Source organism: Paraperlucidibaca wandonensis, assembly GCF_042677145.1.
GTDB classification, from domain to species: Bacteria; Pseudomonadota; Gammaproteobacteria; order Pseudomonadales; family Moraxellaceae; genus Perlucidibaca; species Perlucidibaca wandonensis.
This window is the reverse complement of the sequence record NZ_JBHTIT010000001.1, coordinates 2001740-2116074: the sequence shown is the minus strand read 5'-3', so window position 1 is coordinate 2116074 and position 114335 is coordinate 2001740. Positions and strand designations below refer to the sequence as shown.

The following is a 114335-nucleotide window of genomic DNA, read 5'->3' as shown; positions in this document are numbered from 1 at the left end:
GACCTCGCCAGTCCTACATCTTATGCCCGAGCGTAGAAAATAGGGTTTGACAGTCGCGATGCTAAATCTCACAATTCTAAGAATCATTCTCATTTATAACGTTGAGTTGCCGTGCGTCTCTCTGAACTTTCGCGTTTTCAAACCGCTGTGGTCGAGCAAGTAGAGGCTATCGGCCCTGCTGACAATATTGCCCAGCGCCTTGGCGTTATTGGCTTTGTGCCCGGCGAAACGGTGCGCATAACCGCCACCGGCCCCGTTGGTGGCGATCCATTATTGGTGCAAATTGGCTTTACGCGCTTTGCTCTGCGCCGTAGCGAGGCCTCACGCGTGATCGTCTCACTGGTTCAGTTATGACAGATATTTCTCGTATTGCTCTAGTCGGCAACCCTAATTGCGGCAAAACCTCGCTGTTTAACCAGCTCACTGGCACGCGTCAAAAAGTCGCAAACTACGCCGGTGTCACGGTTGAACGCAAAGAAGGCCGCATCCTTTTGCCATCAGGCGGGCAAATGCTGGTGCTCGACCTACCGGGCGCCTACAGCCTCAATGCCACTAGTCCAGACGAGGCGATCACCCGCGCTGTTTGCCTTGGCGAGCTTGCCGATGAGCCAGCGCCTGACCTTATTGTCTGCGTTGCCGATGCCACCAACTTGCGCCTGCATTTGCGCTTTGTGCTTGAGGCGATGCGCTTAGGTCGCCCCATGATTTTGGCACTAAACATGATGGATGCTGCGAAACGCCGCGGCATTACCATTGATGTTGCTGCGCTGAGCGCGACACTGGGCATTGAGGTCGTAGAAACGATAGCTACACGCCGCGATGGCGTAAATGCGCTGCTGCAAACGCTAGATAAGCCTCTCACTCGCCAGTTACCAGAGCCTGTTGCCGGCGACTTGCACCAGGCTGTGCGCGATATGTTGGCCGCCTGCGTGATCATGCCGCGCACCACCGATGCTCGCGACGACGCCATCGATGGCGTGGTACTGCACCCAATTTTCGGCTTAGCGCTGCTGGCGATATTGATGTTTTTTATCTTCCAAGCGGTGTTCTCTTGGGCCGAACCTTTCATGAATGGCATCGAGTTCGGTATTGGTGAGCTTGGCGCCCTCAGCACGCAATCATTGCCCGATGGCCTTTTGCGCAGCTTACTCAACGACGGCATTTTCGCCGGCGTCGGCAGCGTATTAGTGTTCTTGCCGCAAATTCTCATCCTGTTTTTCTTCATTCTGCTGCTCGAAGAATCCGGCTATTTGCCGCGCGCCGCATTTTTGCTCGACCGCCTGATGTTCAAAGCCGGCCTCACTGGCCGCGCCTTTATTCCACTGCTGTCGAGCTTCGCCTGCGCCATCCCTGGCATCATGGCCACGCGTAGCATTTCCGACCCGCGCGATCGCCTCACCACCATCATGGTCGCACCGCTGATGACCTGCTCCGCGCGCTTACCGGTCTACACCGTGCTAATCGCAGCGTTTATCCCTGCGCAGACGGTTTGGGGCTTTTTAAACCTGCAAGGCATCGTCTTATTCACCTTATATTTCGGCGGCATCGCCAGCGCCTTACTGGTCGCCTACGTAATGAAATGGCTGCAATCTGACCGCAGTGAGCACGCACTACTGCTCGAATTGCCCAGCTATCGTCTGCCAGATTGGCGCAGCATTGCCATCGGCCTTTACGAGCGCATGTTGATCTTCGTTAAGCGCGTTGGTGGCATCATTTTCGCCGTCACCATGCTGCTTTGGTTCTTGGCCAGCTTCCCTGGTGCGCCAGCCGGTGCAGTTGGACCAGCCATCGATTACAGCTACGCTGGTCAACTCGGTGCCTTTTTAGCGGTGATTTTTGCGCCTATCGGCTTTAACTGGGAAATATCCATCGCCCTAGTGCCCGGCTTAGCCGCGCGCGAAGTCGTCGTTGCAGCACTGGGCACGGTCTACTCCATGTCTGGCAATGAAGACTTGGTCGCCAATCAACTCAGCACGCTAATTTCTCAGCAATGGTCGTTGGCCACCGGCTTATCACTCTTGGTTTGGTTTGTTTTCGCTCCCCAATGCTTATCGACCCTAGCCACCGTGCGCCGCGAAACTGGCTCATGGCGTATCGTAGGCATCATGACAGCCTACTTGTTTGGACTTGCTTACTTGGCATCATTCATTACCTACCAACTAGCCCTGGCCCTGCTATGAACGCCGAACTCCTGCTGCAATGGTTGGTGATTGCGCCGCTGATGCTGTGGAGCACCTGGCGGGTGGCAAAGCAGTTTGCGCCAAGGAGCATAGCGGCCATGCAAAATCGCTTCGCCCAAGCGTTGGTCAAGCGCGGCTATCCGAGAGTAGGTAGTTGGATGCAAAGTGGTAGTACGGATGCAGGCTGCGGTAGTGGTTGCTCTAGCTGCAATGCTTGCGGGCCATCAACACCTGAGATAAAAGATACGCCTGTGCAATGGCGCGATGCCGGTCCACGCTAAGCGAAGAAGAAATGCCTGGAGCGGATGGTGGGAATCGAACCCACGGCTCTAGCTTGGGAAGCTAGGGTATTACCATTATACGACACCCGCATGACGCGGCAGGTGCATGCTAGAGCGTCATTGTAGCGATGCACCTAGCCGCGGTCGAGAAGCAAGTTTACTTATCTAGACCAGTCTCTACGGCTACATCTAGCGCTGCATAATCCTCACTACTCAATACTCTCCGGCCCGCCGCACTTTCTTGTGTGCGCATACAGGTCGCCAATTGCGCCAAGACATCACGACCCATGGTTGCCGGGTGGATGGCAAAGCCACTGAGGTGGCGCGCATCATCGCTACCAATAGCCCACGCAGCCGCGATAGGCTTGGTGTTAAACCAGCCAACATAAAGCGTGGCATCTGGGCTTGGTGCTTTTGCACTCAGCGCCGGCTTAAAGCGCGCTAAACGCTCAATAAGTTCAGGCTCAAGTGGTAAAGAATGGACTCTGGCGATCAGCGGCATGACATTGGCTCATTAGGCTTTTGCCAAGTGTAGAGCATGACAGCGCGCACAGGCCATGCAGTTTCGCGCGCGCGGGGCTATAATACTTTTTTCGCTAACCAAGTAGAGGATGGGCATGAGCGCTCGCCAAGCAGAAGTGGTGCGTAACACGAGAGAAACTAAGATTCGCGCACGCGTGAATCTCGATGGCACAGGCCAAGGCAATCTGAATACTGGCATGGCTTTCCTCGACCACATGCTCGACCAAGTTGTGCGTCACGGCCTCATCGACATCGATATCACCTGCGATGGTGATCACTTCATCGATGATCACCACAGTGCCGAAGACTGCGGCATCACACTAGGCCAAGCCTTTGCGCAGGCATTAGGCGATAAAACCGGTGTCCGTCGTTATGGCCACGCTTATGTGCCGCTAGACGAAGCATTGTCGCGCGTAGTGATCGATCTTTCCGGTCGTCCTGGCTTAGAAATGCACTGCGAATTTACACGCAGCAGCATCGGTAGTTTCGACGTCGATCTATTTTTCGAATTCTTCCAAGGCTTCGTCAATCACGCCGGCGTGACTTTGCACCTTGACAATCTGCGCGGCAAAAACTCGCACCATCAGGCTGAAACGCTGTTCAAAGCCTTCGGTCGCGCACTGCGCATGGCTGTTGAGCTTGACCCACGCATGAGCGGCCAGATGCCATCGACTAAGGGCTCGCTGTGACCTCAGTTGCCGTACTCGACTATGGCATGGGCAATCTGCACTCGGTCGCGAAAGCGCTAGAGCATGTTGGCGCCACAAAAGTGGTAATCACTGACGATGTTGCGATCATTCGCGCCGCTGACCGCGTGGTATTGCCCGGTCAGGGCGCGATGCGCGATTGCATGGCGGCGATGCATGAACACGGCATCGCCGATCTAGTCGATGAGCTCATCCACAGCAAGCCTTTACTCGGTATCTGTGTTGGCATGCAGGCCATGCTCACGCGCTCTGATGAAAATGGCGGCGTCGATGGCCTCGGCTTATATCCTGGCCACGTGAAATTTTTCACCGACGTGCCGGCCGTTGATGCGCAACGCCTAAAAGTGCCGCACATGGGCTGGAACACCGTGAGCCAAGTGCGCGAGCATCCACTCTGGGATGGCATTGCCGATGGCTCACGCTTCTACTTTGTCCATAGCTATTACTGCCAGCCAGATGATCCTGCGCTTAGCGTCGGCAGCTGTGATTATGGCCTGCCATTCTCCTGCGCCATCGCTAAAGATAATGTCTTCGCTGTGCAATTTCACCCCGAAAAAAGTGCGCACGATGGCCTGCGCCTGCTACAAAACTTTTTACGTTGGAACCCCTAATTTATTCGCTGGCCGCTGAGCCGTTGCGCTGGAGCATTCGATGTTAATTATCCCCGCCATTGACCTCAAAGACGGCGCCTGCGTTCGTCTAAAACAAGGCCGCATGGAAGACGATACGGTGTTTTCCGACGACCCCATCGGCGTTGCGGCGCAGTGGGTTGAGCAGGGTGCCCGCCGCCTGCATTTAGTCGACCTCAATGGCGCTTTCGCTGGCGAACCAGTCAATGGCGAAATCGTGCGTGCAATTGCTACGCGCTGGCCAAAATTGCCGGTGCAAATCGGTGGCGGCATTCGCTCATTAGAGACCATCGAGGCCTATGTTCGCGCTGGCGTGTCGTATGTCATTTTGGGCACAAAAGCAGTGAAAGAACCTGCATTCGTGCGCGAAGCCTGCCGCGCCTTTCCGGGCAAAATCATTGTCGGCATCGATGCTAAAGATGGCTGGGTTGCCACCGATGGCTGGGCTGAAGTTTCCAGCGTCCAAGCTGTCGATCTGGCACGCCAATTCAAAGCCGACGGCATCAGCTCCATCGTTTACACCGACATCGCCCGCGACGGCATGATGCAGGGTGTTAACGTCGAGGCCACAGCCAAACTCGCTCGCGACTCGGGTCTGCCCATCATCGCCTCTGGCGGCGTGACTAACTTGGATGATATTCGTGGCTTGCTTAAAGTCCGCGGCGACGGCGTGATTGGCACTATCACGGGCCGTGCGATTTACGAAGGCACACTGGATTTAGCCGAGGCACAGGCTTTAGCTGACGCCTAAGACTGTTGAGCTAAAGCCAAACTCAGATTTTGTGCTTTTTGACACACCAAATAAGGACTTTCCATGAGCGACTTGCCTGCCTGCCCAAAATGCCAATCGGTATACACCTACGAAGATGCCGGCAATTATATTTGTCCTGAATGCGCACACGAGTGGTCGACAGTCGCCGTAGAAGCTAGCGATGACGTACGTGTGATCAAGGACGCTAACGGCAATGAGCTCAACGATGGCGATACCGTGACAGTGATTAAAGACCTGAAGATTAAGGGCACGTCGCTGGTAGTGAAGGTTGGCACGAAAGTGAAAGGCATTCGCTTAGTCGATGGCGACCACGACATCGATTGCAAAATTGACGGCATCGGCGCCATGAAGCTGAAGTCGGAGTTTGTGAAAAAGGCCTAAGGCTTTAATTCATCTTTTCAAAGCTGCTCGTCTAGCGCGCAGCTGCCGCTTTTAAGCTCAAAGCCACCGCCTCCGCAATCTTAATACCATCGACGCCGGCAGATAAAATTCCGCCGGCATACCCCGCACCCTCACCGGCTGGGTACAAGCCCTTGGTATTGATGCTCTGCATATCGGCACCGCGCTTAATGCGTATTGGTGACGATGTGCGCGTCTCCACACCGGTCAATATCGCGTCATTCATGGCATAGCCACGAATCTGCTTATTAAATGCCGGCAAGGCCTCACGAATGGCTGCAATGGCGTACTCAGGCAGACTTGCATCCAGCTCGCCGAGCTTCACGCCGGGCTTATAGGATGGTTCTACACTACCCAATGCGCTCGATGGTCGCTGCGCGATAAAGTCGCCAATAAGCTGTGCCGGCGCATCGTAATTGCTGCCACCAAGCAGATAGGCCTGCGACTCCCATTGCCGCTGAAAATCGATGCCGGCGAGTGGGCCGCCGGGATAGTCTTCGGGCGTGATGCCGACCACGATGGCACTATTGGCATTGCGCTCATTGCGCGAATACTGGCTCATGCCGTTGGTCACGACCATCTCAGGCTCAGACGAAGATGCCACCACCGTGCCGCCAGGGCACATGCAAAAGCTATACACCGAGCGGCCATTTTTGGCGTGATGCACTAGCTTATAGTCCGCCGCACCTAAAATTGGATGACCCGCCTGCGGCCCGAAGCGGCAAGCATCGATCATCGATTGTGGATGCTCAGCGCGGAAGCCAATAGAGAAGGGCTTAGCTTCAACATATACGCCGCGCGCGTGCAGCATCTTAAAGGTGTCGCGAGCACTATGGCCAATCGCCAACACGACATGGTCACTGCGAATTTGCTCGCCGCTAGCCAGCGTGACGCCGCGCACTTGGTCATTCTCAATATGCAAATCTTTCACGCGCTGATTAAAACGAACCTCGCCACCAAGATCGATGATGTTTTGTCGCATCTGCTCAATCATCGTGACCAATTTAAAGGTGCCGATATGTGGCTTGCTGACGTATAAAATCTCCGCTGGCGCGCCGGCTTTAACAAACTCGGTCAATACTTTTCGGCCGTGATGCTGTGGGTCTTTAATCTGGCTATAGAGTTTTCCATCGGAGAAAGTGCCGGCACCGCCTTCGCCAAACTGCACATTGGACTCGGGCTCTAGCACGCGTTTGCGCCATAAGCCCCAGGTGTCTTTGGTGCGTTCGCGCACAGCTTTACCACGTTCGAGTACGATGGGTTTTAGGCCCATTTGCGCCAAAATCAACGCGGCGAAAAGTCCGCATGGACCAAAGCCAATGACGATAGGGCGCAAGAAGTCTTCGCTTGGTGCGTCCGTGACAAATTGATAGGTCGTATCAGGCGACGGGCCAATATGCACATCATTGGCCAAGCGCAGCAACACAGCGGCTTCGTTGCTCACGTTCACATCGAGACTATAGATAAGCAAAATATGGCCGCGCTTACGAGCATCGTAGCTGCGCTTATAGACGTTAAAGCTGAGCAGATCGCTGGCTGCAATGCCCAGCCGCAAGACAATGGCTGAATGCAGCGCTTCGTCTGTGTGCTCTAATGGCAGCTTTAGGTCGGTTAGTCGCAGCATGATGATTCTCTTCGTATCTTGTGGTGCGCGTGTTGTCGTCGCATTTTATGGCTTAGCACTAAGTCTAAATTTCCGAGCACGCGTTATAGGCTGCGAATATACAGCGCCTCAACCTCAGCGCGCGCCCACGGTGTACGGCGCAAAAAAGTCAGGCTAGATTTGATGCTGGGATTGTCTTTAAAACAGCGAATATCTACCACGCGGGCCATTTCCGCCCAGCCATACTTCGCGTGCAAATGCGTCACTATGCTTTCCAATGTGATGCCTTCCAGCGGGTCTTTGCTACGTTTGTCGTTCACAGCCACCTCTTAGGCAAATTGCCCAGCGGCATGGCCAGATGCCCATGCCCATTGAAAGTTATAACCACCAAGCCACCCAGTCACATCGAGCACTTCGCCAATAAAATACAGGCCTGTTTGGCGCTGACTCTCCATGGTGCGCGAGGATACCTCATTGGTCGAAACTCCGCCCAAGGTCACCTCAGCGGTGCGATAACCCTCCGTACCAGAGGGCCGCAATGTCCAGCCGTTTAGTGCTGCTGCTACGCGCTTAAGAGCCGCATCAGACCAATCCGCCATGGGTTTTTCAGCTTCGCCAAGCCAGAGCAAAGTTTGCAATTCATGCACCAGAGCCTTAACCAAAAACGGTGCTAGCAGAGTTCTTAGCAATACTTTCGGCTGAGCTTTTTTCTGCGCAATCAACCAATCGCTCAGAGTCATCTCACCCCATGGCGACGTTGGCAGCAAATCGATCTGCACTGGCTGGCCTAGCTGCCAATAATTCGATGCCTGCAGTATCGACGGCCCGCTAATGCCACGATGCGTAAACAGCATATTTTCGTGAAAGCTCGGCGCGTCATCATGGCTGCTCACCACAGTATCGAGAGCAATGCCGCTCAAGCGCTCAGTCACAGCTTTCATGCCGTCACTAAAAGTCATTGGCACAAGGCCTGCGCGTGTGGGCAAAACTTCATGACCAAACTGGCGCGCAATTTCGTAGCCAAAACCGCTAGCGCCCAGCGTTGGGATGGACAGGCCGCCAGTAGCGACAACTAGCGATTCGCAACGAATTTGCTCCTGGCCAAGATGCACTGTGAAGCCACTAGGCTTTTCAGCGATCTCCGTGACACTGGCATGGCTACGAATACGCACACCGACCGCCTCGCACTCATTCACTAGCATTGCCAAAATATCTTTCGCCGAGTCATCGCAAAAAAGCTGGCCATGCTTGCGCTCGTGATAGGCAATGCCGTGTTTTTCTACCAACGCAATAAAATCCCACTGCGTATAACGGTTCAGCGCCGACACACAAAAGTGCGTATTTTCACTGATGAAATGCTCGGGCTCGACCTGCATATTGGTGAAGTTGCAGCGGCCTCCGCCCGACATCAAAATCTTTTTGCCGATCTTATTGCTGCTATCGAGCACCAACACGCGACGCCCACGTTGACCTGCCGCCATGGCGCACATTAGCCCCGACGCGCCGGCACCAATAATCACCACATCAAATTGTGCAGACGCCTGCGCCACGGATTCACCTCGCCGAATATTTATGGCCGCGAGTATAGTCGCTCGCGCTAGCGGCACCCATGATAAAATGCGCGCTAACTCTTATTCGGTACCTCGCCATGACGCTCGCTAAACGCATAATTCCCTGCCTCGATGTTGATCAGGGCCGTGTCGTCAAAGGCGTTAAGTTTCTCGATATTCGTGATGCTGGCGACCCGGTTGAAGTCGCCAAACGCTATGACGAACAGGGCGCCGATGAGATCACTTTTCTCGACATCACTGCCAGCGTAGAAGGCCGTGACACCATGGTGCGTACGGTTGAACGCATGGCATCGCAAGTATTCGTGCCGCTCACCGTTGGCGGCGGCATTCGTGAAGTAGCTGATATTCGTCGCATGCTCAATGCCGGCGCTGACAAAGTCAGCATCAATTCCGCAGCTGTAAAACGCCCTGAGTTTGTCTTGGAGGCCTCACAACGTTTTGGCGCGCAATGCATCGTCGCCGCCATCGATGCCAAACGCGTATCACTCGCGGGCGAGCCTGGGCGCTGGGAAATTTTCACTCATGGTGGCCGCAATCGCACCGGCATCGACGCCGTAGCATGGGCTGAGCGCATGGCCAAATACGGTGCAGGCGAGATCTTGCTAACCAGCATGGATGCCGACGGCACCAAAGCGGGCTATGACTTGGAACTGGTGAAGGCCATTACCTCAGCGGTGCGCGTACCAGTTATTGCATCCGGCGGCGTCGGTAACTTGCAGCATTTATGCGATGGTATTTTGCAGGGCGGGGCTGATGCAGTGCTAGCGGCGAGCATTTTCCATTTCGGCGAATATACCGTGGGTCAGGCCAAAGACTTCTTGGCCAACCACGGTATTTGTATGCGTCGCTAGGACCTAGTAATTACACCAGTTACCGGGCTGGCTCGGTCGGCCACGTAGGCGCGTCTCGAAATACAAACCGGTTTCGCCCTCGCTACCATCACCAACGCTGGCCACCGTTTGGTTGGCCGAAACGCTATCGCCAGTTTTCACATTAATGCTTTGGTTGTAGCCGTATAGCGACATGAAGCCACCACCATGATCGACGATGACCAGCTTGCCATAGCCACGCAAGAAGTCGGCGTAGAGCACTTTACCGCTTTTCACGACCTTAACCGCTGCGCCACTATTGGCTGCAATGACAATGCCATTCCAACGCAAGCCGCCGCCACGGTCGGCGCCAAACTGCGCACGTATGCCACCACTTGCGGGTAGTGAGCAGTTGCCACGGTAAGGCACCGAATAATCCGGCTCCTGACTCCACACAGTTTTATCTTTCACCACGGGCGCAGGCTTGTTATTTGCAGCAGCTTCCTTGGCACGACGCTCACGCTCTAGGCGATCTGCTTCACGCGCCTGACGCTCTAAACGACGCATCAAGTTTTGCAACGCTGCTTGGTTTTTCTTCAAGCTTTTGAGGTTTTTATCTTGGCTCGCAATATCGCTATTGAGAATCTTAAGCGCCGCTGCTCGCTGTGATTTGGCGCCTTCTAACTGCACCTGTTCGGACTCTAATTTTTTCTCAAGCGCTGCAAGCTTTTTAACTTGCTCTGCCTCTTCTACCTCTACTGCCGCGAGTTCTGCCAAAGTCACATCCAGCTCATCGATACGTTCGCTGCGAGCTTTCTGGATATAGCTGAAATAACGCAGCTGACGCGCCAGCAATGCCGGATGCTCTTGGTTCAATAAGAGTTTGAAATAATCGTCTCGACCGGCACGGTAGGAGGCCTGCATATCGGCTTTTAAGCTAGCTAATTGTTCACGCTTAACCGCTGCTAATTCGGCTTGGCGCTTGCGCAAAACATTAACGCGCGCTTTACGCATATTGCTTTCTTTTTCCGTTTCAGCGACTGATTTTTGCAGTTTATTAATTTCTGCTTCAGCTGAGTTCAAGGCTTTTTGCTGCTTAGTGCGCTCGGCCTGGGTCAACCGTAACTTTTTTGTGGCAGTGCGAATCTCATTTTTCACCGAGTCTAAATCAGACTTGGTCGAGCTTGCCTCGCTGCGCAATTGATTGCCATCGGCTGCCAATGCATTTGAAACGCAAGCGCTGGCGAGCAGTAGAACTAAACCTAAACGTTGACTCAACATCTTCATACGGACACCACGAGCGGTCGACCGGTCATCTCTATGGGCTGCTCTAACCCCATGAGATTCAGCAATGTGGGCGCGACATCAGACAGAACGCCATTCTCAGCTATGCGCATATTTTTCCGCGAGCCGACATAGACAAAAGGCACTAACTCGCAAGTATGCGCGGTATGTGCCTGGCCGGTGGCATTGTCACGCATCTGTTCAACATTGCCGTGATCGGCAGTGATTAGCATCTCACCGCCAACTTGCTCGATGGCTTGACGTAGACGGCCCAAGCAGCGATCTAGCATTTCGCAAGCCTTCACAGCAGCGTCAAAGTTGCCGGTGTGGCCGACCATATCGCCATTGGCGTAGTTGCACATCAGTGCGTCGTAGTCGCCAGAAGTAATGGCCGAAACGAGTTTGTCGGTGACTTCTTCGGCGCTCATTTCAGGCTGTAAATCATAAGTAGCGACATTTGGTGAGGGCACCAAAATACGCGTTTCGCCATCATAGGGCTGTTCGCGACCGCCGCTAAAAAAGAAGGTGACATGAGCATATTTTTCAGTCTCGGCAATGCGCAGCTGAGTTTTTCCTAAGCCAGATAAATATTCGCCTAAAGAGTTATGCAGGGCGCTTGGGGCATATGCCACCGACGCTTTGATGCTGTCGGAGTATTGAGTAAGCATGACAAAGTCGGAGAGTTTGGGATGCACAGCGCGCGTAAAGCCGGAGAAAGACTCATCGACAAAGGCGCGGGTGATTTCACGTGCGCGGTCGGCACGGAAATTCATGAAAACCACGGCATCGCCATCGCTAATGAGAGCTGGTGATTTGCCTTCGGGCACAATGCTAGTCGCCGGCACGAACTCATCGCTAACTTCATCGGCATAGGCGGCTTGCAAGCCTTCAACCGCGCTGATGACTTGGCGCTTAGCCACACCCTCCGTGAGCAGGCGATACGCAGCTTCGACACGATCCCAGCGATTATCTCGATCCATCGCAAAGTAGCGGCCGATAATGCTGGCAATACGACCTTTACCTGTCTTCGCTAAATGCGCTTCCATCGCCGCCAATGAAGGCTCAGCGGAGCGTGGTGGCGTGTCGCGGCCATCTAAAAATGCGTGCACATATACCTGCTCTGCGCCACGCGCTACAGCCATATCGACCATGGCGTGAAGATGCTCTTCATGCGAATGCACACCGCCCGGCGACAGCAGGCCCAGCACATGCACGGCACGACCAGCGTGAACGGCTTTGTCTATCGCAGCAATTAGCGCAGGGTTTTGCTCAAACTCGCCGTCGCGAATGGCCTTAGTGACGCGGGTAAAATCCTGATAGACGACACGACCAGCACCGAGATTCATATGACCAACTTCGGAGTTGCCCATTTGCCCATCGGGCAAGCCTACATCCTCGCCAGAACCAGACACCAAACCGTGCGGATAATCCGCCAGCATGGCTTGCCAGTTCGGCATTTTCGCCGCGTTAATCGCGTTCGAATCGGATGTGTTGCTATGGCCAAAGCCATCCAAAATGATCAATACATGCGGTTTACGTGTCACGGATTTCCCCGAGGTGGTCGGTAACGCCTAAGTGTAACAGCCTCGGACTAGCCGAGGGAGCGTGAGGCTTTAGTCTTTCTTGCCGATATTTTTCTGCGCCGCGATCTGATCTTCTACGGTTTCAATCAGGCCCGAAGCTAGATCGCCAACTTCGCGATTTACGCGGCGGATGGCGTCATACACGGTGCCAATTGTTTCGGCATGGGTCTTTTTAGCCGCAGCTGCATCATCTTCAAGCAAGCCACGCTTGGCTAGGGCATCAAGTGGCATCGAGGCGATGGCTTGGTGAATTTGCTCAACACTGGTGGCACCTTTGTCAACAGCCTCTTGGATCAAGTCCTTAATGGCCTCAACACGGGTTAAAAATGACATTGCTTTGACCTCTCTAGTGAACATCTGTGCGCTAATGCTAAACTAGCCGCAGCATATAAGGGACCATCATGGCACTGCGCGAAGAAAAAAAACTACAAACCCGACAAGCGCTAATGGATGCAGCATTGACGCTCATGCATGAAGGCGCTGGTTTTTCAGGCCTGAGCTTGCGCGAAGTATCACGACAAGCAGGCTTAGTGCCGACCGGTTTTTATCGCCATTTTCCCGACCTCGACGCCTTGGGCGAAGAGCTTGCGGTCGAGGCTTGCCGGCAACTACGCGTGGTCATGCGCCAAGTCCGCAAAAAAGCACAAGGCGGAGCCGCTATTACTGAGTCTGTGACGGCACTGGTCGAGTTTATCCGCCACAACCCATTGTACTTTGAGTTTCTTGCACGCGAACGCGCCGGTGGCCCACCGAAAGTGCGCGAAACCATTCACACGCAAATGCGCCAGTTTGTTGCTGAGCTTGCTGAAGACTTGCAGCAATGGCCAATCTACACAGACTTCCCACGCGATGACCTCGCTATGCTGGCCGATCTTGTGGTCAACACCGTCATCCATTTAGCCCTAGATTTGCTGGCGCTACCTTATGTGGAAGACGATGCCGAGCAAGTATTACGAACCACCAAGCAATTACGCTTGATCATGCTTGGCGCTCATGCGTGGAAGCCAGAAAAAGGCGCTTAAAAGCGCCTTTTTCTTATCTACTTATTTCTTCTTGGCTTGCTCTTGGGCTACCAATGCTTTCACCACTTCAATGGTGCGTGCACTTTCACCTGGCACTAAATACTTACCATTAACGACGATAGCCGGCACACCCGATAGTTGGTATCGCACAGCCAAATTGCGTGACTGAGCAACTTTTGCACTAACCGTAAATGAGTTGTAAAGACCATTGAAATTGGCTTCTTTCACACCAAATCCAGCATAAAACTTGGCTAAGCTTTTTTGCGAAAATAAGCGCTGTTTATCGATCTGAATGGCAGCAAACAGCGGGCCGTGAGTTTTCTCGACTAGGCCTAATGACTCAGCGACATAATAGCCGCGAGCGTTTGCTTCCCACACGGAGTTTAAAGCTGCTGGGCTACGCTCAAACTTAATGCCGGCTGGATTGGTTTTCAGCCATGCAGCAACATGTGGCTCTAAGGTGTAGCAATGTGGGCAGCCATACCAAAAGAACTCACGCACTTCGATAAGACCACTGCTAAGTGCAGGTGTTGGGTTTGCTAGGCGTGTGTAATCTTTGCCCTCAACGGGCGTCAACGCGAGAGCCCAAGTCGGTAGTGCCAACAGTAATACCGCAATAAATTTCTTCATCATTGTCATTATCCTTAAACGGTTAGAGCAGGTTAACGCTTTAGTGAACACTTGGCTGACAGAAAAAAGCCCGCATAGGCGGGCTCATTTCACATCAACACAAGAGCTTAGTGAAGACCCTGAATGTACGACGCCAAAGCCTGAATGTCTTTATCTGACAACTTGGCCGCAATCATTTGCATAGGGCCTAAGTCGCCAGGCTTGGCACCATCATTGTCGCGACGATCGCCAGTGAGGTCATCACGGCCGGCAGCACGGAACATTTTCAGCTGGTTAGCGGTGTACTCAGCATGCTGACCAGAAAGACGCGGGAATGCCGCAAATGTGTTGCCTTTGCCTGCAGGACCGTGACAGCCCGAGCAAGCGGTCAAGCCAATTTCTTTTTTGCCGCCGCGGAAGATTTTCTGGCCGAGCTCAACCAGTTCTTTGTTCGCACCGCCAATCGAGCCTTTCTGTTGCGAGTAATACTCTGCTAGATCAGCCATATCTTGATCAGCTAGGCCGGCAGCCATAGGCGCCATTAACGCGTTCACGCGCGTGCCTGCTTTGAAGTTCTGCAGCTGCTTATAAATGTATTTAGCATTCTGGCCAGCTAACTTAGGGAAGGTGGGCGCAGCACTATTGCCATCGGCGCCGTGGCAGGCCGCGCAAACCGCCGCCTTTCCTTGACCGGCAGTAGCATCGCCCTTGGGCATAACAACGGCAGCATGGCTGAATGAGCTAACGCCCAATAACAGCGAAACAACGGCAACAAACTTTTTCATAAGAGCACTCGTAGCAGCTTATTTAGACATATATTTAATGAGCGCTTTATATTCAGCGTCTGTGCAATCATTACACAGGCCTTTCGGCGGCATCATCTTAAAACCATTTTTAGCGTGAGCAAGCAGTGTCGCTTCGCCTTGCTTCAAGCGCGGCGCCCAAGCAGCCTTATCGCCCATTTTTGGCGCTTGCATAACGCCAGTAGCGTGGCAGGCGGCGCACGATTGCTTGTAACGCTGCTCAGTTGTAGCTGCCTGAGCGAATGCGCTCACGCCAATCAGCAACGCTGCAAACATTAATTGCTTTTTCATGACATGCTCCATCGATTATAGGGAGATTGAGCTTTAACATCACCCATCATGCGACAACACTACGAAACGATCACGCTTTTTTACGTCAAATAGTATATCGCAGTGACCATACGTGGTGTAGCCCTATAAACTACCAGCCTTTAAAAATGAGCAAAGACTATGACGGACGCTGAATACATGTTGATTGCGCTGTCCCGTGCGCAGTTTCAAATCAGCGCACCGACGCTTGCTTTATGCCCACCTGAAATGGGCCATGAAGTCGCTTTTGCTGGCCGTTCAAACGCCGGCAAATCCACTGCAATCAATATCTTAACTCGCCAGAAGCAGTTGGCTCGTGCCTCCAAAACGCCTGGCCGCACGCAGTTGATTAACTTTTTCGCTCTCGATGAAGAGCGTCGTTTAGTAGATTTGCCCGGCTATGGCTATGCCAAAGTGCCGATCGCTATGAAGCTGGCGTGGCAAAAACATTTGGCGCATTATCTGCGTGAACGTCACACCTTGCGTGGTTTAATTTTGCTGATGGACTTGCGCCATCCACTATCGAGCTTCGATCGCAACATGCTCGACTGGGCTAAGCAGCGTAATTTAGCCGTGCATATTTTGCTGACTAAGGCCGATAAGCTTAATCGTGGCCCAGCTATTACGGCACTGATTGCCGTACGTAAATCGCTTAAAGAGCTAAATTACGAAGGTAGCGTGCAGTTATTTTCGGCAACTACGCGCATCGGTCTCGATGAGGCAGCTCTGCAAATTGGCGAATGGTTGCAGATGCCCATGCCTTCGCAAGCAGAAAGCAGCGATGAGGCAGCTTCGGCGAAATAACACGCAGCAGCAAAAAGGCCATCAACACTGGATGTGGATTCCAGCGTTGATGGCCTTTTTATTGGAGGCGTTTTTAGTGCGCCTCATCCCAGTTTTTACCGATACCCACTTCCACATCTAGCGGCACAGCTAGCTCCGCAGCAGCGGCCATTTCAGCCTTCAGTAGCGCAGTAACACGCACAACCTCAAGCTCAGGCACTTCCAAGACCAATTCATCATGCACCTGCATGACCATCACGGCTTTGAGATTTTCACGATCGAGTGCGGACTGCACACGCAACATGGCGCGCTTGATGATGTCGGCGGCAGTGCCTTGCATGGGCGCGTTGATCGCCGCACGTTCAGCGGCTTGGCGTAGCATCGGTTTTGGCGAGCGGATATCACGCAGCATTAAGCGACGACCAAATAGCGTCTCCACATAGCCCTGCTCATGCGCCTGCGCTCGCGTGCGCTCCATATAATCCTGCACGCCGGGGTAGCGCGAGAAATAGCGCGAAATATAGTCGGCGGCCTCACTGCGGGAAATATCCAGCTGCTTAGCTAGACCAAACGCCGACATGCCGTAAATTAACCCGAAATTCACGGCTTTCGCAGCTCGGCGCTGATCGCTAGTGACCTCACTCGGCGTGATACCCAACACTTCGGCGGCTGTGGCACGGTGAACATCGAGGCCATCGCGGAAGGCTTTAAGCAAGCCTTCGTCGTGCGACAAATGCGCCATGATGCGCAGCTCGATTTGCGAATAGTCGGCCGCCATGATCACGCAACCCGCTGGAGCAACAAACGCTTGCCGTATACGACGGCCTTCTTCAGTGCGAATCGGAATATTTTGCAGGTTGGGATCGCTAGACGATAAACGCCCTGTAGCAGCTACGGCCTGATGATATGAGGTGTGCACACGGCCAGTTTTAGCTTGCACCATCTCGGGCAATTTGTCGGTATAGGTCGAGCGTAATTTCGACAAGCTGCGATGCTCAAGCAACAGCTTAGGCAGCGGGTGACTTAGCTGCTCGAGCACATCTTCGGCCGTGGAGTACTGGCCACTCGCGGTTTTTTTGCCGCCGGGAATGCCCAGCTTTTCAAACAAAATTACTCCCAATTGCTTAGGCGAACTCAAATTAAACTCTTCGCCTGCAAGCTCATAGACTTGGGTTTCTAACCAATGCAAGCGCGAGGTCAGCGACAGCGTTTGCACGCGTAACACTTCTGGATCAATCAACGTGCCGTGATACTCCATGCGCTGAAGCACGCGCTGCACAGGTAGTTCTAAATCAGTGAGTAGCGAGAGTAATGCCGGCGTTTTCGCAAGCTCTGCCTCTAATAGATTAGCTAACTGCAAGGTGTAGTCGGCATCTTCGCCGGCATAGGGTGCGGCCTGCTCAATACTGATGCGCTCAAACGTTACTGCCTTAGCACCTTTGCCAGCGATATCGCTAAAGCTGATGCCTTTACGGCCAAGATAATATTCGCCCAAAGCTTCGAGATTGTGCCTAGTCGCGGTGGCATCGAGCACGTAAGAGGCGAGCATGGTGTCGCAGCTCACTCCATGCAAAGCGAGGCCTTCGTTGGCGAAAATATGCATATCATATTTTGCGTGCTGCAAGATTTTGGCGATCTGCTCAGACTCTAGCAGCGGCTTAAAGGCGGCCAATACATCGGCTTTTGGCAGCTGCTTAGGCTCAACGCTGACATCGTGACCAACGGGAACATACCAAGCTTCCCCTGGCTCAATGGCAACCGACAGGCCGACTAATTCAGCTTCGATGTAGTTTAGGCTAGTGGTTTCGGTGTCGATGGCAAAGCGCTTAGCGGCGATGAGTTTGGCAATTAGCTCGCTGAGCTGATCACTAGTGTCGACGATGTGCGTGATTGTTTTAGCATCGCTTTCGGGAGCGGGGAATCGAGTGTCTGTGCCTGTGGGCCCGTAAGCACTCTTGGTCGCTACGACATTTGCAGTGCTTGAAGTTGATTGTGGTGGCGTGGCCCATTCGCTAGCGCCACGCGAGTTCGGCACATGGCCATCGGCGCGTAACTCATTGGCCCAGCTACGAAACTCCAGCTCATCATAGAGCGCTAATAGCAGCGCTTCATCGCTGGGCTTGAGCGCGAAATCTTCCAGACTTTCATCAAGCTCAACATCGCATTTAATAGTCACTAGCTCGCGCGTCATGCCCAGCTGCGGAATGAAGTCGCGCAGCTTCTCGCCAACTTTTCCTTTAATTTCATCGGCATGGGCAACGATATTTTCCAGCGCGTCATAGGCTGTTAGCCATTTCACCGCTGTCTTTGGCCCCACGCTAGGCACGCCAGGAATGCCGTCAGAGCTATCGCCCATCAGCATTAAATAATCGATGATTTGGTCGGGGCGCACGCCAAATTTGCCGAAAACACCGGCCTCATCGAGCACAACGCTGGTCATGGTGTTCACCAACGTGATGTCTTTATTAACCAGCTGCGCCAGATCTTTATCGCCGGTGGAAACTAGCACCGGCCATCCGGCGTTGGCGGCGGTGTGTGCCAAGGTGCCGATGACGTCGTCTGCTTCAACGCCGGGAGTGCACAGCAGTGGCAGACCCAGCGCCCGCACCATGGCGTGCAACGGCGCAATTTGCGTGCGCATATCATCGGGCATGGGTGGGCGGTGAGCTTTGTACTCGGGGTAAATATCATCGCGAAATGTCTTGCCGGGCGCGTCGAAAACCACGACCACATGCGTAGGACCGACCTGTTTAACCAGGCTTTTTAGCATGTTAACAACACCCTTAATCGCGCCTGTGGCTTGGCCTGTGCGCGTAGTCAGTGGCGGCATCGCGTGATAGGCGCGATAGAGATATGACGAGCCATCGACTAGAACTAGAGGTGGGCGTGTACTCATGACGTGGCTCGCTTCGAAATCGTGGCGTTATGTTACACTGTTGCGTCACTTCATTTCAGGCTAATGCGCTATGCCCGCCGCTTTTCGTCCACTTTCTGCACAGGACAGCACGTCGCCCTCGTTAAAGCCTAGCACCTCAAAGCGAGAGTCTACGTTGCGAGAGCCGAAGCGGATCAAGTCTCAGCGACTTAGCCCCACACTTGCGCATGATCATTCGCACTGTGTTGATAGCGCTTTGGCGTCGGCCGAGCGCCTATGCTCGGAAGCTGGCGCGCGCCTAACGCCTTTGCGTAAACGCGTTTTGGAGCTGGTGTGGGCTAGCCATAAGCCGCTAGGTGCTTATGAACTGCTAGATCAGCTCGCGCAAGAAGGTCATAAACCGGCACCTCCAACAATTTATCGCGCACTGGATTTTTTGCTGCAACAGGGCTTAGTGCATCGCATCACTAGCCTCAATGCATTTTTGGGCTGCGCGCACCCAGAGCACGCACATGGCGGCTACTTTTTGATTTGCCAGCAGTGCGGCACCGCCGAGGAATTGGCGGAAGTTAAGGGCATTACCACTGCCATTGATGCCGCAACGAAAGCGGCGGGCTTCACAGTAACGCATGGCGCGTTGGAACTAATGGGCACCTGCCAAGCCTGCATTGATGAGCGCTGATATGGCCTTGAATATTAGTAGTCTGCGGCCATTGGCCGAGCCTTTGCTCAAGCTCAGCAATATCAGCTGGCATATCGATGGCCGCAGCGTGCTTGAGGGTGTTGATCTATCGTTGCAGCGCGGTCAAATCACCACGATTATTGGCCCAAATGGTGCCGGCAAAACTTGCTTGATACGTATCGCACTGGGCTTGATGCCCGCCAGCTCAGGCCAACGTTGGTTAGCGCCTAATTTGCGTATCGGCTATGTGCCGCAGCGCTTCCCGCTAAACCCGTACTTGCCCTTAACTGTGGCCGATTTTTTAGCACTGCCAGGGCCTAGTGGGCAGCCGTCGCGCTTTTCATGGTTGCGATGGCCTGCGCCAAGGCAGCAATATTCGCAATCGGAAATTTTATCTGCATTACGCGAAGTTGGTGCCGAGCATTTACTCTCTCATGCTGCATTAACACTCTCTGGCGGCGAGCAGCAACGCGTGCTTCTAGCTCGCGCTCTGCTGCGCAAACCAGACTTATTAGTGCTCGATGAGCCAGTACAAGGCGTTGATCTTGCCGGTCAAAATGAGCTTTATGCGCTAATTCGCAAGCTTCGTGATCGTCATGGTTGCGGCGTGCTCATGGTCTCGCACGACTTACACGTGGTGATGGCGGCGACCGACCAGGTAGTCTGCCTAAATCGCCATGTCTGCTGCACGGGGCATCCGGAAGCGGTGAGCAAGCATCCCGAGTATCAGCGCTTATTTGGCGCTAGCGGCGGCCGCGATTTAGCCATTTATACGCACCACCACGATCATCATCACAGCCTACAAGGCGATGCCACCGACTGCGACGCCGGATGTAAACATGACTGATATTATTTACCCGCTGCTTGGTGGCGTGCTCACCGCGCTAGTTGCCGGGCCATTAGGCAGCCTGCTGCTATGGCGGCGCATGGCCTATTTTGGCGACAGTCTCGCTCATGCATCGCTCTTTGGTGTGGCCTTGGCGCTAATGTTTGACTTACCCATGGGCACCATGGTCGCCGCCGTGTGCATGGGCGCGGCGCTGCTATTGAGCCGTCTGATGCGCGACAGCGAGCATGGCATTGATACTTGGTTGACTATCATGGCCTATGCCGGCATGAGCTTGGCGCTGCTGATGACCTCCAGCCATGACGAGCATGGAGGGCACGCGCTTGAGGATTACCTATTTGGTAATTTGCTGAGCTTAAGTAGCAGCAATATTATCTGGATGTGCCTTGGTTTAGTTGTCGTGGCGCTGCTGTTATGGCGGCACTGGACAGGCTTGGTCGCCGCCGCCATTCATGAAGAAACCGCGGCAGTCGATGGCTGGCCAGTGCATTGGTTACGCCCATTATTATTGCTACTGCTAGCGGCCGTAGTCGCTGCCGGCGCAAAAGTTATGGGTGTGTTGTTGATCAGTGCCTTGATGGTTATTCCCGCCGCCGCCGCACGCTATTTGGCACGCAGTCCAGCGCAGATGGCACGGCGGGCTAGCATCATCGCGGTGGTGTGTATGAGCGCAGCAGTGTTGGTCGGCCAGCCGCTGCATCTGCCGATTGCAGCGCTCGTGGTGCTATTTGCGCTGAGCTTCTTGCTGATGAGCTGGCTGCTGCACCGCTGGCAGCGGCGCCAGCTTGGCGCTACATCTGCCCGCTAAGGCTTAAAGCGTACGACTCCAGTCTCATTGTCGTGCTCTTCATCGGGCTCTTTCATGGTCACCTCTGTCGGCCGCACATCGGTGTAATCGCAGCGTACGCAGGCGACCCATTCGCGGCCATCTTCGGTGCATAGCTGCAGCTTATCTTCCAAGCCACAGCCGGGGCATTTCGCCCCGGCAATGAAGCGCCTGAGCACACTCATGCCGCCAGACCTGTGTGTCGCAGCAAGGCATCGGCAGACGGTTCGCGCCCCATAAACTGCTGAAATAACTCAGCCGCTGGTTTGCTACCACCCTGCGCCAAAATGGCCTGGCGGAAGCGCGCGCCTGTTTCGGCGTTAAACACGCCTTCGGCCTCAAACGCCGAGAAAGCATCTGCCGACAAAACCTCGGCCCATTTATAGCTGTAATAGCCCGCCGCATAACCGCCAGCGAAAATATGACTGAAGCTACAAGCAAAGCGATTCCACGCAGGCGGCGCCATTAGGCTAGTGGTTTTGCGAACTTCATCAAGCACGTTTAATAGCTCGGCAAAGTCGACGCCTGCTCTACGATGAATGGCTAAGTCAAATAGCGAAAACTCTAATTGGCGCAGTGTCATGATGCCGGACTGAAAGTTTCTCGCCGCTAATAAACGCTCAAGCATAGCTGCAGGCAAGGGCTCACCGGTATCGACATGCGCCGACATCAGCGCAATGCCTTCCGGCGTCCAGCACCAGTTTTCCATGAACTGGCTCGGCAGCTCGACTGCATCCCAAGCCACACCATTGATGCCCGACACGCTGGCAACCTCCACCTCGGTGAGCATGTGATGAATGCCGTGGCCAAACTCATGAAACAGCGTGGTGACTTCGTTATGGGTCAGTAATGCAGGGCGATCGCCAACGGGTGGGCTGAAGTTGCCAGTCAAAAACGCGATGGGCTTTTGCAACTCGCCATTCGGCAAGCGGCGGCGCACACGAGCATCGGCCATCCAGGCGCCGCCACGTTTGTTGGCGCGAGCGTAAAGGTCGAGATAAAACCAGGCTCGCGTCTCGCCCTGCTCTTGGATGGCATAGGCCAGCACATCGGGATGATAGGTTTCTAGCTCGGGCGCGGGCACGACATCGAAGCCGAAGAGCTTTTTCGCCACGGCAAACAGGCCGTTAATTACGCGCGGAGCGGGAAAGTAGGGCTTTAATTCTTCTTGCGATAAGGCGTAGCGCTGCTGCTTCAGGCGCTCGCTGGCGTATGTCATATCCCAAGGCTGAAGCGCCTCGATTGCGCATTCGCGTGCGGCAAACGCTTTTAACTCATCGAAATCACGCTCAGCACCGGGGCGAGCTTTCACCGCCAAGTCGTGTAAAAACGCCTCGACCTGCTCAACGCTATCGGCCATTTTTGGCGCCAAAGAAAGCGCGGCGTAATGCTCATAGCCCAATAGCTGGGCCTGCTCGTGGCGTAGCGCCAAGATCTCAGCAATCAATGGCCCGTTGTCGAACTCGCCGGCATTCGGGCCTTGCTCTGATGCGCGCGTGGCATAGGCGGTGTAGAGCATCTCGCGCAAGTCGCGATCATCGGCGAAGGTCATCACGCTGATGTACACCGGCATGTCCAAGGTGAGGCGATACGCTGCGCCGTCATGGCTTTCAGCTAATGAGGCCATCAGCGCCAAGCCGCTTTCAGGGATGCCGCTGAGGCGCGAGGCGTCATTTAGGTTTAATGACCACGCCTGCGTGGCATCTAGAACATGATCGGCAAAGGTCGATTGCAGCTGTGATAAACGCTCGCTGATCTCGGCGTAACGCTGCTTTTCTGCTACCGGCAAGCCGATACCGCTGAGGCGGAAATCACGCAAATTATTACGTACAGCCTGCTGTTGAGCCGCGTTGAGTTGAGCAAATTCGCTACTGTCATGTAGTGCTTGCCAGGCCTGAAATAAGCTCTCGTTTTGTCCCATTTCAGTGCCGTAAGCCGAAAGCTTGGGCAGACAGCTATTGTAGGCCTCTCGCCACGCCTCGCTGTTGACCACGGCATTGAGCTGCGACACTGGCGACCATGCCGAATTTAGTCGGTCATCAATCGCTTCCAATGGCGCCGCTAAGCTGGCCCAGGTCGGTGATTTTTGCTCTGCTAGCGCCTCGACTTGCGCGCGACTTTCGGCGAGCAGCGTGTCGATTGCCGGCGGCACATCTTCAGGGCGAAGACTGGCAAACTCAGGGATGGCCGGTGGCGTTAGCAACACATTCATAGACACTCTCAGATACAGAAATTAGTAGATCGTGGCTGCTTGCGCGCTCATAAAAGAGGCGCATGCACATATAGCGATAAGCTCTTAAAAGCCGTAACTCAAGCTCACCGTGGTCAACGACAAGCGTTGATTATTGTCGCTAAACTCGCGTTTAACATCATAGCCAATAGCCAAGCCCAACTCATCGCGCAACTGCACACGCAGCTCAGTTAGGGAGCGCGCAATGATGCTCTCCGTGCCGCCTTCAACACCGAGGCGCTGATGAAAGTTCACGGTTTTGCTGATGACATATTTATAGTCCAACGCACCCGTGCCCACCGGCGATGTCTCAGAGTCACCAACACGGCGCTTGCTATAACGCACACCAACGCCCAACTCGCCGACCAGCGTATGCTCATCATTTTTGATGAGCTCACGGCCATAGCCGCCGGTAAAGTTCATTTGGTAGCGGAAGTCACTGGTGCTGTCTTTTTCCCATTGCTCTTTTAAGAACACATAGTCGCTCTTATCAAGCTTGAAGCTCTGCTTGCTGCTAATGAGATAGCGCTCGGTACCAGAATTCGCTTTATCGTCGGAAGAGCTGACCGCCTGTGCTTGGTTTTCAAGTGTGTAATAGCCCCACGTCCTTTTGGCCTCTGCTTTTGCCGTCAAACTTTCTTTGCCGCCGTCGCTACCAGATTGGGAGAAATAGCCTAAGTCTGCACGGCCAGTCCAACCTTTATCGACAACTTCTTCGGCATAAGCCGGTAGTGTTAATGGCAGTAAAGCAACGACACATAGCACACGCAATTTCATTCCAACGTCCTCTTTTTTATATTTAGCTAAGCTCAGCGCGAAGGCTAGCAAGCAATGATTGTGTTTCTGGGCGCACGCCGCGCCATAGGTAAAATGCTTCGGCCGCCTGCTCAACTAACATGCCCAAGCCATCACGACGACGACTAATGTTTTGCTCGCGCGCCCACGCTAAAAAAACCGTGTCGAAGCCGTACATCATGTCATAAACCGCGCTAGATGCTCGATACCAGCTGTCATGCAGCGCGATAGTTTTGCCCTGCAAGCTGGCACTGGTGGCATTAATAATGACGTCATAGCTGACGCTATCATTGGCTCGCTCTAGCTCAGAGTTGGCCACAGTGCTCATTGAGCCAAGGCCAGCAAAAGCCAAGGCCAGCCGATCAGCTTTTGCCAAGGTTCGGTTGGCAATGCACAAATGCGCCACGCCAGCGGCCAACAAAGGCCCGACCACACCGGCCGCGGCACCGCCAGCGCCAAGCAGTAATACACGTTGCCCTGCCAGCGACCAGCCAGCATTTTCTGCTATATCGCGAACAAGGCCAGCGCCGTCGGTATTATCGCCGCGCACTTGCCCATCGGACATTACGCTTAGAGTATTTACCGCGCCGGCCTGTTGCGCACGCTCGCTTAATTGGTCACACAGCGCCAAGGCTTCTTGCTTAAATGGCACGGTGATATTGGCGCCACGGCCGCCGCGCGCGCGCAGCTCAACCCAGGTTTTCTCAAGGCCATCTAGCGGTGCTAATAGCGCCTCATAACTCATGCGTTGACTAGTCGCCTTGGCAAAGGCGGCATGAATGCGCGGCGATTTGCTGTGCTCAATGGGGTGGCCAATGACCGCATACTGATCTATTTCGCTCATGCGCTTACCCAATCTTTTGGCGTTAAGAAATCACTTAGCAAGCGCGACTCAACGCTGCCTGGCTCGGGCTGATGCTCATAGCGCCAGCTCACCGCAGCCGGTAGCGACATCAAAATAGACTCGGTGCGACCGCCGCTTTGCAGACCAAATAAGGTGCCGCGATCCCACACTAGGTTGAACTCGACATATCGACCGCGACGAATCAGCTGAAATTCGCGCTCACGCTCACCAAAAGGCGTGTCTTTACGCCGCGCTAAAATCGGCTCATAGGCGGGCAAGTAGCCATCGCCGACACTTCTCATTAAGGCAAAGGCTTGCTCAAAACTGCCGGCCTGCCAGTCATCAAAAAAGAGACCGCCAATGCCGCGCTGCTCATCGCGATGTTTTAAATAGAAGTAGTCATCGCACCAGCTTTTAAAGCGCGGGTAAATTTCGTCGCCAAATGGTTCGCAGGCGGCTTTTGCCGTTTGATGCCAATGCACACAATCTTCCTCAAAGCCGTAGTAGGGCGTGAGATCAAAGCCGCCGCCAAACCACCACACCGGCTCAGCACCATCGGCTTCGGCGACAAAAAATCGTACGTTGGCGTGCGAAGTGGGCGCGTAAGGGTTGCTCGGATGAATCACCAAGGACACGCCCAGCGCCTGAAAGCTGCGGCCAGCGAGCTCAGGGCGATGCGCAGTAGCCGAGGCGGGCAGACTTTCGCCCGAGACGTGAGAAAAGTTCACGCCACCTTTTTCGATGACATTGCCAAACTCCAGCACGCGAGTGCGGCCGCCGCCAGCCAAGCGCTCGCCAGGGCCGCGCTGCCAGCTATCTTCGCTAAAAGCTTTGCCGTCAATCGCGCTCAAGCCATCACAAATACGATCTTGTAAGTCCAGCAGGTAGTTTTTTACGGCCTCAATATTTGGTGCCGCTGTTTCAGACGCAGACATGCTCACTCCTAAGCGCTCGCGCGCAACACGCGCTGGCTAATTAAATCGCGAATTTCGCTGGGGCGTTTAGCGCCTGAAACGTGGCCTGGCACAATGGCATCAAGCTCACCACCTAAGCGCAGATGCACTTGTAATGCAGTTTTGCAGGCGGGCTGGCAGCTAAGATTGGCGCTGGTCGAAACCAATGGACCGCCCCACGCTCGGCATAGTTGCTGCACGCCGGCATGCGCACTAACGCGCATCGCCAAAGTTTCGTGCTCGCCGCGCAGCCATCGCGGAATATGCTCAGAGACCGGCACTAGCCATGTCACCGGCCCCGGCCAGCGGCTTTGCATCAATAGTCTTTGCTCAGGCGTGACGCGACCTAGCAATGGCTCAAGCTGTGCCATATCGGCGGCAATCAAAATCAAACCTTTTTGCCAAGGCCGCTGCTTTATCGCCAATAATCGACTCACTGCCTGCTCCGACCACGGATCGCACCCCAAGCCCCACACCGACTCGGTGGCATAGGCGATCACGCCATCGTGAGCCAACGCATCTATAGCGTGCTTTAGCGGAAATAATGCGGCCTGCGCCATCGATGCATCTCTAGTAGTTGGGAGCACAGAGTTTAGCATGCAGACGAACGCGGATTTTGATCTGCGTCAGGGCGCCACGCGTTGATAGCCTCCAGATACCGCCTCCAGCCAACCCATAACTTCGAGCTCGCCAAGCAAAGCCAGCAATTGGCCCATAGGCATAGATTGAGCTTGTGCTAAATCATCAACGCTATATGACGACCAATCTAAGCTGTCGCGAAGGTTTGCCGCCGCTGCACTGGGCTCGCGCCGCACATCGGCCGTTGCCGACAAAGCCCGAGAGGGTGCTTCGACCTCTAAGCCAAACCATTGCTGAATTCGTGGCACGACATCCTCCAAGACATGCGCGCTGCCCTCTACTAGCACGGCTTTATTGTCGCGGATGAGCTGATGACATCCTCTATACTGCAACTGATCTATCGGCCCCGGCACGGCCCAAATATCGCGAGCTAAATTGCCAGCAGCCTTCGCCGTGCTTATCGAACCGCTGTTTGGCCCGGCTTCGACCACCAATACGCCTAGGCTTAAAGCTGCAATTACCTTGTTGCGCCGAGGAAAGTGATATTTTTTCGCAGGCGTGCGCGGGACAAACTCGGAAATAATTAAGCCGCCATGAGCAATAATGTCATCGGCCAAACCACGATGCTGCGGCGGATAAATGCAATCTAAGCCAGCGCCCAAAACGGCAATAGTTTTGCCGCCTGCAGCCAGCGCGCCTTTATGCGCAGCACCATCGATACCGCTAGCTAAACCACTAGTGATGGCAATGCCCGCCTGCGCCAAATCATTAGCTACTGCAGAGGCCATGCGTAGGCCGCGCGCTGTGGCGGCACGACTGCCGACTATCGCTACCTGTGGCAGGCCTAACAGGGCTTCATCGCCACGATAAAACAGCAAAGGCGGGCGTTCCGCTTCGCTGCAACGCTTTAAGCCCTGCGGCCAATGCACAAGATCATCGGCTAAATTGTCCAGCCACAAGCCACTGCCAGGCAGCTCAAGCCAGCGGCAAGCATGTTGCCATTGCGCATACACGGCTTCTGCTTCGCGACCATCAGGCCAGGCTCGACACACAGCCTCCATTTCTGGATTCAAGCGTAAACTGGCGTCTGCGCGCTGCAATAAAGCCATGCCGTGTTCTGGGCTTTTCGCCAAGGCTAACCAATGCCGATAGCGCTTAGCCTGCTGATCCAGCATGAGATACGCCGCAATATAAATCGCAGCATCGCCATCCATGGCCATAGACAACTCCTTTGCAGCCGCAGTAAACGCTTGGCACTGAGTCGCACCTGAGCGTTTTGCAGCCTATAATAGCGGCACGATGTTTAACCTCACCTTTAGGTGTAGCTGCGTTGCGCACTGATTGCCAACTGCCGGAGTAAATAAATGGCGTTGCTTCCCATTTTAGAGTTTCCCGATCCACGCCTGCGCACGGTTGCTAAGCCCGTGGCCGAAGTCACTGACGAAATTCGTCAGCTCGTTAAAGACATGCTGGAAACTATGTATGCCGCGCCAGGTATTGGTCTTGCGGCATCGCAAGTTGACCGCCACATTCGCTTATTAGTGCTTGATATAAGTGAAGATCAGTCGAAGCCGCAGGTGTTTATTAACCCAACGTTTGAGCCTATTTCAGCTGAAACTAAGGCCTACGATGAAGGCTGTCTGAGTATTCCTGGCTTCTATGAAAGCGTCGAACGCCCAGACTTAATTCGCGTCAGCGCGCTGGACTTACAAGGCCAGCCACAGACGACCGAGGCCGATGGCCTGCTTTCAGTCTGCATCCAACATGAAATCGACCATCTCGATGGCAAGCTGTTTGTTGACTATATTTCGACCTTAAAGCGCAATCGCATCAAGGCCAAGCTTGAAAAGCTGCACAAATCCCGCGACTAACACACGAGTACCCATTGGAAAGCCACTTACGCATCGTCTTTGCAGGAACCCCCGAATTTGCCGCAGAAAGTCTGCGCGCACTCCTGCAGGGACATCATGATGTCATCGCCGTTTACACCCAACCTGATCGCCCTTCGGGTCGTGGTCGAGCCTTAAAACCCAGCGCCGTTAAAGAGCTAGCCTTGTTGCGGGAAATTCCCGTGTTGCAACCGCTTAGCCTAAAAGACGCCGATGCACAGGCCGAGCTCGCTGCCCTAAAGCCAGACCTGATGGTTGTCGCCGCCTATGGACTGATACTGCCGCCCGATGTGCTGGCGATACCACGCTTAGGTTGCATCAATGTTCATGCCTCATTACTGCCACGCTGGCGCGGTGCCGCACCCATTCAGCGCGCAATTTTGGCTGGCGACAATGAAACCGGCATTACCATTATGCAAATGGATGTTGGCCTCGACACTGGTGCCATGTTGGCGAAAGCCTCATGTCCAATTTCACTGCGCGACACTGGCGCCAGCCTTCATGACCGTCTAGCTTTATTAGGCGGCGACGCGCTACTTGGCGTTGTCGACAGCTTGCACGATGGCGAAGAGCTGATACCCGAGGCTCAAGATAATGCCTTGGCGACCTATGCCGCCAAACTTAGCAAAGAAGAAGCGCTCATTGATTGGCAGCAAAGTGCCGAAGTCATCGAGCGCAATATTCGTGCGTTTAACAATGTGCCGGTGGCTCATACGCTATTACATGGCGAGCCGGTGCGTGTTTGGCAGGCACGCGTATTAGCTGATGACATCAGCGTAGAAACACCAGGTACTATTTTACGCGCCGACAAACACGGCCTCGCTGTGGCTTGTGGCGATGGCAATGTGCTATTGATCGAAACGCTACAACTGGCCGGCGGCAAGGCCTTACCCATCGCGCAACTGCTTAATGCCAAGCGCGATACCCTAAGCCCCCAAACGGTATTTGGTCTATGAGTTCGCTATCGGCAAAAACGCATCAAAGTGTACGCCACGGTAGCACCGGAAAACGCCAACTCGGCGTGCGTGCACTGGCAGCACAAGCTTTAGCTCCAGCCTTAGCTGGCGAGCGCTCTTTAAGTGCAACATTGCCCGGCGCACAAAAACTCTGTCGCGGCGAAGATATTGGCCTACTGCAAGAGCTAGTGCAGGGCACCGCGCGTTTTGCAATTTATTACCGCACGCTAATCAAGCCGCTGTTGCAGCGCGCAACCAAAGACTCTGAAGTCGAAGCTTTATTATTAATCGGTGCGCATCAGCTGTTGGCCATGCGTATTCCCGATCATGCTGCGCTCGCCGAAACTGTTGAGGCTGCACGCCAACTCGGCATGGAGAAGCTCACCGGCTTTATCAATGGTGTGCTGCGTAGTTTGCAGCGTCGTGAAGCCGAGCTGGTGCATGCCGCCAGTGTTCAACGTCATGCTCATCCGGCATGGCTGCTGCGTGCAATCCAGGCTGACTGGCCCATCGAAGCCAACGACATTATCGAGGCCAATAACAGCTCAGCGCCAATTTGCCTGCGCGTTAATCGCCTGCGTTATAGCCGTAGTGAACTGCTCGTTGAGCTTATTGAAGATGGTTTACCGCTAGAGCCAACGCGCTTTTCGCCCGAAGGTCTGCGCTTAATCGAGCCACTGCCTATTCATAACCTGCCCGCGCTCGCCTCTGGTGCGCTGTCGGTGCAGGATGAAGCCGCGCAGTTAGCCGCATTATTGCTCAACCCAAAAGCCGGCGAGCGCGTGCTAGATGCCTGCGCCGCACCTGGTGGCAAAACCGCGCATTTGCTCGAGCTGATGCCCGATATGGCGCATCTCGTTGCCATCGATAACGACGCTGAGCGCCTACGCCGCGTGCAAGATAATATCGAGCGCGTGACCTTGGCTAGCGAAGACCCATTGCCGGTGGATATCGACACCATTTGTGCCGATGCTAGCGATATTAGCAGCTGGTGGGATGGCCAAACCTTCGATGCCATTTTGCTCGATGCGCCGTGCACTGCCACTGGCGTTATTCGCCGCCATCCAGACATTAAGTTGCTGCGCCGCGCCACCGATGTTGCACAAACCACGGCCATTCAGGCGCGCCTGCTAAATATGCTGTGGAAAACGCTGCGTCCGGGCGGCCGCCTTTTATATGTCACCTGCTCATTGCTCAAAGCCGAAAACGAAGATCAAATCATCACTTTCTTAAAACGCACCCCAGATGCCAAGTCGATTCCGCTAGAGAAGTCAGGTGAAATGCCCGGCCAATGGCGCCCAGAAGGCCGTCAGTTACTGCCGGAAATCGACGGTCACGATGGTTTCTATTACGCGATGCTCATTAAGAAATGATCCTAGACTTACTGCCCGGCTTTATCAATGCCGCCTTTATCCGTGATCTGCTGATCACGGGGGTTTACTTTGTCGTGCTGATGTCGATCCGCTTCGGCATTGGTCACACAATTTTAAAGCGTGAAAGCCTAGAACCTGAGATGAAGCGACGCTGGCTAGTGTCCGTGCGAAACATCATTTTTATTCTATTTTTGCTCGGCTTAGCGCTTATTTGGGCGCGCGAAATTGAAACCGTAGCAGTGTCCATGGTGGCGGTGGCTGCGGCACTCGTACTAGCCACACGCGAGATGATTTTGTGCCTATTGGGCGCGCTTTATCGCAGCAGTACCAATGCCTATAGCATCGGCGACCGCATCGAAATTAATGGCCTAAAAGGCCAAGTAATTGATACCGACATGCTGTCGACAACAGTTATTGAGGTCACTCAGGCTAGCGTCACTAAGGGCAGCGTTGGTCGAGTCGTGACTATTCCGAATAGTCAGCTACTCACTCAGTCGGTGTTTAACGCGAGTCGATTGGGCCGATTCGGCATGTATACCGTGGTTGTGCAGCTGCCTAGAAATGTCGACTGGCAAGCTGCTGAAGCCGTCATGCTGCAAGTGGCACGTGATGAAATTGGCCGCTATGCCGGCGACTTAGTTAAGCATGCACGTGAGTTGCAGCGCCAACATGGGCTTGGTGTGCCGCTATTGACTCCGCGCTTACGAGTTGCTCTTCATAACTTTGAATACACCGAACTGCAGCTATATCTGCCGGTGCCAATTAATGAAGAGTTTGAGATAGAACAGAAGGTCGTTCGCGCAGTAGCGGCGGTTACCTTCGCATCAGCCCAAAAGCACTATCCAGCTCATTACAAGCCGGATAGTGCAGGCTAAGTCGGCTTAGCGACCTAAGATGTCGCGAGCAACCACTTCTTTCATGATCTCGCTGGCGCCGCCGTAGATGCGCTGAATCCGCGCGTCAACATAGGCGCGAGCCACGGGATATTCCATCATATAGCCGTAACCACCATGCATCTGTAAGCAGGCATCGGCAACGCGGCCTTGCAGCTCAGTGGTGTAGAGCTTCACGGCTGCACCGGTTGGAATGTCCAACTTGCTATCAGCATGTAAGTCCACGCAGTTATTCACGAAAGCGCGAGCGGCCAAGATATCGGTTTTGCAGGTCGCCAGCGTGAAGCGCGTGTTTTGCAATTGCGCCAATGGTTTGCCGAACGCCTTACGCTCTTGCACATAGGCGATGGTGTCTTCGAGCACACCTTCCGATGCGGCAACAGCGATCACCGCAATGTTCAAGCGCTCACGTGGCAGCTCATTCATCATATAAGCGAAACCTTTGCCTTCCTGACCTAGCAGGCAATCAACTGGCACGCGCACGTTATCCATGAACATTTCTGATGTGTCTTGCGATTGCAGACCCATTTTTTCTAACTTTTTGCCTTTGTTGAAGCCGGGCAGGGAAGTGTCCATCAGCAGCAATGACACGCCTTTGGCGCCCGCGCTGGGGTCAGTTTTCACAGCCATGATGACGATGTCGGCGTGCTGACCGTTGGAGATGAATGTTTTCGAGCCATTCACCACGTAATGGTCGCCATCGAGCACAGCGCTAGTACGAATGCCGGCGAGGTCGGAGCCTGCGCCTGGCTCGGTCATGCCGATAGCAGCCACGGCTTCGCCTGAGGCCATGCGTGGCAGCCAGTAATCTTTAATTGCCTGTGAGCCTAAATGCTCAACATACGGTGCGCAAATGTCGGAGTGCACGCTAACGCCAGTGGCTAGCGATGACAGGCCCATTTTTGCCATTTCGTTAAGAATGACCATTGAATACTGGAATGGCACGCCGACGCCGCCGTATTGTTCAGGCTGATCAACGCAAAGCAGGCCATTTTCACCGAGCTTGTTCCAAAACTCGCGCGGCATCCATGCGTCTTTTTCCCACTGCTCGTAATGCGGGTGAATTTCGTTTGCCAAAAAGCGCTTCACATTGTCGCGAAACAGTTCCAGCTCGGCGGTATCAATAGTGGCCATCGTCATTTTCTCTCTAAAGTGGAGGTCATTTTCAATTCGTTGCGCATTTTATGTCATTTACTGAGCAATCGGTACCATGCCACAGCCCTTGGTCAACAGCCCAATCCACCCACGCGCTACACTGCGTGCAGACTATTTATCGGATGAACTTCTATGACAACCCAGACTTGGCCCACATTACTCGATGACTTGCGCGCACAGAATACTGCGTTTTCTACCGTCATTGCCTGGATAAACCAACACTACAGCTACACGCCTTGTGCTTTCAGCAATGGCGCAGCTAACAATGCCGCTGGCGAAAACGAAGGCGCATGTCGCGTTTTCGCATTTGCCCAGCTAAACAAGATGTCCGAGCAAGATACTTTGCTGTGTTTTGCCGAGCATTACACTGCTGTTTTAGCCACACCAAATGGCAGTGATCACGCCAATATTCGCGCCTTCATGAGCACCGGTTGGACCGGCATTCGCTTCGATGGTGTTGCAATGGTCGCGAAAAACTAATGTAAACCATTTGTAACTGCTCGCGTTTTGCTTAAACACACGCTCTACACATCTGAGGATTTTATGAAACGTACTGCCCTAGTTGCTGCCTTATTAGTTGCCACCACCAGCGCTTATGCTCTTGATGCCCGTATCAACACCGGCCTACAGCTTGCCGGCGTAAGCACACAAGCCGAAGCTGGTGCCTCCGTTGACCTAAAAGCCCAAAAGGATGCAGCCAAGCAAGGCGCTACCTCAGCTCGCGATAACGCCATTAACGCTGGCCTAGCCGGTGTCGCTAGCGGTAAATCCGCTGCTGAAAGTGGTCATGCTGCTGCCGATGCTGCCAAAGCTTCTGGCACAGCCGCAGTCAACGATGCCAAGGCGCAAGCCGAAGCAAAGCTTGGCACAGCTCAAGCATCCGTTGCCGGCTATAAGCAAAATGCAGAATTGCAGATTGGCGCAAATGATCGCGTCGCCTTAGCCAAGCACTTCGCTAGCGGTACAGCGACTAGCAAGCTCATGGGCAAAATGCTCGGCAGCAGCGATGCTAACGCACCAGCAGCCGGCTATGAGTCCAAACTGGTACTGGGCGCTAAGCTCGACAGCAGTGTTGCAAAGTCGGCCGTCGAAGTTGATGCCAGCTCGGTGAAAAAACTAAGCACACAGCCTAAAGGCACTAAGCTGCTAAAAGTTGGCGATCATATTGTTCGTGTCGATGCGAAAACCAATGTGGTTGTTGCCGTAGCCGCTATCAGCCCTAAATAAGCTGTCGCCGCTAAAGCGCTAAGATTGTCTTAGCGCGATGCAAAAAGGGCCAATGCCTTCACCGGCATTGGCCCTTTTTTGTGCCTATTGAACCTGCCTCAGCTATACTTCTGCGTTCTTTTGCAGCGCAATTTACTCACTGCTGCCAGACGACGTTAGGAATAGCTCATGAGCGATACCGCACAACCCATCCAAACTTTTCAAGGCCTTATTTTAGCGCTGCAGAGCTACTGGGCAGAGCAGGGCTGCTGCGTGCTGCAGCCTTATGACATGGAAATGGGTGCGGGCACGTTTCATACCGCGACATTTTTACGCGCCATTGGGCCTGAGGCATGGCATGCCGCCTACGTGCAGCCATCGCGCCGCCCAGCCGATGGCCGCTATGGCGAAAACCCCAATCGCTTACAGCACTATTACCAGTTCCAAGTGGTGTTGAAGCCAAATCCACCAAATATCCAAGACCTGTATTTAAACTCGCTACGCCATATCGGCATTGACCCTACTGTGCACGATATCCGCTTTGTCGAAGACAACTGGGAGTCACCAACACTGGGCGCGTGGGGCTTGGGCTGGGAAATTTGGCTCAATGGCATGGAAGTCACCCAGTTCACTTATTTTCAGCAAGTCGGTGGCCTAGAGTGCTACCCAGTTACGGGGGAAATCACCTACGGCCTTGAGCGCTTAGCTATGTATTTACAGGGCGTCGACTCGGTGTACGACTTGGTCTGGACCGATGGCCCATTCGGCAAAGTCACCTATGGCGATGTCTTCCATCAAAACGAAGTTGAGCAATCGACCTATAACTTCGAACACGCCAATATTGACGAGCTGTTTAAGCTGTTCGATCTTTACGAGTCAGAATCCAACCGCATCATGGCGCTGAAACTGCCCTTACCGGCTTATGAGTTTGTCTTGAAAGCCTCACACACCTTCAACTTGCTAGATGCGCGCCGTGCGATTTCGGTCACAGAACGCCAACGCTTTATTTTGCGTGTCCGCGCATTGGCTCGCGCTGTGGCACAGAGCTATTTTGACTCACGCGCAGCGCTAGGCTTTCCACTTGCCGATCCCGCTTTACGAGCAGAAGTGATGGCCACCATCGATGCCCAGGTAGCAACAGCAGGGGAGAAGCAGGCATGAGCCATCCATCCGTTTTGTTTGAATTAGGCGGCGAAGAGCTGCCACCCAAGTCTTTATTAACGCTCGCCACTGCTTTGCGTGATGGCGTTGAGCAAGGCCTCAAAAGCAAAGGCCTAGAGTTTTCTGGCATACGCTTTTTTGCTGCACCGCGCCGATTAGGTTTAATCATCGATTCTTTAGCACCGCAACAACCAGATCGTGAAGTTCGCGCCGATGGTCCACCGGTCAAAGCCGCCTTCACTGCCGATGGACAACCTACGCCTGCCGCACTTGGATTTGCTCGTAAAAATGGCGTTGAAGTTGCCGACCTAGATGCTACGGGTGAAAAGCTTCGTCTAGTACGCACTGTAAAAGGCGAGGCTGCTGCCGACTTGCTAGCTGGCATTTTTGAGCTGGCCATTAAGCAACTGCCGATTGCCAAACGTATGCGTTGGGGCAGTAGCCGTGTCGAATTTGTTCGCCCCATGCATTGGCTGGTGTTGCTTTACGGCGATGCCGTGGTGCCAGCCTCTGTGCTCGGCCTCGATAGTGGCCGCACTAGCTTTGGCCATCGCTTTCACCACCCAGCAGCTGTAGAGCTTGCACATGCCGATGATTACGTTGAAGCCATGCGCTCAGCGCACGTGCTTGCTGACTTCTCTGAGCGCCGCACGCAGATTCAGGGCGTAGTTAACGACCTTGCGACGCAAGCCGGTGGCCGCGCGTTAATGCCCGATGCTCTGCTTGATGAAGTCACCGCCTTGGTGGAATGGCCAGTGCCATTGGTTTGCAGCTTTGAAGAACGCTTTTTGAGCGTGCCGCAGGAAGCGCTAATTTCCACCATGCAGGACAACCAGAAATACTTCTGCTTAGTCGATGCCAATGATCAGCTCATGGCGCGTTTCATCACCGTGGCCAATATCGACTCTACGGATCCAGAAATGATCATTTCTGGTAATGAGAAAGTGGTGCGCCCACGCTTAACCGATGCCGAGTTCTTTTTCAGCCAAGATAAAAAGGTCACGCTTGCCGAGCGCAATGAACGCCTCAAGCAAGTCGTGTTTCAAGCGCAGCTCGGCACAGTTTTCGCCAAAGCCGAGCGCGTATCGACATTGGCCGGGCATATCGCAGGGCTCATCGGTAGTGATGTTGCCTCTGCAGAGCTCGCCGGCAAGCTCTGCAAGTCCGACTTAGCTAGCGAAATGGTCAGCGAATTCCCAGAGCTGCAAGGCATCGCGGGCTACCATTACGCGCGCCATGAAGGCCTTGCCAATGATGTTGCGCTGGCACTCAACGAGCAGTATTTGCCACGCTTCTCTGGCGATACCTTGCCAACGACGGCTACCGGCGCTGCAGTGTCATTGGCCGACAAGCTCGACACATTGACTGGTTTATTTGGCATCGGCCAACCACCGACCGGCTCGAAAGACCCATTTGCATTGCGCCGTGCGGCGTTAGGTGTTCTACGCATATTGATTGCAGGTGACTACCGCATTGATTTACGCGAACTAGTCGCCACAGCCGTCGCTCAACACGGCTCGGCGGTTACTCAAGTCAACGCCGCCGAAGATGTCTTTAGCTTTCTGCTAGGGCGTTATCGCGCCATGTTCGAAGAGCAGGGCGTCAGCGCCGAAGTTATTGCCGCTGTGCAAGCCTGCCAACCTACTGTAGCGGGCGATGTTGCTCGCCGCGTGCAGGCAGTGGCAGCGTTTAGTGGCCTGCCTGAGGCCACCGCCTTGGCTGCGGCTAACAAGCGCGTGGCCAACATCTTAGCTAAAGAATCTTCGGTTTCTGGCTCAGTTGATAGTGCACTTTTACAAGAGCCTGCCGAACAAGACTTGGCAGCCCAGCTCGATGCCTTACAGGCACGCCTGGCACCGCTTTATGCCTCCGGCGATTATGGCCAAGCATTAAGCCTGCTCGCTACCTTACGTGAACCAGTGGATGCCTTCTTCGATAATGTCATGGTCAATGCCGACGATGCCGCTATCCGCCTAAACCGTTTACGCCTGCTCAACCAACTGCGCGCGCTGTTCTTACGCGTGGCCGACATCTCGCTGCTAAGCTAAAAACCTGGGCAGCTATCGTCGCAATAGATTATAGCTGCCCAAATTGGCTCTGGCCGATTGTCCGATATGCCGGACGCTCAGCTTAAAACTGCCAATGACCCAAGCTCGCTTTATGCGTATAAGTTAGTGGTGTTCAACTAACTTGAGTGATTACGCCATGCCAGCTTACAAGGCCCCTCTGCGCGATATGCGCTTCCTCATGAACGAAGTCTTTGATTACCCAAAGCACTACGCAAATTTACCCGGCGGTGAAGACGCGACGCCTGATATGGTCGACGCGATCTTGGATGAGTGTGCGAAGTATTGCGAAGAAGTACTCGCGCCAATCAACCAATCCGGCGACGAAGAAGGCTGCCATTTTGCCGATGGCGAAGTCACTACGCCGAAAGGCTTCAAAGAAGCTTACAACCAGTATGTTGCAGGCGGCTGGCAAGGCCTGAACTATCCAGCTGAATTTGGCGGCCAAGGCCTGCCTATGTCCATGGGCTTGTTAAAAGCCGAAATGATGGGCACAGCAAACTGGTCGTTCACCATGTATCCGGGCCTATCGTTAGGCTGCATGAACACAATCATGCTGCACGGCGATGAGCAACAAAAAGCCACTTTCATGCCAGCATTGGTCGAAGGCCGTTGGTTGGGCACCATGTGCTTAACTGAGCCACAATGCGGCACCGACTTGGGTCAAGTAAAAACCAAGGCTGAGCTTCAGGCCGATGGTAGCTATAAGCTCTCCGGCACGAAGATTTTCATCTCTGCTGGTGATCACGATCTATGTGAAAACATCATTCACATCGTGCTGGCTCGCCTTCCAGACGCGCCTCCTGGCACGCGTGGCATTTCCTTGTTCATCGTGCCTAAGTTCAATGTCGATGTTGAAGGCAATATGGGCGAGCGCAACCCCGTTACTGTTGGCTCCATCGAGCACAAAATGGGCATCCGCGCTTCGGCCACCTGCGTACTGAACTTCGATGGTGCAACTGGCTATTTGATTGGCCCGCCCAACAAAGGCCTTGAGTGCATGTTCACCTTCATGAACACCGCGCGTATCGGCACTGCCGTACAGGGCATTGCTCACGCTGAGCAATCATTCCAAGGCGCATTGCCATATGCCAAGGATCGTCGCTCGATGCGCGCGCTCACCGGCAAAAAAGAACCGGATCAAGTCGCCGACTCGCTGATTCATCACGCCGATGTCCGCCGCATGCTGCTGACACAAAAAGCCGTTGCTGAAGGCGGCCGCGCGATGATTTATTTTGCCGCTCAGCTTGCTGACAATATGGCTGTGGGTATCACCAACGGTGATAAAGAGCTCTATGACTTCTGGGACGACAAACTTGGCTTCTACACGCCAATTTTGAAAGGTGTATTGACTGAGCTAGGCCTTGAAGCTGCCAACCTCGGCATGCAAGTGTTTGGTGGCCACGGCTACATCAAAGAGCACGGCATGGAGCAGTACGCCCGCGACGCGCGCATCTCCACGCTGTATGAAGGCACTACCGGCATCCAAGCGCTGGATCTATTGGGCCGTAAGGTTCTTATTGGTTCACGTGGCAAAGTGGTTCGCGAGTTCACTGGCGATATCGCCAAGTTCTGCCGCGCCAACGTGGCAAACAGCTCAATGCGTCCATTCGTTTGGGAACTAACGAAGATCGCCACGCAGTGGAACTACCTGACAGTGCGCATCATGCTGCAAGCTCGTAAAGATCGCGACATGGTTGGTACTGCATCAAATGATTTCTTGATGTACTCAGGTTACGCCATGCTGGCTTACTTCTGGGCGAAAATGGCCGCAGTGGCTTTCGATAAACTAGAAAATGGTGGCGCTGAAGAGCCAGCATTCTATGAAGCGAAAATCCAAACCGCTGAGTTCTATTTCGACCGTATTTTGCCACGCACCAAAAGCCATGCCGAAGGCATGCTTAAGCCAACATCTTCAATCATGAAGATGAAGGCTGAGCACTTTAACTTTAACTAAGTTACTGAGCGTTTGAGCAGAAGGGGCTATGCCATAAGGTATAGCCCCTTTTTTGTTTTATGGCCTAGCAAATCCAACTTGCAGTGCTAGCATGAGGCCTAGAGGAGAGCCTTCATGACGGTTACTAGCACCTACACATTAACGCGCACTTTGTTGTTCATCGGCCTGGCCGCTTTAGGCTATCTAAGCTATTCCGTGCTCAGCCCGTTTTTTATTCCAATGGCATGGGCAGCTATTCTAGTATTTGTCACATGGCCTGTTTATCGGCGAATTTATAATCTCGTTGGCCAACGGCAAAACATTGCCGCTGGCATCATGACCTTATTGCTAACCTTGCTGCTTATCGGCCCATTGGCGTGGCTGGTTCTTCTGCTGCAAACTGAAATTCGTAATATTTACGCCCATATCGGAGAGCTGCTATCTCAAAGTCAGCTGCCTGTTTCACCATGGCTGGCAGACTTTGCCCCTTGGCTTTATGACGAGCTGCAACGCTGGTGGACGCAGACTCATGCCGACCCTCAAGCCGCCAAAGATAGTATTCGTAGCATCGCCAGCCTCGGCATTCCGCAAGCCAAGCTGCTTGCAGGTGGCATTAGTCGAAACCTAATCAAACTGGCTATCACCGTGTTTACCGCTTTCTTCTTTTATCGCGATGGCCTTGCGCTAATGCATCAAACTCGAAAGGCGTTGGCACTTATTACGCCCGGGCATGGCGAGCGTTATATGAAGGCGGCCGGGGACATGACCCGCGCCGTCGTCTTTGGCATCGTTCTGACCGCGGTAGCACAGGCCACGCTGGCCGGTGCAGGCTATGCCGTGGCTGGGGCACCAAACCCAATATTTCTCGCCGTAGTGACCTTTTTAATCGCGCTGATACCCTTCGGCACACCATTCGCTTGGGGTGCTGTATCGCTTTGGCTTTTAGCTAGCGGCGACACATTCAGCGCTGTAGGTCTCGCCATTTGGGGCGGGCTTGTTGTTAGCTCAGTCGACAATATCATTCGACCCTTGGTCATCTCCACGGCAACCAAAGTGTCGTTCTTGCTGATTATGTTTGGCGTGCTTGGCGGGCTTACTGCATTCGGAATGATTGGCCTATTTTTAGGCCCCGTCATATTGGCTGTGATGTTAGCTATTTGGAAGGAGTGGCTTGAACAGCCAACAAGTGAAGAGTCGAATAGCCAGCTATAGCGCCATCGTGTCAAAAACCGCTTGCCGATGCTTGAGCCGCTTGATCAAGGCAAAATCGGCAGCGGCCTCTGGATAGTGCAGGGCGGTCATCGCTAACCACTGCTTATATCTTCCGACCATCCGCACATCCTGACCATTCATTTCTGCTAAAAACTTAAGCTGAGCCTGTCTTACGGCAGCCCAGCTAAGTGACTCGCGACCACTCATTATTTCCTCAACCAAGCCAGGCTGACTAACAGCGGCTCTGCCTATCATTAGCGTATTGCAGCCGGTTATTTGCTGGCACATCTCAGCAGCAAGCTTGCTGTGCACATCACCATTGGCAATGATGGTCATACCATTAGCATAGCGACGAGCATCGGCAATAGCGTGCCAGTCCACTGGTGGCCGATAGCCTTGCGCTTTAGTTCTGCCATGAATGGTTAGCCAAGAGCTTCCTGCTTGAGCAATTGCGGCGACATTTTCAGCCATCTCGCTAGCATCATCAGTACCCAATCGAATCTTGGCGCTGACTGGGACTTCTGACGGCACAGCATTGCGTACAGCCAACACAATTCTATGAATTAACTCTGGCTCTTTTAACAAAGCGGCTCCGCCGCGATGCCTATTTACGGTCTTCGCGGGGCAGCCAAAATTGATATCAATTGCTAGTGCGCCTAGAGATGCCGCTTTAGCAGCGTTTTCGGCCATCAGTGTTGGATCACTGCCTAGGAGCTGTAAATGCACTGGGGTGCCATTTGCAGTTTTGCTTGCCGTTTCCAACTCTGGCATATGCCTTAGGAAAACACTGGAGGGGAGTAGTTGCTGGGTTATTCGTAAAAATTCGGTAACGCACCACGCATAGGGGCTGAGCTCTGTAAGTGTTCGGCGCATATCGAAATCGGTTAAACCCTCCATCGGCGCCAAAACCAACTTTACCTGTTCCACGTGAAACACCCCGATGGCCTTTTGGCGCTTTATGAGAACTCATTGCGCCAAAAGGCTTTGGCCTCTTATACGTCGAGGTTGGTTACTAGTAGTGCGTTGGTTTCGATAAACGCACGGCGTGGTTCAACGTTATCGCCCATGAGCGTTGTAAACATTTGATCCGCACCAATTGCATCCTCAATTTTCACCTGCAACATGCGGCGAGACTCAGGGTCCATCGTTGTTTCCCAAAGCTGGTCTGGGTTCATTTCGCCCAAGCCTTTATAACGCTGCACGCCAAGACCGCGCTTAGACTCCTGCATAAGCCATTGGTAGACCTGCTTAAATGACTCAGCAGCGACCTCACGCTCACCACGACGCACCAGGGCGCCAGGAACCATAAGGCCATCAAGCGCATCGGCAAGTGTCGAAATTTGGCGATACTCAGGAGACGAGAAGAATTCTGTGCCTAATCGATAGGTGTATGGAACGCCGTGAGCTATTAAGTCGATTTGCACAAAATAGTTTTGTGTTTCGTTATCAAACACTGCTTCAACTAAGTAACGTTGGCTAGGGTCTGCGGCGTCATTAACTGCCTTCTGTAGCTTTCCAGACCACTCAACAACAATAGCTTGATCAGATAACTTGTCTGACGCCAAAGTGCCTAAAGTTAAAAACTGCTCCAGCATAACTTCGGGATAACGACGGCTTAAGCGCTTTAGCAAATTAATGAAATTACGGTAGCCATTAATCAGGCTCTCTAGAGCCAGGCCGGAAATTGCCGGTGAGTTTTCAGAAATCCGAAGCTCAGCGCCATCTAGCGCAATAGATGTTTGGTACTTCTCCATCGCATCATCATCTTTCAGATACTGCTCTTGCTTACCTTTTTTGACTTTATACAGCGGCGGCTGAGCAATATAGATGTAGCCACGCTCGATAAGCTCAGGCATTTGCCTAAAGAAGAAGGTCAGGAGCAATGTACGAATATGCGAACCGTCGACATCCGCGTCGGTCATGATGATGATTTTGTGATAACGAAGCTTGTCTGGATTGTACTCATCACGGCCAATACCGCAGCCCAGTGCCGTAATCAAAGTGCCGACCTCGGCCGATGACAACATCTTATCAAAGCGAGCTTTTTCTACGTTTAAGATCTTACCCTTCAATGGAAGAATAGCCTGCATTTTACGGTTACGGCCTTGCTTGGCAGATCCACCAGCCGAGTCGCCTTCCACTAAATATAATTCAGACAGGGCAGGGTCTTTCTCTTGGCAGTCTGCCAACTTACCAGGCAAGCCTGCGATATCCAGCGCCCCTTTACGGCGCGTCATCTCGCGCGCCTTTCTCGCCGCTTCACGAGCACGAGCTGCGTCCAAAATCTTACCGACAATGATTTTGCCCGCTGAGGGATGCTCGAGTAAGTACTCTTCGAATTTTTCACTCATGATGCTAGAAACAACGTTAGTTACTTCAGACGACACAAGCTTGTCTTTAGTTTGGCTGGAAAACTTAGGATCCGGCACTTTAACTGAGACAATAGCCGTTAGGCCTTCGCGCATATCTTCACCAGCAGTGGTTACTTTATCTTTTTTCAGCAGGCCTTCTTTTTCAACATAGTTGTTCAAGGTTCGTGTTAACGCTGTCCTAAACCCCTGAAGGTGAGTACCGCCATCACGCTGAGGAATATTGTTGGTATAGCAATATACGTTTTCTTGATAGCTATCGTTCCACTGCAAAGCCACCTCAACACCTATGCCGTGCGGGTGCTCATCTTGAGGAACAATGAAGTGAAAGACGTTATTAAGCGGCGTCTTGTTCACGTTTAAATAGTTAACGAATGCCGCCAAGCCACCTTCATATTGAAATAGCTCTTCTTGACCTGTGCGATCGTCTTTTAATGCAATGCGCACGCCTGAGTTAAGAAAAGACAGCTCGCGTAGGCGCTTAGCCAAAATATCGTAATGAAAATCGTAATTCTCTATGAAGATGTCAGTGTCAGGCTGAAAGTGCACCTCTGTGCCGCGGCGCTCAGTTTTGCCTGTGATGCGCATAGGTGATACTTCAACGCCATCCACTAATTCAATATGGCGATCAATAACCGCGCCGCCGGTGAACTCTAGCGTATGCACTTGGCCATCACGACGAACCGTTAGCCGCAGGTATTTACTCAATGCGTTTACGCAGCTAACACCAACGCCATGCAAGCCGCCCGACACTTTGTAGCTGTTCTGGTTAAACTTACCGCCGGCATGGAGGCCTGTTAGCGCGATTTCTGCCGCACTACGCTTTGGCTCATGCTTGTCATCCATTTTCACATTAGGCGGAATGCCACGGCCGTTATCTGAAACCGTGATGCCATTATCCGAATGAATTGTGACTTGAATTTCGTCGCAATGGCCAGCCAAGGCTTCATCGATAGAGTTATCAACGACCTCAAACACCAAGTGGTGTAGGCCCGTGCCATCGGAGGTGTCGCCGATATACATCCCAGGGCGTTTACGAACAGCCTCCAGACCCTCTAATTGGGTAATACTGGACTCATCATAAACATCACTCATTCTTCTTCTCCGGTGCGAGCCTGCGTTGAGACTGGCGTAATATTGCCCTGCTTCACGTGAAACACTTGCCGTGGCATTTGCCCACAAAAATCATCCAACTGATCAAGCTCAATGGTCGTTAACCAAGTTTGCAGATTCATTTCTTCTATCCACTGCATCATTAGTCTGCGCGATGTCTGATCCAGCTCTGAAGCAAGATCATCAAAAAGCAAAACAGGTCGGGCGCCAGCAAGACGTAAACGCTCAACTAAAGACAACTTAATCGCGCATACGCAAAGCTTTAATTGGCCACGAGACAATCGCTCCTCAGCCAAAACACCATCTGCGCGAATTCGAATATCAGCACGATGGTAACCTAACTGTGTAAAGCCCCTCTCAGCGTCTTTTACACGCGCCTCTTTCAGCAATTCCAAAAGAGGAACATCGGCATCCCAGCCAGGCTGATAGCCGACCTGAATATTAAATCCTTCCAGTAGACGCGACATGGCAGCCACTAAAAATGGCTGCCATGAGTCCATAAAGCGTTTTCTCGCCGCATGGATTTGCTCACTAGCATCCGCAAGCTCAAGTTCCCATGCGAGCAATAAATCATCGGGTATTTTAGCACTTTTCAGCAAAGAGTTCCTTTGTTGAAGCGCGCGACTTGCTCGCGCCCATTGATCAACCAATGAGTGTTCCACGTGAAACACACCCCAATCTAATAATTGGCGGCGAGGAAGACTAGGCCCAGACAAAACATCAAGCGACCGTGGGTCAAACAATTGCACTGGCAAAAGATGGGCGAGCGCAGAGAGGCGAGAGGCGCTACTACCATTTAAACGAGCAGATGTAGTGCCATCACTATTTTTTTGAATGCCCAGGGCATGGCCAGAACCAGTAGCAGCAAAAATAGTTGTTGATTGCTGACCATCTTGAATAAGACGCTTAGCTTTTAGTGTTCGAAAAGAGCGGCCAACACCGAGCAAATAAATCGCCTCCAAGAGAGACGTTTTACCGCTGCCGTTATCGCCAACTAAAATGTTCAAGCCAGGAGATGGCTCAAGAGAAAGCGGCTGCAAGTTGCGCCAATGGTGAACTTGCAGCCTAGAGACAGTCACGCTAAGAGAGAGACCTTACAGACGCATAGGCATAACGACATAAACGGCGTTGGCCTGCTCAGGATCATTGTCGCGGATTAATGCAGAACTGTTGGTGTCGCCTAAAATGGCTTGGGTATAAGCACCATTAAGTGCGTTCAGGACATCAAGCATATAACCAACATTGAAACCAATCTCTAAAGAGTTGCCACTGAATTCAACTTGCAGCTCTTCTTCAGCCTCCTCTTGATCAGGGTTGGTAGCTAAAATTTTCAGTTGCTGATCATTAATTTGTAAGCGCACACCACGGAATTTTTCATTGCACAAAATTGCAGCGCGCTGTAACGCAGACTTCAGCTCTTCGCGACCGGCGATCAAAGTACGGTCACCATTTTTAGGCAACACACGTTCGTAGTCAGGAAAACGGCCATCAATTAGTTTAGATGTGAAAGTTACATTGCCGACAGTAACGCGCAGATGATTTGAACCAAGCGTTAATGTGACCTCTGTATCTTCATCAGCAAGCAAACGAGATAGCTCTTGCACACCCTTGCGCGGGACAATAACCTGAGCCTTTTCAGTAACTTGAGATGATATCTCAGCATCGCACATGGCGAGACGATGGCCATCTGTAGCGACTACACGTAGACGATCTGCGGTGACCTCAAACAACATGCCATTGAGGTAGTAGCGAACATCTTGCTGAGCCATCGCAAACGAAGTTTTATCAATCATCTGCTTCAAAACACGCTGAGTTAACGTCACGGTATATGCCGCGTTGAGGCTTTCTTCTAAGTTCGGAAAATCATTCGCCGGCAATGTCGTCAACGTAAATCGGCTCTTGCCGGACTTAAGCAGTAAGCGATTGCCATCAACGGATAAATCAACTTGCGCCGTTGCAGGCAGGGCGCGGCAAATATCCAGCAATTTACGGCATGGAACCGTAATCTTCCCATCACGCGACTCATTCTCTAAATCTTGGCGCGAGAGCAGCTCAACCTCAAGATCGGTGCCAGTCATGGCAATTTCGCCATCAGCTACCACAATTAAAACATTCGATAGCACCTGCAAGGTTTGACGTTTTTCAACAACGCCAGAAACTTGCTGCAAGGGCTTTAATAACTGATCGCGAGACATTGAGACTTTCATGGTTATCTTCCCAAAACTTACGCCTGAAGCTGGCGCAACAAAGTAGAGTAATCTTCATTCAACTGAGCATCTGACTGCCGAAGCTGAGCAATCCGATCGCAGGCGTGAATAACGGTGCTGTGATCCCTGCCATCGAACGCTAGGCCGATTTCAGGGTAACTATTGCCGGTAAGCTCACGCGATAGCGCCATCGCCATCTGGCGAGGCCTAGCAAACGAACGGTTACGTTTTTTTCCTTTTAGATCGCGCAGTGAAATCGAAAAATATTCCGTTACAACGCGCTGAATGTTCTCGATAGTAAACTGCTTCACGCGCAGAAGCAGCAGATCTCGCAATGCTTCTTTAACTAATTCCAAAGTCACCGGTGCGCCTCGAAAACGAGCATTGGCAATGACCTTATTTAGCGCACCCTCAAGCTCACGCACGTTACCCTGAACGTGCTCTGCAATAAAGTGGGCAGACTCTAAAGGCACATCAAAACCCGCTGAATGCGCCTTTTTCAGCAAGATGGCAACGCGCGTTTCTTTATCTGGCGGATCAACTTGAATCGACAAGCCCCAGGAAAAGCGCGACTTCAAACGATCATCCATGCCCGAAATATCACGCGGAACACGATCTGAAGTCATGATGATTTGGCGCGAGCCTTCTAGCAAAGAGTTAAAAGTGTGAAAAAACTCATCTTGCGTGCTCTCTTTTTTGGCAAAAAACTGGATGTCATCAATTAACAAGGCATCTAGCGAACGATATAAGCGCTTGAAATCATTCATCATTGATCGCTGAAGGGCATTGATGAAGTCGCCCACGAAGCGCTCAGAAGTAATGTACATAACTCGAGCATTGGGGTTTCTGCGCAACATTTCATTGCCCACAGCATGCATTAAGTGAGTTTTACCTAAGCCGGTAGGGCCATAAATAAACAGCGGATTGGAATGCGATGCGCCAGGGTTATCAGCCGCTTGCAGACAGCCTGCATGCGCTAGCTGAGCACCTTTACCAGAGACAAAGTTATCAAAGGTGAAAAGAGAGTTCAGGCTGCTTGCTGGGCGCGCAATTGGCTCAATGACCGGCATCAACGGTTTCGCTAGCGCAGACGGGGAGGTTGCAGGCGTCGTGTTTCGTAACGATTGCGACTGCTTAGGCTCTGCATCGCCGCGCGAACCAACACGAATACTAACTTGAGTGATACGTCCGTCAGACATATTGGTAACGATTTCACGTATCCGCGCCATAAATTTGTCACCAATATGAGTGACAAAAAAAGTGTTAGGCGCCAATAACAGCAAAGTCGTCGCTGACTCTTCAACCTGTAAGGGCCGTATCCACATCTGAAAAAGATTAGGTGGGTACTCTTCTTGTAAGCGCTGCAGCGCACCTTCCCACACAGAATCAGCCATACCATCTGTCCACATAGCAAAACGAGATTCTAACGGGCTTAGCAGGCAATGCAAAAGCTTTTATCCACAAGATTTGAGAGCATGTAGATAAGTTAGCGTATAACTACGGTAGCACTCAGAGGATTAGCTGTGACGAATACCAGGACTCAAAGTTATCCACAATCATCCACAGCTTTTAAGATCACTAAAGAACGGGCTCATAAACAACTATTGATGTAATCTAACCTATTGTTATCTAACAAAAAAAATGGCTTATCAACAAAATATCAGGACCACTAAAAAAACCACTAAAGCTCTTAAAATCTAAAAGAGTATTTATTTAATGGTTAACAATAAGGAACTGTGCACAACTTTAAAATCACGATCTTTAAGATTGATAAGCAAAGCCGTTGACAAAAGCACGGCACTTACCTAAGATTCCGCTCCCTTGAGCCCAACTGGGCGAGTTGTTAGCGGAACGCAATCATGAAACGTACTTTCCAACCCAGCACCATCAAGCAAAAACGTACTCACGGCTTTCGTGCACGTATGGCTACTAAAAACGGTCGCGCCGTTCTAGCTCGTCGCCGTGCAAAAGGTCGTAAGCGCCTAACTGTCTGAGAAATGTGAGCACTCAGCGCTTTACCAGAGACCGACGTCTACTGACACCAGCAGACTTCAAGTACGTCATGGATGGCGCTGAGTTCAAAGCACATCATTCGCACTATATGTTGTTAGCAAAAGCATCAGCGCATACAACTGATCGCATTGGCTTCATCATCGCGAAGAAAAAAGTCAAACTTGCTGTTAGTCGAAACCGTATAAAGCGATGTGTTCGCAATACGTTTCGTCTGCAATTGCCAGCAAGTTATGCGCTCGATATAGTTTTTCTTGCCAAAAACGCCTTAGCTGACATTCCAAATGAAACGCTACACAGTGATTTTGCGAAAAGCCTTCAGCAGCTGCATAACAAAATATCAAAACAGTTAGCCAGTTCATTATGAAATGGCTACTGCTGTTGCCTATCCGATTTTATCGCTATGTAATCAGCCCCATGCTGCCTCCTCGTTGCCGTTACGAACCTACTTGCTCGGCCTATGCCGAACAGGCAATTCGTGAATTTGGTGCAATACAGGGTGGTTGGCTTGCGATAAAACGAATATCTCGCTGTCATCCCTTCGGTAAACACGGCTATGATCCCGTACCGAGCAAAGTCACCCCTCCTTGTCGTCAACAGGAACCGTGAGTATGGAATTCCGTCGCACACTAATTATGGTGGCACTCGCTGCTGTCACGTATTTCTTATTTCTATCTTGGCAGCAGGACTACGGCACTAAACCTAAAGCTGATGAAGTGGTTAGCACAGCGGTTACGGTTGAAGCCGGTGAAATGCCAGCAGTGGTAGCGCCCGCAGCAAATTCTGATATCCCTGCAGTTGCGGTTGCAACAGCAGCGAATGTTAGCAAGCCAGTATTAGTGTCGGACTCTACGACGTCACCGCATGTGCGAGTACTAACGGATGTCTTAGATGTAGATATTGACCGTCTGGGTGGTGATGTAACACGCGTGTCTTTGCCTAAATACACACAGACTGTGACGGACAAAACACCATTCGTGCTGATGAATCAGTCCAACAATCTCACGTATATCGCGCAAAGTGGCTTAGTCGGTGTTGGTAATGGCACTGGCCTACAAGGTTTGGATGATCAAGCCAGTGGCCGACCACTTTATGATGTAGCGCAAAGCCAATTTACATTGGCTGATGGCCAAGATGCTCTGAAAGTTGTGTTATCGACAACAACAGATGCTGGCGTCAAAGTTGAAAAGGTTTTCACCTTTACTCGTGGCGACTATCGCATAGGCATTAATTATCACGTTGCTAACACCAGCGATAAGCCTTGGCAGGGCGTTATGTTCGGCCAAATTAAGCGCGATAACAGCAAAGATCCAAGTAGTGACAATCACTCATTTGGCATGGTTACCTTTTTGGGTGGCGCTTGGTGGACTGCTGATAAAAACTACAATAAAGAATCGCTCGATAATTTTGGTAAAGAAGTGATGAGCCAACAAGTCACCGGTGGTTGGGTGGCGATGGTTCAACATTACTTTGTCTCTGCTTGGATACCACCCGCTCAGCAAATCAACCAAATCAGCACGCGTAAAGGCAATAACGGCGCAGATAACTATATTGGTTTCACGTCGAGTCCTTTACTAGTTGCACCTGGTGGGCAGGGTAGTGTTGCTGCAGATTTTTATGCTGGTCCGAAAATCCAAGACAAATTGAAAACTTTGTCACCTGGACTTGAGTTGACAGTGGATTACGGTTGGTTGTGGCCAATTGCGCAATTCTTGTTTTGGCTGTTGAAATCAATTCATGGTTTCTTAGGCAACTGGGGTTGGTCAATTATCGTCCTGACGATTTTGGTAAAAGCCGCGTTCTTTAAGCTGTCGGCAACTAGCTATCGTTCCATGGCCAATATGCGTCGTGTCATGCCTGAAATGCAGCGCATGAAAGAACAGTTTGGTGATGATCGCCAAAAAATGTCGCAAGCCATGATGGCTCTGTACAAAAAAGAGAAGATCAATCCATTGGGCGGTTGTTTGCCAATATTGGTGCAAATGCCCGTGTTCATTGCCCTGTATTGGACATTAATGGAATCGGTTGAGCTACGTCACGCTAGCTGGATCTTGTGGATTCAAGATTTGTCCTTAATGGACCCCTACTTCGTCTTGCCATTGCTGATGGGTGTTTCGATGTTCGTCCAGCAACAGCTCAACCCAGCCCCGCAAGATCCTATGCAGGCTAAGGTTATGAAGATAATGCCTGTGGTGTTCACCGTATTCTTCCTATGGTTCCCTGCTGGTTTGGTGCTGTATTGGTTGATGAATAACTTGCTGTCGATTACGCAGCAGTGGGTAATCACGCGTAATATCGAAAAAGCTGCTGCGCAACAAAGCGGGCACTAAGCTCCAATGGCGCTGATCACTGACACGATCGCCGCCATTGCCACGCCACCCGGTCGCGGTGGCGTTGGCATTATTCGATTGTCTGGGCCAAATGCCGAGCGCATAGGTCGAGAAATCGCAAATCATGCAGTGCCAAAAGCCTTACCACCACGGCATGCTCTGTTCACTTCGTTTTATGACAGCCAAGCTCAGGTTTTAGACGAAGGCTTGCTGCTGTATTTTCAAGCTCCGCACTCCTTTACCGGCGAGCATGTCGTTGAGCTTCAAGGCCATGGTGGCCCCATTGTTTTAGGCATGTTATTGCAAGAAGCGATACGTCGCGGTGCTCGCATGGCAAGGCCAGGCGAGTTTTCTGAGCGCGCTTTTCTCAACGATAAATTAGACTTAGCGCAAGCTGAAGCAATTGCTGATCTCATTGAAGCTGGTTCTGAATCTGCTGCACGCGCTGCCGTTCATACACTTCAGGGTGCATTTTCGCAGAAGGTAGATGAACTTTTAGAATCACTGATTTACTTACGCCTGTTCATTGAAGCGGCAATTGATTTCCCTGAAGAGGAAATCGATTTTCTTGCTGATGGCCAACTTGAAGCCAAACTCGAAGCCGTACTTGCACAAATAGATCAAGTTTTATATCAAGCAAAACAAGGCGTTATTCAAAGCGATGGCATGCGAGTTGTTATTGCTGGATTGCCAAATGCCGGCAAATCCAGCCTGCTGAACGCATTAGCAGGGCATGACGCCGCTATTGTTACCGATGTAGCAGGTACAACCCGAGATGTCTTGCGCGAACAAATTCAAATCGATGGCATGCCATTACACATAATTGATACCGCAGGCCTACGCGACAGCTCTGATGCGATCGAGCAAGAAGGCATCCGCCGCGCTAAGCGTGAAGTGGATGCAGCAGATGCAGTGATGTGGGTTTGGGATAGCCAATACCCAAGTGCAGAAATTGAAAAGGCAATCTTTCAGCAATTTGCACAATGCCCGAAGCAGCTGTTTATTGTGCTCAACAAATGCGATTTATCTAAGAAAGCATTAGGCCTTGGCGAGCTTAGCTGCGCTAACCAACAACTTAAAACCATCGCATTATCGGCAGCTAATCATAATGGCCTAGAGCCATTAAGAGAGCATTTGAAATCTCTGATGGGTTACCAGCCGCTAGGTTCTGGTCATTTTTCAGCACGACAACGGCATGTAGATGCTTTGGTAAGAGCTAAAGATCATTGTCAGCAAGCAAAAAATGTATTGTTGAGTCATAGAGCTGGAGAGTTAGCCGCAGAAGATTTACGGTTAGCACAGAACAGTTTGTCTGAAATTACGGGCAGTTTTACGGCAGATGACTTGTTAGGGCGTATATTCTCGTCATTCTGCATAGGTAAGTAAGTTAAAACAAAATAGAACAATAATTGACCATCAGATTAATTGGTACTATAGTACCAGTCTGAAGTGGCCTTAGGGCATGTATTAATAAACATGGCTCGCCTGGAGTAAGCATGAAAAAAAATAAAGTAGGACTAGCCGCACTTGTTGGTGTTGGAGCATTTGCGCTTTACACCGTAGCAACCTTGCCGCCGGCACCACCCGTAGTACCACCTGTCCCCAGTGTTATTCAAGTGCCTAATGTGCCTGAGCTAACGGCTTACGATATGCCGACAGGTCATGTACCCGTTAGCAACGAGCCGTATCAATCTACCTATCGAAGCGTTTCGCTCAGCGATTTAGCAGATCGAAATCTTACTACTGGTGTCTACGCCGGCACTCCTTATTGGAAGCAGCGTGAGCAATGGTTTAAAGATCATTACTACGACACGCTTGCAGCACGAAAAGTTTGGGCGCCAGGAACAAGCCCTGAGACACATAAACGCGGCGACAAAGTCACTTGGAAATCTGAACCTATTCCTCAATATGTGCCGCCACCCTGCGATCAGCCGCAACCAACTGGCTATGACGCTGAAGGTTGCCGTTATGTAAATCAATTATTTACAGATGTCGCAGCGACAGATCCAGCGAAAGCGCAAGAAATGCGCGATCAAGCTCGCCGTGGCCGCGACGTTTGGTACAAAGGCACGTTTGGCAACCAGGATGAAAACTACCTGCTGCAATCACGTGTCGTTGGCAAAGATCATATGAACTACCCATGGCTCGACACACGCACGCGCTCTGAGCGTTTCACTAAATGGGGTTTAATTAATGATCCAGATTGTAGTGAAGGCGATGCCAGCACAAACTGGTATGACAAGTGCCAAGATCCGCACTCATCTGGCGTTTTAGGCTACCGCAAATACTATGCCGACCCCATTAAAGACAAAGATGGCAAGGTAGTTTACAACCCGCAAACAGCGGCTTATAGCAAAGATGAAATAGCCAAAAACAAGCGCTTTATTATTGGCCACCCTTGCGTTCAGTGTCACGTTGGCTTTGATCCAACGAACCCGCCAGAAAACCCCAATGAACCAACATGGACTAATTTAACGGCGACAATTGGCAACCAACATATTGTCCAGCCTGATGCATTTTTCCTAGGGGCTCCAGAAAGCAGCCCAGCGCGTCAGGTCTTAAAAGGTGGTCGTTTAGGCACTATCGATACATCGTTGGTGGCATCGGATTGGATGAATAACCCCGGCACACAAAACAACATCATGGACTTCCATAACAAGCGAATTTTCTCGCATGAAATGAAAGACCCAGTCACTGGGAAAATCAGCACAGCAAATACGCGCCATGTTTTGAAAGGTGCTGAAGATAGCGTTGGTGAGCATCTCGCGCTGATTCGTGTTTACGTCAATATCGGCATGTGTACCGAGGAGTGCTGGACGCCAAACTTTGCTTATCCTGGCAGGATGATTGGTCGCGGCACCGAGCAAAGCCCACTGCGCATCATGCAATGTGCGGCTGAGTGCGATCCATGGAACTATGCCGATGCAAAAATGGACGACCTCGCGGCGTTTTTGATCACCGGCGGTCCAACCTACTTAATGGCATCGAAAGACAAAGATGGCAAAGCTGGTACTGATTTTATTGATACCAAAGTCGTGCCTAAAGGCCGCGAAGTGTTCGCGCAAGAATGCGCAACTTGTCACAGCACGAAAATGGCGCCTGCCAATATTCGTAACGACAAAATCGCTTTAGGCAAATTCTATGAGGGCCATGTTTTCGGCAAAGAAGACTACTGGACCATGGAATACAGCGAAGCTGAGCGTAACGATCCAAAGTTCATTGCACGCTACTTAAGCAAAGATGCTGCTGGAAAATTACGCCCAAATCAGTTCGCTGAGAAAGGCGTGTTTGGGCAGGATTGGTTAGGTAATGATGAGCGCACGCCATTCAATATCATTGGCACTAACTTCTGCCGCGCGCTGCACGATAACCATAACAAGGGCCATATTTGGGAAGAGTTCTCTTCTGAGACCTACAAAAATAGCCCTTCACCCGGCAGTGTGCCGCGTGTTCTCAATCGCATGATTCCGTTTATTGGCGGCATGAAAGTGGGCGAGAAAAAAGTTGAAGGCGGCCCCGGCTATCTGCGCAACATTTCACTATTGTCGGTCTGGGCTACGGCGCCATTCATGCACAATAATGCGATTGGCGAAGTGACTTATTTGGCCGATGGTTCACCAGACTTCACGGTTGCGGGGCGCATCAAGCAATTCGAAAACTCGTTTGCCGAGCTGATGACCTCTGACAATCCAAAAGATGGAAAACATCGCCCACAAAAAATTTCGCTAACCACGGAAGATACAAAAATTACGGCACGTGAAGACATGCAAGGCTTGTTAAAAATCCCCGTGAAGAAGGGCACACCGGTAGCGAATATCGCCTCGGTTAACCCACACAGTCCTTTGTTTATGGGTTGTGGCGACATCGTGGAAAATAACGGCCACCAATTTGGTGTCGACCTGAGCAAAGAAGATAAGTACGCACTACGTGAGTTCTTAAAGCTGATGTGAGGTTGTTATGAAGCGCGTGTGGCGATGGATTGGCCTATTGGTTGTAGTAGCCGGCTGTTTATTCTGGCTGCTACAGCCAAAAAACGACGCCAATATCGCTGAGCTGGTGCACAGTACAAAAGCACCAGCGGGGTCGGTATCGACGAAAGTTATCCCGCAAACGGATTTGCCACCGGAAGGCACGCGCTCGCTTTTTGACCATATCATTGCGCAAAATGATGGCCTGCCATATCCCTATGACAAGCTAGTAAAGCTAATTCAGGATCAGAATCCGAACGGTGAAATGCCGATCAATATTCTGATTCCTGATGGCCGATCCTTGCTTAAGGGCTTGGCCGACTACAAGCATCCACGCTCGCTTATTGCAGCAGACTTTGAGCAGAAAAATAAAGCTGGTGGCTTAGGGCTACGCCCACGCGGCCAGCTTTTTATGGGCTTTGTTGAAAATGCGCGTGAAATTGAAGTCTTAAGCTATAACGAAGCAGCGGGGCGCTTCGAGTTTCAGCTCGTGCAAAATTACTGCGCTGGCTGCGTGCCGCGCATTGTCTATGCGCAGCGCGCTATCTGCACCACATGTCACCAAGGCGCTGGGCCAATATTTCCGCAACGGCCGTGGAATGAAACTAATGCTCAGCCCGATACTGCTGAAGCCATCCGCATTGCACGAGGCGGGGCTGAAAAATACTTATCATTGCCAATAAGCAATGTCCTAGCATCACCAGATCGCTTCGACCAACTCACCGATGAAGGCAACTTTATCAACGTGACCCAGCGAATTTGGCTCGATGGTTGCGGCTTAAACGGTAATGAGTGCCGGCGCACATTACTGAAACTGGCTCTGTTATATCGCGATAGCCCAGGTAGTTTCGATCCTGAGCAGCCTTTAGCTAAGCAGCTGCAAAAGCTGCAAGCGGTGAACTATCCCAAGCAAGGCATTGCCGTGCCGGAGTCAGATATTTTCAATCGCGACCCATTGGGTGAGCGCCGTGGCTTCAAAGGCTGGTGGCATAAGCTCACGTCGCGCGACATTAAATTGGGCGAGGGCGCGATGAATAATGAAGATTTAGATGCCTTTGATCGCCTACCAAAGCTTCAAGCTCGCCTCGATCCTTTAAGTCAGCGCCCGCCAAAGCAAACATTGAGCGCGAATGATATTGATGGTGTGTATGGCGTAGCCGCACTGTTTAGCAGCAGCGATATCGATCAGCTGAGTGAAGCAGTGAACTATCAACCATCAGCGTATTTGGCAAAAGTAGATGCGCTTCCTAATGAAGTTTTTGTCGCTAAGCCGGTCAGCCGGGTGGCGCTGATGCGCGCACTATTGGGTCAGGGTACTAATTATTGCTGTTTATCGACAAAAGAAATGTCACCACCGCAAGCTTCAGGCGTGCCTCCTTTGAAAGTCAAAAAACACGCTATTTTGAAAGACTTTGAAGATCATTGCTTTGCCTGTCATCGCGGCAACCCATCGAAACGCTTAAATTTCATGGGCGGTGCGGATGAGGATGCTGTATTAGCGAGCATTAAAGATAAGTCAGAAATTCGCGACGCCCTAGACTGGGAGCGTTACACCGGCACAGAAAAGGCCAATAAACTCATGCCGCCGCGCGACTCTATTCAATACGAAGAACTAATCGATGCTGGTAAGTCGGGGCAAGATGCGTTGAAGCGCATGCGAGAAGCCGTGCCTAGCCTCTTTGGATTTTAACCAGCACCAGCCTTAACGCTGGTGGAGTAAAAATGAAAATAATAAACGCCGTTGCCGCAGCCACGTTGCTACTTAGCTTGCCCACATTAGCGACGGCAATGCCGGCATATGCCCGAGCCTATAAGCAAGAGTCGGGATATATGCCCTCATGCAATGCCTGCCACACCGATGGCGGTGGCTCAAAGCTCGATAGCTTCGGTGAAGAGTTTAAGGTGGCCGGAAAAAACATGGCCGCTTTCGGTAAAATTGCCAACAAAGATAGCGATGGTGACGGCATCAGTAATAGCGCTGAGATGCAGGCAAAATCTAATCCGGGCGATAAAAAATCGACGCCGAAAAACCCAGGTAATTGGCTAGATATCGCAAGCTTAATCCCGCGTGAGGTTCGCCATGCTTTTCCTGGTGTGCTGACGTGGCTGCCGCAAGATGCTCTGCTGACGAAAGCTGATATTGCTGCGGCAAAGAAAATGGGTGTTGAGCTTAGCGCCGATGACAACAACACAATTTACATTCCCCTGGTTGATCGCCGACCCGCAGGAACAGGGCTTATTTTTGCAGCCAATTATCAGGGAAAGGATTTTTTCCTACTGATGACCACTGACAAAAAGCTCAACATCAGCCGTGTTAGCGTGCTGCACGCAGATAAAGTGCCTAGCGCTAAAGGCTTGAAAGTTTATGATCAGTTCGTCGGTCAAGCAGTGAATAAAGTCAGTATTTCTGCAAAAGCCCCGCTTGAGCAGGCTGTTCAGCTCGCGGTTAAGCGTGCCGGCATGTTGCTCTATGTGCGCTTGAGGGGGGCATAAACGTGGCCGATCCCGCCTTCGATTTTTTCAGTGACGCACCTATAGTCGATGCTGCCATTGTGCAGCTGCCGCCAGAGCCATCAGCATGGTTGAGCATTGGTGGACCAATTGGGCTAGTACTTTTTTTCTTCGCGATTTGTTTTTTGCTGCGATTTTTTATCCCCTACAAAGATCCTAAATTAGCGTTTTCATTAAAAGACTTACCTGTGGCTGCGCAGCGAGGAATTGCACTTTCGACGGTACTTTTTGGCGTCGCCTTCTTTTTTGGCTTGGCGGAAGTACATTACCAGATCGGGCTAAATGGCAGCACCGATGAGTACTTCGCGAATATGAGCCAAGGCAAGCTGATTGCCTTTACCCATGCCCATTTGTTTGGTTTCACCTGCGCCATTTTAATTATTGGCATCCCATTCTCTATGCACTTCAATCGTTTGAGTTGGTATCAATGGGTATTCCCCGTAGCACTAGCGGCAGCACTCACCGATATTGTGTCGTGGTGGGGGATCAAGTATGTTTCGCCCAATTTCGACTATGTAACGATGGCCTGCGGCGCAGTCTATGGGGGCGCTTACCTATGGATGCTGATTGGTATTATCCGAGTCATTGTCTTCCCCAACCTGCGCTGGTTCCCTGACTACTTAAATGAGCGAAGGGGAAAGCGCGAGCTTTGAAGTGGCAGAGTGTTTATGCAGCGATGGCTAGTGACAGGCGCTTTAATTGCGTGGAGCTCTTTCTGCTATGCCGATCGCATCATCACCTATGCGATTGACCCTCAGCGCACACAAGTGAGCATCTCCTGGCAATATTTAGGAGTGCCTACCGAGGGCGGAGAGTTCAAGGGTGTGACAGGTTTTATTTACGGAAACTTAGACTCGCCAAATAAGTCATGGGCTGAAGCACATATTCCCGTCAATAGCTTTAAAAGTGGCTGGAAGCTAATCGACCACCGCCTAATAAAGTCCGGCGAGTTCTTCCGCGCCAAAGAATATCCTGAGATTATTTTCCGCAGCAAAAGCATCGATACCGTGAACAAAAAAAGCCGCGAACTTAGCTTAAGTGGTGAGATCAGCGTCAATGGCATCGTCAGGCCTGTCACGCTATATATTGAAACCAAGTCACTTGGACCACATCCATTTTATGGTGATGCAAACGCTGCCAGCATGAAGGCAGTGACACGTTTTAATCGCAGTGAATTTGGTATGGACAAGTTTGTTGGCATGGTCAGCGACGAAATTGTCGTGCATTTGGCCGTTGAAGCGGTGGTGGTTAAAAACTGAACTGGCCGCAAGGCCGCGCAAACCGTATAATCAGCCCCCGTTTAAACCAGCGCCCGCGCGGGGTTTTATCTATGTTGTACAGCAAGTCTTACGATGTCATCGTTATCGGCGGCGGTCATGCCGGCACCGAAGCCGCCTTGGCTGCCGCGCGCATGGGCTGCCAAACCTTATTGCTGACCCATAATATTGAAACCTTGGGGCAGATGAGCTGCAACCCCGCAATCGGCGGCATTGGCAAGTCGCATCTGGTGAAAGAGATCGATGCACTCGGCGGCGCGATGGCTCTGGCCACCGACATGGCAGGCATCCAATTTCGCGTGCTCAATAGCCGTAAAGGCCCAGCTGTGCGCGCAACACGTGCCCAGGCCGACCGCGCGTTATACAAAGCTGCCATCCGAGAAATTTTAGAAAACCAGATCAATCTCGATATTTTCCAGCAAGCCGCCGACGATTTCATTGTCGAGGGCGAGCGCATCACCGGTGTTATCACGCAAACCGGCATTCGTTTTAATGCAAAAACCGTCGTGCTCACCACCGGCACATTTTTGGGCGGCACCATTCATATCGGCATGCAGAATCATCGTGGCGGCCGTGCTGGCGACCCGCCATCGATTGCTTTGGCTGACCGCCTGCGCGAGTTGCCATTGCGTGTTGGCCGCTTAAAGACTGGCACACCACCACGCATCGATGCCAAGTCGGTAGATTTCTCTGTGATGCAGGCGCAGCCTGGTGATACGCCGTTGCCGGTGATGTCGTTTATGGGCAAGCGCGAAATGCATCCGCGTCAAGTTAACTGCTGGATCACGCACACCAACGAGGCAACGCACGAGATTATTCGCGGTGGACTTGATCGCTCACCGATGTATACCGGCGTTATCGAAGGTGTTGGTCCGCGTTATTGCCCGTCGATCGAAGATAAAATTCATCGCTTTGCTGATAAAAACTCACATCAAATATTTATCGAGCCCGAAGGCTTGAGCACGAATGAGCTTTATCCCAACGGCATCTCAACCAGCTTGCCGTTTGATGTGCAAGTGGCCTTGGTACGCTCGATTAAGGGCATGGAAAACGCCCATATCACGCGCCCAGGCTATGCCATCGAGTATGACTATTTTGATCCGCGCGACCTCAAGCACACGCTAGAAACCAAGGTCATTGCCGGTCTGTTTTTTGCTGGCCAGATCAATGGAACCACTGGCTACGAAGAGGCTGGTGCGCAAGGTCTATTGGCGGGCTTAAATGCTGGCCTGCAAGCGCAGGGCAAGCCTGGTTGGTATCCCACACGCGATCAGGCGTATCTCGGTGTGCTCGTCGATGACCTCATTACTATGGGTACGAAAGAGCCGTACCGCATGTTTACATCGCGCGCTGAATACCGCTTGATGCTGCGCGAAGATAATGCCGATACTCGCCTGACCGCTGTAGGCCGTGAGCTTGGCCTTATTGATGACTTGCGTTGGGCCGCATTTGAGGCCAAGCAGCAGGCGGTTGAGCTGGAAACACAGCGACTGAGGTCGCAGTGGTTGCATCCAGGTAGCGAAGTCACCAAGCGCTTTACTGAGCTAACCGGCGAGCAAATTAACCGCGAATGCCATTACCTCGATGCCTTAAAGCGCCCGCAGGTGACCTATCTACAGCTAGCAGCTCTGGGTTCAACGATCGTGCCTGATGACTTGCAAGCCGTAGTCGGTGAGCAAATTGAAATCAATGTGAAATACGCCGGCTATGTCGACAGGCAAAGTGATGATGTCGCGCGTCTTCATCAGCAAGAGCAAATGACCTTGCCACAAGATTTTGACTATGACGCTGTGATCGGTTTGTCCAATGAAGTGCGAGCAAAGCTGAAAGCATCGACACCAGAAACGCTAGCTCAGGCTGGACGGATTCAGGGTGTGACGCCAGCAGCCGTGTCGCTATTGTTGATTACGCTGAAAAAACAAGGTCGCCGCTTGTCGCGGGCTGTCTAATGGCGAACGTTAAATTAGCCGCAAATTGGCCAGAGCAGGCTCGTACGCGCTTCGAGCAAGGCCTAAAAGACATGGACTTAAGCTTAACGCCGGCCGTGATAGACAGCATAATGGCCTACTTGGCCGCACTGGTGAAGTGGAACCAAGCCTTCAACCTCACCGCCGTGCGCGATCCACTAGCCATGGTCGACAAGCATTTGCTCGATAGCTTGAGCATTTTGCCGCATATCAGCACGGGTGATTTGATTGATATCGGCACTGGCGCTGGCTTGCCGGGCGTTATTTTGGCGTTGGTTCGGCCTGAACTGAATGTCACTGTGCTCGATAGCAGTAGCAAAAAAACTCGTTTCATCACACAGTTTAAAGCGGCAAATGGCCTGAAAAACCTGACGATAGTGACCGCGCGTTGTGAGCAGCACCAGGGTCAATACATGCAGATTTGCAGCCGAGCATTTGCGAGCCTGCAAGACATGGTTGCGGGCACAGAGCATTTGTTGGCAAGTAATGGCCGATGGCTAGCAATGAAAGGCCACATGCCAGAGGAAGAAATTGCAGCCTTAGCAAGTACAATAAGGCTCGAAACTGCCCCCGCTTTGCGAGTACCCTTTGCAGCTGAGGCGCGCCATTTGGTGTGTTTGGCTCGCGCCGAAGCACTCTAGCCGCGCAAATTTAAGCGGCGCCAACGAATTGATACAGCACTCAAGCATTCGCGCTTGAGGCAAAGACAGCGGCCAAATCAGGCTGATTGAGGACAAGGGATATGATGTTTGCAGTCGCCAACCAAAAGGGCGGAGTGGGTAAGACCACAACGAGCGTCAATCTAGCGGCCTCTTTAGCGGCAACGAAACGCCGTGTCTTGTTGGTCGATTTAGATCCGCAGGGCAATGCCACGACAGGCTCTGGCATCAACAAAAACGATCTTGAGCACTCAGTGCTCGATGTTTTGCTCGCGGATATTCCAGCGATTGATGCAATTTTGACCGGCTCGGGCGGCTACGATGTGCTGCCAGCCAATGGCGATTTGACTGCTGCTGAAATTGAGCTGGTCGATATGCCGAATAAAGAGCAGCGCTTGCGCCAAGCGTTGCAAACCTTGCGGTCCCGCTACGACGCAGTGGTTATCGACTGTGCGCCATCATTGAGCATGCTCACATTGAACGCTTTGGTGGCAGCTGAAGCGGTCATCATTCCTATGCAATGTGAATACTATGCACTCGAAGGTTTGGCGGCGTTAACGCAAACTATTGATAGGGTTCGCGAAACGGCAAATCCTACGCTGCACATCGCTGGCATTTTGCGCACCATGTATGACCCACGGAATACATTGGCGACTGATGTTTCGGCTGAACTATTCAGCCATTTTGGCGATGTAGTGCTGAATACGGTGATTCCGCGTAATGTGCGCTTGGCGGAAGCACCAGCTCACGGCGTGCCAGCTCTGCAGTACGATAAGAACTCGCGTGGCGCCATGGCTTATTTGGCTCTCGCGACTGAGCTGCTGCGACGCGAAAAGCTCAGCAAAAAAAAGGAAGACTGACCCATGGCAACAGCAAAGAAACGCGGGCTTGGTGGTGGGCGCGGCCTAGACGCCTTGCTGGGCACGGTGCGCAAAGTGCAAGATGAGGTCGAGGCGGTAGCTGCCGGCCAAGCGCCAGAGGGCGAATATCAACAGCTGCCAGTCGAGTGGCTGACGCGCGGGCGCTATCAACCGCGCCGCGACATGGACCCAGAAGCACTGCAAGAGTTAGCTGAGTCGATTAAGGCGCAAGGTATCTTGCAGCCTATTATTGTCCGTAAAACAGGTGATAAAGCTTACGAAATCATTGCTGGTGAGCGCCGTTGGCGAGCTGCCCAGCTTGCACAGCTAGATACAGTGCCAGCGCTGATTCGTGACTTTAGCGATGAGTCTGCGATCGCCTTAGCGCTTATTGAAAACATTCAGCGCGAAGATTTAAATCCATTAGAAGAAGCGCTAGCAATGCAGCGTTTTGCTGATGAATTCAAGCTTAATCATGGCCAAGTTGCCGATGCTGTGGGCAAGTCGCGGGCATCGGTCAGTAACCTAATGCGCCTGCTTGGCCTTCACGATGAAGTGAAGAAAAATCTTGCTCATGGTGATCTCGACATGGGGCACGCGCGTGCCCTGTTAGCACTGCCAACAAATCAACAAGTAGCGGCAGCTCAGCAAGTCATTGAGCGCGGATTATCGGTTCGACATACCGAAGCCCTGGTGCGTGCCCTGCTAGAAGATAAGCCAGCGGTAGGTGGCAAAACCTTAGACCCAAATGTACGCAAGCTACAAGACGATTTAGCGGGCCGATTGGGCGCCGCGGTGCAAATCAACTGCAATGCTCGTGGCAAGGGCAAGTTGGTTATCGCTTATAACTCGCTAGATGAGCTCGATGGCATCCTTGCGCACATTAAATAAGTCGATGTGCTGTCGCCTGATGGTCATGGCAGCGGCGCTGCTGTTGGCTTTTGGGGCGCAGGCAGACGGCTGGGCGTTGAAAAAAACTGATAAAGAGCGCGATATCCGCGTCTATCAGCGAGCACATAGCGGGTCTCAGTTTGATGATATTTACGCGGTCACTGTTTTAGAGGGTGGGCCGGCGCGCATAGAGGCCATCCTCACCGATGCCTCTGCCATGCCCGAATGGCTGGCCCGAGTGACTCAGGCAAAAGTCATTAGCCGCAAGAAAGACGCGGCGATAATTTATCTGCGCTATGTCTTGCCGTATCCCTTTCGTCCTCGAGATGCCGTGCTGTTATCGCGCCGCACTAAAACATCTGAAGGCATAGTGATTGAGGCTGAGGCGGTAGCTGAAAAGTATCCTCTGCAAAAAGACGTGGTGCGGATGCTCGGCGCGAAAAGCCGATGGAAGGTATCGACCGTAGATGCGCATCGAGTGAAGGTAGAGCTGTGGGGCTCTGGCGAGCCCGGCGGGCTCATTCCGGCCATGCTGTATAACTACAATGTCGCGGATGATGCTGTGCAAACACTGAAACAGCTGCGGCGAATGGCGCTACGAGAAAAATACGTAAAGGCTGAGAGCAAGGTCGAACAATCAAACTAGCCCGATGGCGTGAAAGTGACCGTATTTTTGCAAAAATCATACTTTCTTAGACGAGTTGTAGAGTGTTTTGTTGCCCTTTTGCTAGCAATTCCCCTATAATTCACCCGCTTCAATGCCAACGGCTTGTTTAACAGTAAGCCGCATACGATGAGTCAGTCATGACAGGAAGTAAGCCCCAGCCGCTGGTGCAGTATCAGCCCGCGCTGCAGCAACTGAAATGGCAAGTGCGACTGATGGTGGCGTTGTGGTTGATAGCGCAGCTTCTGTATGGCACGGCTGCAGGCGTATCGGCACTCGCGGGTGCTGGCATTGCGGTGATAGGGCAGGCATATTTTGTTTTTCGCGCCTTCCGTCATGCAGGTGCAACATCGGCACAACATATTGTGCAAGAATTTTACAGAGGCGAGGCAGGCAAGTTTCTGCTTACCGCGCTTCTCTTTGCTAGCGTGTTCATCTTTTTCAAAGAAGTTGAACCCGTTTGGCTGTTTACAGGTTTTGTATTAGAACAGCTCGTCGCTTGGATTGTGCCATTGGCCAACCGAAACACGCAGCGCTGATGGGTAGAGACGAATGGCTGGTAATTCCACCGAATACATCAAGCATCACCTCACCAACCTGACCTACGGGAATCACCCGGAAAACGGTTGGGGTCTTGCACATACGGCTCAAGAAGCTGCTGAAATGGGCTTCAATGCTATTCACGTTGACACAATGGGTTGGTCGATTTTCCTCGGCATCGTATTTTGCTGGCTGTTTCGACGCGCCGCCAAAAATGCGACCGCGGGCGTGCCTGGCGGCCTGCAGAACTTAGTTGAAGTAATTATCGGCTTCGTTCAGACCAACGTAAAAGACACTTATAGTGGCACCTCGAAAGTTATTGCGCCTTTAGCATTAACGATTTTCGTTTGGATTTTCTTGATGAACTTGATGGATTTAATCCCCGTCGACTTCATTCCAACATTGGCAACAATGATCGGTGTTAACTTCTTTGGCATGGATGCGCACGCCGTATTCTTTAAAATCGTGCCAACCACCGACGTCAATGCCACGTTGGGTATGGGTTTCTCAGTATTTGCGCTGATTATCTACTACAGCATCAAGATGAAGGGCGTTGGTGGCTTTGCTAAAGAGCTAACCTTCCATCCATTCAATACCATCTGGCTGACGTGGTTTAACTTCTTGCTTGAAGGTATCGCGTTGATTGCCAAGCCAATCTCGCTAGCACTGCGTTTGTTCGGCAATATGTATGCCGGCGAATTGCTCTTTATTTTGATCGCGCTGCTGCCATGGTATGTGCAGTGGACGTTGTCTGTGCCTTGGGCCATCTTCCACATTCTGATCATTACGCTACAGGCGTTCGTGTTCATGATGTTGACGATCGTTTACTTGAGCATGGCTTCTGAAAAGCACGATCACTAAGAAAACCCCGTAACTTTAACTCTGAACCAACCCTGAAGAGGAAACTCACATGGAACAAATCATTGGCCTTAACCTGATCGCCGTTGCCCTATTGATTGGCTTGGGTGCTCTGGGCACTGCTATCGGCTTCGGCATCTTGGGCGGCAAGTTCCTAGAAGGTACTGCACGTCAGCCAGAGCTAGCTCCTCAGCTCCAGGTTAAAATGTTCATCGTCGCCGGTCTGCTCGACGCCGTCACCATGATTGGTGTTGGTATTGGTCTGTTCCTGCTGTTTGCCAACCCGTTCATTCAGTAATTCGGCCTAAACCCCGAGCCACGGCGAGCACTATGCTCGTGAATGAAACCGGAATAGAGGTGATAGCGTGAACATCAACTTCACAATCGTAGGCCAGGCAATATCGTTTGCTATCTTTGTCTGGTTCTGCATGAAGTTCGTGTGGCCGCCAGTCATGGCTGCACTTGAGCAGCGCCAGAAGCTAATTGCCGATGGCCTGAATGCTGCCGATAAAGCAAAGCAAGATTTGGACGTTGCACACGCCCAAGTTGCGCAAGAGCTGCAAGCAGCTAAGCAAAAATCAGCTGAGCTGATTGAGCAAGCTAATCGCCGCGCCAGCCAAGTGGCTGACGAAGTGAAAGCACAAGCTGCCGCTGAAGCAGAACGTATTTTGACTCAGGCTCGCGCCGACATTGAGCAAGAAATTGCCGGTGCCCGCGATGGTCTGCGTCAACAGGTTGCTAGCCTCGCCATTGCTGGCGCAGAAAAGATTTTGCAAGCCGAAATCGATTCCGCCAAACATGCAGTGATGCTGGACAACTTGGCTACCGAGCTGAAATAAGAGGCGTTTGAGACAGTCATGGCAGAATTAACGACCGTTGCACGTCCTTATGCTAAGGCCGCTTTTCAGTTGGCGCAGGGCGAAGGCAAGTTGGCCGAATGGTCAGGCATGCTGGCGCTAGCAGCACAGGTAATTGCAAATACTGAATTTGCTGCCTATGTCGCTCGCCCAACGCTTAGCGCTAAAGATCAAGCCGATGCGTTATTGGCTGTGGTCGCTGATCAGCTCAATGAGCAGGGCCAGAACTTCATTCGTCAACTCGCTGGCAACAAGCGCTTAGCCGCATTGCCTGCAATTAGCGGCTTGTTCGATGAGCTGCGCGCACAAGCTGAAGGCGCTGTCGATGTGGCAGTAACTGCGGCCTTTGCTATGAGTGATGAGCAGCAAGCAGCGATGGCTCGTGTGCTAACTGAAAAACTGTCGCGTCAGGTCAAACTGACGACGGCTGTCGACGCCAGCTTAATTGGTGGGGCCGTGATTCATGCCGGTGACTTAGTCATTGATGCCTCCGTACGAGGCAAACTCGGCAAGCTTCGCGCCACCCTGAATACTTGATAATTCCTTCGAGGAAGAGAGCATCATGCAGCATCTGAATCCCTCCGAGATCAGCGAGCTGATCAAGAGCCGCATCACAGACCTAGATTCGTCTGTTGAAGCCCGTAACGAAGGCACTATCGTTGGCGTAGCCGACGGTATCGTGCGTATTCATGGTCTCGCCGACGTTATGTACGGCGAAATGATTGAGTTCGACGGCGGTGTCTATGGCATGGCCCTCAACCTCGAGCGTGACTCTGTTGGCGCCGTGGTTTTAGGCGGCTATCTGACATTGCAAGAAGGCCAAAAGGCTCGCTGCACAGGCCGCATTTTAGAAGTGCCAGTTGGCCCTGAAATGTTAGGCCGCGTGGTTGATGCTTTGGGCATGCCTATCGATGGCAAAGGTCCAATCAACGCTAAGCTGACCGATGCCGTTGAGAAAGTAGCTCCCGGTGTTTGGTGGCGTCAGTCCGTCGACCAGCCCGTACAAACTGGCTACAAATCTGTCGACGCGATGATTCCTGTTGGCCGTGGCCAGCGCGAGCTGATCATTGGTGACCGTCAAACCGGTAAAACAGCATTAGCTATCGATGCCATTATTGCGCAGAAAAACTCTGGCATTAAGTGCGTCTATGTTGCTGTCGGTCAGAAGCAATCAACCATTGCTAACGTGGTGCGCAAGCTCGAAGAGTTTGGTGCCATGGCTTATACCACGGTCGTGGCCGCTGCCGCTGCTGAAGCACCAGCCATGCAATTCTTGGCACCATACTCCGGCTGCACCATGGGCGAATATTTCCGTGACCGCGGTGAAGACGCACTGATTGTTTATGATGACTTGTCGAAACAGGCTGTGGCCTACCGTCAAATCTCATTGCTACTGCGCCGTCCACCAGGCCGTGAAGCCTATCCTGGCGACGTGTTCTATCTCCACTCCCGTCTGCTTGAGCGTGCTTCGCGCGTGTCTGCTGAGTACGTAGAGAAGTTCACCAACGGCGAAGTGAAAGGCAAAACCGGTTCATTAACCGCGCTGCCTATCATTGAAACGCAAGCAGGCGATGTGTCGGCTTTCGTTCCAACCAACGTGATTTCGATCACGGATGGCCAGATCTTCTTGGAATCATCGCTGTTTAACGCTGGTATTCGTCCAGCCGTAAACGCCGGTATTTCGGTGTCGCGAGTTGGTGGCGCTGCGCAAACTAAGATCATCAAAAAGCTGTCGGGTGGTATTCGTACCTCCTTGGCTCAGTATCGTGAACTGGCTGCATTCGCTCAGTTCGCTTCTGATCTCGATGAAGCTACACGTAAACAGCTAGAATTGGGCCAGCGCGTGACTGAGCTGATGAAGCAGAAGCAATTTGCTCCACTCAGCATCGGTGACATGGCGCTGTCGATTTTCGCAGTCAACGAAGGTTACTTAAACGATGTTGCAGTGAACAAGGTATTGGATTTTGAAGCCGCCTTGCACAGCTATTTCAACAGCGAAGAAAAAGCGCTGATGGACGACATCAATGCCACCGCTAACTACGATGGCAAGATCGAAGCGGCACTGCGTGCCGGTATCGAGAAGTTTAAGGCCACCCAAACCTGGTGAGCCACGGGAGGCTCGGCCTAGTGCCGAGCCAACACCCAGCAAAGAGTCGGTGAGGCTATGGCCAGCTTAAAAGAAATTCGCGTCAAGGTAGCGAGCATTAAAAGCACGCAGAAGATCACGAAAGCGATGCAGCTCGTGGCCGCCTCCAAGATGCGCAGGGCCCAAGAGCGTATGGTGGCAGGTAAGCCATATGCTCAAAAGATTCGTCAAGTAGTGGCTCACGTTGCGCATGCAACGCCTGAGTACAAACATAGCTACTTGATCGAACGCCCGGTGCGCCGTGTTGGCTATATTGTTGTGTCGTCTGATCGTGGTTTGTGCGGCGGTTTAAACATCAACTTGTTCAAGCAAGTGGTGCAGTCCGTTCGCAGTTACCGTGAGCAAGGCGTTGAGTCTGAGTTTTGCTTGATTGGCACCAAAGCCACGACATTCTTTAAGAATGTTGGCGGTAAAGTGGTTGCAGCTAAAACCCATATGGGTGATCAGCCTTCGTTAGAAGCGTTGATAGGCAGCATCAAAGTGATGTTAGAGCACTTTGACGAAGGCAAAATTGACCGTTTGTATTTGGTGTCTAACGAGTTTGTAAACACCATGACGCAAAAGCCGACGCTTCAGCAGCTATTGCCTTTGGCAACAGGTGGTGACGATGATCTCGGTCAGCGTAGTTACAACTGGGATTATCTCTACGAGCCAGAAGCTAAGCCGCTTTTGGATGCGCTGTTGTTGCGCTTTATCGAGTCCCAAGTGTATCAAGGTGTCATTGAGAACGTGGCCTGTGAAATGGCGGCGCGTATGGTGGCTATGAAATCAGCTACCGACAACGCCGGTGATTTGATCCGTAGCTTGCAGTTGGTTTACAACAAGGTACGCCAGGCAGCCATCACCCAAGAAATTTCCGAAATCGTTGGTGGTGCCGCGGCTGTTTAAGCCGCGCATCACTGCAGATAGCATTACGAGTTTTAGAGGATAACCCCATGAGCAGCGGTCGTATTGTCCAGATTATCGGCGCCGTCATTGACGTCGAATTCCCGCGTGATAGCGTACCTAGGGTTTATGACGCCCTGATGGTCGAGGCCACGTCAACAACCCTAGAAGTTCAGCAGCAGCTGGGCGACGGCGTCGTGCGTACGATTGCCATGGGTTCAACCGAAGGCCTGAAGCGCGGTCTGGGCGTTGCTAACTCTGGCGGCCCCATCAGTGTTCCTGTTGGTCAAGGCACGCTGGGTCGTATCATGAACGTACTCGGCGAGCCAGAAGATGAAGGCGAACCGGTCGTTTGCGAAACCAAAATGTCGATTCACCGTAAAGCGCCGTCGTATGACGAGCAAGCGGGCGGTACAGACTTGCTAGAAACAGGCATCAAAGTCATCGACTTGCTGTGCCCGTTCGCCAAAGGCGGCAAAGTAGGTCTGTTCGGTGGTGCCGGTGTTGGTAAAACCGTAAACATGATGGAATTGATTAACAACATCGCTAAAGCGCACAGCGGCTTGTCCGTGTTCGCTGGTGTGGGTGAGCGTACTCGTGAAGGCAACGACTTCTATCACGAAATGAAAGATTCGGGCGTTCTCGACAAAGTGGCCATGGTTTACGGTCAGATGAACGAGCCACCCGGCAACCGTCTACGCGTGGCGTTGACCGGCCTGACCATGGCTGAGTACTTCCGCGACGAGAAAGGCGAAGACGGCAAAGGCCGTGATGTTCTGCTATTCGTCGACAACATTTATCGCTACACACTGGCAGGTACCGAAGTATCGGCACTGTTGGGTCGTATGCCATCGGCTGTGGGCTACCAGCCTACGCTGGCTGAAGAGATGGGCGTTCTGCAAGAGCGTATCACTTCGACTAAAAACGGTTCGATTACATCGATCCAAGCCGTATACGTTCCTGCCGATGACTTGACTGACCCATCGCCAGCTACAACATTTGCTCACTTAGACGCCACAGTTGTGTTGTCGCGTGACATCGCCTCGCTAGGTATTTACCCAGCAGTTGACCCGCTCGACTCGACTTCACGTCAGCTCGATCCACTGGTCGTTGGCGATGAACATTACGAGATCGCTCGTGGTGTGCAGAACGTGTTGCAGCGTTATAAAGAATTGAAAGACATCATCGCGATTTTGGGTATGGATGAGCTTTCGGAAGAAGACAAATTGGTCGTCTACCGTGCTCGTAAAATCCAACGTTTCTTGTCACAGCCTTTCCACGTCGCCGAAGTATTCACCGGTGCACCTGGCAAGTATGTGTCATTGAAAGAAACTATCCGTGGCTTTAAAGGTATCTTGGCCGGCGACTACGATTCTCTGCCAGAACAAGCGTTCTACATGGTCGGTGGTATCGAAGAAGCCGTCGAGAAATCCAAAAAGCTGTAAGTTGCTAAGGCCTGCGGCTTAACAGCTGGGGCTTAGGAGTAAGACATGGCGAAAACGATTCATTGCGATATCGTCAGTGCGAAAGAGTCGATTTTTGCTGGTGCCGCGACCTTGGTCGTGGCACACGGCACGCTCGGCGACGTCGGCATTACCCCTGGTCATGCCCCGTTGCTGTCGCAGCTGGCTCCAGGTCCAGTGCGCATCATGAGCGAAGCGGGTGACGAACTCGTGTATTACGTGTCGGGCGGTGTGATTGAAGTGCAGCCCAATGTAGTCACTATTTTAGCCGACACCGCTTTGCGTGCTGCTGATATGGATGAGGCTGCGGCCTTGGAAGCACGTAAGCATGCGCAAGAAGCGCTGACTAATCAGAAGAGCGAAATGGACACTTCGGTGGCCCTTGCTTCTCTAGCTGAGGCTGCTGCTCAGCTGCGTACATTGCAAGCGATGAAAAATCGTAGCGGTCGCGGTTAAGTTCGTAAAGTGTAATTAGCATATAAAAGGCAGCTTAGGCTGTCTTTTTTTATGCTTGCAAAAAATGCGACGGAAGTAGCCCGTCTTCAGGCTCGCAGACCGTGATAATCCGTGCTAAAACTCTAAACACAATAACAACATATAGACGTTGGAGTACCACGTGAAAACGGTGATGCAAGTACTGCAAGGAAAATCTAATCAAGCCACTTACACCATTACGCCGCAAGCGACCGTGCTCGAGGCTATTAGCTTAATGGCCGATAAAGGCATTGGTGCATTGATCGTTGCTGAAGGCGATCGCATGGTTGGCATTGTCAGTGAGCGTGACTATGCGCGGAAAGTCGTGCTGATGGAGCGTTCGTCATATAACACTTTGGTTCGCGACATTATGACCAGTGCCGTATTAGCTGTAACTGCAGAGGAAACGACTGAGCGCTGCATGGGCATCATGACTGAAAAGCGTCTACGTCATTTACCAGTGCTCAGTGGTGAAAATATCATTGGCATCGTCTCCATTGGTGACTTGGTGAAAGAAGTGATATCGGAGCAACAGCAAATCATTGAGCACTTAGAGCAATATATTCGCGGAGAGTAGTCGGTAAGAGGCTTTGTGATATCAGGTATTAGCGTCCAGTAACGGCGTAATAAAATCAGCTAGGGCGTGTCCAATTGGCATAGCCCTAGGACACACGCCCTTATGCGTAGCACTTTCTCTGCACACCGCACATATTCCTCCCTTTCCAAAGCTTTCTACTTAGTGTTGGCGCTTACTGTCGCTACACCAATGATGGTCAGCACGGCGCTAGCAAGCACAGCCTTGCCAGCGAGTCTTGCAAAACTACCTATTAGCGAACAACCAAACTGGCTTGACTGGTCAGAGTCAGTGTTTGCCGCTGCAAAAGCACAAAATAAACTCGTCATTCTCGATGTAGCCGCTGTGTGGTGCCATTGGTGCCACGTCATGGATGAGAAAACCTATGCCGACAAGGATGTTCGAGCATTATTGGCGAAAAATTATCTTTCTATACGAGTTGATTACGATCAGCGCCCAGAACTTGGGCTGCGTTTTCAAGATTATGGATGGCCAGCGACTATCGTGTTTAATGGCAATGCTGAGGTGTTGGCAAAACGAGCAGGCTATATCGATAAAACTGAGCTACAAAGCTTACTGACTAATTTAGTAAAAAGCCCAGTAGCTGAAGAGGCCAAAGACAAACCAATACGAATAGCGATTAGCCCAGAGCTTTCTAATGGCCTGCGCAAGGTCTTGCAAACTAAACATATCGATAGCTATGACTCAGTTCAGGGTGGCTTGCGCCAAGCCATGAAGTACTTAGAGCGAGATAGCGTTGAGTACACATTACTGCTGGCGCAGCAGGGTGACAAGTCGCAAGCTGCGCAAGCACAACAAACCTTAACGGCAGCTTTGGCTTTGCAAGACCCGGTATGGGGCGGGTTTTATCAGTACTCAACGCATAGTGATTGGCAGCATCCTCATGTAGAAAAAATCATGTCGGTGCAGGCAGGGTACTTACGTCTATACGCTTTAGCGTTTGCGCAAAATAACTTAGCCACATATGCAAGTGCCGCAAAACATACCGTTAGCTATTTGTACGACTTTTTACGTAGTCCAAAGGGCCTTTTCTATAGCAGTCAGGATGCGGATGTGACGCCTGGGGTGCATAGCGTGGCGTATTTTAAACTAAGCGATGCTGAGCGCAGAAAGCAGGGCATTCCGGCTGTCGATAAACGGATTTACCCACGCGAGAATGGTTGGGCGATTGAGGCTTTAGCGACGTGGGCTATGGTCAGCGGCGATGGTCAAGCGAGAGCGATGGCGGTAACCGCCGCACAACAAATGATACGGGTTCGAGGAGTGCGTGATGGGCACTTTCAGCACGATGAAAAAGCTAGCGCAAATGCATACTTGGGAGATCAGCTAGCCATGGCGAGGGCCATGCTGGCGCTGTATAGCTTGACCAGTGAGCCATCTTGGCTAAGCGCTTCGGTGAAAACCAGTGATTTTATCTTGCGTGAGTTTAGCGAGAGTAGTGGTGGCTTTAGGACGCATCAGCGTGTCACCAAGATTGATCCAGCATTTCGACAGAATAGCGAAAATATCAATCTTGCCCGTCACTTGAACCTACTTGCCCAATACAGTGCCTTGCCCCGCTTTAGGCTAGGTGCTGAACATGCAATGCGCTATTTGGCGACACCTGCAGTGACGGCGAGAATTAGCACGGAGGCGGGTGTATTAATTGCGGATTATGAGCTGGCGAATAGTCCGCTACACATGACCGTGGTGAGTCGCGGCGATAATGAAAAAGCTAAGGTCTTGCTGGCAGTAGCCTTAAAGCAGCGGCCGGCATATCAACGTGTCGAATGGTGGCAGAAAGATCGCGGCGCATTAATGGATTCAGGTGTGAGCTATCCGGTACTAAGTGAGCCAGCAGCTTTTGTTTGTACCGAGTCTCGCTGTTCATTACCGAGTTTTACCGAGGAGCGTTTTCAACAGCTGATCCGCGCGCTAACAGGGTCTACAGCAAATTAAAGCAGTTCGTGTAAAATGCCCGCCATTGCAGTAATAGAACAGTTGGTAACATGGCATTACAGGTCGTTATTCTAGCCGCAGGCAAAGGCACACGTATGCGCTCAGCGCTGCCCAAGGTCATGCAACCTTTAGCAGGCAAGCCGCTGTTGGCCCATGTGCTAGATGCTAGCCGAACACTTGGTGCTGAACGCCCCATTGTGGTCTATGGCCATGGTGGCGATGTTGTACAAAATGCCTTTGCCAACGACGCTATTGATTGGGTCTTGCAGGCCGAACAAAAGGGCACAGGCCATGCGGTACTAGTGGCCCTGCCAGTACTTGCAAAAAAAGGTAGTACGCTGATTCTGTATGGCGATGTGCCGTTACTTTCCGTTAGCACATTGCAGCGCTTACTCGCAGTTTGCGAGGGCAAAAATGAGCTCGGTTTGCTTACTGTCACGCTCGATAATCCCACCGGTTATGGCCGCATTGTGCGCGAAGCTGGCAAGGTATCGCGCATTGTTGAGCAGAAAGACGCCAGCGCCGATGAGCTACTCATTAAAGAAGTGAACACCGGCATTTTGTGCGTACCAAATGCCTTATTGCATAAATGGCTGCCTGAGCTGCGTAATGCCAATTCGCAAGGTGAATACTATTTAACAGATTTGATTGGCATGGCTACCGCTGAAGGCGTGGCAGTAACGGCAGTGCATCCCGAAACGCCGTGGGAAGTGGAAGGCGTCAACGACAAACTGCAATTAGCCACGCTAGAGCGCGTATGGCAACGTGCTCAGGCCGATGCGTTGCTCCGCGCCGGAGTGACTATAATCGACCCTGCGCGCGTGGATATTCGCGGCGAGTTAGTGCATGGCCAAGATGTACTACTCGAGCCTAATGTACAGATCAATGGCCGAGTTGTGCTTGGTGATGGAGTACAAGTAGGCATGGGCTCGGTATTGAGTAATTGCGAAATTGCCGCAGAGACCATTATTAAACCCTATAGCATCATCGACTCAGCAAGCATTGGCGAGCGCGCGCAGATAGGCCCGTTCGCGCGTATCCGCCCAGGCAGCGAATTAGGCGCAGATGTGCATATTGGCAATTTTGTTGAGACCAAAGCCACGCGCATGGGCGCTGGCTCAAAGGCCAATCATCTCACCTATTTGGGTGATGCAGTTATTGGCAGCGGCTCAAATATTGGCGCAGGCACGATTACCTGCAATTACGACGGCGCGAATAAACACTTAACTACCATCGGCGACAATGTGTTTATTGGTAGCAATAACTCCTTAGTGGCGCCCGTAGAAATCTCTTCAAATGCGACCACTGGTGCAGGCTCAACTATTACCAAGTCAGTGGCCCAGGCAACGCTGGCGGTAAGTCGCGCTAAACAAATCACTCTTGATGGTTGGCAGCGCCCGACTAAAAACACGACAAAATAAGGATATCTGTATGTGCGGAATAGTAGGTGCGATTGGCGAGCGTAATGTCGCTGAAGTTTTGATCGAAGGCTTGCGCCGCCTCGAGTACCGCGGCTATGACTCCGCAGGCCTGGCCGTCATTCACGACGGGGATATTATTCGTGAGCGCGAAATGGGAAAAGTGCAGGCGCTCGCCGATGTGAGCGCACATGTACATGGCCATTTGGGCATCGCTCACACCCGCTGGGCTACCCACGGCGCGCCAACGCAAGACAACGCACATCCACATCGCTCCGGTGATATTGCGGTGGTGCACAACGGCATTATCGAAAACTACGAGTCACTGCGCGAGCGCTTACAGGCTGAAGGTTTTGTTTTCACATCACAGACCGATACGGAAGTTGTGCCGCATTTGATTCAATCAGAGCTGCGTAAAAACCCCGACTTCATGGGTGCAGTGAGGGCTGCTGTTGCGCAGCTGCATGGCGCTTTTGCCTTGGGCATTATTCGCGCCAATGAACCATCGCGCTTGCTAGCTGTTCGCCAAGGTTCGCCATTAGTGGTTGGTATTGGCATCGGTGAAAACTTTATTAGCTCTGATCAGCTCGCGCTATTGCCAGTGACTAACCGCTTTATTTACTTGGAAGAGGGCGACTTCATTGAGGTCTGCGCCAAGAAAGTCACCATTTGGAATGGTCGTGGTGTTGAGGTTAGCCGGCCAATTGTAGAGCTAGACGCCACGCTGCATGCGAGCTCGAAAGCTGGCTATAAGCACTATATGTTGAAAGAAATTTACGAGCAGCCATTAGCGATTGAACGTACTTTGGCTGGCCGTGTTAGCCAAGGCAAAGTGGCTATTGATGCTTTTGGCCCGCAAGCAGCGACGTTATTTGCGAAAGCGCGTCATATTCAAATTTTGGCGTGCGGCACAAGCTATCACGCCGGTTTTGTGGCGAAATATTGGCTAGAAGCGATTGCGGGTATTTCCTGTCACGTAGAGGTCGCGAGCGAGTTCCGCTATCGCACCACGGTACTGCCTGCCGACACATTGCTAGTAACCATTTCACAGTCGGGTGAAACCGCCGACACCTTGGCCGCTTTACGTGAAGTTAAGTCACGTGCGATGGGCTCACTTTGCATTTGCAACGTGCCGACATCCACCTTGGTGCGCGAATCTGATTTGGCGTTCATTACGCATGCCGGCCCCGAGATTGGTGTGGCGTCGACTAAGGCATTTACTACGCAGTTAGTTGCGCTGATGCTTTTGGTGCTAGCGACAGGTCGCCAGCAAGGCAATTTGAGCGCCGAGCGCGAGCAAGATATCGTTACCCAGTTGCAGGGCTTGCCAGCTTTGGTTGATCAAGTATTAGCGATGGATCCTGCTATCGAGCGCATTGCTGATGAGTTTGCAGATAAGCATCACACGCTGTTTCTAGGCCGCGGTACGCAGTATCCGGTAGCAATGGAAGGCGCTTTGAAGCTGAAGGAAATCTCGTATATTCATGCCGAGGCTTATCCAGCAGGTGAACTTAAGCATGGCCCGTTGGCATTAGTTGATCAAGACATGCCAGTAGTCGCCGTGGCACCGAAAAATGATCTCATCGATAAGCTAAAATCGAACCTGCAGGAAGTTAGAGCTCGCGCAGGCGTGCTCTATGTCTTTGCTGATCAGAATGCTGATGTACGCGAAGAGCCTGGCATTAAGGTGTTCTCTATGCCAACTGTTGCCGATGAAGTTGCGCCGATTCTTTACACGATTCCATTGCAGCTTTTGTCTTACCACGTGGCGATTACCAAAGGCACTGATGTTGATCAGCCGCGCAATTTGGCGAAGTCGGTCACAGTAGAATAAGAGCAGATATGCGTGGGTGCCAAAATCACTGGCACCCACGTCGTCTTACAGCTCTATCCCGCTTAAAAATGAAGGTTGCTGGCGCTCTGCCAGTGCCTGCTCTCGTAGTAGTAGCTCCATAGCCTCGGCAGTCACCGGCCGACTAATCAAATAGCCTTGCACGATATCGCAGCGCTCTTGCTCCAAGAAATGATAGTGCTCACGCGTTTCCACGCCCTCAGCAACCACCTTCATGCCAAGCTCATGTGCCATGGTAATGATGGCGCGTACGATGGCGCCATCTTCATTTTGCGTGCCAACATCGCGGATAAAGGACTGGTCTATCTTTAGAATATCGAGTGGGAAGCGGCGTAGATGGCTCAATGACGAATAGCCGGTGCCGAAGTCGTCGAGGGCTATGCTCACACCCATGCGGCGAATCTGTTTGAACAAACTAATGGCCAAGTCTGGGTCATCCATCAGAGATGTTTCAGTTAGCTCAATTTCCAGCTGCTTTGCGCTTAGGCCGCTATCATCGAGCGCCTGCTCCAACAGCTGTAGCAAATTACCTTTGTGCAGCTGCTGTGGCGGTATGTTGACGGCCACATGAAGCTTGCCAAGACCAGCATCGGTCCATGCTTTCAGCTGAGTTGTGGCTTGAGACAATACGCGCTCGGTAATAACCGAGATCAGCCCGGTTTCTTCAGCCAATGGAATAAATTTGCCCGGATGCAAAAGGCCCAGAGTTGGATGTTGCCAACGTACTAATGCCTCCATGCCGACGATGCGCTGACTGGCCAGCGATAGTTTCGGTTGGTAGTGGACAATAAATTCATCGCGGAAAATCGCTTTGCGCAGACTGTTTTCTAGATGCAGTTGCTCAACAGTGGCGCTGCGCATATCTGGACTATAACGTCGCCATTGATTACCGCCTAAGCGCTTGGCTTGCTGCATAGCGAGATCGGCGTGATTGATTAAAATGGCTAACTCACGGCCGTGTTCGGGGAACTCGCAAATGCCTAGGGATGCACCCAACAGTAGTTCATGATCGCCGATGCGGAAGGGCGCACGCAGGCTGCCGATGACCTCTTCGCTCAGACGTTCGAGATCATCATTGCTGTGAACATCGGGGAAAATCAGCGCGAATTCGTCACCACCAATGCGCGCCAAGGTGTCGAGCTTGCTACCCAGCTCAGTGAGGCGACGGCCGGTTTCGCGCAAAATACTATCGCCAACCTCGAAGCCTAGCGACTCATTGACCTGGCGAAAGCGATCGAGGTTGATGAATATCAGCCCCACGCGAGTTTGAGAGTCACGGGCATCGCTTATGGCAGCATGCAGACGATTACGGAACTGGCGGCGATTAGTCAGCTGAGTAAGGCGATCATAGTTAGCTAAATAGTCGAGCTTGCGCTGGGTTTCTTCGGCTTCGCGTTCGCGGGTGATGTCTCGGCGAGTGCCAAGCATGCGCTCTGGCCGACCTTGTGCTGTCCAGTTCACCACGCGGCCGCGATCCTCCACCCAAACCCAGTGCCCGCGCGCGTGTTTGATGCGATAGCGTGCCTCGAAGCGCGGCGTGCGACGGCGTAAATGGCGAATAATATTGCGCTTAACCAAGCGAATATCGTCGGGATGAACTAGGCCATTAGCGGCATCAAGTAGCTTGCGATTACCAATGCCCTCACAGCCAAGTAATGGCTCTAAGTTGGTATGAGTGATTTCTTGGTCAAGAATATGCCAATCCCATAGCGCCATTCCTGATGCTTCGATAGCGAGAGTTAGGCCTTCTTGGCTTTCCATCAGTGCCTGAGTGCGCTGCGCTACGCGCTGCTCAAGCTCTTCGTTCAGATTTTGCAGCTGCGTTTCAGCGATAGCGCGAGTATTCACTTCGCGAGCTAGCAGACGGTTGGTATCTAGGGTGCGGGCTTGTGTATCGCGGAGGAATGAAATCAGATCTTCATTGCTTAAGCGCAGCACAATAGCGTCGCTGACCATGCGATTAAGATAGCGAGCGCTGAGTATCAGAAAGACCCACCACACCGTGCCAATAGTCGACACCATAAGGCTCGTTGACGTTGGATGCAGTAGCAAATACGCCACTGCGGGCAGAAAGGCGGTAAGCGTAAAGCCAACAAAGGCGCGCAAATGGCCAGCATAGGCAGCGAGGGCGGTGATGCCTTGAGCGCCAAGAAGAGCGGATAACAAAATTTGTCGACTAGTAATGTCGGCATACAGCTCGCCATTGAGGAATACGCGAGGGTTGAGTGCAACTAAAGCGAAGGCCCAAAATGCGCCCGTTAATACGGCAGTGGCTATTAAAATAGTGCCTAGCCAACGTGACCGTAGCTGAGGACTTCGGCTTAAGCCCCAGACCAAAAAGCCACGAAAGATTAAAAAGCCAATAAAGCTGCCGCCCCACAATGCGATGACTTTATTGCTGGCGTAAGGCCAGTCCCAAAGTATCCAAACCGCTAATAACACCGACAACGAAGTGATGATGAGAAAGCGCGGCAGTTGACGCTGCACTTGCGCAAGCAATGTCGTGCGCAAACGCTCGCTATGGCCAAGTGGCGCAGGGCGAGAGGGAGCATTTGTGTGCTCGGTAGCGTCGCCAGAGATGGCTGAGCGTGACATGGATGACGGCCCTCGTCGGTCGCCCTTATGAGTGGGCGCTCTGTTGTTGCAATGGCTTACCTTACCATTCTCTGAACATTCGCGGAAACGACCTTCGCGCTGGTCTACAATAGCCCCATGAATGAACTTAATCTTTTAGACGGGCTCAACCCCGCACAACGCGATGCTGTCACTTGCGACAGCCAACACTTATTGGTTTTAGCCGGCGCTGGTTCGGGTAAAACACGCGTTTTAACATCGCGCATTAGCTATTTCTGTCAACACTTTGCTATGTCGCCATTTGCCGTGTTGGCGGTGACATTTACCAATAAAGCCGCACATGAAATGCGCGCACGGCTTGAGCAGCAGCTCGGCATTGCCACGCAGCCGTTGTGGATTGGCACTTTTCATGGCCTGGCCCATCGTTTTTTACGCGCGCATTACGAGGCTGCGGGTCTGCCACAAAATTTCCAAATTTTAGATTCGGATGATCAGCTGCGCGTGGTTAAGCGGGTGATGAAAGAGTTGCAGCTCGACGAAGAAAAGTGGCCGGCACGGCAATCGGCAAGCTTCATTAATGGCAATAAAGAAGAAGGTCGCCGACCTGCGCACATTGCACACAATGGCGATCTGTACACGGCAACACAGCTGCGTGTTTACAGTGCCTATGAAACTATTTGTCAGCGCGGCGGCTTGATCGACTTCGCCGAAATTTTACTGCGCTGCCATGAGTTATTTCTCAAGCACGACGACATTCTCAAACATTATCAAGCGCGCTTTCGCATGATTTTGGTTGATGAGTTCCAAGACACCAACCGCATTCAATACGCTTGGCTGCGCTTACTCGCCGGTGAGCGCGGCATGCTCACGGCAGTCGGTGATGACGATCAAAGTATTTATGGCTGGCGCGGTGCCTGCATTGAAAACATTCGAACGTTTCAGCGCGATTATGCCGACGCTGAGCTGATTCGCCTTGAGCAAAACTATCGTTCGACATCAGTTATTTTGCAGGCGGCAAATGCCGTCATTGCTAATAATGGCGATCGCATGGGTAAAAATCTGTGGACCGATAGAGGTGAAGGCGAGCCGATTTCGGTGTATGCCGCCTTCAACGATCTCGACGAGGCGCACTACATCGCCAAGCTCATCGACACGCGTTTTCGTAGCGGTGTAGCACGCCGAGATATGGCGATTTTGTATCGCTCCAATGCCCAGTCGCGCGTACTCGAAGAGGCCATGTTGCGCGCACAAATTCCCTATCGAATTTACGGCGGTCTACGCTTCTTTGAGCGCGCGGAAATTAAAAATGCCGTTGGCTATTTGCGCTTACTACTGCAACGCATAGACGACACGGCTTTTGATCGCGTGGTCAATACACCCACCCGCGGCATTGGCGACAAAAGCCTAGATATGATTCGCCAGCTCGCACGTGAGCAGCAAGTGAGCCTATGGTCTGCTGCTGAGCAAGTGGTAGCCGAACGCCGTTTACCCGCTCTCGCCACCGGCAAAATCCAAGCATTTTTAACCTTGATCGATAATCTCGATGCCAATACACAGGGCGCATCATTGGGCGAGATAGTTGAAGCTGTGATCGAGCAAAGTGGCTTAGTCGCGCATCATGAAAAAGAGAAGGGTGAGAAGGGCCAAGCTCGCGTAGAAAACTTACGTGAATTGATTAGCGCCGCCCGCGAGTTCGATGTTGATGATCATGCGCAAGCCGAGGAAATACCGTCGCCATTAGCGGCATTTTTAGATCATGCCGCGCTCGAAGCTGGCGAGCAGCAGGCTGGTGAGTTCGAAGATGCCGTGCAAATGATGACGCTACATGCCGCGAAAGGTCTGGAGTTTCCATTGGTGTTTTTGGCCGGTGTGGAGGAAGGTTTATTTCCGCACGAAATGGCTTTGCAGGAAAATAATCTCGAAGAAGAACGCCGCCTTTGCTATGTCGGTATTACTCGCGCCATGAGCGAGTTGGTAATTAGCTATGCCGAGGTGCGCCGACTCTATGGCACTGAAAGTTACCATGTCGCATCGCGCTTTTTGGGTGAAATCCCTGAGGCCTTATTGGCACCAGTACGTCAGCAAGCGCCACCTATGCGCGCGGGCTTTCGCGGCGGCTCAGGCTTTGCCTCAAATAGTAGTGGCCAAAGCTCATCTGGCTTTAAGCAAGAAACGCTGGGCGATGATGATGGTAGTGGCTGGCGCTTAGGCCAGGCGGTGAATCATCCGCGCTTTGGTGATGGTGTGATTTTAGCGTTTGAGGGCAGTGGGCCGAATGCTCGCATTCAAGTCAACTTTAGCGAGCTAGGCAGCAAGTGGCTGGTATCGCAATACGCGAGACTATCACGCAAGGGCTGATGTGCTTTAAGGCCGCCAGTGGTGCAGATAAGGGTCGCTAGCGGCTAAGATTTAGTGTGTCGAAAGCTCGCGGGTGTGGCCCTGATCATTGATGGCGACGAAGGTGAACAGGCCTTCAGTGAGCTTGGTATGGTTGCCTGTCAGGTCACTGACAGCCCAGACTTCGACCAAGATTTTCATCGATGAGCGACCGGTAGACAGCACTTCGGTGTAGAAGCCAACGATGTCACCAACTTTCACGGGCCGTAAAAAAACCATCGCATCGATGGCTACGGTTGCAGTACGGCCTTTCGCGCGTTTGCGTGCGGCAACGCCAGCAGCCAAATCCATTTGCGAGACTAGCCAGCCACCAAAAATATCGCCATTAGGGTTGGCATCGGCAGGCATAGCGATTGTTTGCAGGCAGAGCGTGCCGCGGGGCATTGGGTGATTTTCGGTGTCGCGAGGCATGAGGAAGTCTCCGAAGGCTCTTATTATGTTTGTGGGCAAGAGTACTCTGCAGCTAAGCAGCTGTCATTGAGCAAATGTATGCGCCTAGTGGCAAGTGATAAGCACCGCTCAGAGGCGCACAAAAATTCAGCGACACCCAACTGTCATCATTACGTCATATTTCATTGTCATCATGAGCTCCGTGAAACCAAACCGTCTCTAGTGGAGTGACAGATGAAAGCGAAAGTACTGATTGCCGCCTTAGGTTTAACCTTTGGTATGTCGGCTCAAGCCGCAGTTGATCCAGCGCTGCCCAGCTACACGAAAGCAAGCGGTGTTGCCGGCAACTTAACCAGCGTTGGTTCCGACACGCTAAACAACCTCATGACCTTGTGGGCTGAGGATTACAAAAAGCTATACCCCAACATCAATATTCAAATTCAAGGCGCTGGTTCGTCAACAGCGCCACCTGCATTGACCGAAAGCACCGCTAACTTAGGCCCTATGTCGCGCATGATGAAGGGTGAAGAAATCGCCGCCTTTGAAAAGGCTAAAGGCTATAAGCCCACAGCCGTGCCGGTAGCTATCGATGCCTTGGCCGTGTTTGTGCACAAAGACAACCCCATCAAGTACCTAGATATGAAAGTACTAGATGCCGTCTTCTCCGACACGCGTAAGTGTGGCTTTAATAAAGCAGTGAATAATTGGGGCGATGTCGGCTTAACCGGCGCATGGGCCAAGCGCGACTTGCAAATTTACGGTCGTAACTCGGTGTCAGGCACTTATGGTTATTTCAAAGAAAAAGCCCTGTGCAAAGGCGACTTCAAAAACAACGTCAACGAACAGCCAGGTTCAGCCTCTGTAGTTCAGGCCATTGGTAGCTCCATCAATGGTATTGGCTACTCCGGTATTGGCTATAAAACATCAAGCGTGCGCACATTGCCGCTAGTTGGCAAAGATGGCGAAATCTATGACGCCAACGAGAAGAATGCGCTGAGCGGTAAGTATCCGCTGGCTCGTTTCCTCTATGTTTATGTCAACAAAGCGCCAAACAAGCCGCTGCAACCATTGGAAGCTGAGTTCGTGAAAATGGTGCTTTCCAAGCAAGGCCAAAGCGTTGTGGAAAAGGATGGCTACATCCCAATGCCTGCGAAAGAAGCTGCTAAAGTATTGAAAATGCTGGATCTGTAAGCTAAAAGCGAGCAGTAGATGTAAACAAGAGGGGCCTTCGGGCCCTTCTTGCCCAATCATGAGGGCCTAATCTTGGGCCTGGCGTTAGGTTGAGCACATGAAAAATACCAAGATTACCTCGGTAAATACGGCAGGCATGCGACGCAAGCGCGAGTTTAAAGACCGCTTAGCAAATCTGACTATCGGCCTCGGCGGCGTTGGCGTCATTGCCGCAATTTGTCTTATTTTCTTCTATCTCGTTTTTGAAGTCTGGCCACTATTTAGTGGCGCGGATTTAGAAAAAAAGGCCCCTGTGCAGACACAGGCGGTAGCGCTGTATTTGGATGCTGATGAATACAACGAGTCTGGCATTCGAGTATTGGCCGATGGCCAAGTGCAAATTCTGGATGTGAAAACAGGCAAAATTGAGTCTGCCACGAAGCTGCCTTTGCCAGAAAAAGTGCGTATCGCTCACGTGCAGCGTGGGCCTATCTTGTCAGGCTTGGTGGGTATTGGTTTGAGTAATGGCCAGCTCCTAGTCGCCAAGCCAAAGTACGACATCAGTTACGGCCCAAATAACAGCCGCATTATTAATACTTCTCTCGCATTTCCATACGGTGAGACGCCATTAACTGTTGATCGTAATGGCGCACCATTACAAGTATTTGATGTTCGCGGTAATGATGAAGACCTTCGGGTTACAGCATTTGCAGAAGGCCGCGTGCAGCGTCTGAGCTTCTCAACCGGTGCTGAGGCTAGTAGCGGCTTATCACTATCTTTTGGTGATGATGACGCCGATAACAGCAACTTTACGGAAGTTGAGCGCGAAGACCTGCCTTATGCCGGCCGCAATGTTCAACAAATTATTGTCGGTCAAGATGGCAATTGGGCTTATGTTTTCCATGATGGAAATCGCGCAAGTGTGTTCAATGTGCGAAATGAGCCGATTTACACGCAAGAAGTGGCACTGACAGGCCCGACTGCCGATGTCACTGCCGTCGTAGCCTTACAAGGCAATGTGTCATTGATGGTTGGGGATAGCAGTGGTGAGCTCGCGCAATGGTTCATGGTACGCGACTCTAGCAGTGGTAGCGATAGCTTTAATTTGCAGAAAATTCGCAGCATTAAGTTGGGCGACGCCGCTATCACCGCATTAGCACCTGAGGCGCGCCGCAAAGGTGTGGTCGCGGGTGATGCCAACGGCAATGTGTCGTACTACTACACCACATCTAATCGTTTAATTTTACAAGAAAGTGCCGGAACATCGCCGATACGTACAGTGGCAATGAGTGCGCGATCGCTTGGGCTTATGGTGCAGACCGACAATGCCTATAGCTTTTGGAAGCTTGAAATTGAGCATCCAGATATCTCTATGCAGTCGACATGGAAGCCGGTTTGGTATGAGTCATATGAGGCGCCGACTTATACCTGGCAATCATCGTCTGGTACTGCTGACTTTGAGTCCAAGCTATCGCTGATGCCGCTGACTTTCGGCACCATCAAGGCCGCGTTTTACGCCATGTTACTGGGCGCACCGTTAGCCATTTTTGGCGCCATGTACTCCGCCGTATTCATGTCACCGAAGCTGCGCCGCAAGGTCAAGCCGACGATTGAGCTGATGGAGGCTCTGCCCACGGTCATCTTGGGCTTCTTGGCTGGGCTTTGGTTGGCTCCGACCATAGAAGACAATTTGCCTGGCATTTTCAGCCTACTAATACTGACGCCAATCACTATCGTACTCGTCGGTGGCTTATGGTCACGCTTGCCGCTAGAGAAGCGCGCCTTTGCCGATGGTTGGGCGCCGATGATCCTGATCGTGCCGCTGTTGATTACTGGCTACGCTTCATTTGCCTTTTCGCAGCCGATTGAAAACATGTTCTTTGGTGGCGATTTGCGCTCCTGGCTAGAAGTTAGCACTGGGCTTAATTTTGACCAGCGCAACTCACTTATCGTCGGCCTAGCCATGGGCTTTGCAGTGATTCCAAACATTTACGCCATTGCTGAAGATGCTTTGTTTGCGGTGCCGAAACATCTCACTAATGGCTCGTTGGCCTTGGGCGCGACGCAATGGCAAACCCTCATTCGCGTGGTGTTACCGACGGCATCGCCGGGCATTTTCTCGGCCTTGATGATCGGTCTCGGTCGCGCGGTTGGCGAAACCATGATCGTGCTGATGGCGACCGGTAACACCGCCATCATGGACTGGAATATTTTCGAAGGCATGCGCACTTTGTCGGCCAACGTGGCGGTAGAAATGGGCGAGGCTGAAGTAGGTTCAACTCACTTCCGAGTGCTGTTCTTGTCAGCATTGGTTCTGTTTGTACTCACCTTCATTCTCAACACGGTAGCCGAGGTGATTCGCACCCGGTTGCGTAAAAAATACGGCTCGCTGTAAGGAATACGCAGATGAAAACACGCGAATACTTCAAGTCTGGCGAAGCCTGGGTATGGCTAAATGCTGGCACGGTAGCGATCTCACTGATCATGGTGGTAGGCATTTTGAGCCTTATCGCTGTGCGCGGCCTAGGCCATTTCTGGCCTGCAGATGTTATGCAGGCCAGCTATTCGGCACCTGGCAGCACTCAAACTGAAATCGTCCTTGGTGAGATATACGACAGCAAGTTTGATACCGCTACGCGGCTGCGAGAGGCAGGCTTAGTCATCCCCGCCAATAAAGAATCAATTGAGCGTATATCGCTCAAGCTAGGTAATCGCGACATTACCGGTGCCGATTTTCGCTGGGTCTTTGCTGATGGCTTAAGCGATATTCGATATCCCACGGACATCGTTGCGTTGGAACGACAGGAGTGGGGCAACTTTTACGGTCGCCTACAGTCGGTGAGTGAAAATGGCCAGATCGTGGCTGAAGGTGCCGCTGCCTGGGATGTTTTGCAGGCGCGGATTGACCGCAGCAATGTGCTGCTAGAGGAAATTGCCGACATCGAGAAAAACGACATCGGTAAAATAAACTACGGCATTGAAAAGCTGCGCTTAGAAGAGCGGCGCTTGCAGATAGACAATGAGCTTACCGAGGAGGCAAAAGCCGACTTAGTGGTACGGCGTGCGGCACTGAATGAAAATTACGGGGCATTATCGGAAAAGCTCGAAGCACTGAAGTTACAGGCGAATCGCGACAGCGTGCAACTCACCGCCGGACAAGGCCAGGAACTGACTTTGCCGGTGAGCAAAATTGTTCAAGCTATTCAGCCTAACAATCTCAATGTATTCCAGAAATTAGCGGTCTATGGCCACAATGTCTGGGCTTTTTTATCTGGCGATCCGCGAGAAGCCAATACCGAAGGCGGCGTTTTCCCAGCTATTTTTGGCACCGTGTTAATGGTCTTGATGATGACCATCATGGTGACGCCGATGGGCGTAATCGCCGCGATTTATTTGCGCGAATATGCCAACCAGGGTGCAGTTACACAGGTTGTGCGCATTGCGGTAAATAACCTTGCTGGCGTGCCCTCGATTGTCTACGGCGTGTTTGGTCTGGGCTTCTTTGTCTATTTTCTTGGCGCCAATATCGATACTTGGTTTTATCCAGAAGCCTCGCCTGCTCCAGTCTTTGGCTCGCCCGGCTTGCTCTGGGCATCGATTACGCTGGCGTTGCTGACCTTGCCAGTAGTGATTGTTGCCACCGAAGAGGGCTTGGCGCGTATTCCTCGCGCGCTGAAAGAGGGCTCATTGGCACTGGGTGCAACCAAGGCTGAGACCTTGTGGCGAGTAGTGCTGCCGATGGCAACGCCGTCGATCATGACCGGTGTCATTTTAGCCATAGCACGTGCAGCAGGTGAAGTTGCTCCGCTGATGTTGGTTGGCGTAGTAAAGCTGGCGCCGACACTACCGCTAGATGGCAACGCGCCTTTCCTGCATATGGAGCGCAAATTTATGCACCTAGGCTTTCATATTTACGATGTTGGCTTTCAAAGCCCGAACGTTGAGGCGGCACGGCCCTTGGTCTATGCCACCGCATTTTTGCTAGTGGCGGTGGTCGCCGGTTTGAACCTGACGGCGGTGAGTTTGCGTAACCGCTTACGTGAAAAATACAAGGCCCTTGAGTCGTAAGCGACCTAGCCCCTAATAGATTAGGAACGATAACCATGAATGATATTTCCCAGCGTGAACATGTAGTTTCAGCTAATGATGCCGGCGCATTTGGCCGAACGCGTCGAGAGCGTGACTTGTCGAGGGAGTCGATGTGCATTGAAACGCGCGACTTAAATTTGTTTTACGGCGCTAAGCAGGCCTTGTATGACATTAATATGCAGGTGCCAAAAAACCGTGTGACCGCGTTTATCGGTCCATCAGGTTGTGGCAAGTCGACGCTGCTTCGCACCTTCAACCGAATGAATGATTTGGTCGATGGCTGCCGCGTTGAGGGTGAAATTTTGCTCGATAAGCAAAATATTTTTGATCGCTCTGTCGACATCACTGATTTGCGCCAGCGTGTGGGCATGGTGTTTCAGAAGCCCAACCCATTCCCCAAAAGCATTTACGAAAATGTCGCTTACGGCCTGCGTTTGCAAGGGCAGAAATCCAAGCGTGTGCTCGATGAAGTCGTAGAGCAATCGCTACGGGGCGCGGCCTTATGGGATGAGGTGAAGGATCGCCTGCATGACAGCGCGCTCGGCCTTTCTGGTGGTCAGCAACAGCGCTTGGTCATTGCCCGCGCCATTGCAGTTCAGCCCGAAGTGTTACTGCTCGATGAGCCATGCTCGGCGCTAGATCCTATCTCCACGCTGAAAGTGGAGGAGCTGATTCACGAGCTGAAAGAGCAATTCACCATTCTCATCGTGACCCACAATATGCAACAAGCTGCGCGCGTATCTGATTACACGGCCTTTATGTATTTGGGCAAGATGGTCGAGTACGGCGATACCGATACGCTTTTTACCAATCCTAGCAATAAACAAACCGAAGACTATATTACCGGCCGCTACGGCTGATCGTGGAGATACTGCAATGAAGCGTGAAGATTATCGCCAACACATCTCGGCTCAGTTCAACGCAGAGCTCGACGAAGTGCGTAGTCACTTTTTGGCCATGGGCGGCTTGGTGGAGAAGCAAGTAACGGATGCTATTGCTTCTCTACTTGATGCTGATTCAGCGTTGGCCGTATCGGTACAGAATAATGACCGGCGCATAAACCAAATGGAGTCCGGCATTGACGAGGATATCGTGCGAATTTTAGCGCGGCGTCAGCCTGCAGCTTCAGACTTGCGCATGATCATTGCCATTGGAAAGTCGATTACCGATCTTGAGCGCATGGGCGATGAAGCAGCGAAAATTGCACGTGCCGCACAAACACTATGTGAAGAAGGTGAGGCTCCGCGCGGTTATTTAGAGTGCCGTCATATTGGTAGTCTAGTGCGCACAATGATCCATGAAACATTGGATGCTTTTGCTCATTTTGATGTTGAGCAAGCGTTTAAAGTGATGAAGGCCGATGCCGAGATCGACATGGAGTATCGCACCGCCACGCGCGCCTTAGTCACTTATATGATGGAAGATCCGCGTGCGATTTCACGGGTGCTCAGCGTCATGGGTGTGCTGCGCTCATTGGAGCGAGTCGGTGACCATGCCCGTAATATTGCCGAGCAGCTTATCTTCTTGGTGAAAGGTGCTGATGTTCGCCATGTCAGCTATGAACAAGTGCAGAAGAAGCTGGAGTCTTAGGACTCCAGTTCGCGCTCGATATGCGAGGGCATAAACGAGCAAGTAAAGCGTGAGCCGCGCCCGATTTCTGAATGAATATCGAGCGTGGCTTTGTGCTGCATAAGCACATGCTTGACGATGGCCAACCCCAGGCCCGTACCGCCGGTGGCCGTGCTACGAGCTGCATCGGCACGATAAAAGCGCTCGGTTAGGCGCGATAGATGTATCTCATCAATGCCCAAGCCATTGTCGCTGACACTAAAGTAGGCTCCCTTGCTGTCGCTCCACCAACGCACTGCAATGATGCCGGCATTTGGTGTGTACTTCACTGCATTGGTGACTAGATTTGAAAATGCTGAGCGCAAGTCGTTTTCGATGCCCAATAGACATAAGCCGGGCTCGCACTCTAGCGTGACGGTTTGCTGCTTCGGCGCGGCGAGCGCGAGTGCATCTTGATGAATTTGCTTGAGTAACTTTGGCACGCTCACGGTGCTTGGCTCGCGATCTTCCGGCTGATTTTCAAGGCGTGAAAGCAGCAGCAGATCATTGACCAGGTTATTCATGCGTGTGGCTTGTTGAGACATTTGCCCTAGCGCGCGCAGCCATCGTGGCTCGATGCCTTCAGGTTGATCAAGCAAGGTCTCTAGGTAGCCTGAGAGTACGGTGAGCGGTGTGCGTAGTTCATGCGAGACATTGGCGACGAAGTCTTTACGCATTTGTTCAAGGTTATGCAGACGTGTGATGTCGTAGACGATCATCAGGCGGTCATTGTCGCCAAATTGTGTAATTTCAAACTGAAACTGACGGCCAGCATGGCGCTGTGAAGCAACTTTTAGGCCTTCGTCATAGGTGTTTTGTTTGAAGTAGCGAATGAAGCTTGGTGCTCGCACGAGGTTGATCACTGGCTGGCCTCGATCTTCGGGGCGAAAGCCTAATAGTGTTTCGGCGGCGGGGTTCCACCATTCAAGATTGCCTTGATTATCGATAAGGGCGACGGCCTCATCGAGAGCGGAGACTGATGAGCGCGCACGATCGATAATGCTAAGCAGGCTGTCGCGTGCGCGTCGTTCGTCGCGGCGTAATAAATAGATGTCGCGGAAGACATCATCCCAAGCGCCATCGCTTTCGGGGACTGCTTGCTCGGTGGCGAGCAGCCAATGGCGTAGGCGAGATAGTTCTTTGAGCTGGCGGAACAGAAACCATGCTAATGCTGCGCACAGGCCGAGCAGTGCGTGGCCTGCAATATAGCCTAGACCAAGGCAAATACTGCTACCTAGGGCAATGCTTTTAAGCTCACGAGCTAGAACCGCACGCCTCACACAGGCTCTACCTTGTCGCTCATCTGCACCGAAAAGCGATAGCCGGTGCCACGCACGGTTTGAATGAAGCGATCATAGCCAAAGGGCTCGAGGGCTTTGCGCAAGCGACGAATATGAACGTCGATGGTGCGATCTTCGACATAGACATTGCCGCCCCAGACTTGATCAAGCATTTGCGTGCGGGTGTAGGCGCGCTCTGGGTGGCTCATAAAAAAGGCGAGTAAACGATATTCTGTTGGGCCCATTTCGACTAATTTGTCATCGGCACTGACGCGATGGCTGACTGGATCGAGCTTAAGGCCTTCAGCTTCAATGGCACTTTCTTGGTGCAAGACATTGCTGCGGCGCAGCACGGCTTTGATTCTTGAAGCCAACTCGCGTGTTGAAAATGGCTTGGTGAGGTAGTCGTCGGCACCGGCATCTAGGCCTTGCACTTTATGATCTTCCTCGCCGCGAGCAGTGAGCATAATGATGGGGATCTCGCGCGTACTTTCATCGCGTTTGAGGCGGCGCGCTAGCTCAATGCCGCTCATGCCGGGCAACATCCAGTCCAATAAAATAAGGGCGGGACGCTCATCGACAACGAGGTGGTGAGCCTGCAAAGCATCTTCGGCTTCGATGCAGTTGTAGCCGGCCAAGTCCAAGGCGATGGAAATCATCTCGCGGATGGCGGCTTCGTCGTCAACAATCAGAATCTTATCGCTAGGCATAACATGTCTCGAAACGGTTTAGATGACAGTGGCATTACAACGCGAAGACATGACAGAAATATGACGATGTAATGACTACGGCAATGCCAACATCTGTAACCATGCCATAAGCAAGGCGACAAAAAGCACCAAACCGACCCAGTGGTTGTGTTTAAACGCTGCAAGGCAGAGATGCTTGTCGCGGCTGGCGGTGTGCTGCCATTGCCAGATAAACAATACGAGCACGCCCGTTAGGCCTGCCCACCAAGGCCATGGCCATTGCATTTGATGGCCGACAAAGGCTAGCGCGGTGAGCCAAATGAGCTGTAGGCCAGCAATGACTACGCGATCTAGGTCGCCAAATAAAATAGCCGTCGATTTTACGCCAGCCTTTAGGTCATCTTCACGATCGGCCATGGCGTATTGGGTGTCGTAAGCCACTGTCCATGCCAGGTTGCCGGCATAGAGCAGCCAGCACAGGTCATCGGGCGTGCGGCCTTGAGCGACGAATGCCATTGGGATGGCCCAAGAAAATGCGGCACCGAGCACCACTTGCGGTAAGTAAGTAACGCGTTTCATAAACGGGTAAAGCACAGCTAGGCCGAGTGCGCCGAAGGACCAATAAAATACCTGTATTGGTAGCCAGAAAAGTAGCGTGGCGCTGAGAGCAATGAGTGCAGCAAAGAGCATCAAAGCTTCGCTGCCGAGAATGCGGCCGCTAGCCAATGGTCGGTCGGCGGTGCGCCATACTTGGCCATCGATATGGCGGTCGGCGTAGTCGTTGATAACGCAGCCTGCTGAGCGCATCAGCACCACGCCGGCGACAAAAATAGCCACGATCAATGGCTCGGGATGACCATCGCCAGCAATCCACAGCGCGATGAGCGTGGGCCAGAGTAATAGCCAAATGCCGATGGGCCGGTCGAGGCGCATCAGGGCAATAAAGTCGGGTAAGCGGTCGCGTGAAATCATGGCGTTATCGTGTCTGTATGGGCGCTGGCGGTCAACAGGGCGGGGAGAAAAGCTTCGGCCACTAGGATGGCTTGGCCGCGCAATAAAAAGCGCGAACGGCGAGCCCAGACGGTACTGGCATATGCGGGTAGTTTTAGCTGTGCATAGCGAATAGGGCCGCGCACCAATGCTGGGTCGCGAAACAATAAGCTGCCCAAGCTTTGGTTGCCCAGGCGAGTCAGGCGGCGATTAAGCCCGCCTAGACTTGGCCTTGGTAGCACTGAGCGTGCTTGCACCCAAGGCGTATCGATGCCCATTAAAACCACTTCGCGTATCCAAGCAAATTCGCCACGTCGCAGTTTCAATGTGCGTGCCTCTTCGGCACTGGGTAGGTCCCAGCCTTCGCAAATCACCTCAACTCGCAGCTCACCACCAGAGTGCTGGGCCAGCGAGCTTAGCCGCGCGGTGAGCGAGCCGGGCTCGGCTAGCCAAGAGCGCAAATCACGCTGCGATGACAGGCGAAGCTTTAGCGGCTCCTGCTGCCAATGGCGGGGATGTTTCCATTTGCTTGGGCTATTTTGCATAAGTATCGCAATAGAAAAAAGCTATCGAAAGTTTTAGACCAACACATTGGCCATAATCAGAGCGCTATCATAACCTAGCCTAGTTGAAGCAGCGCTAAGGCGCGGAATTATACGAGGAGACTTGAGATGAAATTAGATATCACCATTACTGGTAAAAACTTAGAAGCCGCCTTTGCAGGCGAATCCATGGCCTTTATGAAATACAGCTATTTCGCCAAGCTAGCACGCGAAATGGGCGATGAGGCCACGGCAGTTGCTTTTGAAGAAACGGCGAAACAAGAGATTCAGCACGCGTTTGGCCACTTGGACTTACTCTATCCAAAGATCATGATGACGCCAGAAAAAATGCTTGAGGTGGCGATCGCTGGTGAGACCTATGAGTACAGCGAAATGTACCCAGGCTTCCGCGATACAGCAGTGAAAGAGCAGCAAGCCGATGCCATGAAAGAGTTTGAAGGGCAGATTGCTGAGTCGAAAGAGCACGCCGAATGGTTCAAGGCTGCGCTGAAAAAAGCCGAGAAACGTTTCGCCGCCTTAACTAAAGTAGAGGAGCGTCACGCCAACCATTACCGCGAGGCATTAGCAGCAGCACAAGCGCGCTAATTTCGGTAACATTGCGCGCTGACAGGGTTTGGCGCGTATCGATTTAAGTATCATCGGTGCGCGCACAGCATTAATTAACGATGGGGTGAGTTATGAAAAAGTGGCAATGCATTGTCTGTGGTTTTGTTTACGACGAAGCGGTTGGCATGCCTTGGGATGGTATCCCTGCCGGCACCAGCTGGAACGACATTCCCGATGACTGGGTCTGCCCAGACTGTGGCGTTGGTAAAGAAGATTTTGAAATGGTGGAGCTCTAAGTTATGCGCCCACTCGTTATCTTGGGAACCGGTTTGGCCGGCTACACGTTGGCGCGCGAATTTCGCAAGCTCAACAACGAGCGCCCGCTAATTATCCTGTCTCAGGATGACGGGCGCAGCTATTCCAAGCCCATGCTGTCGAATGCATTGGCTAAAGGCAAAACGCCAGACGAATTAGCCATGGCTTCGCCTGAGAAAGTGGCCGAGCAGCTTAAGGCTGAGGTGCGTGTGGCTAGCGCGGTATCGAACATTGACCCCGTAGCAAAAACACTCACCGTCAATGGCGAGTCGCTGGCCTACGAAGATTTAGTGTTAGCAGTAGGCGCCGATGTGTTCCGTCCACCATTGGGCGGCGATGCTGGCGATAGCGTATTGAGCGTTAATGATCTTGGCGATTACGCCATATTTCGCGAGCAGCTCGGCGAGTCAGCGAAGCGTGTATTGATCATTGGCGGTGGCTTAATTGGCTGCGAATTTGCCAATGATTTAGCTGCTAGCGGTCATAGCGTCACGGTGGTTGAGCCTATGGGCCGTCCATTACCAACGTTGCTGCCCGAGCGCGCCTCGAAAGCGGTTGAGGCTGGACTGCAAGGTTTAGGCGTGAGCTTTCTTTATGGTGCCAATGCCGTTGCCGCCGATCATGCCGGCAACGGCATTCGCGTGAGTTTGGCAGATGGCCGTCATGCCGAGGCCGATATTGTGTTGTCGGCAATTGGCCTGCGCCCACGCTTAGGCTTGGCCGAGGTGGCTGGCTTGAATGTAGCGCGCGGCATCTGTGTCGATCGTTATCTGCGCACTAGCAATGCCAATATCTACGCCATTGGCGATTGCGCCGAAGTCGACGGCAAAGTACTGATGTACGTCTTGCCGTTGATGGCCAGCGCGCGAGCATTGGCGAAAACCCTAGCCGGCGAAGATACGGTGGTTAGCTATCCTGCCATGCCAGTGCAAATCAAAACGCCGATTTGCCCGATTGTGGTGTCGCCTGTGGCCCCTGGCACAGAAGGTGCTTGGGCGGTTGAGGCAGACGGTAACAATGTCAAAGCCAGTTTTTTAGCGAAAGATGGCCAGCTCTTGGGCTTTGCACTGACCGGCAGCTTTGCCAGCGACATGAAGACCAAGATGGAGATGGCGAGGGCTTTGCCGCCAATCTTGGCGTAAGCGTTAAGCACTCTCGCGGCACTAACATTTCCGCAATAAAAAAGCCTACGCCGTGGTTGTGCGTAGGCTTTTTACTTTCAGCGAGATTGTTTGAGTAACAGCGATTAGCCGCCGGACGCGGCGGCTTTCGACAGCAGATCGCGGGCGCGGTTAACGTCGACTTCAACAAAGTCACCATTGAGATACATCTCGCCCAAGCGGCGCAAAGCCTTCGGATAGCCACGGTTTGCTGACTCGGTCATATAGGCCAAGCCTTTTGCTGTGTTTTTTCGTATGCCATCACCGACTAAGAGCATTTGTGCGAAGTTAAACTGAGCTTCCGAGACACCTGAGTCGGCAGCTTTCTCAAACCATTCGGCGGCTTTGCGCTTATTGCGTTTTACGCCTACGCCTTGGTCATACATGATGCCAATATTGTTTTGCGCCGATGATGAGCCTAGTTGCGCAGCTTTCAGCACAAGTACGGCGGCGCGATTGCTATCGAGAGGTACGCCATTGCCTTCGTAATAGGCCATGCCGAGGGCATACAGTGCGGGCGGGTAGTCTTGATCGGAGGCGGCACGAAACCAGCTATTGGCGAGATCAATATCGCGCGGGACGCCATTGCCGCTGGCGTAAAGTGCGCCTAAGTTATATTGCGCACGAGCTAAGCCTTGGCGAGCGGCCAAGCTAAACCATTCGGCGGCTTTGATGCGATTTCGCACCACACCATCGCCGTTGTAATAAAGCACGCCCAAGTTGTATTGCGCATCGGCGGCGCCGGTCATTGCTGCTTGGCGAATTTGTCGCGGGCTAGCATCGACCTTATTGGTGCTTACGCGTGGAGCGGCATCGACGAGGCCGCTGAGCATCAGCACGCTTAAAAACAGGCCATTTCGTAAACGCAGCCAATACATAAATTACCTCGGTACACAGTCAAAAACATAAACACGCATGAAGAGTATGGGGCATTGCGTGAGTAAACAAGAGTATAGCTTCTATGCCAAGGCGTAGTGGCCTTCGTTACTTAGCCAGCGACTCAGTAAATAGTTGTAGTTTTCGTGGCCATGTAAGCGTTCAGCTAATGCGCGCGCCGGAGAAATAAGTGCGGCATCTCGGACTAAATCGGCGAGACGAAATTGCACATCACCGGTTTGGCGAGTGCCTAATACTTCGCCGGGGCCGCGCAGTTCTAGGTCTTTTTCAGCAATGACAAAGCCATCTTGGCTATCGCGTAAAATTTGTAGGCGCTCGCGAGCTAGTGCCGATACTGGCGTTTGATAGAGCAGCACGCAGAAGCTGGCGAGTTGGCCACGACCAACGCGGCCACGGAGTTGATGTAGCTGCGACAAACCTAAGCGCTCAGGGTTTTCGATGACCATCAGCGTGGCGTTGGGCACATCGACACCCACTTCGATGACGGTGGTGGCGACTAAAACCGCGATATTGCCGGCGACAAAGTCGGCCATGACAGCGGCTTTCTCTGCGGCTTTTAATTGGCCATGCACCAGTCCTACTTTCAATTCGGGCAGCGCTGCGCTGAGCTCGGCCATTGCGGCCTCGGCTGCTTGTGCTTGGATTTGCTCGGACTGCTCAATGAGGGTGCAGACCCAATACACTTGCTGGCCGCTGGCGGCGTGATGGCGTATACGCTCGACCAGCGTGTCGCGGCGTGTATTCGCGAGCACCACAGTTTGGATGCCCTGGCGGCCTGGCGGTAGCGCATCGATGATGGAAGTGTCGAGATCGCCGTAAGCGCTCATCGCCAAGGTACGGGGAATCGGCGTCGCAGTCATGATCAGCTGGTGCGGCAGCCAGCCCGTGCTCAGGCCTTTTTCGGCTAATTGCAGGCGCTGCGCGACGCCGAAGCGGTGTTGCTCATCGATGATGACTAGCCCGAGTCGGGCGAACTGCACGCTGTCTTGGAACAGCGCGTGGGTGCCAATGACGAGTTGGCAGCTGGCATCGGCAAGACTAGCGAGCGAGGTGGTTCTGGACTTGGCGCTTTGCTTGCCAGACAGCCATCCGACCGAAATGCCTAGAGGATCAAACCAGCTGCGAAAACGCAGAAGATGCTGCTCGGCGAGTATTTCTGTTGGCGCCATGATGGCGACTTGCAGGCCGGCGGCCAGCGCTGGGCAGGCGGCAAGTGCGGCAACCACAGTTTTGCCAGCGCCAACATCGCCTTGCACGAGCCTGAGCATGGCGCGAGTTTGGCCTAGGTCGCGATGAATCTCCTGCACTACGCGCTGCTGGGCATCGGTGAGCGCAAAAGGTAGTGCGGCTAATAGTTGTTGGCTCAGCGAGTCATCGCAGCGCAAGGCTGGCGCAGAGGTATGGCGTTGGCGGTCGCGGCGTTGCAATAGGCCCATTTGATGGGCAACTAATTCTTCGAACACGAGACGTTGCTGTGCCGGATGTAGGCCATCGCGTAATGCTTGGCGGTCACTGTCGGCGGTGGGTGCATGCACAGTGTGTAGCGCTTGCGCCAATGACCAGCCGCCGGCCTGTTGCGCGGGCAATTTATCGATCAGCACGGTGTCATTGAGCAACGGTAGTGCGCGTGCCATTAGCTCGCGAATGCGTCGTTGCGTGAGCCCCTCGACCAGCGGGTAGATAGGTGTGAGATGGTCATTCAAGCGCGCGTCGTCGTCATTCACCGTATCTGTATCAGCGAGCCACTCGACCTCAGGATGAATCATTTCTGGCCCGGCAGGCCCGGCGCGAACTTCGCCAAACACACGCAAGCGTTGGCCTTTGCTGTAGCTGTCTTTTTGCGATTGGCGAAAATGATAGAAGCGCAGTGTTAATCCGCCAGTGCCATCACGGAGGCGAACTAAAAGTGCTCGCCGCCGGCCTTGGATGATATCCGCGAGCACTACGTCTGCTTCAACTAAGGCGGTCATGCCAGGGATTAATGAGCCTAAGGCCGTGCGTTGCGTGCGATCTTCATAGTGCCGTGGCAACGTAAACAACAGATCTTGCACGGTGTTTATGCCTAAGCGCTTGAGCCGCTCAGCTAAAGCAGGGCCGACGCCGCGCAAGCAAGCGATCGGGCGTTCGTGTAGCGCAAGAGTCGGCGAGTCGGACGCTGTGCCCACGTTTAGCGCTGCACCGCAGTGGTGCCGGGCAAGCCCAAACCTTGTAAGGCACGCAATAGTTCTTGCAGCGCGCGGGGCCGTGAAAATCTATGGCGACTGGCCAAGACAATACGCCGATGGGGGCAGGGCTTGATCGGCCGAGTGATGAGCTCATCATCGGTCAGCTGCTGTTCGGCGCTGGCAGGAATAAGCGTGATGCCCAATCCCGATGCCACCATATGGCGCAAAGTCATCAGTGAGCTGCCAGAGTTGATGCCCGGCGTTTGGCCAACTTGGCAGGTTTCCAGCACTTGGTCGCGGAAGCAATGGCCTTCGCCCAGCATCAGCACAGGGCTTGAGCTAAGAACATCGGCGGGGATGATTTTCTTGCTAGCAAGGGCATGGTCGCGCGGCAGAAGTAACTGAAATGGCTCGTCGAATAATGCCGTTACGCGAGTTTCAGGCGGATCAAAGGGCAGTGCCACAATGATGGCGTCGAGCTCGCCGCGAGCTAAACGCTCTGCGAGCACATGAGTGTAGTTCTCCTCCAAGTACAATTTTAGCGGGCTGGCCTCGTGTTTCATGCGCCGCACGAGTGAGGGAAATAAATAGGGACCAACGGTGAAAATTGCACCTAAGCGCAATGGCTCAGAAAACTCATCGCGTGATAAATCCGCCATGGCTTCGAATTTGTCGGCCTCGGCAAGCACCACATGAGCCTGAGAAATTAGGGCTTCGGCGGCAGGTGTAACCAGCACACCATGCCGGTGTCGCTCAAACAGGCTGAGGCCAAGCGAGTCTTCGAGTTTTTTCACTGCTACCGATAGCGTCGGTTGTGCGACATGACAGCGTTCGGCTGCACGGCCAAAGTGGCGTTCTTGTGCCAAGGTGACGAGATAGCGTAGCTCGGTTAAGGTCATAATATCTCTGGGCTAGGTCGTGCATTTCGCATGTAGCCAAAAACTATCAAAAATTGAGCTTATGTCAAAGATATTAATTGTCGGTGCGGGTGATGTTGGCGGCCGAATTGCTACTGAATTAGCTGAGCTAGGCCATGAAGTGTGGGCACTGCGGCGCACACCACAGGCAAATCAGAGCTTTTCTAGTGGTGGCAAGTTGATGTGGAGTGTTTGTGATGTCACCAAGGCCGAAACACTAAAATTACCACTAGGTCTGGATATAGTCATCAGTGCTTTAGCGCCGAGTGAGTCGGGTATGGTCGCCTATGAACAAGTCTATGTTGGTGGCGCTCGGGCATTGCAGCAGGCGCTAAAGGGCCAGTCGCTGAATCGTCAATTTTGGCTGTCATCAACGGGGGTTTATGGTGAGGATGCTGGCGAATGGATAGATGAGGCGACGCCGGCGCAACCAAAGAGAGACACGGCTAAGCTGTTATTGCAGGCAGAAGATGTTGTTAGGCAGTCGCCTTGGCCATCGACAATTGTGCGTTTGGGTGGCTTATATGGGCCTGGCCGCGAACGACTATTGCGCTGGGTGCGTGATGCCAAGCCAGTGCAAATGACCCCGCCAAGCTGGACTAACCGCCTGCATGTTGCCGATGCAGCAGGCTTAGTGGTGCACTTAGTGCAACAAAGTTTGGCTGGTGGCCGCGTTGAGTCCTTGCTACTTGGCGTGGATGATGCGCCGACGCCACAGCACGAGGTATTGGCGTGGTTGGCGCAACAGCTTGAATTGCCATCGTCGCCAGATAAGGCCGTTGAGCCAAATGCAAGCCAAGGTAAACGTATTAGCAACTTAGCGTTGCATCGTAGTGGTTATGCGCTGAGCTACCCGAGCTTTCGTGACGGCTATTTGACTTTGCTGCCAAAACTGTAATTTTTTGTAATTTGGTCGCTAGCTCTGGCCTTTCTGTGTGGATGTTGTGTAGCTTATGGCGTAGTCTGCTTGCCTATAAAAAGAACAATACTAGGCTGAATAATTATGCGGATTGCTCACACTCTCTCACTTTTGGCATTGGCTGTTTCTCTGGCCGCTTGCGGTGGTTCTTCTGGGTCGGGGTCATTTTCTTCGAATGGCGATGGCGATCCGCAGGGCGACAACACTGGAGGCGAGGGCGACAACACCGGCGGTGGTGATGATACTGGCGGTGGTGATGGCGGCACTCCGCCCACTGCGAATCGCATTGTTAATTTTGAGCGCCCAGGCGCAACGTTTGACACGCTAGAGGCGAACACGGCGTCATGCGCCACTAAGGTTCGTCTAGATGGCGGTCGGAGCTATCAGATCACTTTGCCTTCGGCGAGTGGTGAAACCATTAGCTTTCAGATTATTGAACCGAAAAAAATTGACTGCGTAAAAGGTAATCCCTTGGTGTTGCACGGGCATGGCTTTGGTGGCGCACGTACAGAGGACCCTAAAGGTGGCTTCCTTGAGCGTCTGCAAGACAACGGATATGCCGTTATTAGTATCGACCAACGCGGATTTAACGACAGCACTGGCACGGTACGCGTTATGGATCCTGACTACGAAGGTCAGGATTTAATACAAATATTTGATTGGGCTGAGAAGAATCTCGACTATCTCGTGTACGAGCGGCCGTCAGAGGCTAGTCCGTATAACGTAGTTGCTGGCGCGAATGGCGGTAGTTACGGCGGCATGTATCAAATGCTACTGCACAACATCGATCCGAAAAATCGTCTTGATGTGCTTACGCCAGACATAACGCCGCATGATTTACGAACCAGCCTGTACCCCGGTGGTGCTGTGAAGTCGGCGTGGGTGGCTCTGTTAGTCGTTGGTGGTGAAGCTGGCGCAAACCAGCCCATCATTTCGGGTTTAGACCCGGCCATTAAAGAGACCTTGGTAAAAGGTGTGACATCTAATGAAATCCCAGCGCCATCGCTAAACTTTTTCTATTATCACAGCGCGAAATACTTCGGTGCAGATGATGGCACCGACATTAGCAATATGGATTTCTTAACATCGATGTTGTCGCCACCAACTAAGCCGATCTATGTGGGCGATAAGAAGCCTGCACCTAAGAAAGTCGATATCTTATTTTCGCAAGGCATGCGCGATACCTTGTTTAACTTCAACGAAGCTTGGGGAAACTATCAGGCCTATAAAAACTTAGGCGGTGACGTTCGTTTAATGACACACGAGGGTGGTCATATTTTACCAGGCACACAAACCGTAATTGGGGCGCTCGGCCCATTGAATATGCTCACTGATCCACTGCTTGGTGGCTTAAATAGTGCCGGCTTTTCACTGCCTGAATTACAAAAGCCAGGTGGTAGAAATAACTGCGGTACGTTAAGTCGTGATGATGCTAATTTGGCATTCTTAAATGACAAATTGAACCCCCCGCAAAAGCAGGTCGCTAATTTGGCAACGGCCACCGCCTTGGCTCAGCTAAAAACCACGGTGTGTTTGTCGTTAAACGATAGTCCGGGCGAGGCTGTGTTTGTTAACCCGGCTTTAATTGCGCCGAAGCGAGTAGAAACCAATATTCCTGCGAGCATGATCCCCGTACCAAATACAGCTTTGGGATTAACCAGCCTGCTATTGCCTACATTCATCCCCCTTGAAGGCTTTAATGGCCCATTGACTATTGGTGGCATTGGCCAGCTTAACGTCAAGTTGAATAATATCCTTGAGCCGTTGAATGGTTGCGATCTGCCTTTGGGCTTACCAGCGGAGTTGACCGATAACATTCCTGCGCCGCTGTCGGGCTTGCTTGGTTTGCTGCCCGTCAAATTGCCGATACGAGCTTGCGACGCTATTGTCCTAGTCGGCTTTGGTGCGAAAAAAGGCATGGCTGCTCCACGCCTTATCGATGAGCAAATGCAGCCGCTGCGCGGTCTTGGCGAGCACAAAGTATCGATGGTGGGTGTCGCGGAGAAATTAGCTGAAGGTGAGCAGCTTGGTTTAATGGTTTACGGCTATAACTTGCAGTACCTCACTAGTTTGTCACGAGATTTACTGGTGCCTGGGGTCACGATTAGTGGCACGGTAGAGGTTCCTGTTCTGGCTAATTAGTCTTTAGGCTTAAACAAAAATGCCTGCATTTAGCAGGCATTTTTGTTCGTGCGATTAGTTAACGTCTCAAGAAGCTGTGACCACAATGCCGTCCATCTCAACCATAGCGCCGCGTGGCAATGACGCCACACCAATGGCTGCGCGAGCGGGGTAGGGCTGCGTGAAGTAGCGTGCCATCATCTCGTTGACTAGGGCAAAGTGGCCTAGGTCGGTGAGGAAGATATTGAGTTTGGCAATGTCTTGCAGTGTAGCGCCAGATTCTTCGATCACTGCTTTTAGGTTTTCAAAAACCTGCACGATTTGCGCATCAATACCATCAACCAACTGCATGCTGGCAGGATCGAGGCCAATTTGGCCCGATAGATAAACCGTGTTGCCGATTTTCACTGCTTGCGAATAGGTGCCAATGGCGGCTGGGGCTTTATTAGTTTGGATAACGGCGCGATTCATTGAGACTAACACTCCTGCAAAATTAAGAGCTTACCCGGGTGACTTTGTCGACGCCGGGTAAAACACGAATACGTTTAATGACGCGGGCTAAATGGATGCGGTCGCGCACCACCAAGCCGAGTTGCATGACTCCATGATGCGAGCCTTTTTCTTCAATCTGCACATTATCGATGCTGGCCTCACTTTCGGTGGCCTCGCGTGCGATTTCTGCGAGCATGCCGCGGCGATTAACCAAGGCAATGCGGAGTTGGCAAATAAACTCGCGATCGACTTTTTCAGCCCAACGTAGCGGTACGCATTTGTCGGGGTTGCTGCGCATTTCGGTCGCCATATTACGGCATTTATGGCGATGAATAACCACGCCACGACCTGCGCTTAAATGCCCCATGATGTCGTCGCCCGGTAAGGGGCGGCAGCAGCGAGCATACGACACCACTAGGCCTTCAGTGCCACGAATCGCGATGCCGTTATGGGCAGTGCGCTTGAGCGTAGTTGAGGTGACGACATCCACATCTGGCACCAAGCGGCGGGCAATAATTTGCGGGACTTGATTGCCCATACCGATATTTTCAAGCAGCGTATCGGCACTATCCATGGCCAGTTCTTTGAGCAGGTTGGCTATCGCATCCGCAGGCAATTCGGCGTATTTCTTGCCGAGCCCAGACAATGATTTCTCTAGCAGGCGCAGGCCTAAGTCTCGCGACTCATCTGATTGCTGATCTTTTAGGTAGTGGCGAATCTTCGCGCGCGCCTTACTGGTGATGACAAAGTCTAGCCAGCTGGGGTTGGGGCGCGCACCAGGAGCGGCAATAATTTCAACAGTTTGGCCGGTAGTAAGCGGCAGGCTCAGCGGCGCTAGACGGTTGTCGATACGTGCTGCAACGCAAGTGTCGCCAATATCAGAGTGCACGGCATAGGCAAAATCTACCGGCGTAGCGCCACGCGGCAGCGTCATGATGCGGCCTTTTGGCGTGAACAAATAGACCTCATCAGGGAAGAGGTCGATCTTCACACTCTCGATAAACTCGAGCGAATCTCCGGCATTTTTCTGCAGCTCTTGCAGTGATTTCATCCACTCGCGTGCTCGTGTTTGCGAGGTATTGGTGAAGCTATCAGACTTATACAACCAATGCGCCGCGATACCATTGCTAGCCATGGCATCCATGGCTTCGGACCGAATTTGCACTTCAATCGGAACGCCGCGCGGGCCTTTCAGCACCGTGTGCAGTGATTGGTAGCCATTGGTTTTGGGGATGGCGATATAGTCTTTGAATTTACCCGGGATCGGCTTATACAAATTGTGCATCATGCCAAGGCTGCGATAACACGAGTCGACACTTTCAACGATGACGCGGAAGCCGTAGACATCCATGATTTCGGAGAATGATCGGCGTTTTTCGCGCATCTTTTGGTAAATACTGAACAGATGCTTTTCGCGGCCTTCGACTCGCGCCTGGATGCCTTCGCGGGCAAGTCGCTCGCTGATAGCGACTTCAAGACTGATGACCATTTCACGCCGATGTCCACGCGCCGCCATCACGGCGTGTTCGATGCGTTCAGCGCGCATCGGCCAAATAGCATGAAAGCCGAGCTCTTCGTATTCGATGCGGATATCGTTCATGCCCAAACGCATGGCAATGGGGGCATAAATATCGAGCGTTTCGCGCGCCACGCGTTTACGTTTTTCCACCGTGAGCACGTCGAGCGTGCGCATATTGTGTAGGCGATCGGCGAGCTTCACCACGATCACACGCACATCGTGGGTCATGGCGAGAATCATTTTGCGGAAATTTTCGGCCTGCGCCTCGGCTTTGCTATTGAAATGAACTTGCGTGAGCTTGGTCACGCCATCGACTAGCGCGGTGACTTCATCGCCAAACTCTTTAGCTAATGCATCTTTGCTGACGCCGGTGTCTTCAATGACATCGTGGAGCATGGCAGCCATCAAGCTGTGATGGTCCATGTGCATATCGCACAAAATGTGAGCAACGGCTAAAGGATGGGTGACGTAAGGGTCGCCATTGCGCCGAAATTGACCGATGTGAGCTTGCTCAGAAAAAAGATAGGCGCGATGAACTTGCGCTACTTGTTCTGGCGAAAGGTAATTTGAGAGACGTGTGCAGAGGGCGTCGATGCCTGAGTTCATCTACTCAGTGTCTGCATCGCGAGGTGCTGCGTCAAGGGGCTAAGACGAGGAATATCTTGAAAAAAGCCGCAATGACGCAAGAAAACTAACGAGTATTTAGAGCTCGATAGGTGGTTGGTATTCTAGGTTACCTAAATTGCTCAAATCGGGCAGTGCTTCTTCTTCTGGCACTTCGTTGAGAATTTCACGAGTGACCAAGCCAGCAGCGATTTCGCGCAGGGCCATCACGGTGGGTTTGTCGTTTTCCCAGGGCAGGCTTGACTCTTTGCCGCCTGTCGCCAATTGGCGTGCGCGCTTAGAGGCAACCAGCACCAACTCAAAACGGTTATCTAAATTGGTCAGACAGTCTTCGACGGTTACGCGGGCCATGATAACGCTCCAAACAGCGGGCAAATAAGGGGCGAGATTCTAACGCCTGCGGCTTTTTTACACAACCTCCGCAGGATGCTCGTTTAAACCTCGCAAGCGCTAGCTGCTTAGCCTCCGGAAAGCAGGCGGCGAATCAAATTCGCTTGGCGTTGGCTTTGCGCGCGATTGCTCAAGCGGGCGGCACGAACAATGCTGCGCAGGTCGGCTAATGCCGTTGCGAAATCATCATTGATCACGAGGTAATCGAAGTCGGCGTAATGGCCAATGTCGGCGATGGCTTCGCTGAGACGATGAGCGATAACTTCGGCGCTGTCTGTGCCGCGGCCATTGAGGCGTTCGGCAAGCTCGGGCAATGATGGCGGCAAGATAAATACCGACTGCGCCTGCGGCATTAAGTCGCGCACGATGGCCGCACCCTGCCAGTCAATTTCTAAGATGACGTCGTAGTCTTTAATCAGCTGCTCTTCGACCCATGTGCGCGATGTGCCATAGAGATTACCGAAGACTTCGGCGTGCTCAAGAAACTGGCCTGCGCCGACCTCGCTGAGAAATTTTTCGCGCGAAGTGAAGTGGTAGTTCACGCCATCAACTTCACCAGGCCGTGAGGCGCGGGTAGTGTGCGAAATCGATACTCCTAGGCGTTCATCGCTAGCGACTAATGATTTCACCAGCGATGTTTTGCCTGTGCCGGAGGCGGCGGCGACGATAAATAAAGTTCCGGACATGCTGAGCTCGCAGAGTGGCGTGTGTGCTTTTGGGCACGAATGCGGCTATTTAATCAAAAAAAACGCCTTAGAGCTTTAGTGGATAGGAAACTTCGTCATGCGGCATGGTAAAACCTTAAGAAGTTACAGCAATAATAAAAGTGAGAAATATATGCTGGGCATTCCAATAGGGCTGATTACGGCTAACGCCGTGGAGTGGGCCATGCATAAATATGTGTTGCATGGCATGGGGCGAGATCGCGGCAGCTTCTGGTCATTTCATTTTCATGAGCATCACAAGGTGGTGCGCCAGCATGACTATTACGACCCTAATTATGAGAAGTTTCCCTTGGGCCTACATGCGCAGGGTAAGGAGGCGTGGTCGCTGATTGCCGCCAGCGCAGTACTAGTGCCAGTGTTTCCTATTGCTCCATTTTTTGTTGGCACGCTATGGTATAGCGCTGCGAATTATTACCGTGTGCACAAGCATTCGCATCAAGATCCGGAGTGGGCGCGCCAGCATGTGCCGTGGCATTACGACCATCATATGGGCTCTCAAGCGAGCGCTAACTGGTGCGTGACTAAGCCTTGGTTTGACTACCTAATGGGCACGCGAGTTTTTCGTCCACAAGGTGAGCGTGAAAAGCATTGGCTAGGCCTGAGTTGGCAGGGTGTTGAGTTGGCACCTGCAAAAGCGCCGGCGAGTTAGTCTGTATTTGTCGCTAATGAGCGATTCCAAAATGCTGGTCGTGGTGGCGGAGTGGTGACGTTCGGCTTGGCTTGTAGATGCTGGCTCATGACTTTGCCCCAGAGCTCAATGAAGTGATCGGCTACGGGAGCATCGTTCATCAAGTGCTGCTCTAGGGCCATGCCACGCATCAGCCAATGCGTTAAGACAAAGAGCTGCGTTGGCTTAATGCCATTAAAGTCTGGCTCGAAATAGTGCTTGCTGGCCATATCCAGCGCTTGCCTCCCGGCATCCCATAAAGCGCGCATGACGCGAGCCAAATCTTCATCTCGTCGGCTAGCGAGCATCAGCTCCATCAAGGCCAAGCTCTCAGGACCATCATGCAACTCGCGCCAGCTGGCGGTGATCATATCGGCCGCGCGATTTTCTGAGTCGACCACGCCGCGAGTTGCACGGGCAAGGTGGCGGTTCATCCAGCGAATTAAGTATTCGGCAGTGGCTTCCAGCAGACTGGCCTTGGTAGGGAAGTGATGCATGGGGGCGCCGCGCGAAACGCCGGCCTGATTGATGATTTTGCTCACCGTCGTGCCGGCATAGCCTTCATCGGCCAAACAAGTGACTGTGGCGTTGATTAAGCGTTGGCGCATGGCTTCGCTGCGCTCGGTCTGAGTGCGGCGATGGTTATCTTTATTTTGAGACTGTGCAGTCATTTTTACTTGAATCCTTGGCTAAGTCTGCGTATAAAGCACACAAGTTGTACGGCCGTATTGTAAATAGGAGGCCGACAATGTCTAGTTATTTACAGATGCTATCCATCAGATGAATTAGGGAGCCACTATGAGCTTGAACGTCCCCAACCCAATGAATGCCATGATTCCGCGCACAATTTTCAGCGCGGATCACGAAGATTTCCGCCGCACCGCACGCCGCTTTTTTGAAGAAGAGCTGGCTCCGCACCGCGATAAGTGGGAAGAGCAGCAACACATCGATCGTAGTTTATGGAACAAAGCTGGCGAGCTAGGCCTGCTTTGCCCAACCATGCCAGAAGAATACGGCGGCTCTGGCGTAGACCGCCTGTACAGCGTGATTTTGATGGAAGAGCAGGCGCGTGCTGGCGATTCTGCATCGGGCTTCTCACTGCATTCCGACATCGTTGCTAACTATCTGAATAACTTCGGCAGCGAAGAGATGAAGAAAGAGTGGCTACCAAAAATGTGTTCAGGCGAAGCAGTCGGCGCGATTGCTATGACTGAGCCAGGCACTGGTTCTGACTTACAGGCTGTGCGCACTTCAGCCATTGCCGATGGCGATGACTACATCGTAAACGGCAGCAAAATCTTCATCACCAACGGCTATCTCTGCGATATCGCTGTGGTCGTGGTGAAAACTGGCGATCCAGCAAAGGGCGCAGAAAGCGTGTCGCTGTTGCTAATTGAGGCCAACCGCGAAGGCTTTAGCAAAGGTCGTCCACTGAAAAAAGTCGGTATGAAAGGCCAAGACACTTGCGAGCTATTCTTCGACAACGTGCGCGTACCGAAATCTAACTTGATCGGCACTGAGGGCATGGGCTTCATCATGCTGATGAAAGAGTTGGCTTGGGAGCGTCTGATGATTGCCATCATGTGTGCTTCAGGTTGTGAGAGTGTGTTGGCTCACACCTTGGCCTATGTGCGTGATCGTAAAGTATTTGGCAAGCCAGTCGCGGCCTATCAAAACACCAAATACAAACTCGCCGAACTGCGCTCAGAAACACAGATTGCACGCGTGTTTGTTGACCGTTGCATCGAAGAGCAGCTGAAAGGCACTTTGCAAGTGGATGCTGCCGCTGCCGCGAAATATTGGGTGTCTGACTTGATCTCGAAAGTGGTCGATGAGTGTGTGCAGCTGCACGGCGGTTACGGCTTTATGACTGAATACCCCGTTGCGCAGGCCTACATCGATACACGTGCTAACCGTATTTATGGTGGCACCAACGAAATCATGAAAGAGCTGATTTCGCGCACATTCTAAGCGATGGCTTAACCGCCTATGCTAGTTGCGTAAATGAAAGGGGTTGCAGCTACGCTGTGACCCCTTTTTTGCGCTATAACAGCACAAACTTTAGCTGCCGAGTCGTCATGACAGAACCCATAGTAGAAACAAGGCGCAATAGCGTCATTACGGCTGAGATGCTTGGCCCCGAAGTGCCAAGACGCGGCACCGCACTTAGCCAGCGCTTCGGCGAGCTGTGGTTGCGCCTTAGTGGATGGAAGGTGACCGGCACGCCAATGATGGTGCCTAAAGCCATTTTCATCGGTGCGCCGCACACATCAAATCGCGATGGCTTTGTTGCGGCCGCCGCGACTTTAGCGCTGCGAATGCGCATCACCGTGATGGTCAAAGCCGAGTTATTTAATGGCCCCTTGAGCGGTATTGTTCGATGGCTAGGCGCTATGCCAGTGTATCGGGCTGGCTCGCGTGGCGGTCAAGTGGAGCAAGTTGCTGCTCGCTTTGCCTCAGAAGAAAGTGTGTATATCGGTATTGCGCCTGAAGGTACACGCCATGCCTCGCCTGCATGGAAAACTGGTTTCTACCATATGGCGATAAAGGCCGGCGTACCCATTGTGCCGTTTATTCTGGATTTTGGCCGCAAAGAACTCCATATGTTGCCAGTGTTCTATCCAACAGGTGATTTAGCTGCAGATTTGCCGCGCCTGATGGCGCCATATCATGGCATCATTCCCGCCGACCCCTCGCGCTTGTCGCTGCCATTGCGCGAACCGCCAACACCATAAGAAAAACTAACGCTATTAACGGATTGTTATGGACGCACTGATCGCCGACTTTAAAGCCGATATGTGGCTTTATATTTCCATCCCTTTCATCAGCGGCATCATTGGCTACGTCACCAAAGTGGTGGCGATCAAGATGATGTTTCACCCCATCGAGTTTTGGGGCATTAAGCCGTTTTTTGGTTGGCAGGGCATCGTGCCCCGCAAGTCGGTAAAGATGGCGACCATCGCCGTTGATCTGATGACTGAGCGTTTGATCAAGCCAGAGGAAATCTTCGCACGCCTCGACCCGAAACGCATTGCGCGAGAAATCGAAGTGCCAATGATGGAGGCCTCAGAAGATATTGTGCGCGAAGTTATGCACCAGTATCAGCCTGGGTTGTGGGAAGGCATGCCGATGTTCATGCGCAACTCCATTATCAAGCGTGTGAAGGGTGAGGCGCCGAAAATCGTGCAAACGATCATGAGCGAAGTGCAGCACGACGTGTCGCGCTACTTCGACATACGCCACATGGTCATCAGCAATCTGCAAAAAGACAAAGCGCTACTCAACGAAGTGTTTCAAAGCGTAGGCAAAGAAGAGCTGAAGTTTTTCTGTAAAGCCGGCTTTGTCTTTGGCTTCATTATTGGCATTGTGCAAATGGTGTGCTGGCTAGTATTCCGCCAACCATGGATGTTGCCAGCCTTTGGCGGCTTTGTTGGTTTCTTTAGTGACTGGTTGGCGCTGCAAATGTTGTTCCGTCCTTTGCACCCGAAGAAGATTTTCGGTTTCACCTTGCATGGCCTATTTTTAAAGCGCCAGCATGAAGTGGCGGGCGACTATGCCGCGCTGATTTCAAAGCAAATGCTGACACCGGGCGTGATGATGGAGGAGCTGTTTAGCGGCCCACGTTCCGACCGAGTAATCACTCTGCTGCAAAAGCATGTGCGCCGCGTTATCGATGAGCAAGCAGGCCTAGCTCGGCCACTAGTGCTCTATGCCGTGGGCACAGAAAAGTACATTGCCATGAAAGTGACAGTAGCCGAGCGTATTTTAGAGCGCTTGCCCGAGACCATGAAGCATATGGAGGCCTACGCCGAAGATGCTATGGATGTGCGCAATACCTTGATTACACGCATGCGTCAGCTCACACCTGTGGAGTTTGAGGGTATGTTGCGGCCAGCCTTTAAAGAAGAGGAATGGATTCTGATTTTAGTCGGTGCAGTGCTCGGCTTTATGGTCGGCGAGATGCAAATTCACTTTATGTTGTAAAAAACGATAGAGGTTCGTATGCGTTGGCTACTGCTGTTGCTCGTTTCTGTGATGGCAGCTTGTACTAGCCATCCGCCTATTCGCACCGAAGCAAACGTAGATATCCCGCGCTTTATGGGCGCATGGCATGTGCATGGCCATATCCCATTTCTGATCGATGGCGAGGCCTATAAGCAAACTGAAACCTATCAGTTTGAGGCACCTAATATTGTCCGAACTACATTCCAGTTTAACGATGGCGGCCCCAGTGGGCCGCTAAAGACATACACACCCACGGGATATATTGATCTCGATAGTGGTGGCGGTGTTTGGGGTATGCAGTTTCTCTGGCCCATTAAGGCCGAATATCGCATCGTCTATGTTGACTCGGACTATAGCGAAACCATCATTGGCCGCAGTGCCCGTGACTTGGTGTGGATCATGTCGCGCAAACCCACGATGAGTGACGACGATTACGCGAGATTATTGGGGATGGCTAAAGCTGAGGGCTACGACGTAAGTGAAGTGCGCCGAGTACCCACGGCGGATTAGCTCCAATCGGTATTTTATTGAAGCAGGCTTAGTTATAAGCATATGCCAAAACCGCCATACCAAAGGCTATGGAAGTTCGGCACAATGCCCTATTAGCTGTCTAATACAGGGGGAGTTTATGAAACTGGAATCACTGGCCTTACACCACGGATATAAATCAGAACCAACTACAAAGTCTGCGGCTGTACCAATTTATCAAACCACGTCCTATACCTTTGATAACACCCAGCACGGCGCTGACTTATTTGACCTGAAAGTCGCCGGCAATATTTACTCGCGCATCACCAATCCGACCAACGCCGTTTTAGAAGAGCGCGTGGCGGCCATGGAGGGCGGTGTTGGCGCGCTGGCGGTTGCATCGGGCATGTCGGCAATTACCTATGCCATTCAGTGTATTGCCAGCGTTGGCGACAATATTTTAAGCACTAGCCAAGTCTATGGCGGTACTTACAACTTATTTGCGCATACCTTCCCGCGTCAGGGCATTGAAGTGCGCATGATTTCGCATGATGACTACGAGGCGTTTGAGGCGGCAATTGACGACAAAACGCGTGCGATCTTCTGCGAATCTATCGGCAACCCTGCCGGTAACGTCGTCGATATTGCTAAATTAGCTGAGATCGGCAACAAGCACGGTATTCCTTTAATTGTCGATAACACCGTTGCCACACCATATTTATGCCGACCTTTTGAACATGGCGCAGCGATTGTTGTGCATGCGCTCACCAAATACATCGGCGGCCACGGCACCACGCTCGGCGGCATGATCGTTGACTCTGGCAAGTTTGACTGGAAGGCCAATGCCAAGCGCTTCCCGTTACTCAATGAGCCAGACCCCTCCTATCACGGCGTGGTCTATACCCGTGATATTGGTGCCGCAGCCTATATTGCTCGCTGCCGCGTAGTGCCATTGCGCAATACTGGCGCTGCACTAGCGCCACACAGCACATTTTTGCTGCTGCAGGGCTTGGAAACATTGGGCTTACGCATGGAGCGCCATTGCGAAAATGCCGAGAAAGTCGCGGACTTCTTAAGCAAGCACGAGAAAGTGAGCTGGGTGAATTACGCCACTCTGCCAAACAGTCCTTATAACGCCACGGCGAAGAAAATCACCAATGGCAAAGGCTCCGGCATTGTCAGCTTCGGCATTAAAGGCGGCGTTGAAGCAGGCGCCCGCTTTATCGATGCCTTGCAGATGATTTTGCGCCTAGTGAATATCGGCGATGCAAAATCCTTGGCCTGCCATCCTGCATCGACCACTCACCGCCAGTTGAACGCTGAAGAGTTGGCCAAGGCCGGCGCTAGCGAAGACTTGGTGCGCTTGTCGATTGGCATCGAGCATATCGATGACATCTTGGCTGATCTAACTCAGGCGCTGGATAAGGCCTAGGGTTTAGCGAATAAGCAACTAGTTAAGAGGCCTATGGCGCGCAGTGTATTTGGGCGTTAGCCGTAGGCCTTTATAGAGCTTCTGTCGATCTAATATAGAGATTTCAACATGAGTAGTGCTCAAATAATCAGTAATGCTGAAAAGGTTAGGAGTGGACAGGAGGTGAAGCATAAGGTGCTTCAGCTCTTAGAGGCGCTACTTAGCGATGAGCTGATAGTGGGGTTTGATAAGGATGTAAGCCACGCACATAAAAACTATAAATATGATAAGCAGTTCAAGTGTGACTTTATAGTTGAGACTGTAGATAGAAAGTTTATATTAATTCGCGCCAGTAACTCTTTTCGTTCAGACCGAGTAAAAATTCCATTTTATGATTTTCTTGGCATACAACAATACTCTGCGTTTTCAGGAAATATTGTTGCGTCAATACTCTTGTTTCCTGATGGAGAAGAAGAAAATAGTCAGTTTGTAAATACGCGAACTAAGATGCAAAATGGCCACTTTTTCTCACCTGCAACACATTGGCTAACATTTTCAGAGCTATACGAATTTTTTTATAACTATTGTTCGGAAGTTGAAAGTCGCACTGCGGAGCTTGAGGATTTATTAAGCGAAAAATTATATTCAATAGAAGGATACGCGCATTCTTTTTCGGATCAGTTATGTCAGGTAAAGGAGGAGTCGGGTAGCTATTATGGTAAGATTGGAAACAAGTTTGAGAGCTTTTTAGTTGAGCAGTTAAATAGCCTAGAAAATCTCACCGCCTATAAAAATAATCAAAAATTGTGTCTTGAGTACGATGTTATTTTAGATTCAATTATATACGACTTGAAAATAGACAGGCTTCAGATAAAGGCTTTAGAAGCCACAGACACAATCACTAAGCTTCAGAATGGTGGTAGCCCAAAAACAGATATTCATTTGAAGGTTTTCACATCATCTAAAGTCGGCTGCCCAATTAATATTAGTGTTAAAAATACAAAGTCCTCACGAGTCAGTTGTCATGATTACCAAGCTAAAGATTTTACGAGAGTAATAGCTCCTAATGATGATAGCTTTAATGAGGTAGTTGAAACTTTCCAGGAGGCAGGCTCTTGGGGCACTTATGAAAGTCTATTAATAGATAAAATGATACCTATAGATACGGATGCCGTACTGAACACTTATATGGAGAAGCTGATCGAGTGGGCTATCACGGGAAAGCATGATTCCGATCATCTTATTGAAGATCATAATCAAATTGCCAACTTCATTTTAACTAGAAACGCAGTATCTGGTATTTGTAAAATGCAATCAACAAATGCATACATGAGTGAGTTAAAAGAGGCTATAGGCAGTGCGCGAGGGGCTCCATTTTCATGGACATACCCATCAAAGCGTCGAGGTAAAAGAATTCAGCTCAAAATGCCTATATCGTTAAGTCGAGACTAACCGCCTGCGCAGACTCTGGCTTTTTATCGACTGCGCCTTTATTCTGAGAAATGGCCTCATATATGTTTTTTGCTATAGCATCGATTACTGTAATAACGACAGAGTTACCCATTTGCCTATACATTTGAGTGCGAGATACAGGAAATTTAAAGTCACTAGGGAACCCCATAACTTTTTTACATTCGCTCTCTGTTAGAAGGCGGACCCCTGTCTCGCCATCTTTGACAAAAGTACCTGTTAAGCGCTGAATTTTGTGGTAGCTAGAGACTAAGGTTTTTATAGGGCCTTTAGTATTTCGATCGATAATAATTGGCCGCCCATCATCTTTTTTGAATAAATAGCTTTTTTGTAAGTGCTCAGAAACTGAATAACCCTCTGCGCCTTTCTCTAAAAAATTACCGATGTCAGATTTTTTCATTGGTGGCTTAGGGAAAGAAAAGTTAAAATCGTTACCTTGAAATGCAACGAGATAAAATCGTTTACGATTTTGAGGTACGCCAAAATCACTAGCATTGAGGATTGTGTGGTTACATTTGTAACCAAGATCAGTGAGCGTGTCGAGCACTACCTTTAAGGTGTTGCCATTATCGTGATTCAAAATTCCTGGTACATTTTCTAAGAATAAGACTTTCGGCCGCTTTCTTTCGGCTATTCTAACAATCTCATGGAACATAGTCCCTTGGGTTGGGTGCTTGAAGCCTTCGCGCTTACCAATATGGCTGAATGGTTGGCAGGGAAAGCCTGCGCACAAGATGTCATGCAGGGGTATGGCATCTGCATCAATCATTGAAATATCGCCGTAAGGAACTACTCCATGATTAGTGTAATAAGTAAGCTGGGCATGGATATCTATTTCCGATGAGAAAACACAAGCAGCACCAGCCTTCTCAAAAGCTAGTCTGATCCCCCCAACTCCCGCAAACAAATCAATGAATTTTAACTGAGAGCTGCCTGCATTTACCTGCTCAATACTATGAGTTGACACTGCAAGTCCGTAGTGAGCTTTTTTCAAGTCTCTGAGCGTGATAGTAGGGATGGTAGACGACATATTTCCGTTCTCTCGTTCAGTATGTTTCGTTTTAATGATGAAAAGCTCCCAGAAAGCTTGATGCATGTGCCTTTCACCCGACTCCCATTGCTGCCAAGCACGCACACTAGAATGTATTAGTGAGGCAGCCTGAAGCTGGGTAAGTCCCAGCTCCTCACGTAGCTTTTTTATTTCAAAATTATGCATAGAGTAACTAATTTAGTTTACGGAATAATGCACTCAATGAGTGTCTAAATCAACCGTTATTTGGCATGCAAACTTATTGATAATAAGAAAGTGTGTAAAGGGTAGAGGTATGTTCGCTTTGGCGCAGCATGATTGTTACGTTAGCCCCGCTAACGCTTGCATCTCACAAGGCTTATCAAGCAAATGGTCTGTTTCGCAGCACGATTAAGATAACAACCCTAGCGAAGCTGGAGGCGGCGGCAGACTTTGATGTCATCGAGCAGTTCTACACAGCGGCACTTGCCTAGGTCGCGTGCTAGTGAGCGGAGTTTGTAAAATATACAGTGCCTCTTTGACTCGGCAATATGTAAGTCATCACGCCA

At 52.0% G+C, this 114335-nt stretch carries 107 protein-coding genes, 1 tRNA gene and 1 pseudogene; 69 read left to right on the top strand and 40 right to left on the bottom strand.

Annotation, left to right across the window (positions count from 1 at the left end):
- Nucleotides 1–111: 111 nt before the first annotated feature.
- From ACFQ0F_RS10070 to ACFQ0F_RS10060, 3 genes are read left to right on the top strand one after another with little or no spacing between them, the layout of a single operon-like run.
- Nucleotides 112–354: a FeoA family protein gene (locus ACFQ0F_RS10070; protein WP_340675828.1), complete on the top strand. Its 243-nt coding sequence runs from the start codon at nucleotides 112–114 to the stop codon at nucleotides 352–354.
- Nucleotides 351–2180 (top strand): ferrous iron transporter B, encoded by a 1830-nt coding sequence (gene feoB / locus ACFQ0F_RS10065; RefSeq protein ID WP_379071717.1) that lies wholly within the window; start codon nucleotides 351–353, stop codon nucleotides 2178–2180. Before ACFQ0F_RS10070 ends, feoB begins: the two co-directional genes overlap by 4 nt.
- Nucleotides 2177–2461, top strand: coding sequence for a DUF6587 family protein (locus tag ACFQ0F_RS10060; RefSeq protein ID WP_379071714.1), 285 nt, complete (start codon nucleotides 2177–2179; stop codon nucleotides 2459–2461). Before feoB ends, ACFQ0F_RS10060 begins: the two co-directional genes overlap by 4 nt.
- 16 nt (nucleotides 2462–2477) lie before the next feature.
- On the opposite strand, the gene ACFQ0F_RS10055 is transcribed toward ACFQ0F_RS10060, so the two are convergent.
- Together ACFQ0F_RS10055 and ACFQ0F_RS10050 are read right to left on the bottom strand one after the other, a co-directional pair.
- Nucleotides 2478–2551, bottom strand: a tRNA-Gly gene (locus ACFQ0F_RS10055).
- A gap of 67 nt (nucleotides 2552–2618) precedes the next feature.
- Complete coding sequence (locus ACFQ0F_RS10050) at nucleotides 2619–2963, bottom strand: hypothetical protein (RefSeq protein ID WP_379071711.1); 345 nt, start codon at nucleotides 2961–2963, stop codon at nucleotides 2619–2621.
- A gap of 115 nt (nucleotides 2964–3078) precedes the next feature.
- Here ACFQ0F_RS10050 and hisB point away from each other — a divergent pair, with 115 nt between their 5' ends.
- From hisB to ACFQ0F_RS10030, 4 genes are all read left to right on the top strand, one after another.
- Nucleotides 3079–3672, top strand: coding sequence for an imidazoleglycerol-phosphate dehydratase HisB (gene hisB / locus ACFQ0F_RS10045; protein ID WP_340675832.1), 594 nt, complete (start codon nucleotides 3079–3081; stop codon nucleotides 3670–3672).
- Nucleotides 3669–4301, top strand: a complete 633-nt coding sequence (hisH, locus tag ACFQ0F_RS10040; RefSeq protein ID WP_340675833.1) for an imidazole glycerol phosphate synthase subunit HisH — start codon at nucleotides 3669–3671, stop codon at nucleotides 4299–4301. The genes hisB and hisH overlap by 4 nt, the downstream gene beginning before the upstream one ends.
- Nucleotides 4302–4341: 40 nt before the next feature.
- The gene (gene hisA, locus ACFQ0F_RS10035; RefSeq protein ID WP_340675834.1) at nucleotides 4342–5070 is read left to right on the top strand and encodes a 1-(5-phosphoribosyl)-5-[(5-phosphoribosylamino)methylideneamino]imidazole-4-carboxamide isomerase; all 729 of its coding nucleotides are present in this window, start codon (nucleotides 4342–4344) and stop codon (nucleotides 5068–5070) included.
- 63 nt (nucleotides 5071–5133) lie between these two features.
- Entirely contained in the window at nucleotides 5134–5472 is a 339-nt protein-coding gene (locus ACFQ0F_RS10030) for a zinc ribbon domain-containing protein YjdM (protein WP_379071706.1), read from the top strand.
- 31 nt (nucleotides 5473–5503) lie between these two features.
- Here the strand turns inward: ACFQ0F_RS10030 and ACFQ0F_RS10025 are convergent, their stop codons facing one another.
- From ACFQ0F_RS10025 to ACFQ0F_RS10015, 3 genes are all read right to left on the bottom strand, one after another.
- Entirely contained in the window at nucleotides 5504–7114 is a 1611-nt protein-coding gene (locus ACFQ0F_RS10025) for an NAD(P)/FAD-dependent oxidoreductase (protein ID WP_379071703.1), read from the bottom strand.
- Nucleotides 7115–7197: 83 nt separating this feature from the next.
- Nucleotides 7198–7413 (bottom strand): VF530 family protein, encoded by a 216-nt coding sequence (locus tag ACFQ0F_RS10020; RefSeq protein WP_379071700.1) that lies wholly within the window; start codon nucleotides 7411–7413, stop codon nucleotides 7198–7200.
- 9 nt (nucleotides 7414–7422) lie between these two features.
- Nucleotides 7423–8643 carry a BaiN/RdsA family NAD(P)/FAD-dependent oxidoreductase gene (locus tag ACFQ0F_RS10015; protein ID WP_340675836.1) on the bottom strand — a complete coding sequence of 407 codons (1221 nt, stop codon included), beginning with the start codon at nucleotides 8641–8643 and terminating at the stop codon, nucleotides 7423–7425.
- A 98-nt stretch (nucleotides 8644–8741) separates the two neighbouring features.
- On the opposite strand from ACFQ0F_RS10015, the gene hisF reads away from it, so the two are divergent.
- Nucleotides 8742–9515: an imidazole glycerol phosphate synthase subunit HisF gene (gene hisF / locus ACFQ0F_RS10010; RefSeq protein WP_379071696.1), complete on the top strand. Its 774-nt coding sequence runs from the start codon at nucleotides 8742–8744 to the stop codon at nucleotides 9513–9515.
- 3 nt (nucleotides 9516–9518) lie between these two features.
- On the opposite strand, the gene ACFQ0F_RS10005 is transcribed toward hisF, so the two are convergent.
- The 3 genes from ACFQ0F_RS10005 to ACFQ0F_RS09995 all read right to left on the bottom strand — a co-directional run bounded on the left by ACFQ0F_RS10005 (nucleotide 9519) and on the right by ACFQ0F_RS09995 (nucleotide 12673).
- The gene (locus ACFQ0F_RS10005) at nucleotides 9519–10760 is read right to left on the bottom strand and encodes a murein hydrolase activator EnvC family protein (protein WP_340675838.1); all 1242 of its coding nucleotides are present in this window, start codon (nucleotides 10758–10760) and stop codon (nucleotides 9519–9521) included.
- On the bottom strand, nucleotides 10757–12301 hold the full coding sequence (gene gpmI / locus ACFQ0F_RS10000) for a 2,3-bisphosphoglycerate-independent phosphoglycerate mutase (protein ID WP_379071692.1): 1545 nt from the start codon (nucleotides 12299–12301) through the stop codon (nucleotides 10757–10759). The genes ACFQ0F_RS10005 and gpmI overlap by 4 nt, the downstream gene beginning before the upstream one ends.
- 69 nt (nucleotides 12302–12370) lie before the next feature.
- A complete protein-coding gene (locus ACFQ0F_RS09995) occupies nucleotides 12371–12673 on the bottom strand; it encodes a hypothetical protein (RefSeq protein ID WP_340675840.1) in 303 nt (100 codons plus the stop codon).
- Between the two features lie 68 nt (nucleotides 12674–12741).
- Between ACFQ0F_RS09995 and ACFQ0F_RS09990 the strand changes: the two genes are divergently transcribed.
- Complete coding sequence (locus tag ACFQ0F_RS09990; RefSeq protein WP_379071689.1) at nucleotides 12742–13362, top strand: TetR family transcriptional regulator; 621 nt, start codon at nucleotides 12742–12744, stop codon at nucleotides 13360–13362.
- A gap of 21 nt (nucleotides 13363–13383) precedes the next feature.
- On the opposite strand, the gene ACFQ0F_RS09985 is transcribed toward ACFQ0F_RS09990, so the two are convergent.
- The 3 genes from ACFQ0F_RS09985 to ACFQ0F_RS09975 form a co-directional block, all read right to left on the bottom strand.
- Nucleotides 13384–13992, bottom strand: coding sequence for a thiol:disulfide interchange protein DsbA/DsbL (locus ACFQ0F_RS09985; RefSeq protein WP_379072177.1), 609 nt, complete (start codon nucleotides 13990–13992; stop codon nucleotides 13384–13386).
- 107 nt (nucleotides 13993–14099) lie between these two features.
- Nucleotides 14100–14756 carry a c-type cytochrome gene (locus ACFQ0F_RS09980; RefSeq protein ID WP_340675842.1) on the bottom strand — a complete coding sequence of 219 codons (657 nt, stop codon included), beginning with the start codon at nucleotides 14754–14756 and terminating at the stop codon, nucleotides 14100–14102.
- Between the two features lie 18 nt (nucleotides 14757–14774).
- Complete coding sequence (locus ACFQ0F_RS09975) at nucleotides 14775–15065, bottom strand: c-type cytochrome (RefSeq protein ID WP_379071686.1); 291 nt, start codon at nucleotides 15063–15065, stop codon at nucleotides 14775–14777.
- A 189-nt stretch (nucleotides 15066–15254) separates the two neighbouring features.
- On the opposite strand from ACFQ0F_RS09975, the pseudogene yihA reads away from it, so the two are divergent.
- A pseudogene (gene yihA / locus ACFQ0F_RS09970) lies at nucleotides 15255–15887 on the top strand (ribosome biogenesis GTP-binding protein YihA/YsxC); the annotation flags it as partial.
- A gap of 73 nt (nucleotides 15888–15960) precedes the next feature.
- Here yihA and polA read toward each other — a convergent pair.
- The gene (gene polA, locus ACFQ0F_RS09965; RefSeq protein WP_379071683.1) at nucleotides 15961–18762 is read right to left on the bottom strand and encodes a DNA polymerase I; all 2802 of its coding nucleotides are present in this window, start codon (nucleotides 18760–18762) and stop codon (nucleotides 15961–15963) included.
- Nucleotides 18763–18934: 172 nt separating this feature from the next.
- Between polA and ACFQ0F_RS09960 the strand changes: the two genes are divergently transcribed.
- Genes ACFQ0F_RS09960 through ACFQ0F_RS09950 form a run of 3 tightly spaced genes read left to right on the top strand, consistent with a single transcriptional unit; the run spans nucleotide 18935 to nucleotide 21078 of the window.
- On the top strand, nucleotides 18935–19423 hold the full coding sequence (locus tag ACFQ0F_RS09960) for a Fur family transcriptional regulator (protein ID WP_340676141.1): 489 nt from the start codon (nucleotides 18935–18937) through the stop codon (nucleotides 19421–19423).
- A 1-nt stretch (nucleotide 19424) separates the two neighbouring features.
- The gene (locus tag ACFQ0F_RS09955) at nucleotides 19425–20270 is read left to right on the top strand and encodes a metal ABC transporter ATP-binding protein (RefSeq protein WP_340675845.1); all 846 of its coding nucleotides are present in this window, start codon (nucleotides 19425–19427) and stop codon (nucleotides 20268–20270) included.
- A complete protein-coding gene (locus ACFQ0F_RS09950; RefSeq protein ID WP_379071680.1) occupies nucleotides 20263–21078 on the top strand; it encodes a metal ABC transporter permease in 816 nt (271 codons plus the stop codon). Before ACFQ0F_RS09955 ends, ACFQ0F_RS09950 begins: the two co-directional genes overlap by 8 nt.
- Here the strand turns inward: ACFQ0F_RS09950 and ACFQ0F_RS09945 are convergent.
- From ACFQ0F_RS09945 to dprA, 7 genes are all read right to left on the bottom strand, one after another.
- Complete coding sequence (locus ACFQ0F_RS09945; protein WP_340675847.1) at nucleotides 21075–21281, bottom strand: YheV family putative zinc ribbon protein; 207 nt, start codon at nucleotides 21279–21281, stop codon at nucleotides 21075–21077. The genes ACFQ0F_RS09950 and ACFQ0F_RS09945 overlap by 4 nt on opposite strands.
- Nucleotides 21278–23308, bottom strand: coding sequence for a M3 family metallopeptidase (locus ACFQ0F_RS09940; RefSeq protein WP_379071677.1), 2031 nt, complete (start codon nucleotides 23306–23308; stop codon nucleotides 21278–21280). Before ACFQ0F_RS09940 ends, ACFQ0F_RS09945 begins: the two co-directional genes overlap by 4 nt.
- An 84-nt stretch (nucleotides 23309–23392) precedes the next feature.
- Nucleotides 23393–24103 carry a DUF481 domain-containing protein gene (locus ACFQ0F_RS09935; protein ID WP_340675849.1) on the bottom strand — a complete coding sequence of 237 codons (711 nt, stop codon included), beginning with the start codon at nucleotides 24101–24103 and terminating at the stop codon, nucleotides 23393–23395.
- A gap of 22 nt (nucleotides 24104–24125) precedes the next feature.
- Nucleotides 24126–24965 (bottom strand): shikimate dehydrogenase, encoded by an 840-nt coding sequence (gene aroE / locus ACFQ0F_RS09930; RefSeq protein ID WP_379071674.1) that lies wholly within the window; start codon nucleotides 24963–24965, stop codon nucleotides 24126–24128.
- Nucleotides 24962–25900: an oxygen-dependent coproporphyrinogen oxidase gene (gene hemF / locus ACFQ0F_RS09925; RefSeq protein ID WP_379071671.1), complete on the bottom strand. Its 939-nt coding sequence runs from the start codon at nucleotides 25898–25900 to the stop codon at nucleotides 24962–24964. The genes aroE and hemF overlap by 4 nt, the downstream gene beginning before the upstream one ends.
- 8 nt (nucleotides 25901–25908) lie before the next feature.
- A complete protein-coding gene (locus tag ACFQ0F_RS09920) occupies nucleotides 25909–26478 on the bottom strand; it encodes a Sua5/YciO/YrdC/YwlC family protein (protein WP_379071669.1) in 570 nt (189 codons plus the stop codon).
- A gap of 66 nt (nucleotides 26479–26544) precedes the next feature.
- A complete protein-coding gene (gene dprA / locus ACFQ0F_RS09915; RefSeq protein WP_379071666.1) occupies nucleotides 26545–27717 on the bottom strand; it encodes a DNA-processing protein DprA in 1173 nt (390 codons plus the stop codon).
- 144 nt (nucleotides 27718–27861) lie between these two features.
- On the opposite strand from dprA, the gene def reads away from it, so the two are divergent.
- From def to ACFQ0F_RS09895, 4 genes are read left to right on the top strand one after another with little or no spacing between them, the layout of a single operon-like run.
- Complete coding sequence (def, locus tag ACFQ0F_RS09910; protein WP_340675854.1) at nucleotides 27862–28368, top strand: peptide deformylase; 507 nt, start codon at nucleotides 27862–27864, stop codon at nucleotides 28366–28368.
- A gap of 14 nt (nucleotides 28369–28382) precedes the next feature.
- A complete protein-coding gene (fmt, locus tag ACFQ0F_RS09905) occupies nucleotides 28383–29342 on the top strand; it encodes a methionyl-tRNA formyltransferase (protein ID WP_340675855.1) in 960 nt (319 codons plus the stop codon).
- Complete coding sequence (gene rsmB / locus ACFQ0F_RS09900) at nucleotides 29339–30715, top strand: 16S rRNA (cytosine(967)-C(5))-methyltransferase RsmB (protein WP_379071661.1); 1377 nt, start codon at nucleotides 29339–29341, stop codon at nucleotides 30713–30715. Before fmt ends, rsmB begins: the two co-directional genes overlap by 4 nt.
- Nucleotides 30712–31590, top strand: coding sequence for a mechanosensitive ion channel domain-containing protein (locus ACFQ0F_RS09895; RefSeq protein WP_379071658.1), 879 nt, complete (start codon nucleotides 30712–30714; stop codon nucleotides 31588–31590). The genes rsmB and ACFQ0F_RS09895 overlap by 4 nt, the downstream gene beginning before the upstream one ends.
- A gap of 6 nt (nucleotides 31591–31596) precedes the next feature.
- Here the strand turns inward: ACFQ0F_RS09895 and ACFQ0F_RS09890 are convergent, their stop codons facing one another.
- Nucleotides 31597–32742, bottom strand: a complete 1146-nt coding sequence (locus ACFQ0F_RS09890) for an acyl-CoA dehydrogenase family protein (protein ID WP_379072171.1) — start codon at nucleotides 32740–32742, stop codon at nucleotides 31597–31599.
- A gap of 153 nt (nucleotides 32743–32895) precedes the next feature.
- On the opposite strand from ACFQ0F_RS09890, the gene ACFQ0F_RS09885 reads away from it, so the two are divergent.
- The 6 genes from ACFQ0F_RS09885 (at nucleotide 32896) to ACFQ0F_RS09860 (ending at nucleotide 40344) form a co-directional block, all read left to right on the top strand.
- Nucleotides 32896–33243 (top strand): HopJ type III effector protein, encoded by a 348-nt coding sequence (locus ACFQ0F_RS09885; protein WP_379071655.1) that lies wholly within the window; start codon nucleotides 32896–32898, stop codon nucleotides 33241–33243.
- Nucleotides 33244–33306: 63 nt separating this feature from the next.
- Nucleotides 33307–33990, top strand: coding sequence for a hypothetical protein (locus ACFQ0F_RS09880; RefSeq protein ID WP_340675859.1), 684 nt, complete (start codon nucleotides 33307–33309; stop codon nucleotides 33988–33990).
- A gap of 168 nt (nucleotides 33991–34158) precedes the next feature.
- On the top strand, nucleotides 34159–35130 hold the full coding sequence (gene glyQ, locus ACFQ0F_RS09875; RefSeq protein ID WP_379071650.1) for a glycine--tRNA ligase subunit alpha: 972 nt from the start codon (nucleotides 34159–34161) through the stop codon (nucleotides 35128–35130).
- Nucleotides 35127–37178: a glycine--tRNA ligase subunit beta gene (glyS, locus tag ACFQ0F_RS09870; RefSeq protein WP_379071647.1), complete on the top strand. Its 2052-nt coding sequence runs from the start codon at nucleotides 35127–35129 to the stop codon at nucleotides 37176–37178. Before glyQ ends, glyS begins: the two co-directional genes overlap by 4 nt.
- Nucleotides 37179–37335: 157 nt before the next feature.
- Complete coding sequence (locus ACFQ0F_RS09865; RefSeq protein WP_340675862.1) at nucleotides 37336–39153, top strand: acyl-CoA dehydrogenase C-terminal domain-containing protein; 1818 nt, start codon at nucleotides 37336–37338, stop codon at nucleotides 39151–39153.
- Nucleotides 39154–39267: 114 nt separating this feature from the next.
- Complete coding sequence (locus tag ACFQ0F_RS09860) at nucleotides 39268–40344, top strand: AI-2E family transporter (RefSeq protein WP_379071644.1); 1077 nt, start codon at nucleotides 39268–39270, stop codon at nucleotides 40342–40344.
- On the opposite strand, the gene ACFQ0F_RS09855 is transcribed toward ACFQ0F_RS09860, so the two are convergent.
- From ACFQ0F_RS09855 to dnaA, 5 genes are all read right to left on the bottom strand, one after another.
- On the bottom strand, nucleotides 40339–41241 hold the full coding sequence (locus tag ACFQ0F_RS09855; protein ID WP_379072168.1) for a tRNA dihydrouridine synthase: 903 nt from the start codon (nucleotides 41239–41241) through the stop codon (nucleotides 40339–40341). The genes ACFQ0F_RS09860 and ACFQ0F_RS09855 overlap by 6 nt on opposite strands.
- Before the next feature lie 95 nt (nucleotides 41242–41336).
- On the bottom strand, nucleotides 41337–43808 hold the full coding sequence (gene gyrB / locus ACFQ0F_RS09850; RefSeq protein WP_379071641.1) for a DNA topoisomerase (ATP-hydrolyzing) subunit B: 2472 nt from the start codon (nucleotides 43806–43808) through the stop codon (nucleotides 41337–41339).
- Complete coding sequence (gene recF, locus ACFQ0F_RS09845; RefSeq protein ID WP_379071638.1) at nucleotides 43805–44905, bottom strand: DNA replication/repair protein RecF; 1101 nt, start codon at nucleotides 44903–44905, stop codon at nucleotides 43805–43807. The genes gyrB and recF overlap by 4 nt, the downstream gene beginning before the upstream one ends.
- Before the next feature lie 15 nt (nucleotides 44906–44920).
- Nucleotides 44921–46033 carry a DNA polymerase III subunit beta gene (dnaN, locus tag ACFQ0F_RS09840; RefSeq protein WP_340675866.1) on the bottom strand — a complete coding sequence of 371 codons (1113 nt, stop codon included), beginning with the start codon at nucleotides 46031–46033 and terminating at the stop codon, nucleotides 44921–44923.
- Nucleotides 46034–46050: 17 nt separating this feature from the next.
- Complete coding sequence (gene dnaA / locus ACFQ0F_RS09835) at nucleotides 46051–47427, bottom strand: chromosomal replication initiator protein DnaA (protein ID WP_379071634.1); 1377 nt, start codon at nucleotides 47425–47427, stop codon at nucleotides 46051–46053.
- Between the two features lie 465 nt (nucleotides 47428–47892).
- Here dnaA and rpmH point away from each other — a divergent pair, with 465 nt between their 5' ends.
- From rpmH to glmS, 28 genes are all read left to right on the top strand, one after another.
- On the top strand, nucleotides 47893–48027 hold the full coding sequence (rpmH, locus tag ACFQ0F_RS09830) for a 50S ribosomal protein L34 (protein ID WP_068857706.1): 135 nt from the start codon (nucleotides 47893–47895) through the stop codon (nucleotides 48025–48027).
- Between the two features lie 5 nt (nucleotides 48028–48032).
- Nucleotides 48033–48410, top strand: coding sequence for a ribonuclease P protein component (gene rnpA, locus ACFQ0F_RS09825; protein ID WP_379071631.1), 378 nt, complete (start codon nucleotides 48033–48035; stop codon nucleotides 48408–48410).
- Nucleotides 48407–48652 carry a membrane protein insertion efficiency factor YidD gene (gene yidD / locus ACFQ0F_RS09820; protein ID WP_379071628.1) on the top strand — a complete coding sequence of 82 codons (246 nt, stop codon included), beginning with the start codon at nucleotides 48407–48409 and terminating at the stop codon, nucleotides 48650–48652. The genes rnpA and yidD overlap by 4 nt, the downstream gene beginning before the upstream one ends.
- Nucleotides 48653–48654: 2 nt before the next feature.
- Nucleotides 48655–50373, top strand: a complete 1719-nt coding sequence (yidC, locus tag ACFQ0F_RS09815; protein ID WP_379071625.1) for a membrane protein insertase YidC — start codon at nucleotides 48655–48657, stop codon at nucleotides 50371–50373.
- Between the two features lie 6 nt (nucleotides 50374–50379).
- Entirely contained in the window at nucleotides 50380–51759 is a 1380-nt protein-coding gene (gene mnmE / locus ACFQ0F_RS09810) for a tRNA uridine-5-carboxymethylaminomethyl(34) synthesis GTPase MnmE (RefSeq protein WP_379071622.1), read from the top strand.
- 110 nt (nucleotides 51760–51869) lie between these two features.
- Entirely contained in the window at nucleotides 51870–54323 is a 2454-nt protein-coding gene (locus ACFQ0F_RS09805; RefSeq protein ID WP_379071619.1) for a hypothetical protein, read from the top strand.
- 7 nt (nucleotides 54324–54330) lie between these two features.
- On the top strand, nucleotides 54331–56031 hold the full coding sequence (locus tag ACFQ0F_RS09800; protein WP_379071616.1) for a hypothetical protein: 1701 nt from the start codon (nucleotides 54331–54333) through the stop codon (nucleotides 56029–56031).
- Between the two features lie 32 nt (nucleotides 56032–56063).
- Nucleotides 56064–56834 (top strand): thrombospondin type 3 repeat-containing protein, encoded by a 771-nt coding sequence (locus tag ACFQ0F_RS09795; RefSeq protein WP_379071613.1) that lies wholly within the window; start codon nucleotides 56064–56066, stop codon nucleotides 56832–56834.
- Nucleotides 56835–56836: 2 nt separating this feature from the next.
- The gene (locus tag ACFQ0F_RS09790) at nucleotides 56837–57505 is read left to right on the top strand and encodes a hypothetical protein (protein ID WP_340675874.1); all 669 of its coding nucleotides are present in this window, start codon (nucleotides 56837–56839) and stop codon (nucleotides 57503–57505) included.
- 15 nt (nucleotides 57506–57520) lie between these two features.
- A complete protein-coding gene (locus ACFQ0F_RS09785) occupies nucleotides 57521–58111 on the top strand; it encodes a YceI family protein (RefSeq protein WP_379071609.1) in 591 nt (196 codons plus the stop codon).
- A 71-nt stretch (nucleotides 58112–58182) separates the two neighbouring features.
- The gene (gene mnmG / locus ACFQ0F_RS09780) at nucleotides 58183–60078 is read left to right on the top strand and encodes a tRNA uridine-5-carboxymethylaminomethyl(34) synthesis enzyme MnmG (protein WP_379071606.1); all 1896 of its coding nucleotides are present in this window, start codon (nucleotides 58183–58185) and stop codon (nucleotides 60076–60078) included.
- Nucleotides 60078–60737 (top strand): 16S rRNA (guanine(527)-N(7))-methyltransferase RsmG, encoded by a 660-nt coding sequence (gene rsmG, locus ACFQ0F_RS09775; protein WP_340675877.1) that lies wholly within the window; start codon nucleotides 60078–60080, stop codon nucleotides 60735–60737. The genes mnmG and rsmG overlap by 1 nt, the downstream gene beginning before the upstream one ends.
- A 101-nt stretch (nucleotides 60738–60838) precedes the next feature.
- A complete protein-coding gene (locus ACFQ0F_RS09770) occupies nucleotides 60839–61615 on the top strand; it encodes a ParA family protein (protein WP_340675878.1) in 777 nt (258 codons plus the stop codon).
- A 3-nt stretch (nucleotides 61616–61618) separates the two neighbouring features.
- Nucleotides 61619–62506, top strand: a complete 888-nt coding sequence (locus ACFQ0F_RS09765; protein WP_340675879.1) for a ParB/RepB/Spo0J family partition protein — start codon at nucleotides 61619–61621, stop codon at nucleotides 62504–62506.
- The gene (locus ACFQ0F_RS09760) at nucleotides 62481–63152 is read left to right on the top strand and encodes an START domain-containing protein (protein WP_379071601.1); all 672 of its coding nucleotides are present in this window, start codon (nucleotides 62481–62483) and stop codon (nucleotides 63150–63152) included. Before ACFQ0F_RS09765 ends, ACFQ0F_RS09760 begins: the two co-directional genes overlap by 26 nt.
- A gap of 158 nt (nucleotides 63153–63310) precedes the next feature.
- Entirely contained in the window at nucleotides 63311–63709 is a 399-nt protein-coding gene (locus tag ACFQ0F_RS09755) for an ATP synthase subunit I (RefSeq protein WP_340675881.1), read from the top strand.
- Nucleotides 63710–63722: 13 nt separating this feature from the next.
- Nucleotides 63723–64571: a F0F1 ATP synthase subunit A gene (atpB, locus tag ACFQ0F_RS09750; RefSeq protein ID WP_340675882.1), complete on the top strand. Its 849-nt coding sequence runs from the start codon at nucleotides 63723–63725 to the stop codon at nucleotides 64569–64571.
- Nucleotides 64572–64620: 49 nt separating this feature from the next.
- Nucleotides 64621–64866 carry a F0F1 ATP synthase subunit C gene (atpE, locus tag ACFQ0F_RS09745; protein WP_340675883.1) on the top strand — a complete coding sequence of 82 codons (246 nt, stop codon included), beginning with the start codon at nucleotides 64621–64623 and terminating at the stop codon, nucleotides 64864–64866.
- A 67-nt stretch (nucleotides 64867–64933) separates the two neighbouring features.
- The gene (locus ACFQ0F_RS09740) at nucleotides 64934–65407 is read left to right on the top strand and encodes a F0F1 ATP synthase subunit B (RefSeq protein WP_340675884.1); all 474 of its coding nucleotides are present in this window, start codon (nucleotides 64934–64936) and stop codon (nucleotides 65405–65407) included.
- An 18-nt stretch (nucleotides 65408–65425) separates the two neighbouring features.
- Entirely contained in the window at nucleotides 65426–65962 is a 537-nt protein-coding gene (locus ACFQ0F_RS09735) for a F0F1 ATP synthase subunit delta (RefSeq protein ID WP_340675885.1), read from the top strand.
- A 25-nt stretch (nucleotides 65963–65987) separates the two neighbouring features.
- Nucleotides 65988–67532, top strand: a complete 1545-nt coding sequence (atpA, locus tag ACFQ0F_RS09730; protein WP_379071595.1) for a F0F1 ATP synthase subunit alpha — start codon at nucleotides 65988–65990, stop codon at nucleotides 67530–67532.
- A gap of 57 nt (nucleotides 67533–67589) precedes the next feature.
- The gene (atpG, locus tag ACFQ0F_RS09725) at nucleotides 67590–68459 is read left to right on the top strand and encodes a F0F1 ATP synthase subunit gamma (protein WP_340675887.1); all 870 of its coding nucleotides are present in this window, start codon (nucleotides 67590–67592) and stop codon (nucleotides 68457–68459) included.
- Nucleotides 68460–68506: 47 nt separating this feature from the next.
- Entirely contained in the window at nucleotides 68507–69901 is a 1395-nt protein-coding gene (gene atpD / locus ACFQ0F_RS09720; RefSeq protein ID WP_340675888.1) for a F0F1 ATP synthase subunit beta, read from the top strand.
- Between the two features lie 45 nt (nucleotides 69902–69946).
- Nucleotides 69947–70375, top strand: coding sequence for a F0F1 ATP synthase subunit epsilon (locus tag ACFQ0F_RS09715; protein ID WP_340675889.1), 429 nt, complete (start codon nucleotides 69947–69949; stop codon nucleotides 70373–70375).
- A gap of 160 nt (nucleotides 70376–70535) precedes the next feature.
- Nucleotides 70536–70970 carry a CBS domain-containing protein gene (locus tag ACFQ0F_RS09710; protein WP_340675890.1) on the top strand — a complete coding sequence of 145 codons (435 nt, stop codon included), beginning with the start codon at nucleotides 70536–70538 and terminating at the stop codon, nucleotides 70968–70970.
- A 102-nt stretch (nucleotides 70971–71072) separates the two neighbouring features.
- Nucleotides 71073–72926 carry a DUF255 domain-containing protein gene (locus tag ACFQ0F_RS09705; protein WP_379071590.1) on the top strand — a complete coding sequence of 618 codons (1854 nt, stop codon included), beginning with the start codon at nucleotides 71073–71075 and terminating at the stop codon, nucleotides 72924–72926.
- 50 nt (nucleotides 72927–72976) lie between these two features.
- Nucleotides 72977–74347, top strand: coding sequence for a bifunctional UDP-N-acetylglucosamine diphosphorylase/glucosamine-1-phosphate N-acetyltransferase GlmU (glmU, locus tag ACFQ0F_RS09700; protein ID WP_379071587.1), 1371 nt, complete (start codon nucleotides 72977–72979; stop codon nucleotides 74345–74347).
- Nucleotides 74348–74357: 10 nt separating this feature from the next.
- Nucleotides 74358–76178, top strand: a complete 1821-nt coding sequence (gene glmS, locus ACFQ0F_RS09695) for a glutamine--fructose-6-phosphate transaminase (isomerizing) (RefSeq protein ID WP_379071584.1) — start codon at nucleotides 74358–74360, stop codon at nucleotides 76176–76178.
- A gap of 45 nt (nucleotides 76179–76223) precedes the next feature.
- On the opposite strand, the gene ACFQ0F_RS09690 is transcribed toward glmS, so the two are convergent.
- Nucleotides 76224–78791 (bottom strand): putative bifunctional diguanylate cyclase/phosphodiesterase, encoded by a 2568-nt coding sequence (locus ACFQ0F_RS09690; protein ID WP_379071581.1) that lies wholly within the window; start codon nucleotides 78789–78791, stop codon nucleotides 76224–76226.
- 117 nt (nucleotides 78792–78908) lie between these two features.
- Here ACFQ0F_RS09690 and uvrD point away from each other — a divergent pair, with 117 nt between their 5' ends.
- Nucleotides 78909–81128, top strand: a complete 2220-nt coding sequence (gene uvrD / locus ACFQ0F_RS09685; RefSeq protein ID WP_340675895.1) for a DNA helicase II — start codon at nucleotides 78909–78911, stop codon at nucleotides 81126–81128.
- A gap of 51 nt (nucleotides 81129–81179) precedes the next feature.
- Here uvrD and ACFQ0F_RS09680 read toward each other — a convergent pair whose 3' ends face one another.
- Nucleotides 81180–81578: an acyl-CoA thioesterase gene (locus ACFQ0F_RS09680; RefSeq protein ID WP_340675896.1), complete on the bottom strand. Its 399-nt coding sequence runs from the start codon at nucleotides 81576–81578 to the stop codon at nucleotides 81180–81182.
- 213 nt (nucleotides 81579–81791) lie between these two features.
- On the opposite strand from ACFQ0F_RS09680, the gene ACFQ0F_RS09675 reads away from it, so the two are divergent.
- The 5 genes from ACFQ0F_RS09675 to phoU all read left to right on the top strand — a co-directional run bounded on the left by ACFQ0F_RS09675 (nucleotide 81792) and on the right by phoU (nucleotide 88406).
- Entirely contained in the window at nucleotides 81792–82748 is a 957-nt protein-coding gene (locus ACFQ0F_RS09675; RefSeq protein WP_340675897.1) for a PstS family phosphate ABC transporter substrate-binding protein, read from the top strand.
- 97 nt (nucleotides 82749–82845) lie between these two features.
- Nucleotides 82846–85122: an ABC transporter permease subunit gene (locus tag ACFQ0F_RS09670; protein WP_379071577.1), complete on the top strand. Its 2277-nt coding sequence runs from the start codon at nucleotides 82846–82848 to the stop codon at nucleotides 85120–85122.
- A gap of 11 nt (nucleotides 85123–85133) precedes the next feature.
- Nucleotides 85134–86795, top strand: a complete 1662-nt coding sequence (gene pstA, locus ACFQ0F_RS09665; RefSeq protein ID WP_340675899.1) for a phosphate ABC transporter permease PstA — start codon at nucleotides 85134–85136, stop codon at nucleotides 86793–86795.
- Nucleotides 86796–86830: 35 nt separating this feature from the next.
- A complete protein-coding gene (pstB, locus tag ACFQ0F_RS09660) occupies nucleotides 86831–87676 on the top strand; it encodes a phosphate ABC transporter ATP-binding protein PstB (RefSeq protein WP_449304930.1) in 846 nt (281 codons plus the stop codon).
- A 16-nt stretch (nucleotides 87677–87692) separates the two neighbouring features.
- The gene (gene phoU / locus ACFQ0F_RS09655; protein ID WP_379071573.1) at nucleotides 87693–88406 is read left to right on the top strand and encodes a phosphate signaling complex protein PhoU; all 714 of its coding nucleotides are present in this window, start codon (nucleotides 87693–87695) and stop codon (nucleotides 88404–88406) included.
- Here phoU and phoR read toward each other — a convergent pair.
- The 4 genes from phoR to ACFQ0F_RS09635 form a co-directional block, all read right to left on the bottom strand.
- Nucleotides 88403–89704: a phosphate regulon sensor histidine kinase PhoR gene (phoR, locus tag ACFQ0F_RS09650; protein ID WP_379071570.1), complete on the bottom strand. Its 1302-nt coding sequence runs from the start codon at nucleotides 89702–89704 to the stop codon at nucleotides 88403–88405. The two genes, phoU and phoR, sit on opposite strands and share 4 nt — an antisense overlap.
- Nucleotides 89701–90414 carry a phosphate regulon transcriptional regulator PhoB gene (phoB, locus tag ACFQ0F_RS09645; RefSeq protein ID WP_340675902.1) on the bottom strand — a complete coding sequence of 238 codons (714 nt, stop codon included), beginning with the start codon at nucleotides 90412–90414 and terminating at the stop codon, nucleotides 89701–89703. The genes phoR and phoB overlap by 4 nt, the downstream gene beginning before the upstream one ends.
- Nucleotides 90415–90489: 75 nt before the next feature.
- Nucleotides 90490–91365, bottom strand: coding sequence for a 4-hydroxybenzoate octaprenyltransferase (gene ubiA, locus ACFQ0F_RS09640; RefSeq protein WP_379071567.1), 876 nt, complete (start codon nucleotides 91363–91365; stop codon nucleotides 90490–90492).
- On the bottom strand, nucleotides 91362–91928 hold the full coding sequence (locus ACFQ0F_RS09635) for a chorismate--pyruvate lyase family protein (protein WP_379071565.1): 567 nt from the start codon (nucleotides 91926–91928) through the stop codon (nucleotides 91362–91364). The genes ubiA and ACFQ0F_RS09635 overlap by 4 nt, the downstream gene beginning before the upstream one ends.
- Nucleotides 91929–92054: 126 nt before the next feature.
- Here ACFQ0F_RS09635 and ACFQ0F_RS09630 point away from each other — a divergent pair, with 126 nt between their 5' ends.
- From ACFQ0F_RS09630 to ACFQ0F_RS09620, 3 genes are all read left to right on the top strand, one after another.
- Nucleotides 92055–92531 carry a rubrerythrin family protein gene (locus ACFQ0F_RS09630; protein ID WP_379071562.1) on the top strand — a complete coding sequence of 159 codons (477 nt, stop codon included), beginning with the start codon at nucleotides 92055–92057 and terminating at the stop codon, nucleotides 92529–92531.
- Nucleotides 92532–92623: 92 nt separating this feature from the next.
- Nucleotides 92624–92788: a rubredoxin gene (locus ACFQ0F_RS09625; protein ID WP_340675906.1), complete on the top strand. Its 165-nt coding sequence runs from the start codon at nucleotides 92624–92626 to the stop codon at nucleotides 92786–92788.
- Between the two features lie 3 nt (nucleotides 92789–92791).
- A complete protein-coding gene (locus ACFQ0F_RS09620; protein WP_379071559.1) occupies nucleotides 92792–93949 on the top strand; it encodes an FAD-dependent oxidoreductase in 1158 nt (385 codons plus the stop codon).
- A 104-nt stretch (nucleotides 93950–94053) separates the two neighbouring features.
- Here ACFQ0F_RS09620 and ACFQ0F_RS09615 read toward each other — a convergent pair whose 3' ends face one another.
- The 3 genes from ACFQ0F_RS09615 to ACFQ0F_RS09605 all read right to left on the bottom strand — a co-directional run bounded on the left by ACFQ0F_RS09615 (nucleotide 94054) and on the right by ACFQ0F_RS09605 (nucleotide 97928).
- Nucleotides 94054–94845, bottom strand: coding sequence for a tetratricopeptide repeat protein (locus tag ACFQ0F_RS09615; RefSeq protein WP_379071556.1), 792 nt, complete (start codon nucleotides 94843–94845; stop codon nucleotides 94054–94056).
- A gap of 81 nt (nucleotides 94846–94926) precedes the next feature.
- Nucleotides 94927–97029, bottom strand: coding sequence for an ATP-dependent DNA helicase RecG (gene recG, locus ACFQ0F_RS09610; RefSeq protein WP_379071553.1), 2103 nt, complete (start codon nucleotides 97027–97029; stop codon nucleotides 94927–94929).
- A 2-nt stretch (nucleotides 97030–97031) separates the two neighbouring features.
- Entirely contained in the window at nucleotides 97032–97928 is an 897-nt protein-coding gene (locus tag ACFQ0F_RS09605) for a hydrogen peroxide-inducible genes activator (protein ID WP_379071550.1), read from the bottom strand.
- A 61-nt stretch (nucleotides 97929–97989) separates the two neighbouring features.
- Here ACFQ0F_RS09605 and ACFQ0F_RS09600 point away from each other — a divergent pair, with 61 nt between their 5' ends.
- Both ACFQ0F_RS09600 and ACFQ0F_RS09595 read left to right on the top strand, forming a co-directional pair.
- Nucleotides 97990–98844, top strand: a complete 855-nt coding sequence (locus tag ACFQ0F_RS09600) for an NAD(P)H-binding protein (RefSeq protein WP_379071547.1) — start codon at nucleotides 97990–97992, stop codon at nucleotides 98842–98844.
- A gap of 105 nt (nucleotides 98845–98949) precedes the next feature.
- Nucleotides 98950–101007, top strand: coding sequence for a CocE/NonD family hydrolase (locus tag ACFQ0F_RS09595; protein ID WP_379071544.1), 2058 nt, complete (start codon nucleotides 98950–98952; stop codon nucleotides 101005–101007).
- Nucleotides 101008–101073: 66 nt separating this feature from the next.
- Here the strand turns inward: ACFQ0F_RS09595 and ACFQ0F_RS09590 are convergent, their stop codons facing one another.
- The 4 genes from ACFQ0F_RS09590 to gmk all read right to left on the bottom strand — a co-directional run bounded on the left by ACFQ0F_RS09590 (nucleotide 101074) and on the right by gmk (nucleotide 104697).
- On the bottom strand, nucleotides 101074–101457 hold the full coding sequence (locus ACFQ0F_RS09590) for a RidA family protein (RefSeq protein ID WP_379071541.1): 384 nt from the start codon (nucleotides 101455–101457) through the stop codon (nucleotides 101074–101076).
- A 22-nt stretch (nucleotides 101458–101479) separates the two neighbouring features.
- Complete coding sequence (locus ACFQ0F_RS09585; RefSeq protein ID WP_379071538.1) at nucleotides 101480–103603, bottom strand: RelA/SpoT family protein; 2124 nt, start codon at nucleotides 103601–103603, stop codon at nucleotides 101480–101482.
- A gap of 96 nt (nucleotides 103604–103699) precedes the next feature.
- Entirely contained in the window at nucleotides 103700–103972 is a 273-nt protein-coding gene (rpoZ, locus tag ACFQ0F_RS09580) for a DNA-directed RNA polymerase subunit omega (protein ID WP_340675915.1), read from the bottom strand.
- 107 nt (nucleotides 103973–104079) lie between these two features.
- Complete coding sequence (gene gmk, locus ACFQ0F_RS09575) at nucleotides 104080–104697, bottom strand: guanylate kinase (protein WP_340675916.1); 618 nt, start codon at nucleotides 104695–104697, stop codon at nucleotides 104080–104082.
- Nucleotides 104698–104794: 97 nt separating this feature from the next.
- Here gmk and ACFQ0F_RS09570 point away from each other — a divergent pair, with 97 nt between their 5' ends.
- A complete protein-coding gene (locus tag ACFQ0F_RS09570; RefSeq protein ID WP_379071533.1) occupies nucleotides 104795–105385 on the top strand; it encodes a hypothetical protein in 591 nt (196 codons plus the stop codon).
- Here the strand turns inward: ACFQ0F_RS09570 and ACFQ0F_RS09565 are convergent.
- The gene (locus ACFQ0F_RS09565; protein ID WP_340675918.1) at nucleotides 105382–106074 is read right to left on the bottom strand and encodes a TetR/AcrR family transcriptional regulator; all 693 of its coding nucleotides are present in this window, start codon (nucleotides 106072–106074) and stop codon (nucleotides 105382–105384) included. The two genes, ACFQ0F_RS09570 and ACFQ0F_RS09565, sit on opposite strands and share 4 nt — an antisense overlap.
- Before the next feature lie 127 nt (nucleotides 106075–106201).
- On the opposite strand from ACFQ0F_RS09565, the gene ACFQ0F_RS09560 reads away from it, so the two are divergent.
- From ACFQ0F_RS09560 to ACFQ0F_RS09535, 6 genes are all read left to right on the top strand, one after another.
- Nucleotides 106202–107374: an acyl-CoA dehydrogenase family protein gene (locus ACFQ0F_RS09560; RefSeq protein ID WP_379071529.1), complete on the top strand. Its 1173-nt coding sequence runs from the start codon at nucleotides 106202–106204 to the stop codon at nucleotides 107372–107374.
- A gap of 107 nt (nucleotides 107375–107481) precedes the next feature.
- Entirely contained in the window at nucleotides 107482–108138 is a 657-nt protein-coding gene (locus ACFQ0F_RS09555) for a 1-acyl-sn-glycerol-3-phosphate acyltransferase (RefSeq protein WP_340675920.1), read from the top strand.
- A gap of 28 nt (nucleotides 108139–108166) precedes the next feature.
- On the top strand, nucleotides 108167–109387 hold the full coding sequence (locus ACFQ0F_RS09550) for a DUF445 domain-containing protein (RefSeq protein WP_379071525.1): 1221 nt from the start codon (nucleotides 108167–108169) through the stop codon (nucleotides 109385–109387).
- Nucleotides 109388–109405: 18 nt separating this feature from the next.
- Nucleotides 109406–109918 carry a lipocalin family protein gene (locus ACFQ0F_RS09545; protein WP_379071522.1) on the top strand — a complete coding sequence of 171 codons (513 nt, stop codon included), beginning with the start codon at nucleotides 109406–109408 and terminating at the stop codon, nucleotides 109916–109918.
- Between the two features lie 118 nt (nucleotides 109919–110036).
- Nucleotides 110037–111308, top strand: a complete 1272-nt coding sequence (locus ACFQ0F_RS09540) for an O-acetylhomoserine aminocarboxypropyltransferase/cysteine synthase family protein (RefSeq protein ID WP_379071519.1) — start codon at nucleotides 110037–110039, stop codon at nucleotides 111306–111308.
- A 108-nt stretch (nucleotides 111309–111416) separates the two neighbouring features.
- Entirely contained in the window at nucleotides 111417–112739 is a 1323-nt protein-coding gene (locus ACFQ0F_RS09535) for an MspI family type II restriction endonuclease (RefSeq protein WP_379071516.1), read from the top strand.
- On the opposite strand, the gene dcm is transcribed toward ACFQ0F_RS09535, so the two are convergent.
- On the bottom strand, nucleotides 112717–113973 hold the full coding sequence (dcm, locus tag ACFQ0F_RS09530; protein WP_379071513.1) for a DNA (cytosine-5-)-methyltransferase: 1257 nt from the start codon (nucleotides 113971–113973) through the stop codon (nucleotides 112717–112719). The two genes, ACFQ0F_RS09535 and dcm, sit on opposite strands and share 23 nt — an antisense overlap.
- Nucleotides 113974–114335: the final 362 nt, after the last annotated feature.

Excerpts from the sequence above, each read along its gene's own strand:
- ACFQ0F_RS09890 (WP_379072171.1), bottom strand. The coding sequence starts at position 32,742 with ATGGCCACTATTGATACCGCCGAGCTGGAACTGTTTCGCGACAATGTG.
- ACFQ0F_RS09560 (WP_379071529.1), top strand. The coding sequence starts at position 106,202 with ATGAGCTTGAACGTCCCCAACCCAATGAATGCCATGATTCCGCGCACA.
- ACFQ0F_RS09565 (WP_340675918.1), bottom strand. The coding sequence starts at position 106,074 with ATGACTGCACAGTCTCAAAATAAAGATAACCATCGCCGCACTCAGACC.
- def (WP_340675854.1), top strand. The coding sequence starts at position 27,862 with ATGGCGTTGCTTCCCATTTTAGAGTTTCCCGATCCACGCCTGCGCACG.
- ACFQ0F_RS09585 (WP_379071538.1), bottom strand. The coding sequence starts at position 103,603 with ATGAACTCAGGCATCGACGCCCTCTGCACACGTCTCTCAAATTACCTT.
- polA (WP_379071683.1), bottom strand. The coding sequence starts at position 18,762 with ATGAGTACACGCCCACCTCTAGTTCTAGTCGATGGCTCGTCATATCTC.
- phoU (WP_379071573.1), top strand. The coding sequence starts at position 87,693 with ATGAAGCGTGAAGATTATCGCCAACACATCTCGGCTCAGTTCAACGCA.
- dnaN (WP_340675866.1), bottom strand. The coding sequence starts at position 46,033 with ATGAAAGTCTCAATGTCTCGCGATCAGTTATTAAAGCCCTTGCAGCAA.
- ACFQ0F_RS09600 (WP_379071547.1), top strand. The coding sequence starts at position 97,990 with ATGTCAAAGATATTAATTGTCGGTGCGGGTGATGTTGGCGGCCGAATT.
- ACFQ0F_RS09805 (WP_379071619.1), top strand. The coding sequence starts at position 51,870 with ATGAAAAAAAATAAAGTAGGACTAGCCGCACTTGTTGGTGTTGGAGCA.
- glmS (WP_379071584.1), top strand. The coding sequence starts at position 74,358 with ATGTGCGGAATAGTAGGTGCGATTGGCGAGCGTAATGTCGCTGAAGTT.
- atpE (WP_340675883.1), top strand. The coding sequence starts at position 64,621 with ATGGAACAAATCATTGGCCTTAACCTGATCGCCGTTGCCCTATTGATT.
- ACFQ0F_RS09865 (WP_340675862.1), top strand. The coding sequence starts at position 37,336 with ATGCCAGCTTACAAGGCCCCTCTGCGCGATATGCGCTTCCTCATGAAC.
- ACFQ0F_RS09950 (WP_379071680.1), top strand. The coding sequence starts at position 20,263 with ATGACTGATATTATTTACCCGCTGCTTGGTGGCGTGCTCACCGCGCTA.
- atpD (WP_340675888.1), top strand. The coding sequence starts at position 68,507 with ATGAGCAGCGGTCGTATTGTCCAGATTATCGGCGCCGTCATTGACGTC.
- ACFQ0F_RS09595 (WP_379071544.1), top strand. The coding sequence starts at position 98,950 with ATGCGGATTGCTCACACTCTCTCACTTTTGGCATTGGCTGTTTCTCTG.
- ACFQ0F_RS09690 (WP_379071581.1), bottom strand. The coding sequence starts at position 78,791 with ATGTCACGCTCAGCCATCTCTGGCGACGCTACCGAGCACACAAATGCT.
- aroE (WP_379071674.1), bottom strand. The coding sequence starts at position 24,965 with ATGAGCGAAATAGATCAGTATGCGGTCATTGGCCACCCCATTGAGCAC.
- ACFQ0F_RS09765 (WP_340675879.1), top strand. The coding sequence starts at position 61,619 with ATGGCAACAGCAAAGAAACGCGGGCTTGGTGGTGGGCGCGGCCTAGAC.
- yidC (WP_379071625.1), top strand. The coding sequence starts at position 48,655 with ATGGAATTCCGTCGCACACTAATTATGGTGGCACTCGCTGCTGTCACG.
- atpA (WP_379071595.1), top strand. The coding sequence starts at position 65,988 with ATGCAGCATCTGAATCCCTCCGAGATCAGCGAGCTGATCAAGAGCCGC.
- phoB (WP_340675902.1), bottom strand. The coding sequence starts at position 90,414 with ATGCCTAGCGATAAGATTCTGATTGTTGACGACGAAGCCGCCATCCGC.
- ACFQ0F_RS10005 (WP_340675838.1), bottom strand. The coding sequence starts at position 10,760 with ATGAAGATGTTGAGTCAACGTTTAGGTTTAGTTCTACTGCTCGCCAGC.
- ACFQ0F_RS09935 (WP_340675849.1), bottom strand. The coding sequence starts at position 24,103 with ATGAAATTGCGTGTGCTATGTGTCGTTGCTTTACTGCCATTAACACTA.
- atpG (WP_340675887.1), top strand. The coding sequence starts at position 67,590 with ATGGCCAGCTTAAAAGAAATTCGCGTCAAGGTAGCGAGCATTAAAAGC.
- ACFQ0F_RS09880 (WP_340675859.1), top strand. The coding sequence starts at position 33,307 with ATGAAACGTACTGCCCTAGTTGCTGCCTTATTAGTTGCCACCACCAGC.
- rpmH (WP_068857706.1), top strand. The coding sequence starts at position 47,893 with ATGAAACGTACTTTCCAACCCAGCACCATCAAGCAAAAACGTACTCAC.
- ACFQ0F_RS09995 (WP_340675840.1), bottom strand. The coding sequence starts at position 12,673 with ATGTCATTTTTAACCCGTGTTGAGGCCATTAAGGACTTGATCCAAGAG.
- glyS (WP_379071647.1), top strand. The coding sequence starts at position 35,127 with ATGAGCCATCCATCCGTTTTGTTTGAATTAGGCGGCGAAGAGCTGCCA.
- glmU (WP_379071587.1), top strand. The coding sequence starts at position 72,977 with ATGGCATTACAGGTCGTTATTCTAGCCGCAGGCAAAGGCACACGTATG.
- ACFQ0F_RS10025 (WP_379071703.1), bottom strand. The coding sequence starts at position 7,114 with ATGCTGCGACTAACCGACCTAAAGCTGCCATTAGAGCACACAGACGAA.
- hisA (WP_340675834.1), top strand. The coding sequence starts at position 4,342 with ATGTTAATTATCCCCGCCATTGACCTCAAAGACGGCGCCTGCGTTCGT.
- hisB (WP_340675832.1), top strand. The coding sequence starts at position 3,079 with ATGAGCGCTCGCCAAGCAGAAGTGGTGCGTAACACGAGAGAAACTAAG.
- ACFQ0F_RS09570 (WP_379071533.1), top strand. The coding sequence starts at position 104,795 with ATGCGGCATGGTAAAACCTTAAGAAGTTACAGCAATAATAAAAGTGAG.
- ACFQ0F_RS09855 (WP_379072168.1), bottom strand. The coding sequence starts at position 41,241 with ATGGAGGGTTTAACCGATTTCGATATGCGCCGAACACTTACAGAGCTC.
- ACFQ0F_RS09980 (WP_340675842.1), bottom strand. The coding sequence starts at position 14,756 with ATGAAAAAGTTTGTTGCCGTTGTTTCGCTGTTATTGGGCGTTAGCTCA.
- ACFQ0F_RS10030 (WP_379071706.1), top strand. The coding sequence starts at position 5,134 with ATGAGCGACTTGCCTGCCTGCCCAAAATGCCAATCGGTATACACCTAC.
- ACFQ0F_RS09550 (WP_379071525.1), top strand. The coding sequence starts at position 108,167 with ATGGACGCACTGATCGCCGACTTTAAAGCCGATATGTGGCTTTATATT.
- ACFQ0F_RS09785 (WP_379071609.1), top strand. The coding sequence starts at position 57,521 with ATGCAGCGATGGCTAGTGACAGGCGCTTTAATTGCGTGGAGCTCTTTC.
- dnaA (WP_379071634.1), bottom strand. The coding sequence starts at position 47,427 with ATGGCTGATTCTGTGTGGGAAGGTGCGCTGCAGCGCTTACAAGAAGAG.
- rsmG (WP_340675877.1), top strand. The coding sequence starts at position 60,078 with ATGGCGAACGTTAAATTAGCCGCAAATTGGCCAGAGCAGGCTCGTACG.
- atpB (WP_340675882.1), top strand. The coding sequence starts at position 63,723 with ATGGCTGGTAATTCCACCGAATACATCAAGCATCACCTCACCAACCTG.
- uvrD (WP_340675895.1), top strand. The coding sequence starts at position 78,909 with ATGAATGAACTTAATCTTTTAGACGGGCTCAACCCCGCACAACGCGAT.
- ACFQ0F_RS09625 (WP_340675906.1), top strand. The coding sequence starts at position 92,624 with ATGAAAAAGTGGCAATGCATTGTCTGTGGTTTTGTTTACGACGAAGCG.
- ACFQ0F_RS09955 (WP_340675845.1), top strand. The coding sequence starts at position 19,425 with ATGGCCTTGAATATTAGTAGTCTGCGGCCATTGGCCGAGCCTTTGCTC.
- hemF (WP_379071671.1), bottom strand. The coding sequence starts at position 25,900 with ATGTCTGCGTCTGAAACAGCGGCACCAAATATTGAGGCCGTAAAAAAC.
- pstB (WP_449304930.1), top strand. The coding sequence starts at position 86,831 with ATGAATGATATTTCCCAGCGTGAACATGTAGTTTCAGCTAATGATGCC.
- gyrB (WP_379071641.1), bottom strand. The coding sequence starts at position 43,808 with ATGAGTGATGTTTATGATGAGTCCAGTATTACCCAATTAGAGGGTCTG.
- pstA (WP_340675899.1), top strand. The coding sequence starts at position 85,134 with ATGAAAACACGCGAATACTTCAAGTCTGGCGAAGCCTGGGTATGGCTA.
- ACFQ0F_RS09895 (WP_379071658.1), top strand. The coding sequence starts at position 30,712 with ATGATCCTAGACTTACTGCCCGGCTTTATCAATGCCGCCTTTATCCGT.
- ACFQ0F_RS09555 (WP_340675920.1), top strand. The coding sequence starts at position 107,482 with ATGACAGAACCCATAGTAGAAACAAGGCGCAATAGCGTCATTACGGCT.
- ACFQ0F_RS09540 (WP_379071519.1), top strand. The coding sequence starts at position 110,037 with ATGAAACTGGAATCACTGGCCTTACACCACGGATATAAATCAGAACCA.
- ACFQ0F_RS09985 (WP_379072177.1), bottom strand. The coding sequence starts at position 13,992 with ATGAAGAAATTTATTGCGGTATTACTGTTGGCACTACCGACTTGGGCT.
- ACFQ0F_RS10060 (WP_379071714.1), top strand. The coding sequence starts at position 2,177 with ATGAACGCCGAACTCCTGCTGCAATGGTTGGTGATTGCGCCGCTGATG.
- hisF (WP_379071696.1), top strand. The coding sequence starts at position 8,742 with ATGACGCTCGCTAAACGCATAATTCCCTGCCTCGATGTTGATCAGGGC.
- rsmB (WP_379071661.1), top strand. The coding sequence starts at position 29,339 with ATGAGTTCGCTATCGGCAAAAACGCATCAAAGTGTACGCCACGGTAGC.
- ACFQ0F_RS09920 (WP_379071669.1), bottom strand. The coding sequence starts at position 26,478 with ATGGCGCAGGCCGCATTATTTCCGCTAAAGCACGCTATAGATGCGTTG.
- dprA (WP_379071666.1), bottom strand. The coding sequence starts at position 27,717 with ATGGCCATGGATGGCGATGCTGCGATTTATATTGCGGCGTATCTCATG.
- ACFQ0F_RS09675 (WP_340675897.1), top strand. The coding sequence starts at position 81,792 with ATGAAAGCGAAAGTACTGATTGCCGCCTTAGGTTTAACCTTTGGTATG.
- ACFQ0F_RS09705 (WP_379071590.1), top strand. The coding sequence starts at position 71,073 with ATGCGTAGCACTTTCTCTGCACACCGCACATATTCCTCCCTTTCCAAA.
- ACFQ0F_RS09755 (WP_340675881.1), top strand. The coding sequence starts at position 63,311 with ATGACAGGAAGTAAGCCCCAGCCGCTGGTGCAGTATCAGCCCGCGCTG.
- ACFQ0F_RS09620 (WP_379071559.1), top strand. The coding sequence starts at position 92,792 with ATGCGCCCACTCGTTATCTTGGGAACCGGTTTGGCCGGCTACACGTTG.
- ACFQ0F_RS09885 (WP_379071655.1), top strand. The coding sequence starts at position 32,896 with ATGACAACCCAGACTTGGCCCACATTACTCGATGACTTGCGCGCACAG.
- yidD (WP_379071628.1), top strand. The coding sequence starts at position 48,407 with ATGAAATGGCTACTGCTGTTGCCTATCCGATTTTATCGCTATGTAATC.
- ubiA (WP_379071567.1), bottom strand. The coding sequence starts at position 91,365 with ATGATTTCACGCGACCGCTTACCCGACTTTATTGCCCTGATGCGCCTC.
- ACFQ0F_RS09735 (WP_340675885.1), top strand. The coding sequence starts at position 65,426 with ATGGCAGAATTAACGACCGTTGCACGTCCTTATGCTAAGGCCGCTTTT.
- ACFQ0F_RS09770 (WP_340675878.1), top strand. The coding sequence starts at position 60,839 with ATGATGTTTGCAGTCGCCAACCAAAAGGGCGGAGTGGGTAAGACCACA.
- ACFQ0F_RS09945 (WP_340675847.1), bottom strand. The coding sequence starts at position 21,281 with ATGAGTGTGCTCAGGCGCTTCATTGCCGGGGCGAAATGCCCCGGCTGT.
- ACFQ0F_RS09615 (WP_379071556.1), bottom strand. The coding sequence starts at position 94,845 with ATGTATTGGCTGCGTTTACGAAATGGCCTGTTTTTAAGCGTGCTGATG.
- ACFQ0F_RS09680 (WP_340675896.1), bottom strand. The coding sequence starts at position 81,578 with ATGCCTCGCGACACCGAAAATCACCCAATGCCCCGCGGCACGCTCTGC.
- ACFQ0F_RS09940 (WP_379071677.1), bottom strand. The coding sequence starts at position 23,308 with ATGAATGTGTTGCTAACGCCACCGGCCATCCCTGAGTTTGCCAGTCTT.
- mnmE (WP_379071622.1), top strand. The coding sequence starts at position 50,380 with ATGGCGCTGATCACTGACACGATCGCCGCCATTGCCACGCCACCCGGT.
- ACFQ0F_RS09630 (WP_379071562.1), top strand. The coding sequence starts at position 92,055 with ATGAAATTAGATATCACCATTACTGGTAAAAACTTAGAAGCCGCCTTT.
- ACFQ0F_RS09990 (WP_379071689.1), top strand. The coding sequence starts at position 12,742 with ATGGCACTGCGCGAAGAAAAAAAACTACAAACCCGACAAGCGCTAATG.
- ACFQ0F_RS09670 (WP_379071577.1), top strand. The coding sequence starts at position 82,846 with ATGAAAAATACCAAGATTACCTCGGTAAATACGGCAGGCATGCGACGC.
- dcm (WP_379071513.1), bottom strand. The coding sequence starts at position 113,973 with ATGCATAATTTTGAAATAAAAAAGCTACGTGAGGAGCTGGGACTTACC.
- ACFQ0F_RS09715 (WP_340675889.1), top strand. The coding sequence starts at position 69,947 with ATGGCGAAAACGATTCATTGCGATATCGTCAGTGCGAAAGAGTCGATT.
- ACFQ0F_RS09795 (WP_379071613.1), top strand. The coding sequence starts at position 56,064 with ATGAAAATAATAAACGCCGTTGCCGCAGCCACGTTGCTACTTAGCTTG.
- ACFQ0F_RS09590 (WP_379071541.1), bottom strand. The coding sequence starts at position 101,457 with ATGAATCGCGCCGTTATCCAAACTAATAAAGCCCCAGCCGCCATTGGC.
- feoB (WP_379071717.1), top strand. The coding sequence starts at position 351 with ATGACAGATATTTCTCGTATTGCTCTAGTCGGCAACCCTAATTGCGGC.
- ACFQ0F_RS09535 (WP_379071516.1), top strand. The coding sequence starts at position 111,417 with ATGAGTAGTGCTCAAATAATCAGTAATGCTGAAAAGGTTAGGAGTGGA.
- ACFQ0F_RS09800 (WP_379071616.1), top strand. The coding sequence starts at position 54,331 with ATGAAGCGCGTGTGGCGATGGATTGGCCTATTGGTTGTAGTAGCCGGC.
- ACFQ0F_RS09860 (WP_379071644.1), top strand. The coding sequence starts at position 39,268 with ATGACGGTTACTAGCACCTACACATTAACGCGCACTTTGTTGTTCATC.
- ACFQ0F_RS09545 (WP_379071522.1), top strand. The coding sequence starts at position 109,406 with ATGCGTTGGCTACTGCTGTTGCTCGTTTCTGTGATGGCAGCTTGTACT.
- ACFQ0F_RS09975 (WP_379071686.1), bottom strand. The coding sequence starts at position 15,065 with ATGAAAAAGCAATTAATGTTTGCAGCGTTGCTGATTGGCGTGAGCGCA.
- gmk (WP_340675916.1), bottom strand. The coding sequence starts at position 104,697 with ATGTCCGGAACTTTATTTATCGTCGCCGCCGCCTCCGGCACAGGCAAA.
- rpoZ (WP_340675915.1), bottom strand. The coding sequence starts at position 103,972 with ATGGCCCGCGTAACCGTCGAAGACTGTCTGACCAATTTAGATAACCGT.
- mnmG (WP_379071606.1), top strand. The coding sequence starts at position 58,183 with ATGTTGTACAGCAAGTCTTACGATGTCATCGTTATCGGCGGCGGTCAT.
- ACFQ0F_RS09635 (WP_379071565.1), bottom strand. The coding sequence starts at position 91,928 with ATGCAAAATAGCCCAAGCAAATGGAAACATCCCCGCCATTGGCAGCAG.
- glyQ (WP_379071650.1), top strand. The coding sequence starts at position 34,159 with ATGAGCGATACCGCACAACCCATCCAAACTTTTCAAGGCCTTATTTTA.
- ACFQ0F_RS09760 (WP_379071601.1), top strand. The coding sequence starts at position 62,481 with ATGGCATCCTTGCGCACATTAAATAAGTCGATGTGCTGTCGCCTGATG.
- ACFQ0F_RS09605 (WP_379071550.1), bottom strand. The coding sequence starts at position 97,928 with ATGACCTTAACCGAGCTACGCTATCTCGTCACCTTGGCACAAGAACGC.
- ACFQ0F_RS10050 (WP_379071711.1), bottom strand. The coding sequence starts at position 2,963 with ATGCCGCTGATCGCCAGAGTCCATTCTTTACCACTTGAGCCTGAACTT.